This is a genomic window from Massilia sp. BKSP1R2A-1 (genome assembly GCF_050586525.1).
Taxonomy (GTDB): Bacteria; Pseudomonadota; Gammaproteobacteria; order Burkholderiales; family Burkholderiaceae_D; genus Telluria.
Window position 1 is genome coordinate 167,369 of the sequence record NZ_JBOBRE010000009.1, and the last position, 88,015, is coordinate 255,383.

The 88,015-nt window shown below is 66.6% G+C and carries 75 protein-coding genes and 2 tRNA genes (1 of these 77 only partly in view); 38 read left to right on the forward strand and 39 right to left on the reverse strand.

Annotated elements, in window-relative coordinates; all coding sequences use genetic code 11:
• Both ACQ7JA_RS15595 and ACQ7JA_RS15600 read right to left on the reverse strand, forming a co-directional pair.
• Window positions 1–773, reverse strand: partial view of a diguanylate cyclase gene (locus ACQ7JA_RS15595; RefSeq protein WP_430899285.1) — the 5' portion only. 613 nt of this gene lie to the left of the window's left edge; the window shows 773 of its 1,386 coding nt (coding positions 1–773); its start codon is at window positions 771–773; the stop codon falls past the left edge of the window.
• A gap of 6 nt (window positions 774–779) precedes the next feature.
• Window positions 780–1,169: a PAS domain-containing protein gene (locus ACQ7JA_RS15600; protein ID WP_430899287.1), complete on the reverse strand. Its 390-nt coding sequence runs from the start codon at window positions 1,167–1,169 to the stop codon at window positions 780–782.
• A 204-nt stretch (window positions 1,170–1,373) separates the two neighbouring features.
• On the opposite strand from ACQ7JA_RS15600, the gene ACQ7JA_RS15605 reads away from it, so the two are divergent.
• The gene (locus ACQ7JA_RS15605) at window positions 1,374–2,630 is read left to right on the forward strand and encodes an AMP-binding enzyme (protein WP_430899289.1); all 1,257 of its coding nucleotides are present in this window, start codon (window positions 1,374–1,376) and stop codon (window positions 2,628–2,630) included.
• A gap of 12 nt (window positions 2,631–2,642) precedes the next feature.
• Here ACQ7JA_RS15605 and ACQ7JA_RS15610 read toward each other — a convergent pair whose 3' ends face one another.
• Both ACQ7JA_RS15610 and ACQ7JA_RS15615 read right to left on the reverse strand, forming a co-directional pair.
• Window positions 2,643–3,002, reverse strand: coding sequence for a DUF1428 domain-containing protein (locus ACQ7JA_RS15610; protein WP_430899291.1), 360 nt, complete (start codon window positions 3,000–3,002; stop codon window positions 2,643–2,645).
• A gap of 113 nt (window positions 3,003–3,115) precedes the next feature.
• Window positions 3,116–5,533 (reverse strand): penicillin-binding protein 1A, encoded by a 2,418-nt coding sequence (locus tag ACQ7JA_RS15615; RefSeq protein ID WP_430899293.1) that lies wholly within the window; start codon window positions 5,531–5,533, stop codon window positions 3,116–3,118.
• Window positions 5,534–5,700: 167 nt separating this feature from the next.
• Here ACQ7JA_RS15615 and ACQ7JA_RS15620 point away from each other — a divergent pair, with 167 nt between their 5' ends.
• Window positions 5,701–7,968 (forward strand): OPT family oligopeptide transporter, encoded by a 2,268-nt coding sequence (locus tag ACQ7JA_RS15620; protein WP_430899295.1) that lies wholly within the window; start codon window positions 5,701–5,703, stop codon window positions 7,966–7,968.
• 73 nt (window positions 7,969–8,041) lie between these two features.
• Here the strand turns inward: ACQ7JA_RS15620 and ACQ7JA_RS15625 are convergent, their stop codons facing one another.
• On the reverse strand, window positions 8,042–8,998 hold the full coding sequence (locus tag ACQ7JA_RS15625; RefSeq protein ID WP_430899297.1) for an IS1595 family transposase: 957 nt from the start codon (window positions 8,996–8,998) through the stop codon (window positions 8,042–8,044).
• A 101-nt stretch (window positions 8,999–9,099) separates the two neighbouring features.
• The gene (locus ACQ7JA_RS15630) at window positions 9,100–10,011 is read right to left on the reverse strand and encodes an NAD-dependent epimerase/dehydratase family protein (RefSeq protein WP_430899299.1); all 912 of its coding nucleotides are present in this window, start codon (window positions 10,009–10,011) and stop codon (window positions 9,100–9,102) included.
• A gap of 104 nt (window positions 10,012–10,115) precedes the next feature.
• On the opposite strand from ACQ7JA_RS15630, the gene ACQ7JA_RS15635 reads away from it, so the two are divergent.
• Window positions 10,116–11,012 carry a LysR substrate-binding domain-containing protein gene (locus tag ACQ7JA_RS15635; protein WP_430899301.1) on the forward strand — a complete coding sequence of 299 codons (897 nt, stop codon included), beginning with the start codon at window positions 10,116–10,118 and terminating at the stop codon, window positions 11,010–11,012.
• Between the two features lie 51 nt (window positions 11,013–11,063).
• Here the strand turns inward: ACQ7JA_RS15635 and ACQ7JA_RS15640 are convergent, their stop codons facing one another.
• Window positions 11,064–12,566, reverse strand: a complete 1,503-nt coding sequence (locus ACQ7JA_RS15640; RefSeq protein WP_430899303.1) for a peptide MFS transporter — start codon at window positions 12,564–12,566, stop codon at window positions 11,064–11,066.
• Window positions 12,567–12,822: 256 nt separating this feature from the next.
• Here ACQ7JA_RS15640 and ppnN point away from each other — a divergent pair, with 256 nt between their 5' ends.
• Window positions 12,823–14,193, forward strand: a complete 1,371-nt coding sequence (ppnN, locus tag ACQ7JA_RS15645; protein WP_430899305.1) for a nucleotide 5'-monophosphate nucleosidase PpnN — start codon at window positions 12,823–12,825, stop codon at window positions 14,191–14,193.
• 337 nt (window positions 14,194–14,530) lie between these two features.
• On the opposite strand, the gene lysS is transcribed toward ppnN, so the two are convergent.
• The 3 genes from lysS to prfB form a co-directional block, all read right to left on the reverse strand.
• Window positions 14,531–16,066, reverse strand: coding sequence for a lysine--tRNA ligase (gene lysS, locus ACQ7JA_RS15650; RefSeq protein WP_430899307.1), 1,536 nt, complete (start codon window positions 16,064–16,066; stop codon window positions 14,531–14,533).
• A gap of 26 nt (window positions 16,067–16,092) precedes the next feature.
• Window positions 16,093–16,755: an HAD family hydrolase gene (locus ACQ7JA_RS15655; RefSeq protein WP_430899309.1), complete on the reverse strand. Its 663-nt coding sequence runs from the start codon at window positions 16,753–16,755 to the stop codon at window positions 16,093–16,095.
• Window positions 16,756–16,758: 3 nt separating this feature from the next.
• Window positions 16,759–17,863 (reverse strand): peptide chain release factor 2 gene (prfB, locus tag ACQ7JA_RS15660; protein ID WP_430899311.1). Its coding sequence is split into 2 segments (ribosomal slippage): window positions 16,759–17,781 and window positions 17,783–17,863, totalling 1,104 coding nucleotides; the frame shifts between segments, so codons are not numbered across the junction.
• Window positions 17,864–18,008: 145 nt separating this feature from the next.
• On the opposite strand from prfB, the gene ACQ7JA_RS15665 reads away from it, so the two are divergent.
• Window positions 18,009–20,021 (forward strand): bifunctional 2',3'-cyclic-nucleotide 2'-phosphodiesterase/3'-nucleotidase, encoded by a 2,013-nt coding sequence (locus ACQ7JA_RS15665; protein ID WP_430899313.1) that lies wholly within the window; start codon window positions 18,009–18,011, stop codon window positions 20,019–20,021.
• Entirely contained in the window at window positions 20,018–20,407 is a 390-nt protein-coding gene (locus ACQ7JA_RS15670) for a tetratricopeptide repeat protein (RefSeq protein ID WP_430899315.1), read from the forward strand. The genes ACQ7JA_RS15665 and ACQ7JA_RS15670 overlap by 4 nt, the downstream gene beginning before the upstream one ends.
• Window positions 20,408–20,411: 4 nt before the next feature.
• On the opposite strand, the gene ACQ7JA_RS15675 is transcribed toward ACQ7JA_RS15670, so the two are convergent.
• The 3 genes from ACQ7JA_RS15675 to ACQ7JA_RS15685 are packed head-to-tail and all read right to left on the reverse strand — an operon-like array spanning window position 20,412 to window position 21,871.
• A complete protein-coding gene (locus tag ACQ7JA_RS15675) occupies window positions 20,412–20,732 on the reverse strand; it encodes a DUF2288 domain-containing protein (RefSeq protein ID WP_430899317.1) in 321 nt (106 codons plus the stop codon).
• Window positions 20,733–20,747: 15 nt separating this feature from the next.
• Window positions 20,748–21,431: an RES family NAD+ phosphorylase gene (locus ACQ7JA_RS15680; RefSeq protein WP_430899319.1), complete on the reverse strand. Its 684-nt coding sequence runs from the start codon at window positions 21,429–21,431 to the stop codon at window positions 20,748–20,750.
• Window positions 21,432–21,433: 2 nt separating this feature from the next.
• Window positions 21,434–21,871 (reverse strand): MbcA/ParS/Xre antitoxin family protein, encoded by a 438-nt coding sequence (locus tag ACQ7JA_RS15685; protein WP_258830149.1) that lies wholly within the window; start codon window positions 21,869–21,871, stop codon window positions 21,434–21,436.
• 129 nt (window positions 21,872–22,000) lie between these two features.
• Here ACQ7JA_RS15685 and ACQ7JA_RS15690 point away from each other — a divergent pair, with 129 nt between their 5' ends.
• Complete coding sequence (locus ACQ7JA_RS15690; protein ID WP_430899321.1) at window positions 22,001–22,459, forward strand: YybH family protein; 459 nt, start codon at window positions 22,001–22,003, stop codon at window positions 22,457–22,459.
• A gap of 116 nt (window positions 22,460–22,575) precedes the next feature.
• Window positions 22,576–23,238, forward strand: a complete 663-nt coding sequence (locus ACQ7JA_RS15695) for a DJ-1/PfpI family protein (protein WP_430899430.1) — start codon at window positions 22,576–22,578, stop codon at window positions 23,236–23,238.
• 136 nt (window positions 23,239–23,374) lie between these two features.
• Here the strand turns inward: ACQ7JA_RS15695 and recJ are convergent, their stop codons facing one another.
• Complete coding sequence (gene recJ / locus ACQ7JA_RS15700; RefSeq protein WP_430899432.1) at window positions 23,375–25,024, reverse strand: single-stranded-DNA-specific exonuclease RecJ; 1,650 nt, start codon at window positions 25,022–25,024, stop codon at window positions 23,375–23,377.
• Between the two features lie 50 nt (window positions 25,025–25,074).
• Window positions 25,075–26,088, reverse strand: coding sequence for a hypothetical protein (locus tag ACQ7JA_RS15705; protein ID WP_430899323.1), 1,014 nt, complete (start codon window positions 26,086–26,088; stop codon window positions 25,075–25,077).
• Between the two features lie 122 nt (window positions 26,089–26,210).
• Here ACQ7JA_RS15705 and ACQ7JA_RS15710 point away from each other — a divergent pair, with 122 nt between their 5' ends.
• The 9 genes from ACQ7JA_RS15710 to ACQ7JA_RS15750 all read left to right on the forward strand — a co-directional run bounded on the left by ACQ7JA_RS15710 (window position 26,211) and on the right by ACQ7JA_RS15750 (window position 39,560).
• On the forward strand, window positions 26,211–27,485 hold the full coding sequence (locus ACQ7JA_RS15710) for a lipoprotein-releasing ABC transporter permease subunit (RefSeq protein ID WP_430899325.1): 1,275 nt from the start codon (window positions 26,211–26,213) through the stop codon (window positions 27,483–27,485).
• On the forward strand, window positions 27,482–28,747 hold the full coding sequence (locus ACQ7JA_RS15715; RefSeq protein WP_430899327.1) for a lipoprotein-releasing ABC transporter permease subunit: 1,266 nt from the start codon (window positions 27,482–27,484) through the stop codon (window positions 28,745–28,747). Before ACQ7JA_RS15710 ends, ACQ7JA_RS15715 begins: the two co-directional genes overlap by 4 nt.
• The gene (gene lolD / locus ACQ7JA_RS15720) at window positions 28,740–29,444 is read left to right on the forward strand and encodes a lipoprotein-releasing ABC transporter ATP-binding protein LolD (RefSeq protein ID WP_430899329.1); all 705 of its coding nucleotides are present in this window, start codon (window positions 28,740–28,742) and stop codon (window positions 29,442–29,444) included. Before ACQ7JA_RS15715 ends, lolD begins: the two co-directional genes overlap by 8 nt.
• A 3-nt stretch (window positions 29,445–29,447) precedes the next feature.
• A complete protein-coding gene (locus ACQ7JA_RS15725) occupies window positions 29,448–30,251 on the forward strand; it encodes a TatD family hydrolase (protein WP_430899331.1) in 804 nt (267 codons plus the stop codon).
• A 178-nt stretch (window positions 30,252–30,429) separates the two neighbouring features.
• A complete protein-coding gene (locus tag ACQ7JA_RS15730) occupies window positions 30,430–33,246 on the forward strand; it encodes a type VI secretion system Vgr family protein (protein ID WP_430899333.1) in 2,817 nt (938 codons plus the stop codon).
• 25 nt (window positions 33,247–33,271) lie between these two features.
• Complete coding sequence (locus ACQ7JA_RS15735; RefSeq protein ID WP_430899335.1) at window positions 33,272–35,008, forward strand: esterase/lipase family protein; 1,737 nt, start codon at window positions 33,272–33,274, stop codon at window positions 35,006–35,008.
• A complete protein-coding gene (locus ACQ7JA_RS15740; RefSeq protein ID WP_430899337.1) occupies window positions 35,005–36,741 on the forward strand; it encodes a T6SS immunity protein Tli4 family protein in 1,737 nt (578 codons plus the stop codon). The genes ACQ7JA_RS15735 and ACQ7JA_RS15740 overlap by 4 nt, the downstream gene beginning before the upstream one ends.
• An 80-nt stretch (window positions 36,742–36,821) precedes the next feature.
• Window positions 36,822–37,157 carry a T6SS immunity protein Tli4 family protein gene (locus tag ACQ7JA_RS15745; RefSeq protein ID WP_430899339.1) on the forward strand — a complete coding sequence of 112 codons (336 nt, stop codon included), beginning with the start codon at window positions 36,822–36,824 and terminating at the stop codon, window positions 37,155–37,157.
• Between the two features lie 48 nt (window positions 37,158–37,205).
• Window positions 37,206–39,560, forward strand: coding sequence for a DNA internalization-related competence protein ComEC/Rec2 (locus ACQ7JA_RS15750; protein WP_430899434.1), 2,355 nt, complete (start codon window positions 37,206–37,208; stop codon window positions 39,558–39,560).
• On the opposite strand, the gene ACQ7JA_RS15755 is transcribed toward ACQ7JA_RS15750, so the two are convergent.
• Both ACQ7JA_RS15755 and ACQ7JA_RS15760 read right to left on the reverse strand, forming a co-directional pair.
• Window positions 39,557–40,933, reverse strand: a complete 1,377-nt coding sequence (locus tag ACQ7JA_RS15755; RefSeq protein WP_430899341.1) for an ATP-binding protein — start codon at window positions 40,931–40,933, stop codon at window positions 39,557–39,559. The two genes, ACQ7JA_RS15750 and ACQ7JA_RS15755, sit on opposite strands and share 4 nt — an antisense overlap.
• Window position 40,934: 1 nt before the next feature.
• Complete coding sequence (locus tag ACQ7JA_RS15760; RefSeq protein WP_430899343.1) at window positions 40,935–41,615, reverse strand: response regulator transcription factor; 681 nt, start codon at window positions 41,613–41,615, stop codon at window positions 40,935–40,937.
• Between the two features lie 136 nt (window positions 41,616–41,751).
• On the opposite strand from ACQ7JA_RS15760, the gene ACQ7JA_RS15765 reads away from it, so the two are divergent.
• The 5 genes from ACQ7JA_RS15765 (at window position 41,752) to ACQ7JA_RS15785 (ending at window position 45,280) form a co-directional block, all read left to right on the forward strand.
• Entirely contained in the window at window positions 41,752–42,243 is a 492-nt protein-coding gene (locus ACQ7JA_RS15765; protein ID WP_430899345.1) for a Spy/CpxP family protein refolding chaperone, read from the forward strand.
• A gap of 10 nt (window positions 42,244–42,253) precedes the next feature.
• Window positions 42,254–43,111, forward strand: coding sequence for an intradiol ring-cleavage dioxygenase (locus tag ACQ7JA_RS15770; RefSeq protein ID WP_430899347.1), 858 nt, complete (start codon window positions 42,254–42,256; stop codon window positions 43,109–43,111).
• A 66-nt stretch (window positions 43,112–43,177) separates the two neighbouring features.
• Window positions 43,178–43,993: an alpha/beta fold hydrolase gene (locus tag ACQ7JA_RS15775; RefSeq protein ID WP_430899349.1), complete on the forward strand. Its 816-nt coding sequence runs from the start codon at window positions 43,178–43,180 to the stop codon at window positions 43,991–43,993.
• A gap of 37 nt (window positions 43,994–44,030) precedes the next feature.
• Window positions 44,031–44,597, forward strand: coding sequence for a dCTP deaminase (dcd, locus tag ACQ7JA_RS15780; protein WP_258830132.1), 567 nt, complete (start codon window positions 44,031–44,033; stop codon window positions 44,595–44,597).
• 35 nt (window positions 44,598–44,632) lie between these two features.
• The gene (locus ACQ7JA_RS15785) at window positions 44,633–45,280 is read left to right on the forward strand and encodes a cation transporter (RefSeq protein WP_430899351.1); all 648 of its coding nucleotides are present in this window, start codon (window positions 44,633–44,635) and stop codon (window positions 45,278–45,280) included.
• Here ACQ7JA_RS15785 and ACQ7JA_RS15790 read toward each other — a convergent pair.
• The 14 genes from ACQ7JA_RS15790 to wrbA form a co-directional block, all read right to left on the reverse strand.
• A complete protein-coding gene (locus ACQ7JA_RS15790; RefSeq protein WP_430899353.1) occupies window positions 45,267–46,127 on the reverse strand; it encodes a sigma-70 family RNA polymerase sigma factor in 861 nt (286 codons plus the stop codon). The two genes, ACQ7JA_RS15785 and ACQ7JA_RS15790, sit on opposite strands and share 14 nt — an antisense overlap.
• 82 nt (window positions 46,128–46,209) lie before the next feature.
• The gene (locus ACQ7JA_RS15795) at window positions 46,210–48,468 is read right to left on the reverse strand and encodes an Orn/Lys/Arg decarboxylase N-terminal domain-containing protein (protein WP_430899355.1); all 2,259 of its coding nucleotides are present in this window, start codon (window positions 48,466–48,468) and stop codon (window positions 46,210–46,212) included.
• A 187-nt stretch (window positions 48,469–48,655) separates the two neighbouring features.
• Window positions 48,656–49,294 carry a DUF4337 domain-containing protein gene (locus tag ACQ7JA_RS15800; RefSeq protein ID WP_430899357.1) on the reverse strand — a complete coding sequence of 213 codons (639 nt, stop codon included), beginning with the start codon at window positions 49,292–49,294 and terminating at the stop codon, window positions 48,656–48,658.
• Window position 49,295: 1 nt separating this feature from the next.
• Window positions 49,296–49,799, reverse strand: a complete 504-nt coding sequence (locus ACQ7JA_RS15805; RefSeq protein ID WP_430899359.1) for a dihydrofolate reductase — start codon at window positions 49,797–49,799, stop codon at window positions 49,296–49,298.
• 73 nt (window positions 49,800–49,872) lie between these two features.
• Window positions 49,873–50,667 carry a thymidylate synthase gene (thyA, locus tag ACQ7JA_RS15810; RefSeq protein WP_430899361.1) on the reverse strand — a complete coding sequence of 265 codons (795 nt, stop codon included), beginning with the start codon at window positions 50,665–50,667 and terminating at the stop codon, window positions 49,873–49,875.
• A 147-nt stretch (window positions 50,668–50,814) separates the two neighbouring features.
• Entirely contained in the window at window positions 50,815–51,903 is a 1,089-nt protein-coding gene (locus tag ACQ7JA_RS15815; RefSeq protein WP_430899363.1) for a threonine aldolase family protein, read from the reverse strand.
• 56 nt (window positions 51,904–51,959) lie between these two features.
• Window positions 51,960–53,984 carry a methyl-accepting chemotaxis protein gene (locus ACQ7JA_RS15820; protein ID WP_430899365.1) on the reverse strand — a complete coding sequence of 675 codons (2,025 nt, stop codon included), beginning with the start codon at window positions 53,982–53,984 and terminating at the stop codon, window positions 51,960–51,962.
• A 174-nt stretch (window positions 53,985–54,158) separates the two neighbouring features.
• Window positions 54,159–55,997, reverse strand: coding sequence for an ABC transporter transmembrane domain-containing protein (locus ACQ7JA_RS15825; protein ID WP_430899367.1), 1,839 nt, complete (start codon window positions 55,995–55,997; stop codon window positions 54,159–54,161).
• Between the two features lie 34 nt (window positions 55,998–56,031).
• Complete coding sequence (locus ACQ7JA_RS15830) at window positions 56,032–57,099, reverse strand: lipocalin-like domain-containing protein (protein WP_430899369.1); 1,068 nt, start codon at window positions 57,097–57,099, stop codon at window positions 56,032–56,034.
• A complete protein-coding gene (locus ACQ7JA_RS15835) occupies window positions 57,099–59,648 on the reverse strand; it encodes an FtsX-like permease family protein (protein ID WP_430899371.1) in 2,550 nt (849 codons plus the stop codon). Before ACQ7JA_RS15835 ends, ACQ7JA_RS15830 begins: the two co-directional genes overlap by 1 nt.
• The gene (locus ACQ7JA_RS15840) at window positions 59,636–60,073 is read right to left on the reverse strand and encodes a DUF4124 domain-containing protein (RefSeq protein WP_430899373.1); all 438 of its coding nucleotides are present in this window, start codon (window positions 60,071–60,073) and stop codon (window positions 59,636–59,638) included. Before ACQ7JA_RS15840 ends, ACQ7JA_RS15835 begins: the two co-directional genes overlap by 13 nt.
• Before the next feature lie 17 nt (window positions 60,074–60,090).
• A complete protein-coding gene (locus ACQ7JA_RS15845; protein WP_430899375.1) occupies window positions 60,091–61,506 on the reverse strand; it encodes an FAD-binding oxidoreductase in 1,416 nt (471 codons plus the stop codon).
• On the reverse strand, window positions 61,499–61,897 hold the full coding sequence (locus ACQ7JA_RS15850) for a DUF2069 domain-containing protein (RefSeq protein ID WP_430899377.1): 399 nt from the start codon (window positions 61,895–61,897) through the stop codon (window positions 61,499–61,501). The genes ACQ7JA_RS15845 and ACQ7JA_RS15850 overlap by 8 nt, the downstream gene beginning before the upstream one ends.
• Entirely contained in the window at window positions 61,897–62,505 is a 609-nt protein-coding gene (gene wrbA / locus ACQ7JA_RS15855; protein ID WP_430899379.1) for an NAD(P)H:quinone oxidoreductase, read from the reverse strand. The genes ACQ7JA_RS15850 and wrbA overlap by 1 nt, the downstream gene beginning before the upstream one ends.
• A 118-nt stretch (window positions 62,506–62,623) precedes the next feature.
• On the opposite strand from wrbA, the gene ACQ7JA_RS15860 reads away from it, so the two are divergent.
• From ACQ7JA_RS15860 to ACQ7JA_RS15870, 3 genes are all read left to right on the forward strand, one after another.
• Window positions 62,624–63,958 carry a YihY family inner membrane protein gene (locus ACQ7JA_RS15860; protein WP_430899436.1) on the forward strand — a complete coding sequence of 445 codons (1,335 nt, stop codon included), beginning with the start codon at window positions 62,624–62,626 and terminating at the stop codon, window positions 63,956–63,958.
• 64 nt (window positions 63,959–64,022) lie between these two features.
• Window positions 64,023–64,760: a hypothetical protein gene (locus ACQ7JA_RS15865; RefSeq protein WP_430899381.1), complete on the forward strand. Its 738-nt coding sequence runs from the start codon at window positions 64,023–64,025 to the stop codon at window positions 64,758–64,760.
• Between the two features lie 72 nt (window positions 64,761–64,832).
• Window positions 64,833–67,376 carry a PAS domain-containing protein gene (locus tag ACQ7JA_RS15870; RefSeq protein WP_430899383.1) on the forward strand — a complete coding sequence of 848 codons (2,544 nt, stop codon included), beginning with the start codon at window positions 64,833–64,835 and terminating at the stop codon, window positions 67,374–67,376.
• Here the strand turns inward: ACQ7JA_RS15870 and ACQ7JA_RS15875 are convergent, their stop codons facing one another.
• From ACQ7JA_RS15875 to ACQ7JA_RS15885, 3 genes are read right to left on the reverse strand one after another with little or no spacing between them, the layout of a single operon-like run.
• Entirely contained in the window at window positions 67,377–67,682 is a 306-nt protein-coding gene (locus tag ACQ7JA_RS15875; RefSeq protein ID WP_430899385.1) for an Mpo1-like protein, read from the reverse strand. It lies immediately after the preceding gene.
• Entirely contained in the window at window positions 67,679–68,509 is an 831-nt protein-coding gene (locus tag ACQ7JA_RS15880) for an alpha/beta fold hydrolase (RefSeq protein WP_430899387.1), read from the reverse strand. Before ACQ7JA_RS15880 ends, ACQ7JA_RS15875 begins: the two co-directional genes overlap by 4 nt.
• Window position 68,510: 1 nt before the next feature.
• Window positions 68,511–69,821 carry an O-acetylhomoserine aminocarboxypropyltransferase gene (locus tag ACQ7JA_RS15885; protein ID WP_430899389.1) on the reverse strand — a complete coding sequence of 437 codons (1,311 nt, stop codon included), beginning with the start codon at window positions 69,819–69,821 and terminating at the stop codon, window positions 68,511–68,513.
• Window positions 69,822–70,005: 184 nt separating this feature from the next.
• On the opposite strand from ACQ7JA_RS15885, the gene ACQ7JA_RS15890 reads away from it, so the two are divergent.
• On the forward strand, window positions 70,006–70,458 hold the full coding sequence (locus ACQ7JA_RS15890; RefSeq protein WP_430899391.1) for a CBS domain-containing protein: 453 nt from the start codon (window positions 70,006–70,008) through the stop codon (window positions 70,456–70,458).
• Window positions 70,459–70,579: 121 nt separating this feature from the next.
• Here the strand turns inward: ACQ7JA_RS15890 and ACQ7JA_RS15895 are convergent, their stop codons facing one another.
• On the reverse strand, window positions 70,580–72,886 hold the full coding sequence (locus tag ACQ7JA_RS15895) for an EAL domain-containing protein (RefSeq protein ID WP_430899393.1): 2,307 nt from the start codon (window positions 72,884–72,886) through the stop codon (window positions 70,580–70,582).
• A gap of 197 nt (window positions 72,887–73,083) precedes the next feature.
• Here ACQ7JA_RS15895 and aroC point away from each other — a divergent pair, with 197 nt between their 5' ends.
• A complete protein-coding gene (gene aroC, locus ACQ7JA_RS15900; RefSeq protein WP_430899395.1) occupies window positions 73,084–74,178 on the forward strand; it encodes a chorismate synthase in 1,095 nt (364 codons plus the stop codon).
• A 35-nt stretch (window positions 74,179–74,213) separates the two neighbouring features.
• Here aroC and ACQ7JA_RS15905 read toward each other — a convergent pair whose 3' ends face one another.
• Both ACQ7JA_RS15905 and ACQ7JA_RS15910 read right to left on the reverse strand, forming a co-directional pair.
• Window positions 74,214–75,707, reverse strand: coding sequence for an HDOD domain-containing protein (locus tag ACQ7JA_RS15905; protein WP_430899397.1), 1,494 nt, complete (start codon window positions 75,705–75,707; stop codon window positions 74,214–74,216).
• Window positions 75,704–77,449: a putative bifunctional diguanylate cyclase/phosphodiesterase gene (locus ACQ7JA_RS15910; RefSeq protein ID WP_430899399.1), complete on the reverse strand. Its 1,746-nt coding sequence runs from the start codon at window positions 77,447–77,449 to the stop codon at window positions 75,704–75,706. Before ACQ7JA_RS15910 ends, ACQ7JA_RS15905 begins: the two co-directional genes overlap by 4 nt.
• A gap of 330 nt (window positions 77,450–77,779) precedes the next feature.
• Between ACQ7JA_RS15910 and ACQ7JA_RS15915 the strand changes: the two genes are divergently transcribed.
• From ACQ7JA_RS15915 to ACQ7JA_RS15930, 4 genes are all read left to right on the forward strand, one after another.
• Window positions 77,780–79,465 (forward strand): isovaleryl-CoA dehydrogenase, encoded by a 1,686-nt coding sequence (locus ACQ7JA_RS15915; RefSeq protein WP_430899401.1) that lies wholly within the window; start codon window positions 77,780–77,782, stop codon window positions 79,463–79,465.
• Between the two features lie 75 nt (window positions 79,466–79,540).
• Window positions 79,541–80,191, forward strand: coding sequence for a uracil phosphoribosyltransferase (gene upp, locus ACQ7JA_RS15920; RefSeq protein WP_430899403.1), 651 nt, complete (start codon window positions 79,541–79,543; stop codon window positions 80,189–80,191).
• Between the two features lie 8 nt (window positions 80,192–80,199).
• Window positions 80,200–80,550: an Hpt domain-containing protein gene (locus ACQ7JA_RS15925; RefSeq protein WP_430899405.1), complete on the forward strand. Its 351-nt coding sequence runs from the start codon at window positions 80,200–80,202 to the stop codon at window positions 80,548–80,550.
• 327 nt (window positions 80,551–80,877) lie between these two features.
• Window positions 80,878–81,081 carry a cold-shock protein gene (locus tag ACQ7JA_RS15930; RefSeq protein WP_227803095.1) on the forward strand — a complete coding sequence of 68 codons (204 nt, stop codon included), beginning with the start codon at window positions 80,878–80,880 and terminating at the stop codon, window positions 81,079–81,081.
• 166 nt (window positions 81,082–81,247) lie between these two features.
• On the opposite strand, the gene ACQ7JA_RS15935 is transcribed toward ACQ7JA_RS15930, so the two are convergent.
• Complete coding sequence (locus tag ACQ7JA_RS15935; protein ID WP_430899407.1) at window positions 81,248–82,144, reverse strand: LysR family transcriptional regulator; 897 nt, start codon at window positions 82,142–82,144, stop codon at window positions 81,248–81,250.
• Between the two features lie 153 nt (window positions 82,145–82,297).
• Here ACQ7JA_RS15935 and aceB point away from each other — a divergent pair, with 153 nt between their 5' ends.
• The gene (aceB, locus tag ACQ7JA_RS15940) at window positions 82,298–83,887 is read left to right on the forward strand and encodes a malate synthase A (protein ID WP_430899409.1); all 1,590 of its coding nucleotides are present in this window, start codon (window positions 82,298–82,300) and stop codon (window positions 83,885–83,887) included.
• A 143-nt stretch (window positions 83,888–84,030) separates the two neighbouring features.
• On the opposite strand, the gene gloB is transcribed toward aceB, so the two are convergent.
• Window positions 84,031–84,831, reverse strand: coding sequence for a hydroxyacylglutathione hydrolase (gene gloB / locus ACQ7JA_RS15945; protein ID WP_430899412.1), 801 nt, complete (start codon window positions 84,829–84,831; stop codon window positions 84,031–84,033).
• Window positions 84,832–84,885: 54 nt separating this feature from the next.
• On the opposite strand from gloB, the gene ACQ7JA_RS15950 reads away from it, so the two are divergent.
• The 6 genes from ACQ7JA_RS15950 (at window position 84,886) to ACQ7JA_RS15975 (ending at window position 87,800) form a co-directional block, all read left to right on the forward strand.
• Window positions 84,886–85,656, forward strand: a complete 771-nt coding sequence (locus ACQ7JA_RS15950) for a class I SAM-dependent methyltransferase (protein WP_430899414.1) — start codon at window positions 84,886–84,888, stop codon at window positions 85,654–85,656.
• Entirely contained in the window at window positions 85,653–86,120 is a 468-nt protein-coding gene (rnhA, locus tag ACQ7JA_RS15955) for a ribonuclease HI (RefSeq protein ID WP_430899416.1), read from the forward strand. Before ACQ7JA_RS15950 ends, rnhA begins: the two co-directional genes overlap by 4 nt.
• 81 nt (window positions 86,121–86,201) lie before the next feature.
• Window positions 86,202–86,909 (forward strand): DNA polymerase III subunit epsilon, encoded by a 708-nt coding sequence (gene dnaQ / locus ACQ7JA_RS15960; protein ID WP_430899418.1) that lies wholly within the window; start codon window positions 86,202–86,204, stop codon window positions 86,907–86,909.
• 37 nt (window positions 86,910–86,946) lie between these two features.
• Window positions 86,947–87,021, forward strand: a tRNA-Val gene (locus ACQ7JA_RS15965).
• 225 nt (window positions 87,022–87,246) lie between these two features.
• On the forward strand, window positions 87,247–87,684 hold the full coding sequence (locus ACQ7JA_RS15970; protein WP_430899420.1) for a hypothetical protein: 438 nt from the start codon (window positions 87,247–87,249) through the stop codon (window positions 87,682–87,684).
• 41 nt (window positions 87,685–87,725) lie between these two features.
• Window positions 87,726–87,800: transfer RNA gene (locus ACQ7JA_RS15975), tRNA-Val, on the forward strand.
• Window positions 87,801–88,015 lie beyond the last annotated feature (215 nt).

Genomic DNA, 88,015 nt, shown 5'->3' on the forward strand with positions numbered 1-88,015 from the left:
GGGGCGCAGGCGTCATCGAGCGGCTCGCGGTCCGGCAGCGGCGCGATCATCGCGCTGCCCCAGAAGGCGCTGCCGTCGGCGCGCATGCGCTTGCCCTCGTCCATGCTCCAGCCGTCCTTGTCGGCGTCGCGCAGGCGGTCGTGCAGGTGCTCGAGCGTCATCGCGTCAGGCGGATAGAAGATCGAGTAGGGCTGGCCAACGGCCTCCTCGCCGAAGCCGGTCACGCGGCCGATGCTCGGGTTCCACTCGGTGATGGCGCCGCGCGCGTCCAGTCCCACCAGGGCGTAGTCGGCGATGCCGGTCAGGATGGCGTTGAGCCAGGCGTCGCTCTGGCGCAGCTGGCGTTCGCGGCGCACCTGCATGGTGACGTCGTCGATCACCGCCATCAGGCGCGTCGCATCGAGCTTCAGCAGGGTGATGGACAGGATCTGCGGGATCTTTTTGCCCGCGCCGCCCGCGCCGCCCGCGTTCAGGTGCGCGTGCAGCCCGTCGCAGATCTTGCCGGACGGCAGGGTGTACTGGTCGCACAGGTAGCGCAGGTCGGGCGCGACGCTGTCAAGGGCGGTGAACAGGTTGTCCAGGCCGCCGTCGCGCGAGAGCGGCATCAGGAGCTGGGCCGAGATCGGGTTCATCATGACGATGCTGCCGTCGCTCTCGGCCTGCACCAGGCCCACCGGGGCCAGGTAGAGGAACTGGATCAGGGCCTCGTAGTCCGCGCGCAGCTGCGCGGCTTCGCTGGCCTGGCCGTGGTGGTCGTGCGCCGGTCCGGTCATGGGGAATCAGCGCGGCTGGCGCTGCACCAGCACGTAGCGGTTGCGGGTGGCCGGGCTGGCCAGCAGGCGCAGGGCCACTTTCACCGGGCGCATGCGCAGGGTGAGCACGTAGTCGATGGTGTCGTCGAGCTGGCTGCCGTCTTCCTGGGCATCCTCGAAGCGCTGGGCGACCATGAAGTTGTTCAGGCAGGGCGCGACATTGGTGAACAGGGGCTGGCCGAGCACGCGCTGCGGCGACAGGCCGGCAGCCTGAGACTCGAAGGCGTTATAGCGCTGAACATTGCTGTCGGCGTCGAAGCCGATCACGCCGAAGTCGAGCTGGTCGAGTTGCTCCGGGGTGCACTGGTCGAGTTGCGTGGCCAGGTCGGCCGAAGAAAACGACAAGAATGCGCTCATGGAAGGTACTCCAATTGAAATTAGGAAATAAATTGATTTGAGGAAATTGATGTTGGCATGGAGCCCAGCGTCCTGTCAATTGTGCGGACCATTTTTGTGACAGTTTACGTTGTCAAACACGCTTTTTGCCTCACATCGCCCCACCGATTGACAGCCGCGGACATCGGCGGCACCATCAGCGCTTCCGGTTTTCCGTTTTAAATCATGACTGTATTGACCGCTTCCCGCAACTGGTGGGCGCACCGGCCGACGCTCGTACGGGTGGTGTCCGACCTGCTGGGCGGCGAGCTGGCGCTGATGCGTCCCGGCCAGCCCCGCCCCGCGCTGCCCTGGCCGCCCGGGTTCGACCTGGCTGCGGACCTGGGCGCCGATTCGCTGGAATTGCTGGGCCTGGCGACCGCGATGGAGCAGGTGCTGGCGATCGGCTGCATCGGCGAAGACCGGGTGCTGGCCAATCCGCGTCTGGACGCCTGGGTCGATGCGGTCAGCGCGGGCCTGGCGGGCGCCACGGGCAAGGTCGAACGCATGGTGTTTCGCACTTCGGGCAGTTCCGGCGCGCCCAAGGATTGCCCGCATGCGCTGGCCGAACTCGAACGGGAGGCATCGGTGCTGGCCGGCCTGTGTGCCGGGACGCGTCGCGTTGTGAGCCTGGTGGCCTCGCACCACATCTACGGCTTCCTGTTCACCGTGCTGCTGCCGCGCGCATTGGGCCTCGACGCGTCGAACGTGCACGACCTGCGCGGCGCGTCGCCCGGCGCGGTGGCGCGCCGGCTGCTGCCGGGCGATCTCGTGGTGGGCTTTCCCGACTTCTGGCGCACCTTCGCGCCGGTGGCGGGCAGCCTGCCGCGCGGGATTGCGGGTGTGAGCTCGACCGCGCCATGCCCTGACGAGGTGGCGCGCGCCGTGCAGGCGGCCGGCATCGAACGCCTGCTGCAGGTATATGGCAGCAGCGAAACCGCCGGCATCGGCTGGCGCGACGGGCCGGACGAGGATTACCGCCTCTTTCCTTACTGGCGACGCGGCGAGACGAACCCCGAAGGCGCCCAGACCTTGACCCGACAAATGGCGGACGGCGGCAGCCTGCGCGTCGCCCTCCAGGACAAGCTGGAATGGCAGGGGCTCGACCGCTTTCGCCCGGCCGGCCGGGTGGACCAGGCCGTGCAGGTCGGCGGCATCAACGTGTTCCCGGCCTACGTGGCCGACGTGCTGCGCTTGCATCCCCAGGTTGGGGAGGCCAGCGTGCGCCTCATGCGGCCCGACGAAGGTCGGCGCCTCAAGGCCTTCGTCGTGCCGCGCGAGGGCGCAGCTTGCGATGCCGTTACGCTGCGCACCGAGCTGACCGCGTGGATCGCGCAACGCCTCCCGGCTCCGGAGCGCCCGGCAGCGTATTCCTTCGGCCCCGCGCTGCCGCGCCAGGCCAGCGGCAAGCTGACCGACTGGATCATCGATGCCTGGGCCTGAGCCCGGCCCCGTTCAGCGGTCGACGAACATCTCGAAACCGCCCCAGAACATGCGCTTGCCGTCGAAGGGCAGGCCATCGGGTGACATCATCGGGGCCAGGCGCGGATCTTTCATGACCTTGTCGTTGACCTCGTCGCGTTTTGCGCGCGATTCGTAGACGATCCAGGCGAACACCACGGTCTCGTCTTCCTGCAGGTTGACGCTCTGCGGGAAGGAGGTCAGCTTGCCGGGCTTGACGTCGTCGGCGATGCACTCGCGGTATTCCAGCGCACCGTGTTCGCGCCAGACAGTGGCGGCCAGGTTGGCCATCTCGCGGTAGCGCTCGAGATTGGCTTTGGGAAGTGGCAGGACGAAACCATCGACATAGGCCATGCTGTTCTCCTCGGGATTGTGGGTGGATGTGCAGCGTCCATGACAGACCGGCACGGCGCCGCCGGGTTCCCGCAAACGAAACGAAGCTTGCGCGAACACGGATCAAGATAGCATCAGAACAGGGGACTGGTCTGCGGCGGCGTGGGCGTGGGCGTCGGCGCCGGAGGTGGGGCCGGAGGCGCCGGCGTTTCTTCCCCGGTCAGCGGGTCCGCCACCGGCGCCGGGTTGTCCGGCCCCGGGTCGATGTCGATGGCGCGCAGGTCCGGCCGCTCGACGAATTCCTCGAACACCCAGTCGTCGTTCTCGCGCACCACGCCTTCCGGCTCGAGCGTCGCGTCCTGGACCGGCACCTTCGCGAGCGCCACCCGCATGTAGTCGATCCAGATCGGCAGGGCGAGGGTCGCGCCGAACTCGCGGCCGCCCAGCGAGCGCGGTTCGTCGTAACCCATCCAGGCCACCGCCACCACCTTGCCGCCGTAGCCGGCGAACCAGCCGTCGATGGCGTCGCTGGTGGTGCCGGTCTTGCCGGCGATATCAAGGCGGCCGAGCTTCTTCACCGAGGCGGCGCCGGTGCCGTAGCGGGTGACGTCGCGCAGCATGCTGTCGGTGACCCAGGAGGTGCGCGCATCGAGCACCCGGTCTGCGTCCTGGCGCGCTGCGGGCGGCCTGGTCTCCGCCAGGATCGTGCCGTTGCCGTCGCGGATCTGGGCGATCAGGTAGGGCTTGACGCGGTAGCCGCCGTTGGCGAACACCGCGTAGGCGCCGGCCATCTGCAGCGGCGTGACGGCGCCGGTGCCCAGGGCCATGGTCAGGTTCTTCGGATGGCGCGCCAGGTCGTAGCCGAAGCGGCCGAGGTAGTCGTGGGTATAGTCGACCCCGAGCGCCCGGATCAGGCGCACGGTGGTGACGTTCTTCGAATGCGCGAGCGAGTAGCGCATGGTGATCGGGCCATCGAAGACGCCGTCGTCGTTCTGCGGCGACCAGGTCTCGCCGGCGTTCTCGCCCGGCATGTCGAGCGGTTCGTCGAGGATGCGCGTGCCCGGCGAATAGCCCTTGTCCAGCGCCGCCGCATAGACGAAGGGCTTGATCGCGGAACCGGGCTGGCGCCAGGCCTGGGTCACGTGGTTGAACTTCTGCAGGTTGTAGTCGAAGCCGCCGACCAGGGCGTGGTAGGCGCCGGTTTCGGCGTCGAGCGCCACGAAGGCGGCGGCCACCTGCGGCACCTGGGTCAAGGCCCATTCCTTGCCGTCTTTTCCGCGCTGGCTGATGCGCACCACGGCGCCCGGCGCGATGCGGAAGCTTTCCCTGGCATTTGCCGCCAGGCCGCGCGCGGCGAATTTCAGGCCCGCGCCTTCGATGGTCACTTCGTCGCCGCTCGGGGTCTCGACGACCACGCGCTGGGGCGAGGCGGCCAGCACCACCGCCGGGATCAGGCCGTCGCTGTTGGGACGCTTCTGCAAGGCCTCGATGATCGCTTCCTCGCGCTCGGCCGCATCCTGCGGCAGCTCGATGCGCGCTTCCGGCCCGCGGTAGCCGTGGCGCTGGTCGTAGTCCATCACGTTGCGGCGCACCGATTCGTAGGCCGCGTCCTGCTCGGCTTTCAGGATGGTCGTGGTGACCACGATGCCGCGCTCGTAGGCCTCTTCGCCGAACTGGGAGAACACGGCCTGGCGCGCAAGTTCCGCCACGTAGTCGGCCTTGGTGTCGAAGGTCTGGCCGCCGCGCCTGATGCGCAGCGGTTCGCGCAGGGCCTGCTGATACTCGGCTTCGGTGATCTGTCCGAGCTCATGGAGGCGCTTGAGCACCGCGTGCTGGCGCTGCTGCGCGCGCTTGGGGTTGGCGACCGGGTTGTGGCGCGAAGGGTTCTGCGGCAGGCCGGCCAGCATGGCCGTTTCCGCCCAGCTCAACTCGTCGAGCGGCTTGCCGAAGTAGCTGCGCGCCGCGCTCGAGAATCCGTAGGAGCGGTTGCCGAGGAAGATCTGGTTCATGTACAGCTCGAGGATCTGGTCCTTGGTGAGCGCATCCTCGATGCGGTAGGCGAGGGCGATCTCGGTGAACTTGCGCGACAGGACCTTCTCCTTCGTGAGGAAGAAGTTGCGCGCCACCTGCATGGTGATGGTCGAGGCGCCGCCCGCGCCGAAGCCCTCGCGCAGATTGGTCGCCACGGCACGCGCGGCGCCCTTCCAGTCGATGCCGTGGTGTTCGTAGAAGTGGGCGTCCTCGATGGCGAGCAGGGCCTGCTTCATGCGCGTCGGGATCTTCGCGATCGGCACGAAGTCGCGCCGCTCGACGCCGAATTCCCCGATCAGGTAATTGTCGGCCGTGTAGACGCGCAGCGGGATCTTGGGCCGGTAGTCGAGGACGGCGTCGATCTTCGGCACGTTCGGCAGGATCACGCTCATCACGTAGATGGCCGCGCCGGTCGCAAGCAGGATGCCGGCTGCGAGGAGCAGGAAGATGATGCCGCGGATGCGGCGTAATAGGCTCGGGCGCTTGGGGGTCTTCTCGGGCGGCTGGGTGGACTTGGTCAAAACGGGTCTCTCGCTGCTGTATTGCTGTCGATGTTGCGCTGCGGCGAAGGCCGCGGCCGGCCCATTGTAACCCCAGGAATTGCCGTTTTAGCGCTTTCATTCCATTTCGGCATGTGCGATAGTCACGCCTTCAGTCCTGCCCAAGTATGCATTCCGAAGGAATCCCGATGCCTTACGATTCACCATCCGGCGCCAAGCCGGGCGTCTTCAAACCCTATATTCCCGCCGGCGCCCACCTCCCCGAAATGACGCTGCGCGCCCTGATCATGGGCGTGGTGCTGGGCATGGTGTTCGGCGCCTCCTCGCTCTACCTCGTGCTCAAGGTCGGCCTCACGGTCAGCGCCTCGATTCCCGTCGCCGTCATCGCGATCACTCTGTTCGGCCTGGCGCGCAAGATGGGCGCGCGCGAATCGACCATCCTGGAGAACAGCATCACCCAGACCGCCGGCTCCGCAGGCGAATCGCTGGCCTTCGGCCTGGGCGTGACCATGCCGGCGATCCTGATTCTGGGCTTCGACCTGGAGATCTCGCGCGTGATGCTGGTCGGCGTGCTGGGCGGCCTGCTGGGCATTCTCATGATGATCCCCATGCGCCGCACCATGATCGTCGACAAGCACGGCGAACTGAAATACCCGGAAGGCACGGCCTGCGCCGAGGTGCTCAAGGCCGCCGCCACCGACGTCTCGCGCGACGCGGCGGGAGAGCAGCGCGAAGCCGGTTCGGATGCCGAGAAGGACGCGCGCCGCCGCGCCGCCATCATCTTCGGCGGCTTCGGCATCGGCCTGCTGTACAAGACCCTGAGCGTGTCCTTCAAGGGCTGGAAGGACACCGTCAACTTCGAATTCGCCGCGCCGCTCAAGGGCGGCTCGGCCGGCGCGGAAGTCTCGCCCGAACTGCTGGGCGTGGGCTACATCATCGGCCCGCGCATCGCCTTCACCATGGCGGCGGGCGGCGTGCTGTCCTATCTGCTGCTCATCCCGATGATCAAATTCTTCGGTGACGCCCTGACCGTGCCGCTCTCGCCCGGCACGACCCTGATCCGCGACATGTCGCCGGACGAGATCCGCAACGCCTACGTGCTCTACATCGGCGCGGGCGCGGTGGCCGCCGCCGGCCTGATCTCGCTGGTGCGCTCGATGCCCATGATCTGGAAGAGCCTCAGCGCGGGCCTCGCGGGCGTCAAGCAGTCCAGCAGCGCGGATGCGTCGCTGCGCACCGACCGCGACATTCCGATGAAGTGGGTCCTGATCGGCTGCCTGGCCATCATCGCCATCATCACCGTGGCCACGCCGCTGCACATGAACCTTCTGGGCGCGCTCCTGATCCTGGTGTTCGGTTTCCTGTTCGCGACCGTTTCCTCGCGCCTCACCGGCGAAGTCGGCTCGTCCTCGAACCCGATCTCGGGGATGGCGGTGGCGACCCTGCTGTTCACCTGCCTGATCTTCCTGGTGATGGGCTGGACCGGCGGCCAGTACTACGTGACCGCGCTGTCGGTCGGCGCCATCGTCTGCATCGCGGCCAGCAATGCCGGCACCACCTCGCAGGACCTGAAGACCGGCTTCCTGGTCGGCTCGACCCCGCGCATGCAGCAGTACGCGATCCTGTGCGGCGCCTTTGCTTCCGCCCTGATCCTGGGCCCGATCCTGCTGAAGCTGAACGACGCGGGCACCGTCTACGTGCCGGCCGCCCAGGTTGCGCCGAACCTCACGGTCGACGCCTCGAAACTGACCCAGACCGCGCAGCTGCAAGGCCCGCAAGCGGCGAGCGACGCCAATACCTACAAGGTCTGGCAGAAGACCGACACCGTCGGCGGCCCGGCCGGCAAGTACCTGGTGGCGAACGACGGCAAGGTGGTCTACCTGGTCGACCCGGGCATCAACGGCACCCATAAGACCCGTCCGGACGGCACCGAGGTGAAGAAGTACGACGCGCCCAAGGCCGTGCTCATGTCCTACATCATCAAGGGCATCCTCGACCAGCAGCTGCCCTGGACCCTGGTGCTGTTCGGCGTGATGATCTCGGTGGTGCTGGAGATGGCGGGCATCGCATCGCTGGCCTTCACCGTCGGCGTCTACCTGCCGCTGGTGTCGACCCTGCCGATCGCCGTGGGCGGCCTGGTTCGCTGGGTCGCCGACCGCCGCAACAGCAAGCTGCCGCAGTATGCGAAGCTGAACGAGGAAGAGCGCCAGGCGGCGGGCGACCGCAGCTGGGGCACCCTGCTGGCCTCGGGCTATATCGCGGGCGGTGCGCTGGCCGGCATCATCATCGCCATCACGGCGGGCGTGCTGACCGACTTCGACAGCAATATGGCGAAATGGGCCGAAAGCGCGAATCCCTTCTTTGCGGGGCCGAATGCGAACCTGCTGACCCTGATTCCCTATGCTCTGATCATCGTGCTGCTGTTCTGGGTGGCGCGGGAAAAGGCGAAACGCTGATTAACGAATGGCCCGGTGATCCGGGCCATTTTTCTTGGCTGTGTTCGCGTTAACTATGCTTTCGCGGTTGCCTCTACTTGCCTTGTCGTACCGCAGTTGATAACCACTGAGCTGGTGTATGCAACGTTTGCGCGTCCAGTAAGCGCTGCCATCCCGAGTAGTTCGCCAGGTAGCGGCTGGCCACGCCCTTGAAACGCACGAGCCAGTTCTTGAAGCGGCTGTGCCAGCCATTGACGTTCTGGATGTGGATCGCGCCGCGTGCGCGCCGGCCCGCGCGGACATTGATGGACTCATGCGTGATTCCGGCGTCGGCGGCAAACCGGGCATAGGCAGCCGCGCCATCGCTGATGAGCAGCACGTCGCCGGGCAGCACTGGCTGCAGGCAGGCGCGTAGCTGCGCCGCAGTCACAGGACCACGGCCGGTATGAAAGTCCAGCGTGGCACCACTGCGGTCGCGCGCTACCAGCAGGCAGTCATGCTCGCGGTTGATGCCGCGTCGCCGGGCAGCGCCGCCGCGCTTGCGTGGCGGACGTGTCAACGTGCGCGATCCCTTCTGCGATTCCAGCCGATAGGTTTCGTCGGCCTCGACGATCGCCGACAAGGCCGCCGGCCGGTGGCGCGCGGCGCCCGGCGCGAAGCGGTGGCGCCACCGGAAGCTGGTGGTGCGATGCACGCCGGTGGCGAGCGCCGCGTCGCGCACGGTGCGCGATTCCAGCAAGCACTGGATATATGGCAGCCAGCACGCGCGCTTGCGCAGCCGGGCCAGCGGCGTGCCGGTCAGCGCATTGAAGGAACGGCGGCAGCCCAGGCAACGAAACCGCTGCAGGCCGCTGGCGAAGCCCGACCGGTGCAGGCGCGCGCCAGCACAATGCGGACATGGCCGGCCTGCCGCGGCCGCCTCGATGAGCGCCAGGCACTCGGCCGGGTCGCGGACGCTGTCGATCCACGCTCGCAGGCGGGCCAGATCGGTGCTGCACAATGGCGCCGCGGACAAGAATGCGAACAATTCGTCAAAGCTCAGGCCTTGCATCGTCACTCCAGATGAGTTAACTCAACGATGCGTAAGACTTCGACAACACGATTTGGTTCACCCAACGACCGCGAACACAGCCTTTTTTTTGTGGCCGGCCTTTAGATGAAGGCCAGGTCGTGGTGGCGGATGGTGTCGTCCAGCCACTCGTCGGTGTGGCCGAAGCGGTAGCCGAGGGCGCGCGCGCGGGTGGTGTCGAGCACCAGCGGCTGGGCGAAGTCGAAGGGCGAGCCGCCGGCCTGCGCGACCTGCACGCTGTGCGCGGATTCGTCGAGCACCCGGGCCACGCGCGCATGCAGGTCGTAGGCCGACAGCGGCTCCTCGGCGCCGGCGTTGACCGGCCCCGTGAAGTCCTGGGCGCCGGCCCAGGCCAGGAAATCGGCGGCGCCGGCCGCTTCCATGAAGGAGACCCTGGCCTGTGGATTCGCATAGCGCAAGGTGCCGCCCTGGCGCACCAGGTCGACGTAGTAGGCCAGGCGCCCCGTGAAATCCTCGGGGCCGCCGAGCACGTGGGCGAGGCGCACGGTCACCAGCGGCAGGCTGCCGTCGCGCACCAGGTAGGCTTCTGCCTGCACCTTGCCGGCGATATAGCTTTCGGTTGCGCGTTGCGGGTCGTGCCAGGGGTAGCCGGTATCGATGCGCTGGGCGTGGACGGCCAGGTCGGACTCGCGCAAGGGGCGGCCCGTGGACTCGAGGCCACGGTAGGCGTCGATGGTCGAGGTCATGATGTAGCGCCTGACCTTGCCGGCGAAGACGCGGGTGGAGATCGCAGCGTCCAGCGGCGAGTAGCACATCTGGTCGTAGACGATATCGAATGTTGCATCGCGGAAGGCGTTGCGCATGGCGTGTTCGTTGCGGCGGTCGACGCGGACGCGTTCGATGCGGCTGCCGAAGGGGTCGGGCGCGTAGCCCCGGGTGGCAATGGTCACGCGATGGCCTGCGCGCAGCAGGCGCTGCACGAGGAGCTTGCCGAAGAAGCGTGTTCCGCCGATCACCAAACTATGCTTGGGCATGATATTCCTTGTGAGATCGAGTATATTTTCTGCAAAGCAGCAAAATCCATCAACTGAGAAAAAGTACAGGCTTTGAATAAGAAAAACTTATGCATGGGGGCGTCATGAAGGCGCTCCGCAGCCTCTCGGGCCTGATCGATTTCGAGTGCGCGGCCCGCTGGGGCAGCTTCAAACTGGCGGCCCAGGAGCTGCACAAGACCCCCGCAGCGGTGAGCCTGCAGGTCAAGCAGCTGGAGGAGAACGTGGGCTTCCCGCTGTTCGTGCGCCATCCGCGCCACATCGCCCTGACCGAAAAGGGCCAGGAACTGGCGATTGCCACCGCCCGCATGCTGGGAGAGCTGCGCGCCAAGGTGGCGGCGCTGCAGGTCGGCGACGAGGAGGCGGTGCTGCGCATCTCGACCACGCATTCCTTCGCGATCAAATGGCTGGTGCCGCGCATGCACCGGTTCACCAAGCTCTATCCGGAGCTCGACATCCGCATCGATTCGAACGACGCGCCGGTGGACCTGCAGGCCGACAGCACCGACGTGGCGGTGCGCTATGGACCCGTGCGCGACGGCGACCCGGCGGTGCTGTTTCATGAGCGCCTGGTGCCGGTCTACAGTCCGGAGCTCCTGGGGCCGGGCCAGGAAGGCTTGACGCTGGCGGACCTGCCGCGCCACAAGCTGCTGGTCGAGCAGTCGCCCGAGCGCTGGCTGCAGCTGCTCAACGAAAACCGGGCCTTGAAGGGCAAGTACGATTTCTCGCGCGGCTACAGCCATTGGGGCGTGCTGGTGCAGGCGGCGGTGGCGGGGCAGGGCGTGGCCCTGGTCCCCTACGGGATCGCCTGCCAGGACATCGCTTCCGGCGCGCTGCGCCAGATCCCCTGCCGCAGCGCGCCGTTCGACTACGGCTACAAGTTCCTCGCCAATCCGCACAAGGAGCAGATGCTGAAGGTGCGGCGCTTCCGGGAGTGGATGGTGGCGGAGATGGAGGAGATGCGCGCGACGCTGGGGGCGTAGAACGAAAAACGGCAGCCCGAGGGCTGCCGTCCTTGTCTGAAGCGGAGGCGCTTACTTCACGCCGTGCATCAGTTTCTGGATGAGCGGGGCCAGCAGGAACAGCAGCACGCCGCCGCCCAGCAGGATCCAGAAGCCGAAGGTGTAGCCGTCGAGCGCCGAGGCGACCGACATGCCGGTCTCGCCCGACACGTGGGAGGCGAAGATGCCCGACAGGTTGTTGCCGATACCGGTCGACAGGAACCAGCCGCCCATGCCCAGGCCGACGAGGCGGGTCGGGGCCAGCTTGGTGACCATCGACAGGCCGATCGGCGACAGGCACAGCTCACCGATCGACTGCACCACGTAGACCGCGAACAGGGTCCAGAACGGGATCTTGCCCTGGTCGTCGATCAGCTGGACCAGCGCGAACATCAGCAGGCCGAAGGCCAGGCCGTTGAAGATGATGCCGAGGCCGAACTTGCGCGGGATCGACGGGTTCACATTGCGCTTGCCCATGGCGACCCAGATCATCGCGATGATCGGTGCGCAGACGATGATGGCGATCGAGTTCACCGACTGGAACCAGGCCACCGGGAAGGTCCAGTCGCCGAAGTTGCGGTTGACGATCTGGTCGGCCAGGAAGGTGAAGGAGCTGCCTGCCTGCTCGAAGAAGCACCAGAACAGGATGTTGAAGAAGAAGATGATCATCATGGCGATGGTCTTGTCGCGCGCGACTTTACCTTCGCGGACGCCTTCGACGATCAGCATCAGGGCCAGCACGATGAACAGGACCGACAGCACGATCTGCAGGTTGTTGGCGCCGGCCTGCAGCAGCAGGTAGACGCCCGGGATCACCACGATCGAGCCGAGGACCACGCCGATCAGGCGCTTCGGGCTGGCCAGTTCGCCGACCGGCGCGCCGATGCCCTTGAGCTGGGCGCGGCCGATGTAGAACCAGACCAGCGAGATCAGCATGCCGATGCCGGAGGCGAAGAACACGATCTTGTAGGCCGGGGTGTCGCCGGTGTTGAACACGTTCTGGGCCAGCTGCTGGGTCAGGATCGGCGAGATGAAGGCGCCGGCGTTGATGCCCATGTAGAAGATGGTGAAGCCCGAATCGCGGCGGGTGTCGTTCAGCGCGTAGAGCTGGCCGACCATCGCCGAGATGTTCGGCTTGAACATGCCGTTACCGACGATGATGGTCGCCAGGCCGAGCTTGAACAGGTCCTGGTTGGGGACGGTGATCATGAACAGGCCGGCCGCCATGAAGACCGCGCCGACGAGGATCGAGCGTTGGTAGCCGATGACGCGGTCGGCGATGTAGCCGCCGAAGACGGCGCCGGCATAGACCAGCGCAAGGTAGGAACCGTAGGTCAGGTTGGCGTCGGCCTGGCCCACCGAACTGCCCTCGTAGAACTGGGCGACGATATAGAGCACCAGGGCCCAACGAATGCCGTAGAACGCGAAGCGTTCCCAGAATTCGGTCATGAACAGCATCCACAATGGCGCTGGATGGCCCATGATCTGCTTGAATTCTGGGATTGGTCCCTTGGCTGAAGTAGCTGCACCGCTCATGCGGTTCCTCCCGAAATAGTTATCTGAACGCGATCGTTTTTTTAATGGGACTGCCGTATGCACGGAAATTCCAGTTGGCACGCATTTTAGTGTAAATCGGTCATCGCAAGCGAACTTTTTCCAGATGTGGTATTGACGCGCTGCGGCAGTGCGCTCTGCCTCATGGAATGCGCCGAATCGGGGCGCAAAATGACGCGCTTTGGCGTATATTGGCAACAGGCCAGACCGTATCAGCGTTAGAAGGGAAAATAAAACCATGACCCATGAAGTAGTCGATGTCCTCATTTCTCCGGAAGGCCGCCTCGAAGTCCTGTCGAAAGCCGAAGTCACCAAGCTGCTCGACACCAGCAGGAGCGGTTTGTACGATGTGTTCCGCAAGTGCGCGCTCGCCGTGCTCAATTCGGGCAGCTCGGTCGACGACGGCAAGGAACTGCTCGAGCGCTACCAGGATTTCGATATCAATATCCTGCAGCGCGAACGCGGCATCAAGCTCGATATCCGCAGCGCCCCCGTCAATGCTTTCGTCGACGGCAAAATGATTCGCGGTATTCACGAGCACCTGTTCTCGGTGCTGCGCGATATCGTCTACGTGCATTTCGAAGTCACCGATAACCCGAAATTCAATCTCGAGCGTCCCGAAGGCATCACGGACGCCGTGTTCCATATCCTGCGCAATGCGAACGTGCTGCAGCCGCAGCGCAATCCCAACCTGGTGGTGTGCTGGGGCGGCCATTCGATCAGCCGGGTCGAATACAACTACACCAAGGAAGTCGGCTATGCCCTCGGCCTGCGCGAGCTCGACATCTGCACCGGCTGCGGGCCGGGCGCCATGAAGGGCCCGATGAAGGGCGCGGCCATCGGCCATTCCAAGCAGCGCATCCACGGCGGACGCTATCTCGGCATTTCCGAGCCGGGCATCATCGCGGCCGAATCGCCGAATCCGATCGTGAACGACCTCGTGATCATGCCGGACATCGAAAAGCGCCTCGAGGCTTTCGTTCGCACCGGCCACGGCATCATCGTGTTCCCGGGCGGCGCCGGCACGGCCGAGGAAATCCTGTACATCCTCGGCATCCTGCTCCATCCGGACAATGCGGAGATGCCGTTCCCGCTGATCTTCACGGGCCCGGCCACCGCGCGCGCCTACTTCGAGCAGATCGACCATTTCATCGGCCTGACCCTGGGCGAAGCGGCGCAGAAGCGCTACAAGATCATCATCGACGACCCGGACGCCGTGGCCCGCGAAATGCATGCCGGGATCAAGACAGTGCGCGAATTCCGCAAGGCGCACAGCGACGCGTATTACTTCAACTGGCGCCTGAAAATCGACCCGGAATTCCAGAAGCCGTTCCGCCCGACGCACGAGAACGTGCGCAACCTGAAGCTGCATCGCAACCAGGAATCGCACAACCTGGCGGCGCACCTGCGGCGCGCGTTTTCCGCGATCGTGGCGGGGAATGTGAAGGAAGAGGGCATCCGCGCCATCGAGCAGCACGGCAAATACGAGATCCATGGCGAGAGCGCCATCATGGGTCCGATGGATGCGCTGCTGGCGTCCTTCGTGGAGCAGAGCAGGATGAAACTGCCGGGCAAGGCCTATACGCCTTGCTATACCGTCATTCAGTAGGGTGGACGGCTCTGCCGTCCGCGCGTTCAAATCTCGGGTGAATCGAGGCGTTGCGTTTATTTCGATACCGTTTGAACGCGCGGACGGGAAACCCGTCCACCCTACAAAAAAGCGGCCGAGGCCTAATGCCGTTCAGTTAGCGTAGCGTAGGGTGGACGGCTTCGCCGTCCGCGCGTTCGAACAGTGCATGAACAGCATGCGTCGCATCCATTCAACTGGGAATTGAACGCGCGGACGTTCGTAATTCCGGGCATTGCCCGCAATTACCCCGTCCACCCTACAACAGCTTCCACTTCGCTTAACTGAACGGCATTAGCGGCCGAGGCCGCTTTTTCTTTTAGTCTTCCTTGCGCAGGTGCGGGAACAGCAGCACGTCGCGGATGTTCGGCGAGTCGGTGATCAGCATCATCAGGCGGTCGATGCCGATGCCGCAGCCGCCGGCCGGCGGCATGCCGTATTCCAGCGCACGGATGTAGTCGGCGTCGAAGTACATCGCCTCGTCGTCGCCGGCTTCTTTCGCCGCCACCTGGGACAGGAAGCGCGCGGCCTGGTCTTCCGGATCGTTCAGCTCCGAGAAGCCGTTGGCGATCTCGCGGCCGACCATGAACAGCTCGAAGCGCTCGGTGATCCCTTCACGCACGTCGGATGCGCGCGCCAGCGGCGAGACTTCGACCGGATAGTCGATGATGAAGGTCGGTTCCCACAGCAGGGCTTCGGCGGTCTCTTCGAACAGGGCCAGCTGCAGCGCGCCCAGGCCGGCATTGGCGAAGGGCTTGACGCCGAACTTCTTCAGCTCTTCCTTGATGAAGTCCATGCTAGCCAGCTGCTCCGGCGTGTAGCCCGGCGCATACTTGTCGATCGCTTCGACGATGGTCAGGCGCTGGAACGGCTTCGACAGGTCGAGTTCGCGGCCGCCGTAGGTCAGCACCGCGCTGCCGTTCGAATCGATCGCAGCCTGGCGGATCACCTGTTCGGTGAAGTCCATGATCCACTTGTAGTCGGTGTAGGCCGCATAGAATTCCATCATCGTGAATTCCGGGTTGTGGCGGACCGACACGCCCTCGTTGCGGAAGTTGCGGTTGATCTCGAACACGCGGTCGAAACCGCCTACCACCAGGCGCTTCAGGTAGAGTTCCGGTGCGATGCGCAGGTACATCTCCATGTCCAGCGCATTGTGGTGGGTGATGAAAGGCTTGGCCGCGGCGCCGCCCGGGATCGGGTGCAGCATCGGGGTCTCGACTTCCATGAAGCCGTTCTTTTCCATGAAGCGGCGCATCGACGACATCGCGGCGGTACGCGCCTTGAAGGTGCGGCGGGTCTCTTCGTTCATGATCAGGTCGACGTAGCGCTGGCGGTACTTGGTCTCCTGGTCGGCCAGGCCGTGGAACTTGTCCGGCAGCGGGCGCAGGGATTTCGCGACCAGGCGCAGCTTGCTTACCTTGACGGTCAGCTCGTCGGTCTTGGTCTTGAACAGCGTGCCTTCGATGCCCAGGATGTCGCCCAGGTCATACGAACGCAGGGCTTCCATGGCTGCTTCGCCCGCGGAGTCGAGGGTGACGTAGATCTGGATGCGGCCCGATGCGGCCGGGCCCGAGCTGTCCTGCAGGGTCGCGAAAGCGGCCTTCTTGCCGGCTTCGCGGCGCAGCATCATGCGGCCGGCCATGACCACGTGGACCGGCTCGGCTTCCAGCTCCTCGCGGGTCTTGCCGTTGTAGGTCTCGACCACGTCGGCCGCCTTGTCCTTGGGGACGAAGTCGTTCGGGAAGGGATTGCCCTGCTGGCGCAGCGCGGCCAGCTTGGCGCGGCGCTCGGCCATGATCTTGTTTTCATCGAGCGCCACGACGGGCGACTGGTCTTGGTTTTCCGTAGTCATGATTGGATAGGCAGTTCTTATTGGGTTTAGCCGAACAGGAGCTCGGTCGTGAGTTCGGAGAAGTCGCGCACGATGGCGATGACGTTGTCGAAATCGGTAAACGCGGAAGGGGGCAGGGTGGTTGTCAGGACCACGCAGCGCATGCCCGCGCGGCGCGCCGCTTCCACGCCCAGCGGCGCGTCCTCGAACACGATGCAGTGCTCGGGCAGAACGCCGCAACGCTCGGCCGCTTTCAGGAACACGTCCGGATGCGGCTTGCCGCGCGCCACGTCGGCGGCGCCGACGACCGCGTCGAAATGCTTGCGCAGGTCGAGGCCATCGAGGGTGAACGCGATGTTGGCGGGCGGCGCGGCGGTGGCCACGGCCAGCTTCACGCCTTCGGCTTCAGCGCGCGCAATGAGCGCGTCGAAGCCGGCGACCGTCCTGCGGTGCGGCGCGTACAGCTCGCGGTAGACCGATTCCTTCTCGTGGTTGAGCAGGCCCACTTCCTCGTCGCTCAGCTGCTCGCCCAGGTAGGCGCGCATGATCTCGCTGCCCTGGCGGCCGGCCGTCGCGCGGAAGAATTCGTCCGCGTCGAGGACCTGGCCGCGGCGCGCGAAGAAAGCGAGCCAGGAGTCGGTGTGGAAGGCCATGTTGTCGACGATGGTGCCGTCCATGTCGAACACAAAAGCCTGTCGGGACATCGTCATCGCTTACACGCCCTGCTTGAGCGAGGCCGAGATGAAGTCGTCCAGGTCGCCGTCCAGCACGTTCTTGGTGTTGCCGGTCTCGAAGCCGGTACGCAGGTCCTTGATGCGCGACTGGTCCAGCACGTAGGAGCGGATCTGGTGGCCCCAGCCGACGTCGGTCTTGGAGTCTTCCAGCTTCTGCTGTTCGGCCATGCGCTTGCGCAGCTCGAGTTCGAACAGCTTGGCGCGCAGCATGTCCCAGGCCTCGGCCTTGTTGCGGTGCTGCGAGCGGTCGTTCTGGCACTGCACCACGATGCCCGACGGGCCGTGCGTCAGGCGCACCGCGGAGTCGGTCTTGTTGATGTGCTGACCGCCGGCGCCCGATGCGCGGTAGGTGTCGATGCGCACGTCGGCCGGGTTGATCTCGATCTCGAAGGATTCGTCGACTTCCGGATACACGAACAGCGAGGTGAACGAGGTGTGGCGGCCGTTGGCCGAGTCGAACGGCGACTTGCGCACCAGACGGTGCACGCCGGTCTCGGTGCGCAGGTGGCCATAGGCATACTCGCCGTCGACCTTGATGGTGGCGGTCTTGATGCCCGCGACTTCGCCCTCGGAGATTTCCATCACCTCGGCCTTGAAGCCCTTGCGCTCGCAGTAGCGCAGGTACTGGCGCAGCAGCATCGAGGCCCAGTCCTGGGCTTCGGTGCCGCCGGCGCCGGCCTGGATGTCGATGAAGCAGTTCGCATGGTCCATCGGATTGCTGAACATGCGGCGGAATTCCATCGTTTCGATGGTCTTCTGGATCGCTTCGGCGTCACCACCGATCGACTCCAGCGTGCCGTGGTCGCCTTCTTCCTTTGCCATCTCGAACAGGTCGGATGCGTCGGCCAGGTCGGACTTCGCCTTCTCGAGCGTGAGCACGACGGCCTCGAGCGCCTTCTTTTCCTTGCCGAGGTCCTGGGCCCGCTTCTGGTCGTTCCAGACGGTCGGGTCTTCCAGTTCCTGGTTGACCTGTTCTAGTTTCTCTGACTTGCGATCGAAGTCAAAGATACCTCCGAAGTTCGGCTTCACGGCTGGTCAGGTCGTTCAGCAGGGCGGAAATGGCATTGATGCGTTCAGCTTCCATGGTCTTTGGCAGTCTTTTGAATGGGTTGAATCGAACCTTCGATTATACCCCAGGACGGCAGGCAGCCGGCGGCACGGGTGACGCGGCTTGCTCAATGGCATAGGGCTACCGTATCATCGCCCGGTTCTCTTAGCCGGCCACCGCCATGTCCCAACTGTTGCGTTATCAAATCTGCATCGCGCTGGCGCCAACGCTGCTCAGCATGCCCGTCCTCGCCGCGAAGGCGCCAAAAAGCGGCGCCACCGCCCAGCTGACCGTGCTGGAAACCACCGACCTGCATGCGAACGTGGTCGGCTACGACTACTACAAGCTGGCGGCCGAGCCATCGCACGGCCTGGACCGCACCGCGACGCTCATCCACCAGGCGCGCAAGGAATTCCCGAATACCTTCCTGGTCGACAATGGCGACACCATCCAGGGCAATGCGCTGGCCGACTACCAGGCGCTGGTCAAGCCCCTGGCCTGCGATCAGACCCTGGGCATCTACAAGGTCATGAACGCCCTGAAGTACGACGGCGCGGGAATCGGCAACCATGAATTCAACTATGGCCTGGCCTTCCTCAACCAGGTGACGGGCAGCCGCTTCCGGGTAGCAGGCGTCGACCAGCCCAAGCGCTGCGCCGGCCCGGCCTTTCCGATGGTGCTGGCCAACGTCTATAGCGCGAAGACGAAGAAGCCGCTGTTCAGCCCTTATGCGATCGTCGACAAGCAGGTGAGTGCGGTGGGCGCGGACGGCAAGCCGGTTACGGCATTGGTGCGCGTGGGCATCATCGGCTTCACGCCGCCGACCATCATGTCCTGGGACAAGCGCTACCTCGAGGGCCGCGTTTATACGGAAGGCGTGCGCGAAGCGGCGCAGAAGTACGTTCCCGAGATGAAGAAGAAGGGCGCCGATCTCGTGATCGCGATCGCCCACGGCGGCCTGGACGCCAGCCCCTACTCGCCATCGATGGAGAACGCGGGCTGGTACCTGGCGCAGGTGCCGGGCATCGACGCCATGCTGCTGGGCCATTCGCACCAGCTGTTCCCGAATGCGAACAGCAAGGTACCGCAGTTCGACCTGCCGGGTGTGGACAAGGCCAGGGGCTTCGTGCACGGCGTGCCGACGGTGATGGCCAATCTGTGGGGCAAGCACCTTGGTGTGGTCAAGCTGCACCTGAAACACGACGGCAAGCGCTGGATGGTCGAGAAGGACAAGACGCTTGTCGAGGCGCGCGCCGCGCAGACGGGCGACAAGGCCTTCGTCGACGCCGACCCAAGCGTGCTGGCCGCCGTGCAGGAAGAGCACGAGGCCACGATCCGCTACGTGAAGAGGCCGGTGGGCTCGACCGACTTCCGCATGTCGAGCTACTTCGCCGACGTGGGCGACGTGTCGGCCATCGAAGTCGTGAACCAGGCCCAGGCCGACTACGTGGCGAAGTACGTCGCCGCCAACCTGCCGCAGTACAAGGACCTGCCGGTGCTGTCCGTGTCGGCGCCGTTCAAGAGCGGCGTGGCGGGGCCCGGCGACTACACCGACGTGAAGCCGGGCGACCTGGCGCTGAACAATGCGGCCGACCTCTACCTGTACCCGAACGCCCTGTATGCGGTGAAGGTGGATGGCGCCGGCCTGAAAGCCTGGCTGGAGAAATCGGCCACCCGCTTCAATACCATCGACCCGGCAAGAACCGAGCCGCAGCAGCTGGTCAACGCCGCGGTGCCGAGCTATAACTTCGACACCATCACCTCGCAGGACGTGGCCTACGAGATCGACGTCACCCGTGCGCCCGGCGAGCGCATCCGCAACCTGAGGTGGCGCGGCAGGCCGGTCGCGGCCTCGCAGGAATTCCTGGTTGCGACCAACAACTACCGCGCCAGCGGTGGCGGCAACTTCCCGGGCCTGGACGGCAGCCGCACCGTGATCGCTTCGCCCGACAACAACCGCGACATCCTGATCGCCTATGTGCGCGAGGCCAAGCGTTTGACGCGCGCCGCCAACGGGTCCGCGCGCAGCTGGAAGTTCGCGCCCGTGAAGACGGCGGGGCAGGTGCTGTTCTCCTCCACCCCGGGGATGGTGGCCCTCGCCCACGAGGCGGGCCTGCACAACGTGACGCAGGTGGCGGCGGACGATGGCCGCGGCAAGGGCACCGCGCTGTACGCCATCGATCTGGCGAAATGAAGCGCGGCCTGACGGCGGCGCTGATCGCGCTGGTGCTGGCGCAGCCGGCCATGGCCCAGCATGGCGACGAAGGCGACATCGCCTACCGGCGCGGACTCGCCTACAAGAGCGGCGGCGACGGCGCCCTGGCGGCGCACTGGCTGGGCGTGGCGGCGTCGCGCGGCATGCCGGAGGCGATGTTCATGCTGGCCACCATGCTGCTCGAGGGAGATGGCGCACCGCGCGACGAGGCGCAGGCGCGCAAGTGGCTGGAAGCGGCGGCCGAGCTGGATTATCCGGAGGCCTGGCAGCAGCTGGGCATGATGGAGCCGGATCCGCAGAAGGCCGCGCAATACATGCGCCGGGCGGCGCATGCCCTGACGCACCGGGGCGAAGCCAAGCGCTAGGCGCTCAGTGCAGCTGCTTCTTTTCCGCCTGCACCAGCACGAAGGGGCTCACCACCGAGGCCCACAGCGTCTCGTCCGACGCCGCCCAGGTCTGCGCCTGCAGGTCGCTGACCTTGGCCACGGTTCCCGCGCTCATCCACTGCTTGATGCTCTCCTTGTCGTCGTGCGCGATGCGCAGCGCCACGTCGATCAGGTCCAGCGCTTCGCTCACCCAGATCACCGACCCGCTCGCGAAGTGGCGTTCGAGTTCGCTCCATTTGATGCGGCCGGTCTCGCGGTTGATCTTGTCGTGCAGTTCGGTGTCTTTCTCGGGATTCGTCTTCATCTGTTCTACGTCTGGCTAAAGGATCTCGACCGCCGGTTGCGGCGAGCCCGCCCATGTTAAGCGATATGTCTGGGCCTTGCGAACGTTGCCCACCAAAGCGGGGCGGAAGCAGGCGAGGTTGGTGCCGCCCGGATGGCGCACGCTGGGGTAGATGATGCCCATCGACCCGGCTTCCAGCAGCTCGGCGGCCAGCGCCTGCGAGGCGATGTAGCTGTCCGGATCGAGGTAGGCCTTGAAGGCCTCCAGGCCGCGCAGGTCGTGGAAGCCGGCATTGAAGTCGGCCAGCAGGGACTGGTAGGTGACGCTGTCGTCGAAGCGGTTGATTTCCACGTACTCCACGGTCTTGTGGAAGATGACTTCGCTGAGCGCCGTCTCGGCCGCGAAGGCGCAGTACCAGGCGCCGCGCTCGCCGTCGTTGAAGCGGCTGCCTTCGGGGCGGGCATAGGTGTAGGCCGCATTGATGATGCGGAAGTTCTGCACGCCGAATACGAGTTCGTCCATGCCGATTCCGGGCAGGAGGCCGGATTCGCCGCGCAGCCGCTCGTTGGTGGCGTTGTCGAGGTCGAACAGGTCGCGCAGCACCGCGTCGTTCTCCGCCAGCGGCGCGAGCACCGAATCCTCGAGGTCGGCAAAGCGCGATGGGATCAGGCGGCAGGTATCGTACTGGCGCAGCGGGGTAATTTTGTGCACTACCTGCAAGATCAGAGACCTCCGCGGCGCGCGTCGAGCAGCTTGCGCACCGTCTGCATGGCGATCAGGCCGCCGGCCAGCATGTAGGCGAGCGGCGTACGGCCGGCGAAAATGGGATTGGTGTTCGGCAGGTGCACCCATTCGTCGGCCAGCTTGTCGCCGTACAGGATGTGCAGGGCCTTGTAGATGCCGAGCAGGTAGGAAATGCGGGTGATGCGGTCGACCTCGAGCACCCGGTCCGGGTTCTTCTTCCAGTCGTAATAGGACGAGGACGAGAGGCCGCCCAGCAGTTCGCGCGCATCGTCGTCGCGCACGCTCCAGGCGGCGGCCAGCTTGAAGAAGCCCATCAGGGCGGAACGGGACAGGCGCTCGCGCTCGGCCCGCGAATTCAGGTCGATCAGCACCGCCGGCTCGAAGCGGCTCTTGGGGTAGGAGTAGGCTAGACTCATTGTGTCCTCCGATCTTGGAGTATTTATACTTCAATTTCGGATCGATTGCAAGGACTGGTTGTAAAGCGCCTGGCCGCATGACAGAATCGCAAGCCTTGCTAAATGGAAAAGTTTAGGAAAGGTTCACCGATGCGCCTGCGTTCGCTGTCTCTGCTTGCCGCCTGCCTGATGCTCGCCGCCGCCGCCGGCAATGCACGCGATTCCAACCAGGACCTCAAAAAGCAGGTCATGGACGCCGAGCGTGCCTTCGCGGCCACCATGAAAGCCCGGGATTTCGAAGCCTTCACCCGTTTCGTCGCCGACGAGGCGATCTTCTTCTCTCCCCAGGGCAATCTGCGCGGCAAGCAGGCCATCGTCAAAGGCTGGCGTCCCTATTACGACAAGCCGCAGGCGCCGTTCTCGTGGGAGCCCGAAGAGGTCGAGGTCGTGGAGTCCGGCACCCTGGCCTATAGCGGCGGGCCGATCTATGACCCGTCCGGACGCAAGATCGGCCGCTTCAATTCGATCTGGCGCCTGGAAGCGCCGGGGCAATGGAAGGTCGTGTTCGACCGGGGATCGGATTTCGTCCCCCCTCCACCGAAGAAGTAGGGTCCGATTGGCAGGAATTCATCGATCGATGACGTTTCTGCCAAATGACGGCCTCCTAGAATGGTGCTTTCGTCATTTGCAAGGAGACTGACGTGAGCACGACCATCCAGATCGGCATGCTGCTGTTCCCGAACGTGACCCAGCTGGACCTGACGGGCCCGACCCAGGTCCTGAGCCGGGCACCCGGCGCCCGTGTCCACCTGGTCTGGAAGGACACCGCGCCCGTCATGACCGACGCCGGCTTCGCGATTTGCCCGACGACCTCCTTTGCCGATTGCCCGCAGTTCGACGTGCTCTGCGTGCCGGGCGGCTTCGGTATCGGGGATCTGTTGGAAGACCAGGAAGTGCTGGCTTTCCTGCGCCGGCAGGGCGCGGGCGCGCGCTGGGTCACCTCGGTGTGCAACGGTTCGCTGGTGCTGGGTGCGGCCGGCCTGTTGCAGGGCTATCGCTCGGCCTGCCACTGGCGCTGGCGCCGCTACCTGCCGGCCTTCGGGGCGATTCCCGTGCTTGACCGCATCGTGCGCGACCGCAACCGCATTTCGGGAGGCGGTGTGACGGCGGGGATCGATTTCGCCTTCGCACTGGCGGCCGAGCTGGCGGGAGAAGAGGCGGCGAAAATGATCCAGCTGGCGCTGGAATACGACCCGCATCCGCCATTCGATAGCGGCACGCCGGAAAGCGCGGGCCCGGCGCGCGTGGCGCGCTACGAGGAGGCGATCGCCGCGCGCATGCCGGCTGCGGAAGAGATCATCGCGCGGGCGGCATTGCCGATCCTGTAGGGTGGGCGGCTCCACCCGGTTTTGCGATCGGCCCGCTCCTTGTGCGCCGGCCGCGCGTTCAACGCACGGTTGAACAGAGGATGCGACTATTCACGGGCTGGCTGAACGCGCGGTCGGCGCAGCCGACCACCCTACATCAAGCCGGTTCGGCGTGCTCGACCAGCAGCTGCACCTTGGTCACGCCGTTGTACTCGTTCGCATCCAGCCGGAAGGCCACGCGGGCGCGCTCGGGCAGGCTCTCGGTATGCCCGAACCAGATCGCATCGTAGCGCCGGCCATTGCGTTCCAGGAGCAGCTTGAGGTGGCGTTCCTTCAGGATGCGCTGGCTCACCACGCGGAACTCGTCGCAAAAGACCGGCGGCGCGAAGCCCTGGCCCCAGACCTGCGCATCCATCTGCTCGATGAAGTGGGTCGAATAGAACTCGTCTTCCAGCGGCCCGTCGGTTTCGATGATGCGTTCGAGCTGGGCCTCGGTCAGCCAGGCGCGCCCGACCGCCTCGAAGGCCTGCTGGAAGCTGTCGAAATGTTCGCCGCGGATGGTCAGGCCGGCCGCCATCGCGTGGCCGCCGAATTTGTCGATCAGTCCCGGCACCCGTTTCGAGACCAGGTCGAGCGCGTCGCGCAGGTGGAAGCCCGGGATCGAGCGGCCCGAGCCCTTGATCCAGCCATCGCTACCCGGCGCGAAGGTGATCGTGGGCCGGTAGAACTTCTCCTTCAGGCGCGAGGCGACGATGCCGATCACGCCCTGGTGCCAGCCCTCGTCGAACACGCTGATCGTGCTTGCGCCCGAGGGCTCGAAGCTGTCCAGGTGCAGCAGGGCGGTGTCCTGCATCTCGGCCTCGATCTCGCGGCGCTTCAGGTTGATCTCGTTGAGCTGCTGGGCGATCGCCCAGGCGCGGCCGACGTCGTCCGTCACCAGGCATTCGATCCCGAGCGACATGTCTTCCAGCCGGCCGGCGGCATTCAGGCGCGGACCCAGCGCGAAACCGAGGTCGAACGGCGAGGCGCAGCGCGCTTCCCGGCCGGCGACGCGGAACAGGGCGGCGACGCCCGGGTGCATGCGGCCCGCGCGCATGCGCTTCAGGCCCTGGGCCACCAGGATGCGGTTGTTGGCGTCCAGGCGCACCACGTCGGCAACGGTGCCGAGCGCCACCAGGTCGAGCAGGCTGTCGAGCTTGGGCTGGCTTGCCGCATCGAAGACGCCGCGCCGGCGCAGCTCCGCGCGCAGGGCCAGCAGCACGTAGAACACGACGCCGACGCCGGCCAGGTGCTTGCTGGGGAAGCCGCACTCGGGCTGGTTCGGGTTGACGATCACGCGCGCCGGCGGCAGCGCGTCGCCCGGCAGGTGGTGGTCGGTGACGACGACTTCGATGCCGCGCCGGTTCGCTTCGAGTACGCCGTCGATGCTGGCGATGCCGTTGTCGACCGTGATGATGATGTCGGGCGACTTTTCGCGTGCGGTCAGTTCGACGATCTCGGGCGTGAGGCCGTAGCCGTACTCGAAACGGTTCGGCACGATGTAGTCGACGTTGGCGCCCATCATGCGCAGGCCGCGCAGTGCCGTGGCGCAGGCGGTGGCGCCGTCGCAGTCGTAGTCGGCGACGATGGTCATGCGCTTGTTGGCGGCGATGGCATCGGCCAGGAACACGGCTGCCGCGTCGATGTGGCGCAGGGCGCCGGGCGGCACCAGGGCGGCCAGCTCGCTGGACAGTTCGCGCACATCGAGCAGACCGCGCGCGGCGTAGATGCGCGCGAGCACGGGGTGCACCCCGCCCTGGCGCAGCATTTCGGAAGTGCGCCAGGGGCAGGGACGGGTGGCGATGCGGGTCGTGATACTCAAGTCAGTGCTTCCAGGGTCGGCCGGCGCCAGAACTTGCGCTGGGCCATGGCGGTCGTGGTGAATTCGGCAAGGCCTTCGCGGCTGCTGGCGACGATCCGCAGGGTCTTGATGCGGCCATGCGCCAGTGCGGCAAGCAGCGGTGCGAACAGTTCGGATTCGAGCTGCTGCGCCTGCATGAGCCAGCTGCCCCAGTCGGCGGCGATGGCCGATTCGGCCAGGCTGCCCACATACAGGATCGCATCCCGGCCCGCCAGGGAGTCGAGCTTGTCGAACCCATCCCATATATGGTCGGACAGGCCGGAAATCCAGCCCGGCGCGGCGATGCTCGCGAGCTGCCGGCTAGCCCGCGCGCCGCCCTTGCTGCCGCCCCAGAGCCAGAAGCTGTTGACGCTCGGCTGGCGGCGCGCCTCGCGGGCGGCGTTGACCGGATGCGCGTGCCAGGCCATCTGCACCTCGTTCTGCAGCTTGCGCCAGGCCAGCGCTTCACGTCCGCGCGGGACGAAGTCGGTCAGGTCCATGCCGACCACGGTGTCCGGGGTGGCGGGGGCGATGCCGGTCCAGTCGTCGGCGCGCAGGAACCAGGTGCCGGCGTCGCCGTACAGCAAAGGGTGGCCGATTTCTTCGCACAACAGGCGCGCCGCTTCGAACAGGGCCCGGCCTTCGTCCTCGTTCAGGCTGAGGTGGCGCAGGTCGCCCAGCATCGAATGGCTGCGCGCGATCTGCACGTGGGCGGGGTTGACGATGAACCAGGTACCATCGAGCGGATCGAGCCCGAAGCCGCGCATGGCGGCGGCCGCGAAGGCCGGCTGGCCTTCCTTCGACAGGCCGAGTTCGCGCGCCAGCCAGCTTTCGTGGGGCAGGGCATTGACGGCTTGTTCCGGCGTGCGCGCCTGGCTGCTGGTGCGGCTGAGCAGGGCGGACAGGGCCGGGGCCTGCAGGGCCCGCACCAGGTCGGGTGCGAATTGGGGGAGCGGAAGCAGGAAGGGGACGACGAGCGTAATCTGGGACATGGGCGCTATTTTAGGGCACAACGGCCCGGCCCACACGCTTGGCCACGCTTTTTCCGGCACGATCGGCCGATGTCTGGCAAACTGTCGGGTTGGCAAACCAATAAGAGAACCTGACCGGATTTATGAGCATCACCCACCAGCTGCCCTATGAGTGGCAAGTCGGCCTGCGCTACACGCGGGCCGGCAAGCGCAGCGGCCGCAACAGCTTCATTTCCTTCATCTCGATGGCCTCGGTGGCCGGCATCGCTCTGGGCGTGGCCGCCCTGATCGTGGTGCTGTCGGTGATGAACGGCTTCGAGAAGGAAGTCACGGCGCGCATGCTGTCGGTGCTGGCCCACGTGGAGATCTTCGACGCCAGGGGCGAGATGCCGGGCTGGCGCGAGACCGCCCGGCAGGCCCTGCGCCACCCCGAGGTACGCGCCAGCGCGCCTTTCGTCGACACCCAGGCCATGCTGATCAGCGACGGCGTGATGAAACCGGTGGTGGTGCGCGGCGTCATACCCGCGCAGGAGAGCACCGTCTCGGAGGTGGCCGCCCATATGCGCGAAGGCCGCTTCGACGCGCTGCAGCCGGGTTCGTACAACATCGTCATCGGGCGCGCGCTGGCCACGGCGCTCGACGTCGGCGTGGGCGACCGCGTCACCATGCTCATGGCGGCCGGCAGCCCGGGCCAGGCCCCGGCCCCGGGCGCCGTGCCGCGCACCCGCCCGTTGACGGTGTCCGGCATCTTCGAGGCCGGCCACTTCGAATTCGATTCCGGGCTCGCTTTCGCCAGCCTCGAGGATACCGAGCAGCTGGCCGGCGTGAATGCGCCCGGCGGCCTGCGCCTGAAGCTGGCCGACATGGAAGCCGCGCCGCGCGTGGCGGCCACCTTGCAGGCCAGCCTGCCGGGAGAGCTCTACGTGCGCGACTGGTCGAAGGTGAACCCGGTGTGGTTCGCGGCCGTGCAGTCGCAGAAGCGCATGATGTTCATCATCCTCACCATGATCGTCGCCGTCGCCGCCTTCAACCTGGTCTCGACCCTGGTCATGTCGGTGCGCGACAAGCAGGCCGACATCGCCATCCTGCGCACCATCGGCGCCTCGCCGCGCTCGGTCATGACGATCTTCATGGTGCAGGGTACCCTGGTGGGCCTGCTCGGCGCGGCGCTTGGCGTGGGCCTGGGTGTGCTGGTGGCGCTGAACATCCACGTGATCGTGCCCTTCATCGAAGCGCTGTTCAAGGTGAAGTTCCTGTCGCAGGAGATCTACCTGATCAGCGAGATTCCCTCGCAGCTGCGCTGGGACGATGTCGCCTGGATCGGCGCCGTCGCGGTGCTGCTGGCCTTCCTGGCGACCCTGTATCCGAGCTGGTCGGCCTCGCGCGTGAAACCGGCCGAAGCGCTGAGGTACGAATGAAACTGACCGAGAATCTTCCCTACGAATGGATGGTCGGCCTGCGCTACACGCGCGCCGGCAAGCGCAGTGGCCGCAACAGCTTCATCTCCTTCATCTCCCTGATTTCGGTGGCCGGCATCGCGCTGGGCGTGGCCGCGCTGATCATCGTGCTGTCGGTGATGAACGGCTTCCAGAAAGACGTCACCGACCGCATGCTGTCGGTGCTGGCCCATATCGAGGTGTTCGACAAGAGCGGCAGCATGGCAGACTGGCGCGCCGCGGCGCTCGAGGCCGCGCGCAACCCGCAAGTGCGCGGCGCCGCGCCTTTCGTCGAGACCCAGGGCTTGCTCGTGAACGGCGGCGCGATGCGTCCCTCCGTGATCCGCGGCATCCTGCCGGGCGAGGAGGGCAAGGTGTCGCAGATCGCAAGCCAGGTGCGTGCGGGCAGTCTCGCGGCACTGCAGCCGGGGACGTACAACATCGTGCTGGGGCAATCGCTGGCGCGCTCGCTGGACGTGGGCATCGGCAGCAAGGTCACCATGATGCTGGCCCAGGGCCAGGTCACGCCCGCCGGCCTGCTGCCGCGCAGCCGCAGCTTTACGGTGGCGGGCATTTTCGAGGCGGGCGACCCCAAGATCGACGGCGCGCTGTCCTTCATCCACATCGAGGACGCGCAGCGCATGGAGCGCCTACCGGCGCCGATGGGCCTGCGCCTGCGGGTGCTTGAAGTGCGCGACGCGCCCGTGGTGGCGCAGGAGCTGGCCAAGACCATGTCGGGCGACCTGGAAATGCGCGACTGGTCCAAGCTCAACGCCACCTGGTTCGCCGCCGTGCAGACCGAGAAGAAAGTCATGTTCATCGTGCTCACCCTGATCATCGCGGTGGCGGCCTTCAACCTGGTCTCGACCCTCGTCATGACGGTGACCGACAAGCAGGCCGACATCGCCATCCTGCGCACCCTGGGCGCTTCGCCGCGCTCGATCCAGAAGATCTTCATGGTGCAGGGCGCGCTGGTGGGCGTCCTCGGCACCGCGCTCGGCGTGGGCGGGGGCGTGCTGGTAGCCCTGAACATCGACGTCATCGTACCGTTTATCGAAAACCTGTTGGGAGTGCAGTTCTTGTCGAAAGATATCTATCTGATCAGCGCCATCCCGTCCGACCTGCGCTGGCCGGACGTGTTCAGGATCGGCGGCCTGTCCGTGCTGCTGGCCTTCGTCGCGACCCTCTATCCGAGCTGGTCGGCTTCGCGTGTGAAACCTGCGGAGGCGCTGCGCTATGAGTGATCACGTCAACAACGGCGCCCCGGTGCTGGCCTGCCGCGGCCTGGGCAAAACCTTCAAACAGGGCGACTACAGCGTCCAGGTGCTGGACAAGATCGACTTCGCCATCTACCGCGGCGAGCGCGTCGCCATCGTCGGCGCCTCCGGTTCCGGCAAGTCGACCCTGCTGCACCTGCTGGGCGGACTCGATACGCCGTCGACGGGATCGGTCACGCTGCTGGGCGAGGATTTCGCGACCCTCTCCGAAACCCGGCGCGGCGAGCTGCGCAACTCGTCGCTCGGCTTCGTCTACCAGTTCCACCACCTGCTGCCGGAGTTCTCGGCGCTGGACAACGTCATGATGCCGCTGATGATCCGGCGCGAGAAGCGCGACGCGGCCCTGCAGAAGGCGGAGGCGATCCTGGCGCGGGTTGGCCTGGGCAAGCGCGTGGTGCACCGTCCCGGCGAGCTGTCCGGCGGCGAACGCCAGCGCGTGGCCCTGGCGCGCGCCCTGGTGACCCAGCCGGCCTGCGTGCTGGCCGACGAACCGACCGGTAACCTCGACCACAGCACCGCCCAATCGATCTTCGACCTGATGCTCGAACTCTCGCGCACCCTCGGCACGGCGTTCGTGATCGTCACCCACGACATGGAACTGGCGCAGCGCTGCGACCGGGTGTTCCGCCTGACCGAACACGGCCTGCAGGCGGTGGAGGCGTAAGCGATGTGGATCGACACCCACTGCCACCTGGACGCCCACGAATTCGGCGCCGAGTCGCTCGCCGTGGCGCGCCAGGGGCTCGATGCCGGGGTGTCGATGATCGTCGCGATGGCGGTCGAGCGCGGCAATTTCGCCGCAGTGGCCGAGCTGGCCTCCAGCGCGCCGAACGTGACGTATGCGCTCGGCATCCACCCGATCTGCATCCCGCAGGCCCGCGACGAAGACCTCGCCGTGCTGCGCGCCGCGGCCGAAGCGGCCCTCGGCGACCCGAACTTCGTCGGCATCGGCGAGATCGGCCTGGATTTCTTCATTCCGATGCTATGCGAGCCGGACATGCGCGCCAAGCAGGAACGTTTTTTCCGCGAACAGCTGCGCATCGCCCGCGACCTCGGCCTGCCCGTGATGACGCACGTGCGGCGCTCCCAGGACCAGGTGCTGAAGCACCTGCGCCAGATCCGCCCGCCCGCCGGCATCGCCCACGCCTTCAACGGCAGCTTCCAGCAGGCGAAAACCTTCATCGACCTGGGGCTGCACCTGGGCTTCGGCGGCGCCATGACCTTCACCCGCGCCCTGCAGATCCGGCGCCTGGCCACCGAACTGCCGCTCGAGGCCATCGTGCTGGAAACCGATTCGCCGGACATCGCCCCGAGCTGGATTCATCCCGGGCGCAACACCCCGGACCAGCTGCCGCGTATCGGCTCCGCCTTGGCCGAGCTGCGTGGCATGGACATCGACGAGGTGCGGGAGTCCGTCCACCGCAACACGCTGGCGGCGATTCCGCGCCTGGCTTCCTACCCCGGTCGTTAGTAGCTTACTACTAAAACTTGCTGGCTCCTCCAGTGTCTGCCCGCGCACGACCGTGGCGCGCTCGTGAAAGTTCATTTCCGGCATTGTGACAGGCCAATGCCGCGCCTCAACCATTCTGCCAATATGCATTCTTCGCTGCACCAGCAGCCACGAGCAACCATGCAAGAGGGAGAAGGACTTGGACAGCGCGAGCGAATTCCTGCGGATGCTACGGCACGAGAAGTCGCTGACGACCGCTCACCGGCCGATCCGGTTGCGCCTTGCCCATGCCGACCACCTGGCTGACGAACTGCTGCTGCCGCAGCGGGTGCAGGGGCAGGAGTCCGTCTGCGGGGGCTTCGAGTACCTGATCACCTGCGTGGCCGACACGCCGCGCCTGCCGCTCAAGGAGCTCATCGCGCTGCCGGCCGAACTGCAGATGGTGACCGACCGCGGCCAGCTGCGCAGCATCTGCGGCATCGTCGCCGAAGCGCGCGCCGGCGACCACGACGGCGGCCTGGCCGTCTACCAGCTGGTGCTGCGCGACGCCCTGGCCGTGATGGAAAAGCGCGTCAACAGCCGGGTGTTCCGCTACCAGAGCGAACTGGAAATCGTGCAGGTGCTGTTCGACGAATGGCGCCAGTCCAACAGCGTCATGGCCAGCGCCTTCGACTACGAGCTCGATCCGCTGTTCGACATGCGCCAGTATCCGCCCCGCGAACAGACCATGCAGTACAACGAATCCGACGCCGCTTTCGTGCGGCGCCTGCTCAAGCGGCGCGGCATCGCCTGGACCTTCCGCCCGGGCCGCGCTCGCGCCAGCTCGGCCACCGGCGAACCCGAGGCGGACGACACCCCGGTCCACACCCTGGTGCTGTTCTCCGACCCGGCGGCGCTGCCGCGCAGCGCCGCCGGCAGCGTGCGCTACCACCGCGACGACGCCACCCTGGAGCGCGATACCGTCGTCTCCTGGTGCGCCGCACGCCGCCTGCAGCCGGGCTCGATCACCCGCCACAGCTGGGACTACCGCAATCCCCTGGGCGTGCAGTTCATGACGACCACGGCCCGCAGCATGGCCGACCAGGGCCGCAGCGGCAATGCACTCGCGGCCAGCCTGGACGACTACCTGGTCGAAATGCCCCATGCCGGCCACGACGTCGAAGACCACTGGCGCCTCGGCCAGGTGCGCATGAACCGCCACGAGTTCGATACCAAGTGCTTCCATGGCGAAGGCAGCGTGCGCGACCTGTGCGCGGGCGAATACTTCACCCTGAGCGGCCACCCCGAGATCGACACCCACCCGGAAGCCGAGCGCGATTTCGTCGTCACGACCGTGTGGATGGAAGCGGAGAACAACCTGCCCACCGAACTGTCGGCCCGGGTGCGGCGCCTGCTGGGACATTTCAATCCCGAGCGCGCCATGCTGGCGCCCAACGAACACCCGGTGGGCGGCGACGGCGTGCGCGTGCGCATACGCTTCGACTGCGTGCGCCGCGGCATCCCGCTGGCACCGAGCTTCGACCCGCGCTTCGACCTGCCGCACCCGCAGCTGCAGAGCGCCATCGTGGTCGGCCCGCCGGGCGAGGAGGTGCATTGCGATGCGCTGGGCCGGGTGAAGATCCGCTTCCCGGGCATGCGTGCGGGCGACCACAAGCACGCACATGGCGCCGGCGCCTCCGATACGCCCGCCGACTCGGCCTGGGTGCGGGTGGCCTCCAACTGGGCCGGCAATGGACCGGGCGCCAACCGGCAGTGCGGCACGCTGTCTCTGCCGCGCGTCGGGAGCGAAGTGCTGGTTGCCTTCCTCGGCGGCGATCCCGATCGGCCCGTGGTCCTCTCGCAGGTCTTCAACCAGCGTGGCGAACCGCCGGCCCTGGGCCTGCACGGCATGGATGCCGCCGGTGGCGCCCTGCCGGGCAACCGCTACCTGTCGGGCACCCGCACGCGGGAGATCGGCGGCCAGCGCGGCAACCAGCTGCGCTTCGACGACACACGCGGCGAGATCAGCGCCCAGCTGGCGAGCGACCACGGGGCCTCGCAGCTGAACCTCGGCTGGCTGACGCAACCGAAGGCGAACGGGACGGCAGCGCCGCGCGGAGAGGGCGCGGAACTGCGCAGCGATCGCAGCGTGGCGATCCGCGGCAAGAAAGGGGTGTTGCTGACCGCCGAGGCCGCGTCCGACGGGGCCGGGTCCCACCTGGCGCGCGCAGGACTGCTCGGCCTGGCGGAACTGATGCAGAGCATCGCCGACGAGGTGACGAAGCTGGCGGAGCAGCATACCGGCGACGAGGAGAGCACCCGCCAGCTCGCCGAGCTCACGGAGAAACTCAAGTCCTGGGAACATGGTTCGAACGTTGCGCCGGACGCGCAGGGGGCCGAAGCCGTCGTCGCCGTGACCGCCCCGGCAGGCATCGTGATGGCCAGCCAGGAAAGCGTTTCGGTCGGCTCCCAAAGCCAGCTCGACCTGGTCAGCGGCGCCGACGTGCGCGCGTCGAGCGGCCGCAACATCTTCCTGCGGGCGGCGCGCGGCATCAGCGCCTTCGCCCAGGCGCTGGGTGTCAAGGTGGTTGCCGGCCGCGGCGACATCACGGTGGAGACCCACCAGGGCGCGGTCAAGATCAAGTCGTCCGGCCGCATCAGCCTGATCGCCGGTGAGGCGATCCACCTCGAAGCGCCTGCGGTGCGCATCGTCTCGCAGGGCGCGCAGACGGACTGGGTGAACGGGAAGATCACCGAGCAATGCACAGGGGGACATCTCATCAAGGCGGCCTCGCACCTGCGTTCCGGACCGGAAGGGGGCGACCCTACCAAACTCGATTTTGCTCAAACCAAACTGCGCAGCGACGAACGACTCGTCCTGCGCCACCTGCAAACGCGCGAACCGATACCCCACCAACGCTACATCGCCCACCTGGACGACGGCAGGACCATCGCAGGGAAAAGCGACGAGCTCGGACGTACCTCTTTGATCCAGAGCGATGCCCTGGGTCCGGTGCGCTTCGAACTTCTTCCTTGAAGTCGATCTTCTGGCCGGAGCCGTCATGGGTGAGTCCACCAGACCACTGCCGCCCCTGATTCCCCTTTCCAATGGGGGGTGGGAAGTCAACTCTTTCCTGTCTTCCGCGGAGTACACGATTCGGGGGATGGGGCTGATGCCTCCGAACAAGATCGTCCCAGTCATCGTCGTGCCTGGAATCATGGGCAGTAACCTCCGGGCAAAACGCCAACCTCGACTCGGCCGAATCGACGACGAGAGGAACAAGAAGGTCGGCCCGGGGGAGCCTGCATGGCGCCCGCCTAACGGGGCGCGTGAGGGATACCGTGCCTCCAAGGATTGGGACAATTTCTCGCCAAGAGACCGTCAACTCCTGTTAGATCGCGCAACACTCGAAGTGGACGACAATGGTCCGGTGCGCTTGCCCGAACCAGATGACGGCTATGTGTTAACAGAGCGAGAGCTTCGTGAACGTGGGTGGGGAGAAGTCCATGCAGATTCTTACGGAGCGCTCCTGTACTCGCTTCAAACCCGATTGAACCAGACCTTCGGTTTCGACGAGCAAATGCGTACGCGTTTCGTCAGGCCGCAGTGGAAGGAAGTCATGAATTACGATCCACGGCGATGGGGTCTGCGAGAATTTGCACGATTAACAGAGGGCCAGCTGGAGAAGCATGCTCAGTATTACTTTCCTGTGTACGCGGTGGGATATTGCTGGTTAGACGATTGCAACACATCCTCGGAGTTACTCGAAAAACGCATCCTTGCGATCATTGACTCGTGGACGAAGAGAAAGAGGCAATGCAGCAAGGTCATCCTCGTTACGCACTCGATGGGCGGACTCGTGGCCAGAGCATGCGCGAAGCGCATTCCGGACAAGATCGCCGGGGTAATCCATGGCGCAATGCCCGCGCTTGGGGCGCCGGTCGCGTATCGCCGCATCGCTTGCGGCACCGAAGCACTTAGCCCGGGAAGTTATCCTCTCGAGAACTTCGTCATGTCCAGGATCGCCATGACCCTCGGAACAAGCACCGAGAAGACGACACCTGTGCTGGCAACCTCGCCTGGCGCACTCGAGATGTTGCCGAATCACCTTTATCCCGGTCCATGGCTACACGTCCGCGTCGTAAAATTTGTGGGTGCGAACCGAGGCGACCAAGTTGGTAGCGGCGACCCTTCCCGGCCGCAAACTGCGTCTTACGACGCACTGCATTTTCCAAACGCGAAACTACAGAATCCCTACGATCTGTACCGGGACACGAAGTCTTGGTTTCGTTTGATAAATCCATCCATCGCAGACCCAGCAGACAAATATATCGGAAAGCAAGGTGGCATTGAAATCGCTATCAAACAAGCAATCAACGCGGCAGAACATTTTCATCGTAGCCTTGGGGACTACTACCACCCCAATACCTACGCATTTTACGGTAACGACAAGTCGGAACTATCGTTTGGACAGGTGCGATGGATTGCATTTCAGAAGGGTGGACATACCACTGCGCTTACGCCAGCGAATCTCGCTGCAGCACGCTATCTGGGGCAGTCAACTACCGGACAGCGACGTGTGATGGTGGAGGAAAGCACCGAGCTCCGATTTGCCCCTGAAGTTCAGGACACTAGCGGAGATGGAACTGTTCCGCATCAATCAGGCGCAGGACCGACCGGGAAAGCGAAGCAGGTCTTTGCAACGGAAGGCTACGTTCACCAGGAGGCGTACAACAATAGCGACATGCTCATGCTAACACTCCGTTTGATTACGAAGATTGTCCAGGAGATCTCGTGAAGCGTTGGCTGCCGACCCGGCTGGCAATCATGCTGGCCGGGATTCTTTGCGCGGGATTGGCGGCTACCTGGGCGGTGGGTGAGGTGCTGGACAAGCATGAGACTGTCCGTCGCGATAAATACGAGGTAGCACGCATGACTCAACAAATGAAGACTGAGTGCGTCGGCAGATTTCTCATCGACATGCCGGAAGAAGCGCAGGTCGAATTCGGCCAGGCCCGGATCGATGGAATCAATATTGCGACATTCGACGAGACGCTTGATGAGTTCCATAAACGTCTTGCTGAGCGTGAAAGCCAGATTCAGGCCATGCCGGACCGGCTTGGCGGTGACAAAAATCTTGAACTGGCAAGCGCAGTAAAGACGACCAGTGGTCTTGAGGGCAAGATATTCGTGCATAGCCGTACCATTACCGAAGGTACACAAGGGAACGGGTTGGAAGTCGAGCGCTATCGCTACGAGGGTGTGACCGTCGAGGCGCTCGTACACGGAAACGGCGTCAGCATCGACCTGTCGTCCGCGGGACGTGCTCTCGAATGGATTGAAGACATACCTGCCTTGGTCGACAAACTTGTGGCCAATCCCGGCAACAGCATTCCCTCCGAACCGGGTTTTTGTATTGATCGCGCCTACATCCGCGATCCTCTCACCGCAGATCAGCGTGAGGCCATCATGATGTTCGCCCGGTTGCCGAGTCATCCTGATATTGACTTCAAGCTGATTCTCGGGGCAGGCCTGAAGCCTGACGAGCAGGGGCTGCTTGAACGAAGTAATGAAGCCTTGGCTCAACGTTCACTGGCAGAAAGGATGCGGATTACGCAATTACGCGCCGCTCCCCGGGAGATCGCTGGTATTTCCGGGGATGAGCTGGTGGAACTGATTGTTGAGGAGAATGACGCGAACGTCCACAGCTTCTGGTGGGAGGTAAATGGCACCCGGGACAACGTACTTGTACCTCACCTCGTTTTTAAGATGAGTACCGGTAACAGTACCGACGGTCCTGTCCAATCTTCACTTTCGGACGGTGCAGCAATGCGGCTATGGGACACCATCACCTCGCGTATTCGCTTGCGCCCGCTTCAACCCCAGGTCGGTGGACAGCGCGATGCCTCGCCGATACCGATCGGTACCTATGTGTCAGCAGGCGAGCGTTGTCCACAAAGTGGCTGGTGGTTATGTGGCGATGGAGGCAACGGAGTCGGAGTCCTCGGCGGGCAGCGGCAATATGTCAGGGAAGGCGAAACCATGCCACAAGCGCTGCTTCTCCCGCCGCGAACCATATGGGACCGGGTGCGGGGCCTGCAGCCAAGCTTTGAGTCGGCAAACAAGACGCCCTGGAAGCTGGTCGATAAACGGGCGAGAAAAAGGGAGCAGCCGGAATTGCCGTTGGTCCCGCCTACCGTACCTGCGGATTCGCATACAGCCGCAAATGGCTCAGGTGCGCTTCCTGAACGAGTAGTGCCATTAGGGACATTTGCAGTCACTGGCTTCCCGTGCCCGGCAAGCGGGTGGTGGCGCTGTGAGGAATCGCACGCGCTGGACGGGACGCGGTGGTTTGCAAAGGGGGCGTTGCTTCCTCCAGCGACGTTTGCCGTGCCTCCGGGCGTGTTCGGGCGTTCCGCGAACGCGCCAAAGTCAATTCAACGTCGTGGCGAGTGGCGTTTGGTGAGGCTTGCCGATGCGCCGGTTCGAATCGGCTCGACAGGGAAGGCGGACCCAGATTCCTTATCGTAGCCCGCACGTGGGAGCTAGCCGGACACCCCACGGCGTCCTCTGCCCGACATATTTCCAATCCTATTGGGGAACTGACCTCCATGCAGGGTCCAATACAATATGTGCGAATCACACTGTACTCGGCCTTGGTCGGGATCGTCGTCGTCCTTGTTATCCTCTGCTTCGCAGGCGGAGTGATACACGTGCGTGAAGTGCACGGTCAGGACAAGCGCGACATCTCCTTTCTGACCAATGCCTTAAAGCCTCAACTATCCTTCAGAATGAGCACCGGGAATGGACCCAGCGGCCCTGTTTCAAGTTCGTTCTCGAAGAAGGCCGCGTTCGCTCTCTGGGACGCCATGTGTGCAAGCTTGAGGCTCCAGCCAACCTTGCTTAAGCCTAACGTCAAGCAAACTCGCGGCATACATGACAGGTGAAATGCGAGACGAGCGCCGACTCCATGCATGCTCCTTTGGTTGGACGGCATGCGTTGCCTGATCCTTGCATTCCTGACCGGCGTCTGCTGGATGCAGACGCGAAGCGAGCTGCCATCATTGGCCGACATCCTCTGTTTGATGGCGGCCGCGGTGCTGCTCGCAGTACTGCGCCGTCATGCTGCCTTACTGCTGGCTGCTGCCCTGTTTGGAGCCTCCTGGGCCTCCGCCTCGGCCCACATGGCGCTGGCAGACGCTCTTCCCCACCAAAAGGAGGGCGTGGACGTCGCCATCACCGGCACCGTGGACAGCCTTCCTCATGCATTCGAGGGTGGCACGCGCTTCAACTTCCGGGTCGAACGGTTTTTCCCCCACAATGCGGCCGTTCCCAACCGGATTGCTCTATCGTGGTACGGACGGCAGGAAGCGCCGGTCGCCAGCACGCTGCCCGAACCCGGCGAACGCTGGCAACTCGTCGTCCGGCTGCAGCGCCCCCACGGCAACGCCAACCCCCACGGTTTCGATTACGAAGCCTGGCTGCTCGCGCAGGGCATCCGCGCCACCGGCTACGTGCGTCCGGCCGGCGCGCGCAACGTGCGCCTCGACACCTTCGTCCCACGCCCCAGCCACGTGGTCGAACGCGCCCGTTCAGCGCTGCGCCGCCATATTCTCCAGCAGCTCGACGGCAAACCCTATGCCGGCGTCATCGTGGCCCTGGTGATCGGCGACCAGCGCGGCATCGAGCAGTCCGACTGGGACGTCTTCAACCGCACCGGCATCAGCCACCTGGTCTCGATCTCGGGCCTGCACGTCACGATGGTGGCGGGCCTGGGCGCCTGGCTCATGTCGGCCCTGTGGCGGCGCTCCTTCTTCCTGGAGGGCGCCGCGCTGCCGCTGCTCCTGCCTGCGCAGAAGGCGGCGGCGATCACGGGCGCCGTGGTCGCCATGCTCTACGTGCTGCTGGCCGGATTCGGCGTGCCGGCCCAGCGTACCTTCTACATGCTGGCTGTGGTCGCGCTGGCGCTATGCAGCGGCCGGATCGTCACGCTGTCGCAGGTGCTCTGCCTCGCCCTCGGCGTGGTGGTGCTGCTCGACCCCTGGGCGGTGCTGGCGCCCGGCTTCTGGCTCTCCTTCGGGGCGGTGGCCGTGATCCTGTACGCAAACATGGGCCGGGTGCGCAGCGAGCGGGGTTGGCGACGCTCCCTCGCCATGGCGGCGCGCACGCAGTACGCCGTCACCGTCGGCCTGGTGCCGCTGACCATGTTCCTGTTCTCCCAGGTGTCGCTGGTCAGCCCGCTGGCGAACACGGTGGCCATCCCCGTCATCAGCCTGCTGGTCACGCCCCTTGCCCTGGTCGGCGCGCTGCTGCCCGCGCCGCTGGCGGGATGGGTGCTGGGGCTGGCGCATGGCGCCGTCGCGCTGCTGGCCGAGGGTCTGTCCTGGCTGTCCAGTGGTCCGCTGGCGATCTGGAACGCTCCCGCGCCGCAGGGCTGGATTTTCGCGCTGGCCGTGCTGGGCACCGCCTGGATGCTGGCGCCGCGCGGCTGGCCGCATCGCTGGGCAGGGCTGGCGGCGTGGCTGCCGATGCTGACCCAGCTCCCGAGCGCGCCCGATGACGGCGCCTTCACCGTGACCGCCTTCGACGTGGGGCAGGGCATGGCCTTGCTGGTCGAGACGCATCGCCACCGGCTCCTGTACGACGCCGGCCCCCAGTACGCGCCCGGCCAGGACGCCGCCGGGCGCATCCTGCTGCCTTACCTGCGTGGACGCGGGATCGGCCAGCTCGACGCGCTGCTCGTCTCGCACAGCGACCTCGATCATGCGGGTGGCGCGCAGACCCTGCTCAAGGGGAGCACGGTGGCGCAGGTCTACTCCTCGCTGCCGGCCGGCCATCCTGTCGTCGGGAGCGCAGCGACGCACACGCGCTGCGAAGCGGGCCAGGGCTGGACCTGGGACGGCGTGCGCTTCGAGATGCTCGGCCCCACGCCGGACAGCTACCTGGATGCGGGGCTGAAGGCGAATGCGCGCAGCTGCGTGCTGCGCGTGAGCGGGAAGGGCGGCGCGATCCTGCTGGCGGCCGACATCGAGGCGGCGCAGGAGGCGCAGCTCCTGCAAAGCGCGCCGGAGCGGCTGCGCGCCGACGTGCTGCTCGCGCCCCACCACGGCAGCGGCACGTCGTCGACGGCCGCCTTCCTGGGCGCCGTCCAGCCGGCGGTCAGCATCTTCCAGGTTGGCCATCGCAATCGCTATCGCCACCCGAAAAAAGAGATCTACGCGCGCTACGGCGAACTGGGCGTGCACCGCATCCGCACCGACAGGTCCGGGGCGGTCACGCTCGGCTTCGGCGACACACTCACGATCACCGAGTACCGGGCGCAGCGCCGGCGTTACTGGTACGCGCCCTAAGCCGGCCGCTTACCTTGGAGGGGCAGGGTGATGGTCACCCGCAGGCCGCCGCCGTCGCGGTTGGCGGCGTGGATGGCGCCCCCGTGGGCCAGCACCACGCGCTGCGCAATCGGCAGGCCCAGGCCATGGCCGTCGACGGTGGCCTGCGCGGCCTGGGCGCGGAAGAAGGGATCGAAGATTGCCGCCATGTCGCTGGGCGCGATGCCGGGGCCGCGGTCCAGCACCTCGATCCTGGCCTGGGTCCCTTCGTCGTGCAGCAGAACCTCCACGATGCCGCCGGCGCCGCCATGGCGGATCGCATTGCGCACCACGTTCTCGAGCGCGCTCCACAGCAGGTCGGGGTCGCCCTGGACGACGATGGCGCCGGGCGCCTCGACGCTGAGCCGTGGCGCGCCCGGGCCGGCCTCGAAGCGCGCATCGGCCACGATCTCGTCGGCGAGCTCGGTGAGGTCGATCTGTTCGCGGCGGGTGAAGTCGGGCGGCGCTTCCAGGCGCGACAGGGTCAGGAGGCCGCCGACCAGCTTGTCCATGCGCACGCTTTCGCGCTCGATGCGGTCGAGCGAGGAGGCGATTTTCTCGGGCTGCTGGTGAGCCAGGCCGACCGCCGCCTGCAGCCGCGCCAGCGGCGAGCGCAGCTCGTGCGAGACGTCGTGCAGCAGGCGGCGCTGGCCGTCCATCAGGGCGCGCAGCTGGGCGCTCATGCGGTCGAAATCGCGTCCCAGGTCGCTCAGCTCGTCGCCGGCGCGGGCGCCGCCCGCGAAGCGGGGCGCCAGGTCGCCGCTCGAGGCGGCCTCGAAGGCGCTGCGCAGGGCGCGGATCGGACGCGAGAAGTACCAGGCCAGCAGGGCGGCGAACAGCAGGCTTGCCAGCGTGGCGGCGACGATGCCGGCGATCTGGCCGATGCGGCGGTTGAAGCCGGGGCCGCCGGGTCCGGGCGGCGGCCCGCCAGGGGTCTCCATGCGCGGCGGCGCGCCGCGGTAGACGCGCTGCACGAAGGCGAGGTAGCGCTCGCCGTCGGGGCCGGTGATGCGGCGGATGCCGCGCGGGGCTTCGCCGCCGGCGAGTTGGCGGTCGACTTCGGCCAGCAGTTCGGGCGGGACGGTGCGTCCCAGCAGTTCGTGGCGCCTGGTGTCGAGCACGAAGACCTGGGGCCGCTGCATCTCGCCGAGCATGCCACGCAGGGCCGCCAGGCCGCCGTGCTTCAGGGTGGCGCCGGCGGCGTCGAGGGCGACCCAGGCGGGCGGGCCGGTATCGAGTTCGGCGGCGCGGCGGCTGGCCTGGTCGCGCAGCCAGAAGGCGCCGATCACGCCGATGGTCGCGGCCAGCTGGGCCAGCAGGATGCACAGGAAGAACTTCCAGAACAGGCGACCCATGCTAGTCCCGGATCAGCTGGTAGCCCTGGCGATAGATCGTCTGCAGGCAGGAGCGGCCGTCCGCCAGGGGACCGAGCTTGTGGCGCAGGCTGCTCAGATGCACGTCGATGTTGCGGTCGAAGCGGGCCAGCGGCCGGCCCAGGCCCTGTTCCGACAGCTCGTTCTTGCTCACCGGCCGCCCCGCATTGCGCGCCAGGACTTCGAGCAGGTTGAATTCGGTGCTGGTCAGCTCGACCGGTGTGCCGTCCCAGGTGACGCGGCGCTGTTCCGGATACATGGCGAGCTTGCCGACCGTGAGCACGGTGCCGTTGTCGGGCGCCGCCTGCGTGCGGCGCAGGATGGCGCGCACGCGCGCGGTCAGCTCGCGCGGGGTGCAGGGCTTGGCGACGTAGTCGTCGGCGCCCAGCTCCAGGCCGAGGATGCGGTCGGCGTCGTCGCCGCGCGCGGTCAGCATCAGCACCGGTATGCGGCTGCCGGCGCGGATCAGGCGCAGGGCGTCGATGCCGTTCGTCCCGGGCATCATGACGTCGAGGATGGCGATCGCATACTCGCCGCTCAGCGCGGCGCGCGCGCCGTCCTGGCCGTTGTGGACGCAGGTGACGGCGAAGCCCTCCTGCGCGAGGTATTCGGCAAACATAGTGACGAGCTCGACGTCGTCATCGATCAGCAGTACGTGGTTCATGGGAAGCAGGATAGCAAAACGGCCGCATCAGATTGTTGTAGATGGGTAAGATTTACCCGGTTTTACACCGGATTTACAGCGTTTAACGCAGCGTAAAACCACAATGCGTGCTCCGAAATACCCGAAGGACACGACCATGAAAGCACTTCTTCCCCGCCTCGCCGCCATCCTCGGCGGCGCCTGCCTGGCCGGCGCCCTGCACGCCTCGGCGGCGTTCGCCCAGTCCATGCCGCCCGAGCTGGAGCGGCCAGATGCGCGCGGCGGCCCCGACCGCGGGCCCGACCACGGACCGCGCAACCCCGGCCGCGGCGCGCATCCGCTCCTGGAGGGCATCGACCTGAGCGAAGCCCAGCGGGACCGCCTGTTCGCCATCATGCATGAAGCCGCACCGAAGCGGCGCGAGCACGACAAGGCGCAGCGCAAGGCCTTCGAGGCGCTGCGGGCGGCGTCTGGCGCGGACAGGTTCGACGACGCCAGGGCCGCTGCGGCAGCCCAGGCGTTCGGGGCGGCCGTCGCCGCCGAAGCGCTGCTGCGCGTGCGCACCGACGCACAGGTGATGGCCATGCTCACGCCGCAGCAGCGCGAGCAGCTGCGTAGCGAGCGCCCGGCGCGCGGACCGCGTCAATAAGGAGCCCGCCATGTCACACCATCACACCACCCTGGCCGACGACCTGGCCACGATGTTGAACAGCGCGGCGAGCCGCCGCCAATCCCTGCGCTGGCTGCTGGCAGGCGCCGCGGCGATTCCGCTTGCAGGCTGCGGTGGAGGAGAGGGAGAATCCGCCAGCACCGCGTCCTCCTCGACGGGTAGCGGCGGCACCGGCAGCACCGGCACCACCACGGCTGCAGCCTGCTCGGTCATCCCCGAGGAGACCGGCGGCCCGTATCCCGGCGACGGCACCAACCGCAACAGCAATGGCGTGGCCAATGCGCTGGTCCTGTCCGGCATCGTGCGTAGCGACATCCGCGCCAGCGTGGCCGGCGCCACGGGTGTTGCCCAGGGCATTCCGCTGACGATCCGCCTGCAGCTCGTGAACGTCGGTGCGAACTGCGCGGCGGCCGCCGGCGCGGCGGTCTACCTGTGGCACTGTACCCGCGAGGGCGGCTACTCGATGTACTCGAACGGCATCGTCAACGAGAACTACCTGCGCGGGGTGCAGGAAGCGGACAGCCAGGGCGTGGTCACCTTCCAGACCATCTTCCCGGGCTGCTACGACGGCCGCATGCCGCACGTGCATTTCGAGGTGTACCCGACGCTCGCGAAGGCCGGCAGCGCGTCCAACCGCGTCAAGACCTCGCAGTTCACCTTCCCCCTGACGACGATGAACGAAGCCTATGGGAGCAGCGGCTACGCCACCAGCGTGAGCAACCTGGCGCGCATCAGCTTCGCCACCGACAATGTGTTCAGCGACGGCACGGCCCTGCAGATGGCGAGCGTAACAGGCAATGCCACGCAGGGCTACGTGGCGACCCTCACTGTAGGCGTTTCCCTCTAAACCCCGTTCGCGCCCAGGCTTCTTTCATTACAATGGAAAACCGTTGTCAAAGAAGCTTGAAGCGCGATGAGCAAACCTCTGCTGCATTTCTCCCACGGGAACAGCTACCCGGCCGGCACCTACAGCCGGCTGTTCCAGGCCCTCGGTACGCATTACGAGGTGCGCGCCCACGATATGTACGGCCACGATCCGCGCTTTCCCGTGGGCGATGGCTGGCACGGCCTGGTCGAGGAACTGATCCATCACCTCGAGCAGTACGACCAGCCGCCGATCCTGGTCGGCCACTCGCTGGGCGGCATGCTGAGCATGATGGCGGCCAAGCAGCGTCCGGACCTGGCGCGCGCCGTCGTGATGCTCGACTCTCCCGTGGTGGCGGGCTGGCGCGCCTTCGCCTGGCGTTTGGTGAAGGCGCGCGGCCTCGGCTCGCGCTTCTCGCCCGCGAAGTTCTCCGAACGCCGCCGCAACGTGTGGCCGGACAGGGCAAGCGCCTACCAGCACTTCATCTCGAAACCGATGTTCCAGGCCTGGGCGCCGGGCGCGCTCGACGATTACCTCGACCATGGACTGACGCCTCATCCGGAAGGCGTGCAGCTGCGTTTCGACCGCGCCGTCGAAACGCAGATCTACAACACGCTGCCGCACCACATGGGCGCCATCATCCGCGAACCCTACCCGCTGCCGATCGGCTTCATCGCCGGCACGACCTCGGAAGAGCTGCGCCAGGCCGGCCTGGACGCGACCCGCAGGCTGGTGGGCGAAAACCTCGTCATGATCGAGGGCGGACACCTGTATCCGCTCGAAAAGCCGGAAGCCACCGCGAAGCTCACCCACGACATGATTCAAAAGCTGCTGCCATCGAAGGTGCCGGAGGCCGTCATTTAGCGTAAAATCGCGGGATTGATTTCTTGGAATTTCGACAATGGCTATCAAGAGCGACAAATGGATCCGCCGCATGGCGGAACAAACCGGCATGATCGAACCCTTCGAACCGCGCCAGGTGCGCGAGTCCGACGGTCGCAAGATCATCTCCTTCGGCACCTCCTCGTACGGCTACGACATCCGCTGCGCCGACGAATTCAAGGTGTTCACGAACATCAACAGCACCATCGTCGACCCGAAGAATTTCGATTCCAATTCCTTCGTCGACGTGAAGAGCGACGTGTGCATCATCCCGCCGAATTCCTTCGCGCTGGCCCGCACCATCGAGTACTTCCGCATCCCGCGCAACGTGCTGACCGTCTGCCTCGGCAAGTCGACCTATGCGCGCTGCGGCATCATCGTCAACGTCACGCCCTTCGAGCCGGAATGGGAAGGCTACGTGACCCTGGAGTTCTCGAACACCACGCCGCTGCCCGCGAAGATCTATGCCGGCGAAGGCTGCGCCCAGGTGCTGTTCTTCGAATCCGACGAAGTCTGCGAGACCTCGTACAAGGACCGTGGCGGCAAGTACCAGGGCCAGCACGGCGTCACCCTGCCGAAAACCTGATACGATTTTTGGCAGTACCCGCCTAAAAGTGAATCATGTCCGCATGCTGCAGCGGCGGCTGCTCGTCCGATAAGCCGCCCGTCGATCCTGCCTACCGGCGCATCCTGTGGATCGCGCTGTGGGTCAACTTTCTCATGTTCGGCGTCGAGATCGTCGGCGGCTGGGCATCCGGTTCGGTGTCGCTGCTGGCGGACGCCGTCGACTTCCTCGGCGACGCCGCCAACTACGGCATCTCCCTGTTCGTGCTCGGCCTGGCGCCCATCTGGCGTTCGCGCACCGCCCTCGTCAAGGGCGCGACCATGGGCGGCTACGGCGTCTTCGTGCTCGCGAGCGCCCTCTGGCACCTGCACAGCGGCACCGTGCCGCAAGCGCAGACGATGGGCTGGATCGGCTTCGCCGCGCTGGCTGCCAACTGCCTGGTCGCCGCGCTGCTGTTCGCCTATCGGAACGGCGACGCGAACATGCGCTCGGTGTGGCTCTGCACCCGCAACGATGCCATCGGCAACGTCGCCGTGATGCTGGCCGCGCTGGGGGTATTCCAGACGGGCAGCGGCCTGCCCGACCTGCTGGTGGCAACGGTCATGGGCCTGCTCGGCCTGTCGGCGGCGCGCACCGTCATTCTCCAGGCGCGCGGCGAGATGTGCGCCACGGCGACGGTCACGATGGAGCTCAAGCGCCGCTGAGGTGGCCCAGCTTGTCGGGGTTGCGGGTGACGTAGATCGCCACGATCCTGCCGCCGTCGATCTCCAGCGCCATCGCCTGGGGCAGGGCGTCGTTCTCCATCGTGATCCGGCCCGGCAGGCCGCCGATGCGCGTCTCGCGCAGGACCTCGACCGTGTTCCATCCCGCTTTCTCGACCAGGGCGCCCAGCAGGCGCGCCACCTTGTCCAGTCCGTAGATCGGATTGACGGTCGCATTGCGCTTGCCGCCGCCGTCGCCGTAGAACACCACATTGTCCGCCAGGAGCTGCTTGAGCTGTCCCAGGTCGCCGTTGCGGGTGGCGGCGAAGAAGGCGCCGGCGATGCGGTCCTGCTCCTCGCGCGAGACGGGAAAGCGCGGGCGCGCATCCTGCACATGGCTGCGCGCACGGCTGGCCAGCTGGCGCGCCGCCGCGCTCTCGCGGCCGATGGCTTGGCCTACCTCATTGAAATCGAGCTCGAACACGTCGTGCAGCAGGAAGGCGGCGCGTTCCAAAGGCGACAGGCGCTCCATGGCCAGCATCAGGGGCAGGGTGATGTCGTCCGACTCGTCCTCGGGGTCGACGAAGGGCTCGGGCAGCCAGGGGCCGATATAGGTCTCGCGCTTGACCCGGCTGGACTTCAGCACGTCCAGGCACAGGCGCGTGACGGTGCGCACCAGCCAGGCCTCGGGTTCGACGACCGGCTCGCGGTCGCGATCCTGTGCAAGCTGATGCCAGCGCAGCCACGCGTCCTGCACGACGTCCTCGGCTTCGGCGACGGAGCCGAGCATGCGGTAGGCGATGCGCTGCAGGCGCGGGCGGCGGATGGTGAAGAAGGCGGTGGGGTCCATGGCGCGATAGCTTAGCGCATCGGACCGCAAGCGACAAAAAAAGAGGGCCCCGGAAGGGGCCCTCGTTCGGGAGAGGCGCGGCTTACGCGTCCTGCTTCACGCAGTCGACGAAGTAGCCGCGCTTGCCATCGACTTCACGCTTGACCAGCCCGTGCACGTCGGTCTCGAAGCCCGGGAAGCGCTCGTTGAAGTCGCGTGCGAAGCGCAGGTAGTCGACGATGGTCTTGTTGAAGCGCTCGCCCGGGATCAGGAGCGGAATGCCCGGCGGGTAAGGCGTCAGCAGGATCGCGGTGATGCGGCCTTCCAGCTCGTCGATCGCCACGCGCTCGATCTGGCGGTGCGCCATCTTCGCAAACGCATCCGACGGCTTCATGGCCGGGACCATGTCCGACAGGTACATCTCGGTGGTCAGGCGCGCCACGTCGTACTGCTTGTAGAAGCCGTGGATCTCGGTGCACAGGTCGCGCAGGCCGCGGTTCTCGTAGCGCGGGTTGGCCGCGGCGAACTGCGGCATCACGCGCCACATCTGGGCGTTGCGGTCGTAGTCGTCCTTGAACTGCTGCAGCGCCGTCACCAGGGTGTTCCAGCGGCCCTTGGTGATACCGATCGTGAACATGATGAAGAAGGAGTACAGGCCGCACTTCTCGATGATCACGCCGTGCTCGGCCAGGTACTTGGTCACGATCGATGCCGGGATGCCGGTCTCGCCAAACTGGCCGTCGAGCGACAGGCCCGGGGTCACGATGGTCGACTTGATCGGATCGAGCATGTTGAAGCCCGGGGCCAGCTTGCCGAAGCCGTGCCAGTCGTCCTCGGCGTGGATCATCCAGTCCTCCTGGCCGCCGATGCCTTCCTCGGAAGCGACGTCCGGGCCCCAGACCTTGAACCACCAGTCGTCGCCGTACTCGGCGTCGACCTTCTTCATGGCGCGGCGGAAGTCGAGCGCTTCCAGGATCGATTCCTCGACCAGGGCGGTGCCGCCCGGCGCTTCCATCATGGCCGCGGCGACGTCGCAGGAAGCGATGATCGAGTATTGGGGCGAGGTCGAGGTGTGCATCAGGTAGGCCTCGTTGAAGGCGTCCTGGTCCAGCTTGACGGTCTCCGATTCGCGCACCAGCACCTGCGAAGCCTGCGACAGGCCGGCCAGCAGCTTGTGCGTCGACTGGGTCGAGAAGATCATCGACTGCTTGGCGCGCGGACGGCCTTCGCCGATCGCGTGCATGTTCTTGTAGAAGCTGTGGAAGGCGGCGTGCGGCAGCCAGGCTTCGTCGAAGTGCAGGGTGTCGATCTTCCCGTCCAGCATTTCGCGCAGGGTCTCGACGTTGTACACCACGCCGTCGTAGGTCGACTGGGTGATGGTGAGGATGCGCGGCTTCTTGTTCACGGCATCGCGCGCGAACGGGTTCGCCTCGATCTTGCGGGCGATCGACTCAGGGGTGAATTCTTCCAGCGGGATCGGGCCGATGATGCCGAGGTTGTTCCGGGTCGGCATCAGGAACACGGGGATCGCGCCGCACATGATGATCGAGTGCAGGATAGACTTGTGGCAGTTACGGTCGACGACCACGATGTCGCCAGGGGCGACCGTGCTGTGCCAGACCATCTTGTTCGAGGTCGAGGTGCCGTTGGTGACGAAGTAGCAGTGGTCGGCGCTGTAGATGCGCGCGGCATTGCGCTCGGATTTGGCGACCGGGCCGGTGTGGTCCAGCAGCTGGCCCAGTTCCTCGACCGCGTTGCAGACGTCGGCGCGCAGCATGTTCTCGCCAAAGAACTGGTGGAACATCTGGCCGACCGGCGACTTCAGAAAGGCGACGCCACCCGAGTGGCCCGGGCAGTGCCAGGAGTAGGAGCCGTCGTAGGCGTAGTTGACCAGCGCGCGGAAGAAGGGCGGCGCGAGCGAATCCAGGTAAGCCTTGGCTTCACGGATGATGTGGCGCGCGACGAATTCCGGCGTGTCCTCGAACATGTGGATGAAGCCGTGCAGCTCCTTCAGGATGTCGTTCGGAATGTGGCGGCTGGTGCGGGTCTCGCCGTAGATGTAGATCGGGATGTCCGCGTTCTTGTGGCGGATCTCCTGCACGAAGGCGCGCAGGCGGCTCAGGGCGAAATCGGTTTCCTCATGCGAGCCGCCGCCGAATTCCTCGTCGTCGATCGACAGCACGAAAGCGGAAGCGCGCGACTGCTGCTGGGCGAACTGGGACAGGTCGCCGTAACTGGTCAGGCCGACGACTTCCATCCCTTCCTGTTCCATGGCGGCCGCGAGTGCGCGGATGCCGAGCCCGGAGGTGTTCTCGGAACGGAAGTCCTCGTCGATGATGATGATGGGGAAACGAAATTTCATGGACAGCTCCAAAGCGAAGCGCCGTGGAAGCGGTCGGTCCGGTTCGGACCATCCGCGCGCCACGGCACCGGGAAAAAGAGGAAACGGATTTTCGCAGAAATTACGCGCGCCGGTGCAATTTTTTTTACAAGCTCTTCGATAAGAGTAAGCACTTCAGCCGCGCAGGGGCGCACACCTGGGTGCACCCCTATTTGCCGAGGCGCCGCCCGACCCGGCGGAAGGCCTCGGTGAGCAGCGCCGCGCCGAGCGCGGCCGCCAGTGGGCCGGCCGTGAAGGGCAGCGGATCGGCCTGGAGCGCGGCGAAGATGGCCAGCGTCACGCCGAAGGCAGCCACGGCACTGGTCAGCACGAGCAGCCAGGTGCGGCGCGACAGCAGCGAGATCGCCGCCAGCGAGATCGCGACCTGCTGGGCCACCGAGGCGGCCGACCACTGGCGGTGGCGGTGCAGTTCCTTCTCCGACAGGCTGTTCCACTCGCGCGAGGCGGCCTCGAAGCGTTCCGCTTCCTTGCGGATGTTTTCCTTCTCGACGCCGTTGCGGCGGATCTGCTCGCGGTAGTAGGCCTGGTCCACGCCCGGCAGGCTTGCCGCCAGTTCGGCCAGGTTCTGGCGGCTGGACTTGGCCTGGTAGTGGGCCCAGGCATTGGCCGCGCTGGTCTTGTCGATCGCCGCATTGCTCTTGTAGAGGGCGGCATTGTTGTGCGAGGCGCTGCCGATGAAACCGAACATGGTGCCCAGCGTGGCGAGGATGGCGATCAGGACCGCCACCTTGCCTGCGAAGCCGTCGCCGCCCCGGGTGCCGGGTGCACGTACCGGATGGTCCGCCATGCTAGCCGCGCTCCCTGCGTTCGTAGGTCACGAAGGCGTAGCCGACGCCGTCGCCCTCCGCGGCATGGGGCTCGCGCGCGGTTTCCACCCACATGGCCGGGTCGATCGGCGGGAAGAAGGTATCGCAGCGGAACACGTGGTCGATCTCGGTAACGATCATGCGCGTCGCCACGTCCATCGCCTCCGTGAAGACCTGGGCGCCGCCGATGATGCTGGCCGGTTCGCCCTGCAGGAGTGCGACGGCGGCCTGGAGCGAACCCGCCACCTCGACCCCCGGGGCGGTCCAGTCCGGGTTGCGGGTGATCACGATGTTGCGGCGGCCCGGCAGGGGGCGGCCGATCGAATCGAAGGTCTTGCGGCCCATCACGATGGGCTTGCCCAGGGTGACGCGTTTGAAGTGGGCGAGGTCGGCCGGCAGGTGCCAGGGCAGCTGGTTGTCGACGCCGATGCCGCGCTGGGCGTCGATCGCCACCACAAGGGTCAGGTCAGTGGGCAACGTTGTCACGGAATGCGCCTTGTAAATATTGGGTTCGAATGTTGTCGCTTTGGAAGCGCGATGTCAAGGCCGGTCGCGCCGATCAGACGGCGACCGGCGCCTTGATGCCCGGATGCGGGTCGTAGCCCTCGACCTCGAAATCCTCGAAGCGGTAATCGAACAGCGAGTCGGGCTTCCTCTTGATGACGAGGCGCGGCAGTTCCCTGGTCTCGCGCGAGAGCTGCAGGTCGACCTGCTCCAGATGGTTGCTGTACAGGTGGCAGTCGCCGCCGGTCCAGATGAACTCGCCCACTTCCAGGCCCGCCTGCTGCGCCATCATGTGGGTCAGGATCGCGTAGGACGCGATATTGAAGGGCACGCCCAGGAAGATGTCGGCGCTGCGCTGGTAGAGCTGGCAGGAGAGCTTGCCGTCGGCCACGTAGAACTGGAAGAAGGCATGGCAGGGCGGCAGCTTCATGTTCGGCACGTCGGCCACGTTCCAGGCCGAGACAATCATGCGGCGCGAATCCGGCGTGTTGCGGATCTGGTCCAGCACCTGGCTGATCTGGTCGATGTGGCCGCCATTCGGGGCTGGCCAGCTGCGCCACTGGTAGCCGTAGATCGGCCCCAGGTTGCCGTTTTCGTCGGCCCATTCGTCCCAGATGGTGACGCCGTTTTCCTTCAGGTAGGCGATGTTCGTCGAGCCCTGCAGGAACCAGATCAGTTCGTGGATGATCGACTTCAGGTGGACTTTCTTCGTCGTCAGCAGCGGGAAACCCTGCTGCAGGTCGAAGCGCATCTGGTAGCCGAAGACCGACAGGGTGCCGGTGCCGGTGCGGTCGGTCTTGACCGCGCCATGCTCTTTCACATGGCGCATGAACTCGAGGTATTGGCGCATGGGGGATGACAAATAAGTACAGCCTCACATTGTAACTGAGACCGCCGCAGGAGGTGCGGGCCGGCTGGCCATCGATCTTCGCCGGGGAGACTGCATGGACGACCGGCAGTGTATCGCGGCGCCGGCGCACCAGAAACTACCTGGTTCTCACTGCCGCAACAGGGCATCGGCGAAGAGGGCGAGTGACGTGCGCAGCCGCTCGTCCGGCATGGCGAGCAGGTTGTCGCCTACGTACAGTTCGAAGGAGCTGGTATCCGGCAGCACGCCGCTTGCAATGCGGTTGAACATCCAGATGCCGTGCTGTTCGGCGAGCTCGCGCCGGATCTCCAGCGCCCGCTCGGGCGACACCGGCAGGTGCAGGTGCAGCATGTTCGCCTGCGGGGCTGCGGGATTGCGCTTGATCCCGGGATGCGCAGCCAACGCCTCGTACAGGAAATGCGTGCGGCGCAGGTAGTCCGGCATCGCCGCCAGGCGCTCGTCGAACTGCATGGCCGCCGCCACGACATAGGGAGAACGGTGGATCACATTGCCGCCCTGGCGCCGGAACCACTCCGCCGCGCGCTCCACGAACTCGCGCGTGCCCGCCAGCATGGCGCCGCCCAGGCCGCCCACGCCCTTGTACAGCGAGACGTAGGCCGAATCAAAGCCGGCCGCCACCTCATGCAGCGGCCTGCCGTAGCCGCATGCGGCTTCCCACAGCCGCGCGCCGTCCATGTGCAGGTGGGCGCCGCGCCCGCGCACGTGGGCCTTGATGGCTTCCAGTTCTTCCCAGTCCGACAACTGGCCGCCGATCTCGCGCAGCGGCAGTTCCATGCCGACGGCGCCCAGCCGGTCGGGAATCGCGGCCAGGTCGGCCACCTGCCAGGGACGATGACGGTCGCCCGCCTGCAGGGCCTTGAAGTGGCCGAGCAGCTGGTAGTTCGAGCGTTCGTGGACGAAGATGTGGGAGGTCGGGTGCAGGGCCACCAGGTCGCGGCCGCGGTCCCGGCAGGCCAGGCGCAGGGCGGTGACCTGGGCCATCGTGCCGCTGATGCAGAACACCGCCGCTTCGAAGCCGAGCAGGCGCGCGATCTTTGCTTCGAATTCCTGGATCAAGGAGCCGGCGCCGTAGACGTCGTGCTCGACGCCGTTCGACGCGCACCACGCCGCCATCGCCGCAAACATCTCGGCGGGCGTGCGGGCGCGGTGGCCGGGGAAGACGGTGTGGCAGCGGCGTTGCAGTTCTTGATCAAGCATGGCGGGCTCCTGGTGCAGCCCGCCACTCTACACCGAAGCGCTTGTTGGGTGGAAGGTCAGGCCGGGAGGGCCAGGCGGCGCGCCGGCGCCTGGAGCGCCTGGGTGTCGCTGTCGTCGATGCGGAACAGGCGCACGGCGCGCGCCAATTCGGCGGCCTGGTCCTGCAGGGCCTGGGCGGCGGCGCTGGCTTCTTCGACCAGGGCGGCGTTCTGCTGGGTCGCCTCGTCCATCTCGCCCACCGCGCGGTTGATGTGCTCGATGCCCGCGGTCTGCTCCTGGCCGGCGGCGGTGATCTCCGACATGATGTCGGTCACGCGCGCCACGCTGGCCAGCACCTCGTGCATGGTGGTGCCGGCTTCGGCCACCAGCTTGCTGCCGGCATCGACTTCGCCGTTCGAAGTGTCGATCAGGCCCTTGATTTCCTTGGCAGCAGCGGCGCAGCGCTGGGCCAGGTTGCGCACCTCGCCCGCGACCACGGCGAAGCCGCGGCCCTGTTCGCCGGCGCGCGCCGCTTCGACGGCCGCGTTCAGCGCGAGGATGTTGGTCTGGAAGGCGATGCCATCGATGACGCTGGTGATGTCGGAGATCTTGCGCGAGGACTGGGTGATCGCGTCCATGCGTTCGATCACCTGGGCCACGGTGGCGCCGCCCTTTTCGGCGACGCTGGAGGCATTCATGGCCAGCTGGTTGGCCTGGCGCGCATTGTCGCTGTTCTGGCGCACGGTGGCGGTGAGCTGGTCCATCGAGGAGGCGGTGCCGGCCAGGCTGACGGCCTGTTCTTCGGTGCGCTGGCACAGGTCGAGGTTGCCCGCCGAGATCTCCGACGAAGCGTGGGCGATCTGCTCGGCGCCTTCGCGCACCTTGCCGACCACGCTCGAGAGCTTGGCGCCGACCGTGTTGACGGCCTCCGTCAGGAGCCCGATCTCGTCGCGGCGGATGCTGTCCATGCGGGCGGTCAGGTCGCCCTCGGCGATGCGGCGGGCGACGTCGCGCACTTCGGCCAGCGGGCGCGAGACGGTGGCGCGCACCAGCATGTACAGGACGGCTGCCAGCAGTGCCAGCGCGGCCAGGCCGAAGCTGATGAAACGGTTGCGCAGCTGGGTTGCGGCGGCGGTGATCTCGTCGCGGTAGGTGCCGCCGGCGATGATCCAGTTCCAGTCCTTGATATGGCTGTAGGCGACGAACTTCTGGCGCGGCGAGGCTTCGCCCGGGTTCTGCCAGTCGTAGACGATGCTGCCTTCCTTCTTCTCGAGGATCTCCTTGATGAAGAAGCGGCCGTCGGCGTCCTTCGAATCGAGCAGGTTGGTGCCTTCCTTGGCCGGGTGGACGATCAGGTCGCCGTAGTGCTTGCCGGGCGCCGCATTCAGCACGTAGAAGTAGCCGGTGTCGCCGACCTTGATCGCACGGATGCGGTCCTTCAGCAGCTTCATGTCTTCGGTGATGTCGACGCCGACGTAGAGCACGGCCACGACCTTGCCCGAGGCGTCCTTGGCCGGCTCGTACTGGGTGATGTACTGCTTGCCGAACAGGGTGACCAGGCCGATGTAGGTGCGGCCATCGCGCAGCACGGCATAGGCCGGGCTGGCCCGGTCGAGCAGGGTGCCGATGGCGCGTTCGCCGTTTTCCTTCTTGACCGAGGTGGTCACGCGCACGAAGTCCTCGCCATCGACGGCGAAGATGGTGGCGTTGCCGCCGGTCTGGGCGGTAAAGGCGTCGGGGGTGCTGAAGTCGAGGTTCAGCGGCTTGCCATCGAGCTTGAGAGTGGGCGTGGTGCGGCCGGCGATGTCCACCGTGGTGGCCGGGTCGAGCTCGAAGGCGCCCGGCAGGGCGTTGCGGAAGATGTGGCCGAAGCTCTGCGCGGAGCTGCTGACGCTCTTGTTGAACATCTCGACAGTATTCGAGACGCTGCGGAGTTCGTTGGCGACGCTCGCGGTGGCGCGTTCTTCCAGCATGGCCGAGGTGCTCACCGTGATCATCGCGACCAGGGCAGCGATGACAGCGCCCATCAGGACGAAAGTGATGACGCTGATGCGCGTGCCGACGTTCCAGTTGACAGGAAGGAAAGTGTGTTTCGAGGACATGGGGGAGATCCGGTGGGATGAGTGACTCGAATCTTAAGTCCGCGCTTTCCATGGCGCAACAATTACGCGTGTTTACTCCTATCTTTCGCGGCGCTTACACAACAATCGTGACGCAAAGTCAAGCAGAACTTGGCTATTCCTCAACAAGCTTGCGAAATAACCATGGGTTATGCCTTAGCCCAGGTGGGCATCCACCGGCGCATGCGCCTGGAACTGCAGGACCGCCAGCTTGGCGTACACCCCGCCGTGCGCCACCAGTTCGGCATGTGTGCCGGATTCCACCACGCGGCCTTCGTCCAGCACGATGATGCGGTCGGCGCGCTGGACGGTCGACAGGCGGTGCGCGATGATCAGGGTGGTGCGGCCGACCATGGCCGCTTCCAGCGCGCGCTGCACCAGGCGTTCCGACTCGGCGTCGAGGGCGCTGGTGGCTTCGTCGAGCAGCAGCAGCGGCGGGTTCTTGAGCAGGGCGCGCGCGATCGCGATGCGCTGGCGCTGGCCGCCCGACAGGCGCACGCCGCGCTCGCCCAGGTGCGAGCCATAGCCCTGCGGCAGGCGCTCGATGAATTCATGGGCCGCAGCCATCTTCGACACCTGGATCACTTCCTCGTCGCTGGCGTCAACCCGGCCGTAGCGGATGTTCTCCAGGGCGCTGGTGGAAAAGATCACCGTGTCCTGGGGCACGATGCCGATGGCGCCGCGCAGGGTGTGCAGGGAGAGGTCGCGGATGTCGACGCCGTCCAGGCGGATGCTGCCGCTCTGCGGGTCGTAGAAGCGCAGCAGCAGCTGGAACAGCGTGGTCTTGCCGGCGCCCGAGGGGCCGACCAGGGCCACGGTTTCGCCGGCGCGGATGTCGAGGGACAGGTGCGCAAGCGCGGCCGTCTCCAGGCGCGAGGGGTAGCTGAAGCTGACGTTCTCGATCGCCACGCGGGCGCCGTTCTCCAGGCGCTGGGGCAGCTGCTTCGGCTGGGCCGGATCCTGGATATCGGAGCGGGCGGCCAGCAGTTCCAGCAGGCGCTCGGTGGCGCCGGCCGCGCGCTGGGCTTCGCCCATCACTTCGGACAGCGCGCCGACCGACCCCGCCACGATCGAGGCATAGAGGATGAACTGGCCCAGGTCGCCGCCCGTCATGGTCCCGGCCAGCACGGCGTGGGCGCCCAGCCAGAGCACGAAGACGATGGCGCCGAAGACCAGCACGATGGCCAGCATGGTGAGCGTGGCGCGTGCGCGAATGCGGCGGATCGCGGTCTGGAAGGCGCCGTCCACCGATTGCGTGAAGCGCCCGGACTCGATGCCCTCGTGGGTGAAGGCCTGCACCGTGGGCATGGCGTTGAGGATCTCGCCGGCCATGGCCGACGCGTCGGCGATGCGGTCCTGCGAGTCGCGCGAGAGCTTGCGCACGCGGCGGCCGAACAGCACGATGGGCAGCACCACCAGCACCAGCAGGCCCAGGATGATGGCGGAGAGCTTGGGGCTGGTCACGAACAGCATCACGAGGCCGCCCAGGAACAGCAGGGTGTTGCGCAGGGCCAGCGAGATGCTGGTGCCGACCACGGTCTGGATCAGGGTGGTGTCGGTGGTCAGGCGCGACAGCACCTCGCCGCTGCGGGTGGTCTCGAAGAATTCGGGGCTCTGGTGCACCACGTGGCGGTAGACGGCGGCGCGCACGTCGGCCACCACGCGCTCGCCCAGCCAGGACACCATGAAGAAGCGCGCCGCGGTGGCCACGGCCAGCACGGCGGCGACGCCGAACAGGGCCAGGAAGACGGCGTCGACGTGCTGGATGCTCTGGCTGCCGGCGCCACCACCGGCGGCGCCGAAGCCATGGTCGATCATCTGCTTGAAGGCGGCGGGAATGGCCAGGGTGGCGCCGGCCGCGAACAGCAGGGCGATGCCGGCCAGGACGAACTGGCGGCGGTAGGGCGCCAGGAAGGGAAGCAGGCCCCTGAGGGCGGCGAGGCTGCCTTTGCGGGAAGTGTCGGGTTGGTTCGTGCCGGTGGTGCGGGTGCTCATCGTCTCTTGCGTATTCTTCTTTGTCAGTCCGTCGTTACAGCTTCATCTGGCGTACGTAGCCAGTCATTTCCAGGTAGCCGCGGCCCGCGCGGCGACCGCCCTGCATGACTGTCACCGCGCCCTCCCAGTAGACCGCGCCGGTCGAACGGCGCGAGTCGAGCTCCTGGTCTTGCTGCAGGGGAGCGATCTGCCAGCGCAAGGGGCCAGTGGAGATCTCCGTGGCGACCGGGTACACGGCCTTGGTGCGCGGCGAGGTCCAGTGCGCGCTCGGGGTGAAGTTCACCTGGTCCGGCGCATAGCGGGTCACCTTGCCGGCCTTGTCGCGATGGGTGGCGTGCGCCCATAGTTTACCACCTCCCACCTTGCGAATCTGGAAAGCCATCAGGGCGCCGCCGTCGTCGAGGTTCACGCCGATCCAGTCCCAGCCGCTCGCCTCCGGTTGCAGGGCTTCGCTCGACCATTCGTGGTCGAGCCAGGCGCTGCCCGTGACGGCCACCGGCACGCTGCCGGAACGCCCCACGCTGCCGCTGACCTTGAGCTGCGGCTCGCTGTAATAGTGGCTGGCGTGCCGGGGGCTCGCCCCCTTGCGCGAGTAGCCGCCTTCGCCCTGGACCAGCACGGCCTGGGTCGGCGCCAGGCGCAGTTCCAGCGTCAGCTCGCTGGAGCGGATCGTGACGCGGTAGTTGCCGGAACTCTCGCGCACCATGCGCCAGTCGTCCAGCTTCAGGTCGGTGTTGCCGGTGCGCGCCCAGGCCAGGCCAAACCCTTCGCGTGCGCTCCTCTGGTCGTGCACCAGGCGCCCGACTTCGGGGTCGGACAGGGCGGCATGGCCGATCACCAGCTGGCGCGGGGCGAACGCGCTGGGATTGCGCGGATCGTGTTCGGTGCGGCTGCGGAAGAAGGTGACCTGGAAGCCGAGCGGTTTCCTGTCCGGCGTCTCGACCCAGCCGGTGACGTACCACCACTCGGTGCGAAACTCCGGGTGGGCGCCGAAGTCGCGCGGGAAGCTCAGGGTGGTGCCGGGGCGCACGGGCGCGAATTCCGGTGGGTCGGCAACAGCGGAACCGCACAGGAACAGCAACAGAAACAACAGACGCCGCATCACCAATCCTCCCTGACCGCGCGTACCGGACCGCCGGATAGCGCATAGCGGCCCGATACCAGCGCGGTCGCCACCGAGGCGGCGACCAGCACCGCGGCCACGCTTCCCAGCAAGCCCCACGGCAGATGCAGCTGCATCGTCCAGTGGAACGACTGGGGATTCACAACATAAACCAGGATCAGGCTGATGACCAGTCCCAGCGCGAAACCGCAGGCCACGCCCAGCAGGGTGAGCAGGCCGCCCTCGAAGGCGAGGATCTTCAATACCTGGCCGCGGGTGACGCCCACGTGGCGCAGCATGCCGAACTCGCGGGCGCGCGCCAGCGTCTGGGCCGAGAAGCTGGCGGCCACGCCGGACAGGCCGATGGCAATCGCGATCGCCTCCAGCAGATAGGTCACGGCGAAGCTGCGGTCGAAGATCCTGAGGCTCATGCCGCGGATGTCGCCGGCTGACATGATTTGCAGGGCGGCGCCGAAGGGCAGGGCGCGCACGCTTGCTTCCAGCTGCTCCAGACCCGCGCCGCGCGCCGCATACAGGGCGGCGTCGGTGACTTCCGCTTCGCCCGTGAGGGCGCGGTAATCCGACAGGCGGATGACGACCGAGCCGGCCTGGTTGGCGTAGTCGCGCCAGACGCCGGCGACAAAGAAGCGCGCCTGCGAACCGCCGAGCGGAATCGTGAAAGGCTGGCCGACGCGGGCGCCATACAGGTCGACCAGGGCTTCCGACACCCAGGCCGGCCGGCTGCCCGCCGGCGGCGTGGCCGTCTCGCCGACCAGGAAGAGCAGGCGTCCGGGATCGCGCGCATCGATGTCGCGCGCGATCACGACCACGTTCGGCCGGTCGGGCGAAAGCGAAACGGGACGGGTACGCAGGAACTGGGCCTGGGCGACGCCGGGCGTGGCCTCGAGCGCGGCCTGCTGCTCGGGCGTGAGGAATCCGGTGTTGCCGCCGGCGGCCGTGCGCACGTAGAGGTCGGCCGGCAGGATATGGCCCATCCAGTCGTCCACCGAGACCCGGAAGCTCGCCACCATGATGCCCATCGCCACCATCAGGCTGAAGCTGGCCAGCACGCCGCCGAGGGCGATCGAGGCCTGGCCCGGGGCATTGGCCAGGCGCGCCAGCGCCAGCGGCAGGATGGGCGGCGCGCGCGGGCTGCGCACGACCAGCGCCTCGAGACACCGGAAAGTGCCGGCCGCGAGGCGCGGCATCAGGCCGATCCCGCCGATGAGCAGCAGGGCGATCGCGAGGTAGCCGAACAGCGGCAGTTCGAACACGGGCGGCGCGAAAGCGAGGATCGCGGCCAATGCGAGGCAGATGAGCGAAGGCTTGACGCGGCCGAGGCGCGACAGTGCCGCCTCGTCGGCGCCGGACTTGATCGCCACCGCCGGTTTCGCGCGCGCCGCTTCCAGGGCCGGGAACAGGCAGCCGAGCAGGGCCACGCCCAGGCCGAGGCCGAAGAAGACGGCGGCCGCCACCGGCGTGAACTGGACCTGGGGGCGGATGCCGGGGAAATAGCCGGCGCCGAGGTCGCCGCCGAAGAAGCGCAGCGCCGTGGCCGCGAGGCCGTAGCCCGCGGCGATGCCGAGCGCGGCGCCCAGTACGCCTAGGCTCGCGCCTTCCAGCAGCACCTGGCGCAGCAGCTGGCCGCGTTTCAGACCCAGCACGCGCAGCAGCGCGAACTGGCTGCGCCGCCGCATCACCGACAGGGCCTGGGTCGAGAACACGAGGAAGGCGCCGGTGAACAGGGCCACCAGGGCCAGCACGGTGAGGTTGACGCGGTAGGCGCGGCTCAGGTTCGCATTGCGCTCTTCCTGGTCGCCGTCGTCGGGCTGGCGCACGGTGAAGCGGCCCGGGTAGGCCTGCTGCAGTTCGGTGGCGAGCTTCTGGCGGAAGGCCAGGCGGTCGACGCCGTCGCGCAGCTTCAGGTCCACGCGCGAGAGGCGTCCGAGCTGGCCGAATCGCCACTGGGCCGCGCCGATGTCCATTACCGCGATGCGCTGGCCGGGCCTTGCCCGCGCCACCGGGCCGGCCACGCGCAGGGCCACGTCGCCTGTGCCGGCGCGCAGCAGCACGGTCTCGCCGCGGCGCTTGCCCAGCCAGTTTTCCGCTGCCGGCGAGAGGAAGAGGGCGTCGTCGGCCAGCACGTCGGTGACGCGGTCTTCAAGGGGCACGCCGGTCAGGTCGGGCGAAATGAAGCCGGCGCGGAAGGCGTCGATGCCGATGATGCGCAGCGCGCCCTGGGCGCCCGCGATGCCGGCCGAGAGCTCCAGCACGGGCGAGGCGACCACCACCTCGGGCATCGCGGCCAGGCGTGGGTAGACCGATTCGTCGAACAGCGGTTCGCGCCCGGCCACCTGCAGGTCGGCCTGGCCGGACAGGCTTTTGACGGCGGCCGAGAATTCATTGAAGGCGGCGGCATTGATCAGGTGGATGGCGAAGCCCATGGCGACGCCGACGGCGATGGCGCCGATGGCCAGCAGCGCGCGTACCGGATGGGCGCGCCATTCGCCCAGCAGCAGCCAGCGCGAGAGTAGGCTCAGGCCGGGCATTCCACCGCCAGCGCCTCGGCCTGGCGCCTGGCTTTGATGCGTTCCCTGTCGGCCTCGGAACGGCCCGCGCGCCGGCTGTCTTCCTCGGCCCATTTGGTTTGCAGACGCAGCTTGTCGCAGCGCTTGCGCTCCACGAGGGCGTCACGCTGGGCCTGCTTTGCGGCCCGCGCCGCGCGCGCCGCGCGCTGTTCCTCTTCGGCGCGCTCGGCCTCGACGCCGGCGAGATAGGCTTTCGAGCGCGCCAGGCGCTCGGCCGCCTCGCCGGGCGCCGCCGGCGCGACCCGCAGCGCGAGCGCGACCGGGTTCTTGCCGCACGGCTGGTCGGCGTAGCTGGTCTTGCCATTCTCGACGCATTTGTAGATGGTGCCGGCCATTGCCGCAGGGCTGAGCAGGCAGGCGATAAGGAGCGTAAGCAATGAGCGCATGATGATGGTCCCCGAAGTCACAGAATTTTTCCAGGGTTCATAATGCCGAGCGGGTCCAGGGCGGCCTTGATGGCGCGCATCATGTCCAGCTCGACCGGCGACTTGACGCGCGCCAGCTCTTCGCGCTTGAGTGCGCCGATGCCGTGCTCGGCCGATATCGAGCCTTTGCTTGCGAGCACGCTGTCGTGGACGATGCGGTTGATTGCATCCTGGTGGGCGAGGAAATCCTCGTGTCCACGGCCTTCGGGCGGGGCGACGTTGTAATGCAGGTTGCCGTCGCCCAGGTGGCCGAAGCAGACCACCTGGCAGCCGGGAAAAGCGGCCTGGAGCGCCGCGTCGGTCCGCGCAATGAAGTCGGGAATCGCGGACAAGGGCAGTGAAATGTCGTGTTTGATGTTCTTGCCGGCCGCCGCTTGAGCCGGCGAAATGGACTCGCGCACCTTCCAGAGGCCCAGGGATTGGGCCGTCGAGCTGGCCAGCACGGCGTCGCGCGCCATGCCGGCATCCAGCGCCGCACCGAGCGCGGCTTCCAGCAGGGCCGCCGCATGTTCGCCCGACTCGCTGCTGGAGAGTTCGACCAGCGCGTACTGCGGGTGCGGCGCCGCGAAGGGGCGCGGCAGGTCGGGGAAGTGGGTCGCGACCAGGCGCAGGCACAGTTCGGACATCAGCTCGAAGCCCGTCAGGGCGGCGCCGCAGCGCTCCTGCAGCAGCACCAGCAGGTCCAGCGCGCTTCCGGGCGAGTCCAGCGCCACCATGGCCGTGCGCTGCGCCTTCGGCAGCGGATGGAGCTTGAGAACCGCGGCCGTGATGATGCCGAGCGTGCCCTCGGCGCCGATGAAGAGGTCGCGCAGGTCGTAGCCGGTAGTGTCCTTGCGCAGGCCGCGCAGGCCGTCCCAGACCGCGCCTTGCGCGGTGACGACCTCCAGGCCCAGGCAGAGCTCGCGGGTGTTCCCGTAGCGCAGCACGGCCGTGCCGCCGGCATTGGTCGAGAGGTTGCCGCCGATGGTGCAACTGCCTTCGGCCGCCAGCGAGAGCGGGAACAGCATGCCGGCGTCAAGCGCGGCTCCCTGGATGTCCTGCAGGATGCAGCCGGCATCGACGACCATGGTGCGGTTGAAGGAGTCGACCTGGCGGATGCGGTTCAGGCGCCGCAGCGAGAGCACGATGGCGTCGCCCGCCGCGTCCGGCACGCTGCCCAGCACCAGGCCGGTGCGCCCGCCCTGGGGCACGATGGGCGCGCGCGCGGCGGCGCAGGCGGAGACGATGGCCGCGACTTCCCCGGTGCTTGCGGGCAGGACGATGGCGCGGGCGCGTCCGGTGAAGCGCCCGCGCCAATCCGTCAGGTAGGGCGCCATGCCCGCCTCATCGAGCACCACGTGGGTGTCGCCGACGATGGCGCGCAAGGCGCTTTCCAGGCCCTGCTGCTCAGTCATGCGGCACTTTGACCTTGTCGAGCAGCTCCTTGGCCAGGCGCTTGGCTTCCTTCTTGTACGGATGCAGGAAGAGCAGGGCGCAGGCGAAGTAGACCATTACCAGCACCACCTCGCCCAGCGCCATCAGGCGCGAGGCCTGGGTGGTGTCGGCCCAGGCGCGCACTGCGCCTTCGGCGAAGTAGATCAGGATGACCATCGACGACCACTGCAGGGTGTAGAGGTCGCGCTTGATGACCCCGCGCAGCGGCAGCAGCAGCGGCAGCGCCTTGAGCGCGAGCAGGGACCCGCCCGGATGCAGCGGGGCGACGAAGACTTCCCAGGCCACCAGCCAGCCGATCAGCCAGATCAGGCTGGCAATGGCGCCGGCATGAAAGACTTTTGCGGTATCCATCAGTGCATTCCCTGCAGTTTGACCGCGGCGGTGGCCAGGCGTTTGCCGAGGGCGATGGCGAGCACGCGCTCGTCCTCGGTCAACGCGCGCCGGCCGTCCGCGCCGGCCCAGTGCGAGGCGCCGTAGGGGCTGCCGCCGCTGGCCGTGTTCATGAGTTCGGGGTGGGAGTAAGGCAGGCCGAGGACTAGCATGCCATGGTGCAACAACGGTATCATCATCGACAGCAGGGTCGATTCCTGGCCGCCATGCAGGCTGCCGGTCGAGGTGAAGACAGCGGCCGGCTTGCCCGTGAGGGTGCCGTTGACCCAGTCGGCGGCGGTGCCGTCGAGGAAGTACTTCATCGCGCTTGCCATATTGCCGAAGCGGGTTGGGGAACCGAGGGCCAGGCCCGCGCACTCGGCCAGGTCGGACAGCTCGACATAGGGCGGACCGTTGTCGGGGATATCCGGCTGGGTCGCCTCGGCCACGGTGGAGACTGCGGGCACGGTGCGCAGGCGCGCTTCGGCCCCGGGCACGCTTTCGATGCCCTGGGCCACCAGTTCGGCCAGTTTGCGGGTGGCGCCGTGGCGCGAGTAGTAGAGCACGAGGATGGTCAGGGTTGGCTTCATCGTTGGTATTATAGGGCGCTTTGCTCATGCCCCATACGGGGCGAATCGTAACGGCCGCATCGCGGCGCAATCCATGCTCACCAAGACCGTTCACTCCCTGTCGCGCAGCACCTCGGACATGCTGGCCATCGGCATCGATCGCGCGCGCGGCCTGACGCTCGCCGAGACCCGCGACCTGCTGCGTTTCGCGCGGCGCCGCCTGCGCGAGGAAAAGCTGCCCCAGGTGGCGGGCAGCCTGACCTTCACCACTACCCTGGCCCTGGTGCCCCTGCTCACCATCGTGCTGGCGATCCTCACCACCTTCCCGGTGTTCGGCCAGCTGCGGACGGCGCTCGACACCTGGTTCGTCCAGACCCTGATGCCGAAGGCGATCGCCAACACCATCAGCTCCAACCTGACCCAGTTCGCCAGCAAGGCCAAGGGCCTGTCCCTGCTGGGCGCGGTGCTGCTCCTGATGACGACCACCGCGATGATGGGCATGATCGAGCGCGCCTTCAACCAGATCTGGGGCGTGCGCCGCCCGCGGCCCTGGTCGCAGCGGGTGCTGGTCTACTGGGCCCTGGTCTCGCTCGGCCCCATCCTGTTCGGCCTGTCCCTGACCGCCACCTCCCAGCTGTTCACCGCCACCGGCGGGGCGCTCAAGTCGCTGCCCTTCTTCGGCGCGCTGTTCTACACCCTGGTGTCGGTGGCCCTCTCCACCGGTTTCTACACCATGCTCTACATGGCGGTGCCGAACCGCCGCGTGCATTGGCGCGACGCCCTCTGGGGCGGCCTGGCCGCGGCGATCGCCTTCGAGGCCGCCAAGCGCGGCTTCGCGCTCTTCATCCGCCAGTTCCCGACCTACGCCATCATCTATGGCGCCCTGGCGGCGCTGCCCCTGTTCCTGGTGTGGATGTACCTGTCCTGGCTGATCACCCTGGTCGGCGCCGTGCTGGCGGCGGCGCTGCCGGTGGTGAAGTACGAGCGCTGGTGGCACCAGCCGGCGCCGGGCAGCGCTTTCGTCGACGCGATGGCGGTGCTCAAGGTGCTGCACGGCAGCAGCCAGGCGACCGGTACGGCTCTGGTATCGAGCGCGGCGATCCGGGCGCACACGCGCATCGGCTACGACGAGATGACGATGCTGCTCGAGAAGATGGTGGCGGCCGGCTGGGTCGGGCGGGTGCAGGAGGACCTGCCGGCCGGCGCGCGCTGGGGCAGGGGAGCGCGCGAGAGCGCCGACAACTGGGTCCTGCTGGTCGACCCCGGCACCATTCGCCTGGCCGACGTCTACCGCCTCTTCGTGTTCGACGTGGCGGGCGCCGGCGGCGCCGCGGCGGGCGAGGAGGGCCCGCCCGCCTCCGCGCTCGCCCTCGACACGGCGGCACTGGCGCGCCAGGTGGAGACCGCGGTCGAGCAGGGCCTGGAACAGACCCTGGCCCAGCACTTCGCCTTGCCCAATTCCCCCCACGGGTGATGGGTCACGGGGAAGGCGGGGCGCACTACACTGCGCAGCTTTCCCGCTTCTTCGTCTTCGCTTCATGAAACGACCTTCTTCCCTTACGCTCGTCAACCTCGGCCTGTTCCTGCTGCTGGGCGCCGGCATCGTGCACGACAGCCGCGCCCAGTCCTGGGGCGACTTCCTCAAGAACGCGGCGAGCGACGCCGCCCGCCAGGCGGTCGGCAACAATGTGCGCCAGGCCGTCACCGGCGCCGTGGACGGCGCCGCCAGGGGTCTCGCCCAGCCGGCGGCGCCCGTCGCGCAGGCGCCCGTCCAGGCGGCCGCTCCAGCGGGCTGTCCTCGCCGCAAGGGCACGCCGCTGCCGATCGGCGAGCGCCCCGATGGCTTCGAGCCGGCCGCGCTCTGGCCGGAAGATACCGGCTGCCCGGTCTACTCGGTCTCGGACCTGAAGTTCGACAAGGCGCGCGCGGCCAAGACCGCCTTCCGCGAGGCGAGCAAGGTGCCGTGCAGCGATTGCGAGGGCGGCTATGCCTTCGACGCCTGGGGCGGCCGCTCATTGGTGAAGAGCGGCGACTATTCCAGGGAGTTTCCCAAGCTGCTGGTCGCGCTCGAGCAGGGCAAGAGCCTGGGCTGGAAGGGCGAGCGCTACGACGTGCGCATCAGCGCCACCGGCGCCCATCCGATCGGCGAGATGCCGTGCCGGCAGTTCCATTACACGCTGCACGAAAAAGCCAGGCTGGTGGCCGAGTACGACGGCATGTATTGCGAGTACACCCGGCCATATATCGCGAACCCGAGCTGGAACGAAGTCGTGTAGGTATTTTGGCAAGAAGCGGGCGTTGGTGTATGATCGTCAAATTCATCAGAGCGATCATGCACCCCGGCCTTCTTGAACACCGATTCCCACCTGCAGCCTGAAGCCGCCAACACCGCGCTTCGCGCGCCTTTCGACGCACAAGGCAGGCCCCAGGCTTGCCTGCTGGCGCGGCAGGACTGGAGCGCCTGCGCGCTCGGCCACCCCGAGGGCTGGTCGCGCGCGCTGCGCGCCGCGGTGGCCCAGGTGTTCGACTCGCCGGTGCCGATGTGGCTGGTGTGGGGCGAGCAGCTTTCCATGGTCTACAACGACGCCTATGCCGTCCTCCTGGGCGGCAAGCATCCCGCCGCCTTCGGCGCGCCTTTGCGCTCCGTGTGGGGCGAGGTATGGCCCGACGTCGCGCCCCTGATCGCCCAGGCCATGGGCGGCGTCGGCGTCTGCCGCGAAGACCTGCCGCTTCTTATCGACCGCAACGGCTACCAGGAGCGGGCCTGGTTCACTTTCTCGTACACGCCACTGCGCGAGGACGATGCCACGATCCGCGGCTTTGCCTGCACGGTGTGGGAGACCACCGGCAAGATGTTGGCGCAGCAGGGGCTGGCCGCCAGCCTGGAGGAGGCGCGCCGCCATCATGACCGCAGGGAGGAGGTCGAGGAACGCTACCGCCTGGCGCGTCTCGCCACCAACGACGCCATCTGGGACTGGCGCCTGGCCGACGGCCACGTGGTCTGGAACCAGGCCGTGGAGACCCTGTTCGGCCACAGGCTGGACCAGACTTCCGCCGACTGGTGGCTCGACCACATCCATCCGGACGACCGTGAACGCATCGAGACCACGATCCACGGCGTGATCGACAATGGCGGCAGCAGCTGGGCCGGCGAGTACCGCTTCCGGCGCGCCGACGGCAGCTACGCCGACATCTTCGACCGCGGCACCGTGCTGCGCGACGCCGACGGCCGGCCGCTGCGCATGATCGGCGCTATGCTCGACCTGTCCGAACGCAACGCGGCGGTCGCGGCCATGCGCGAAAGCGAGCGCCTGTTCCGCACCCTGTTCGAATCGATCGACGAAGGCTTCTGCGTGATCGAGTTCCTCGACGGCCCGCACGGGCCGCTGAGCGACTACGTGCACGTGATGGCCAACCCCGCCTACGAGGCCAATGCAGGCATCCCGAACGTGGTCGGCCAGCGTGTGCGCGAGATGGTGCCGCTCGAGGCCGACGCCTGGGTCGAGATCTACCGCAAGGTGCTGGTCACGGGCGAGCCGGTGCGCTTCCGGCGCGAGCTCGAAGCCACCCACCGCTACCTGGAGCTGGCCGCGCTGCGCATCGAACCGGCCGAGCGGCGCCAGGTGGCCGTGCTGTTCCAGGACGTCAGCCAGCGCCACCGCGCCGAACTGGCCCTGCGCGACATGAACGAAACCCTGGAGCGGCGCGTGATCGAGGGCGTGGCCGAACGCGTGCGCATCGAGGATGCGCTGCGCCAGGCGCAGAAGATGGAGGCGGTAGGCCAGCTCACCGGCGGCATCGCCCACGACTTCAACAATATGCTGGCGGTGGTGAACAGCGCGCTGGAACTGCTGGGACGGCGCTTCGCGAACGGCGACGACAAGGCGCTGCACTATATCGGCATGGCGAAGGGCGGCGTCAAGCGCGCCGCGCAGCTGACCCAGCGCCTGCTGGCCTTCTCGCGCCAGCAGGCCCTCAAGCCCGGCGCGCTTGCGGTGAACCGGCTGGTCGGCAGCATGACCGACCTGCTCACCCACGCAATCGGGGGCAACATCCGCTTCGAGGCGCGCCTCGACCCGGCGCTGTGGCTGACCTGGGCCGACGCCAACCAGCTGGAAAACGCCATCCTGAACCTGGCCGTCAACGCGCGCGATGCGATGCCGGACGGCGGCCAGCTGGCCATCGAGACGAGCAATGCGCAGGTCGACGCCCGCCTGGCCGCCAGCCAGCCCGGCCTCGCACCGGGCGACTACGTCATGGTGGCGGTAAGGGACACGGGCGCCGGCATGCCGCCTGACGTCGCAGCCAAGGCCTTCGAGCCCTTCTTCACGACCAAGGAAGTGGGGCGCGGCACCGGCCTGGGCCTGAGCCAGGTCTACGGTTTTGCGCGCCAGTCGGGTGGCTTCGTGCGCATCGACACGGCGCCGGGCGAAGGCGCCACGGTGCGCATCTATCTGCCGCGCCATGCGGCGGATGCCGAGCAGGCCCCGCAGCCGGCGTCCGCCGCGGCCCCGGGGCGCGCCGCCGGCGAGACGATCCTGGTGGTCGAGGACGAGGACGCCGTGCGCACCCTGTCGGTGGACATGCTGTCCGAACTCGGCTACCGCGTGCTGGCCGCGGCCAGCGCCAGCGCCGCGCTGCGCGCCCTGGACGCCCACCCGGACATCGCGCTGCTCTTCACCGATGTGATCATGCCCGAGACGAACGGCAGGAAGCTGGCCGACCAGGCCCTGAAGCTGCGCCCAGGGGTGAAGATCCTGTTCGCGACCGGCTACTCGCGCAACGCCCTGGTCCAGGGCGAGGTGCTGGAGCCGGGCGTCGAATTGATCGGCAAGCCATTCACGCTCGCCGAGCTGGAAGTGCGCGTCAGGGCGGTGCTGGACGCGCCCTGATCACCAGCTGAGTTTCCCCGTCAGCATCTGCCAGTACATCACCCAGTCGGCCCGGAAGGAATACCAGGGCTGGGAGAAGGAGGCCGGCTTGTTCTTCTCGTAGAAGAAGTGGCCGATCCAGGCGCCGCCGTAACCGCTGACGACGGCGAACAGCAGCCACCAGGCATTCAGGCTGTCGATGTACTGGGCGATCGAGGCGATCGCCGACGAGGTGCCGATGAAGTGTGCGCGGCGGCAGCGGCGGTCGGCATGCTGGGTCAGGTAATAAGGGTAGAACTCCGCGAAGCTGGCATGGCGTGCCGTCATGGCGTCTCCTTGTGTTGGCTGAGCGCGGCGCCGGCGAAGCCGGCCAGGGCGTCGAGCACCGCGTCGGGCGCTTCGGCCATCATTTGGTGGCCGGCGTCCACGGTCACGATTCTGCCATGGGACAGGAGTCCGGTCAGCAGCTTCGTGGAACGCGGCGGCGTCATGACGTCCTTCGACCCGAAGACGAACAGCACCGGGCAGGCTACGGCGGCCGCGGCCGCTTCACCGTTCGCATACGCATTGCAGGCCGCGAAGTCCGTGTAGAAGAGCTGCGCCGGATTGCGCGCCGACATGCGCTGCATCAGGCGGCGCGCCCCGCCCATCACCGAGAAGCCCGGACCGGGGCAGGAGGGCTTGTGCGCGATGGAGGAATGCGACCAGATGTTCACCATGTCGATGGCGCGTGCTTCGTCCTCGCGCGCCGTGTCGAGCAGGGAGTCGGACACCTTCATCGGATAGGTGCTGCCGACCAGCGCCAGGCCGATCACGGTCTCCGGCGCCAGGTGGGCGGCTTCCAGCGCGATCAGCGAGCCCATGCTGTGGCCGGCGAGGATGGCGCGCCGCACGCCGGCGGCCGTCAACAGCGCCGCCAGCCAGGCCGCCATTGCCTCGACGCTCTTCAAGGCCGGGCCGGCGCTTCTGCCGTGGCCGGGCAGGTCGACCGCCAGCACCGAGTAGCCGTGGTGGGCCAGGTAGCGGCTCTGCAGGGCCCAGACCGAATGGTCGTTCTGGGCGCCGTGGATGAGCACGACCGTGGGCAGCGCGGGGTCGAAGGGCTTGCCGCCGGTGTAGGCGTAGGCGCTCGCGCCCTGGATGTCGAACTGCATCTCAGGCTCCTTTCTGGGCCAGTTTCAGGCCGCGCTTGAGGTCTTCGATCAGGTCGTCCGGGTCTTCCAGACCGACCGAGAGGCGCATCGTGCCCTCCCTGATGCCGCTTGCCGCCAGTTCCTCGGCCGGGACGCGGAAATGCGTCGTCGACGCCGGGTGGATCACCAGCGACTTGGCGTCGCCGACATTGGCCAGGTGCGAGAACAGCTGCAGGCCATCGGCGAAGCGGCGCCCCGCCGCGCGGTCGCCCTTGAGTTCGAAGGTGAACACGGCCCCGCAGCCCTTGGGCAGCAGGCGCTGGGCGAGATGGTGGTCCGGGTGAGATGCGAGCTCGGGGTAGTTCACGGCGGCGACGGCCGGATGCGCGAGCAGGAATTCCACCACGCGGCGGGTATTCGCGACATGGCGGTCCATGCGCAGTCCGAGGGTCTCGATGCCCTGCAGGATGCCGAAGGCATTGTGCGGGCTCATCGCCGCGCCGAAGTCGCGCAGGCCTTCGCGGCGCGCGCGCAGGGCGAAGGGCGCGACGGTCGACTCTTCCGCGAACACCATGCCGTGGAAGCCATCGTAGGGCTCGCACAGCTCGGGGAAGCGCCCGCTTGCCGCATGCGCGGCGTCCCAGTCGAAGGTGCCGCCGTCGACCAGCAGGCCGCCGATCGCGGTGCCGTGGCCGCACAGGAACTTGGTGGCCGAGTGGAACAGCAGGTCGGCGCCGAGGTCGAAGGGGCGCAGCAGGTAGGGCGTGGTGAAGGTGGCGTCCACCATCAGCGGCAGGCCGTGCTCGTGCGCGATGCTGGAGATCGCCGGGATGTCGAGCACGTCCAGGCCCGGGTTGCCGAGGGTTTCGCCGAACAGGATCTTGGTGTTCGGGCGGATCGCGGCGCGCCAGGCGTCGAGGTCGCGCGGGTTCACGAAGGTGGTCTCGACGCCGAAGCGGCGCAGGGTGTAATGCAGCAGGTTGTGCGAGCCGCCGTACAGCGCCGTGGATGCCACGATGTGGCTGCCGGCGCCGGCAATCGTCGCCAGGCCCAGGTGCATTGCCGCCTGTCCGCTGGCGGTGGCGATGCCCGCCACGCCGCCCTCCAGGGCCGCGATCCGCTCCTCCAGCACCGCATTGGTCGGGTTCGAGATGCGCGAATACACGTGGCCGGCGCGTTCCATATTGAACAGCGCTGCGGCGTGGTCGGAATCGCGGAAGGCGAAGGAGGAAGTGAAGTGGATCGGCGTGGCGCGCGCGCCGGTGGCCGGGTCGGGGGCGCCGCCTGCGTGCAGGGCCAGGGTGTCGAAGCCGGGATCTTGTGGACCGCTCATCGTGTTCCGTTCTACTGATGAATTGGGATGGGCGGCATCGTAGCACTCTTTTAACGTGGCGCAATGGGGCGTCGGCGCCGGAATGGTGCAATGCTGGATTTTTTGGCGGGCATCGGCTACAGTCGGTGTTATGCCTTATACAAATATTTCTGGTATCACTAACCAAGCTGACGGGGTGGCCAATATGAAAGTCTCCGAGATCCTGCAGGTGAAAGGTGAAATTCTCTATACCGTCACGCCCGACCAGCCCCTGGTGGAGGCGGCCGCGACGATGGCGGAAAAGGACATCGGCTCGCTGGTCGTCATGGAGTACGGCGACCTGGTCGGCATGCTGACCTTCCGCGAAGTGATCAAGGAGCTGCACGCCCAGGGCGGCGCACTCGGCAACGGCACGGTGCGCAAGGTGATGGACGACAGCCCGATCACCGTGACCCCGGACACCGAAGTCAACGAGGTGCGCCGCATCATGCTGGAAAAGCATGCGCGTTACCTGCCGGTGATGAATGCCCGCACCCTGCTGGGCGTGATCTCCTTCTACGACGTGGCGAAGGCGGTGCTGGAGGCGCAGAGCTTCGAGAACCGCATGCTCAAGGCCTATATTCGCGACTGGCCTGCGGAGCAAGCGGCTGAGGATTGAACGTGGGGTGGACGGCTTCGCCGTCCGCGCGTTCAAACAGACAGTGCGGGCCGATTTGCGTCAATCCATCGTGCAGTTGAACGCGCGGTCGGGACAGCCGCCTTTCGTGGCCCGGACCACCCTACGCCGCTTCGATCAGTGACTGATTGCCCAGCCACTCCAGCAGGGCTTCCGGGCTGAGCGGCCGCGAGAACAGGAAACCCTGCGCCAGCGGGCAGCCCAGCGTGCGCAGGATGTGCGCCTGGCGTTCGTCCTCGACCCCTTCCGCGATCACGGTCAAGCCCAGGTTGCGGCCCAGCTGGATCACCATTTCGGCAATGCTGCTGCCGCGCGCCGATCCCGTGATTTCGGTAACGAAGGTGCGGTCGATCTTGAGGCGGTCCACCTGCAGGCGCTGCAGGTGCGAGAGCGACGAGAAGCCCGTGCCGAAGTCGTCGATCGCGATCGACACGCCGGTGCGCTTGACCTGCGCCAGCTTCTCGACCAGCAGGGCCGGCTCTTCCATCGCCATCGATTCGGTGATTTCCAGCTCCACGTAGTCGGCCGGCGCGCCGGTGTCCTCCAGCGCGCGGCGCAGCATCTCGACGAAGTGCGGGTGGCGGAACTGCACCTGAGAGACGTTGACCGACATGGTGAAGTCGAGGTGGCCGCCCGCCCTCAGGCGCACCAGCTCGGCCAGGGCCTGGCGCAGCACCCATTCGCCGATGTCGACGATCAGGCCCGAGTATTCGGCGATCGGGATGAAGCGGTCCGGGCCGATCATGCGGCCGTCCCCGGTGCGCCAGCGCAGCAGCGCTTCGGCGCCGAAGGGGCGGCCCGTGGCCAGGTCGACCTGGGGCTGGTAAGCCAGGAACAGCTCGCCGTGCTGGAAGCCGCTGCGCAGCGCGTGCATCATGCGGACCCGCTCGCGGATCTCGACCCCCATGCTGCGCGAGAAATAGAAGTGGCCGGCGCGCTGCTGCGACTTGGCGCGCTTGAGCGCGATGTCGGCGTCCTTCAGGGCGTCGGCGCCGCTGCCGTCGTGGTCGGGCAGGCGCACCAGGCCGAGCGTGCTCGACACCAGCACGTCCTGGCCGTCGATGTGGAAGGGCTCGCGGAACAGCGCCGCGATGCGCTCCGGCTGCACCACGGCGGCGTCGCCGAGCACGCAGAAGATGTCGCCGCCGATGCGCGCCACCTCCAGTTGCTCGTCCGGGCAGGCCTTCAGGCGCTCTTCCAGGCGGCGTCCCACGGCCACCAGCAGCAGGTCGCCGAAATGGTGGCCGAGCGCATCGTTGGTCTCGGCGAAGTGGTCGAGGTCGACGATGGCCAGGGTGGCGGCATTGCGGCGCGGGCTGGCCAGGATGGCGTCGATCAGTTCGACGAGGCGGGTGCGGTTGGGCAGGCCCGTCAGCTGGTCGCGGAAGGCGGCCTGGTTCAGGTGGGTGACCAGTTCGACGTTCTCGAGGCTGACCGCGGCCACGCTCGCGAACACGTCCAGCAGGCGGCATTCGAGTTCGCCGACCGTGCGCTCGAAGGGAATGCAGGCGGCGAAATCGCGACCGGCCTTGCCGGCGAAGTGCAGGGTGAGCCAGCCGTCGCCGTCGAGACGGCGGCGCTGTTCGAGGGTGCGCCGGACCGCCTGCTTGACGCTGGCGTGCTCCGGGCCGTCCAGTTCCGCACCGGCGAGCCGGGCATGCTCGCCGGCGGCTGCGATCACGTGCACGCTGTCGCGCCGTCCATGGCCGCTTGCGCGCACGCACAGCACGCCGGCCTCCGGCCGGCCGAGCAGGATCGCCAGCTGGCGCAGCACGCCCCGGGCCGCGTCGGCCACGCCATGCAGGGCCATCAACTGGGCGCCGGCGCTCAGGATGTGTTCCAGGCCGGCGCGGCTGGCGGCCAGGGCGCGCAGCTGATCGTAGGAGCGCACGGCGGCGGCCACCGCGGTGTACAGCTTGGTGCGGGTGAGTTCGGACTTGGTGCGGTAATCGTTGATGTCGTAGCCGCGGATGGCTTCCAGCTCGGGCGCATAGCCGGGCTGGCCGGTGCGCAGGATGAGGCGGACCTCGATCAGGCCGAGCTCCTCGCGGATGCTGCGCACCAGCTGCAGGCCGGCGTCGGGACGCTCCATCACCACGTCCAGCAGGACCACGGCGATCCCGGGCTCGCGCGCCAGGATGGCGCGCGCCTCCTCGCTCGAGTAGGCATGCAGGAATTCCAGCGACCGGCCCTGCATCTCGACACCCTTGAGGGCGAAGGTCGTGGTCGAGTGCACGTCGGCGTCGTCGTCCACCACCAGGATGCGCCAACTCGCGCTGGCGCAAGCCGGCGCACCGGCGGCAGCGAGGGGCGAGGGCGAAGCGTGATCGGCTTCGTCGGCGAATACCAGGTCGTCGCGGTCGTCTACCGCATTGGTCATCGGGCCCGGCGGCGTCATCGAGGAAGGCATTGGTCTCCAGAAGGCTGGGCTTGGTTTAAATCAGTATATATGCAATTTCCTTTACAGAAGCTTACAGACTGGCCGAAACGACAAATATGTATCCTTGTAGCAACTATTTTGGCCTGGAGCTTGCGCGGCGATTCCTCCGGGCTTGACTCCCGGGCTGGTAGAATGCTAAATCCACCTTTTTGCAAGCAGAGCAATCCATGTCCGGCAACTCCTTTGGCAAGCTGTTTTCCGTAACCACCTTCGGCGAGTCGCACGGCCCGGCCATCGGCTGCGTCATCGACGGCTGCCCGCCCGGCATGGCGCTGTCCGAGGCCGACATCCAGCCCGAGCTCGACCGCAGGAAGCCCGGCACCTCGCGTCATGTGACCCAACGCCAGGAAGCGGACCGGGTACAGATCCTGTCGGGCGTCTACCAGGGCGTGACCACGGGCACCCCGATCGCCCTCCTGATTCCCAACGAGGACCAGCGCAGCAAGGACTACGGCAACATCACGGAGACTTTCCGGCCCGGCCACGCCGACTACACCTACTGGCACAAGTACGGCGTGCGCGACCCGCGCGGGGGCGGGCGCTCCTCGGCGCGCCTGACGGCGCCGGTGGTCGGCGCCGGCGCCGTGGCGAAGAAATGGCTGCGCGAGCAGTACGGCACCGAGTTCTTCGGCTGCATGCGCGCGCTGGGCGATATCGAGGTGCCGTTCCAGTCCTTCGAGCACGTGCACGCGAATCCCTTCTTCGCCGCCACCGGCGACGCGGACCTGCTGGCGCGGATGGAAGCGGCGATGGATGAGCTGCGCCGCGCCGGCGATTCGATCGGCGCGCGCATCGACGTCGTGGCGCGCAAGGTGCCGGTGGGCTGGGGCCAGCCGATCTACGACAAGCTGGACGCCGACATCGCCTACGCGATGATGGGCATTAATGCGGTCAAGGGCGTGGAGATCGGCGCCGGATTCGCCTCGGTGGCCCAGAAGGGCTCCGAGCACGGCGACGAACTGACCCCGGAAGGCTTCGTCGGCAACAATGCGGGCGGGGTGCTGGGTGGGATCTCGACCGGCCAGGACATCACGGTCTCGATCGCGATCAAGCCGACGTCGTCCATCCGCACGCCACGCCGTTCGATCGACAAGGACGGCAACCCGGTGATGGTGGAGACCTTCGGCCGCCACGACCCCTGCGTCGGCATCCGCGCCACGCCGATCGCGGAAGCGATGCTGGCGCTGGTGCTGATCGACCACGCGCTGATGCAGCGCGCGCAGTGCGGGGACGTGAAGGTGGGAACGCCGAAACTGGGCTGAACATCGGCGCCGCCCGGGCAGGGCGGCGCGGGCGTTCAGACCCGCGAGGCGACCGCTTCGGTCTGGTGGCGCCGCTCGACGGTGCGCACCACCAGGCCACGCAGGTCGTTCAGCAGCGAGAACTCGGTCTGGCTCAGCACCACCGAGGGGAAGCTGTCGTCCCATTCGCCGTAGATGAAGCCGGCGGGCTGCCCGTGGGCGCAGAGCGGAATCACGACGAAGCAGCGCGCTTCGCTCAAGCAGCCTTTCCACCAGGCCGGCAGCTTGGCCGCGAACTTGGGGTCGCGCGCATTCTCGATGAAGATCACGCGGTCGCTCCCCAGCGCCGCATGAAAGACGTTGGGCTCGTAGACGTCGTCGAACACGAGATTGGGCAGCATGGCCCTGCTATCGTCGCCGAGCCCCAGGCGCGCCGCGTACTTGCCTTCCTTGCGGTTGCGCAGGAAGGCGAAGGAGCGCGTGAAGGACAGGCCCTTGTGGATGGTCTCCAGGGCCATCGACATCATCTGGCCCGGGGTGGCGTTGACGCCGGCGTCGCGCATGTCGGCCACGCCGCTCATGAGGACCTTGTTGCCGGCCATGCGCTTGCGGGTTGCGGCGGCCAGGCGCGCGCGCTTCTCGAGCGGCTTGGCCAGCGGCGCGATCGTCAGGTCGGAGGAGGCGGTTTCGCGCGCCTTTTCGATGGCGCCCATCAGGCCGTCCGGCTCCACGCCCAGCATCGGGGCGAAACTCTCGGCCAGGGCGGCCACGCGGGCGGCGCCCGCTTCGTCGTCGTGCCAGAGGGCGTCGGCGGCATCGGTCGACATGGTGCCGAGGGCGGCCAGCCAGTCGTCGTGGCCGAAGCCCTCGAAGCGCTCGCCCGGCGCGACGCGGCGCATGCCGGCGACCAGGTTGCGCGGCAGGCCCCAGTGCTCGGCGGTGGCGCGCCCGATTTCTTCCAGCGACAGGCCGAGGACGCTGCCCGCGGCGCTGTCCTCGCGCCCCTGGCCTGCGGTCTCGCGCAGCTGGGCCCAGCGCTCCGGCATGTAGAAGGTGACCATCATCCGGCCCAGCGAGTGCAGGATCGAGCACACCACGGCTTCCTCGGGGTCGCGCGAGACGGCGCTGGCGGCGATCTGCTGGGCCACCATCCCGGCCAGCACGGCCTTTTCCATCTCGATGTGGGCGGTCTCGGTGTCGGGCGTGGACTTGGCCAGTTCCTCGATCAGCTTCAGGCCCAGGGCCAGGTGGCCGATCGCTTCGGTTCCGAGCACCAGCACCGCCTTGGAGACGGTGTTGACGCGCTGTCCGAAGGCCGAGTACATGCCGCTGTTCGCCAGCCGCAGCACCTTCTGGGTCAGGACGGGGTCGGAGAGCACCGTCTGCGTCATCGAGAATTCACGCTCGTCTTCGCCGCGCATGGAGGCGAGGATGGCGTTGATGGCCTTGGTGAAGCCCGGCATGTCGCCCTGCCTGCGGATGCGTTCCCACAGCAGGGAGAGGGTGGCGTCGGCCTGGCGCGAGCGTGGGATGGCGGAATGTGTCGTCATGGTTTGACCGCCCGGAAGTCGGCCGGCAGCAGTTCGGTATAAAGGTCTTCTTTCAGCGCGGTCATCGCCACGTGGGCCGGCATCGGCTTGCCGGTCAGGTAACCTTGCACGTACTGGCATCCCAGGCTGTCGAGGAAGGCCAGCTGGGCCTCGGTCTCCACGCCCTCGGCCACCACCGACAGGTCGAGGTGCTTGGCCAGGTCCAGCACGGCCTTGCAGATCGCCGCGTCCTTCTCGGCGCCGGGCAGGTCCTTCACGAAAGCCCGGTCGACCTTCAGCACCGAGATCGGGAAGCGTTTCAGGTAGGCCAGGCTCGAGTAGCCGGTGCCGAAGTCGTCGATCGCGATGCGCGCGCCGCGCTCGGCCATCTTGCCCAGCACGCTCTCCGCGTGGACCGGGTCGACCATCAGCGTGCCCTCGGTGATCTCGAGCACCAGGTTGCGCCCCGGCGTGCCGGACAGCGCCAGCGCATCGTCCAGCACGGTGAGGAATTTGTCGCTCCTGAACTGGCGCGGGCTGATGTTGACCGAGATGTAGAGTTCGCGCCCGGCGACTTCTTCGAACTGGCGGATCTGCATGCAGGCCGCTTTCAGGGCCCAGGCGCCGAGCAGGTTGATCAGGCCATTGGTCTCGGCGATCGGGATGAAGCGCGCCGGCGAGACCATGCCCAGGGTCGGATGCTTCCAGCGCATCAGGGTCTCGAAGCCCTCGATGGTGCGGTTGGCGGCGTCGACGATCGGCTGGTAATACAGCTGGAACTCGCCTTCGCGCACCGCATTGAACATCGCCGCTTCCAGCGAGATATCGTGTTCCGGCGGGCCGGCGTCGCGCGGGCTGTAGGTGACGGTGCGCGCCTTGCCGGTCTCCTTGGCGCGCGACATGGCGGTGTCGGCCAGCGTCACCAGCCGCACCTCGTCCTCGGCGTGGTCCGGATAGGTCGCCACCCCGATCGAGCCGGCCAGGTAGATGGTATGCCCGTCGATCTCGAAGGGCGACTGCAGGGCCGCCATCAGGCGTCCGGTGACCAGCTTGATCTGGGCCTCGCTGCTTGATCCCGGCAGCACCGCCACGAATTCGTCGCCGCCCACGCGCGCCAGGGTGTCGCTGTCGCGCAGGGTGCGGCGCAGGCGGCTCGCGGCCATGCGCAGCACGGCGTCGCCGACCGCGTGGCCAAGGCCGTCGTTGACCTTCTTGAAGCCGTCCAGGCCGATGGTGGTCACCGCAAATCCCTGGCCCGAGCGGCGCGCGTTGGCGATCACCATGCGGATGCGGTCGGACAGCAGCACCCGGTTGGGCAGCTCGGTGAGGGCGTCGTGGGTCGCCATGTGGCGCAGGCGCTCCTCGGTGGCATGCTGGGCCGACATATCGCGCCCCACGACCAGCAGCGGAGCATCGTCGCCGCTCGCGACCAGGGCCAGGCGCAGCTCGAACCAGACGTCGCGTTCGCCGTTGCGAAAGCGCGCTTCCACCACGACCGGCTCGCTGCCGGCATGGGCGCCACCGGCGGTGGCGAGGGCGGCGCGCAGGGCCGGCTGGTCGATGTCATGGACCATCGCGACCAGGGGCCGGCCGTCCAGCTCGACGCCGGTGAGCAGTTGGGCGCGGCGGCTGGCGGCGCGCACCTGGCCGCCCAGCGTGACGCGGAACACGGCGTCGCCGGCCGCTTCCAGCAGGCTGTCGAGCAGCATGAGCGCCGGCTTGCGGGATTCGGGCTGGATGGCGGCGATGGAACTGGTGTGCATTTCTGGTTGTCTGCCTTCTTGTTGCTGGCACGCGCATTCGCTATGCATACCGTGCGTAAACCATGCAAGTCTACCAAACCAATGGGGACTGTAGCATTGAAAGATTCTGAAAGGCATTAAAAATCACAAAGCCAGTCTCCGTTCGGCCAGTCCTTGCGCTGACGCAGCGGCTTGCGTTGATGCGCCCTTTGCGTTAGCGTAGTTGTTGCATAGACAAGCATACCTACGCCTGACATTGTCGCCGATTCTTGCTGCCCAGCAAATAAACCGATTCTAAAATGATGCTCGGATGCAACATCGAGCAGGTCTTTTTCGAAAGAGATGCGAAAAATGGATGCTTTCCAGACCCATGAGGTCCTGAACCAGGCGGCCTCCTTCGAAAACGTCAACCTGTTCGCCTGCGATCCGGCCCTGCGCGAGGCGCTCGGGCGCGAGGGCGCGGGCTGGGCCGCGGACAGCCTGACCACCCTCGGCGCGACCCTCGGCAGCGCCGAGGTCCTCGACCTGGCGCGCCAGGCCAATGCCGCGGGTCCGCGCCTGCTCGGCTTCGACCGCTCCGGCCGCCGCATCGACGAGATCGAGTTCCACCCGGCCTGGCACCAGCTCATGTCGCTGCTGGTCAAGGCCGGCGCCCACTCCGCGCCATGGCAGGACCCGCGCCCCGGCGCCCAGGTGGCGCGCGCGGCCCAGTACCTGCTGTTCGGCCAGCTCGAGAACGGCAGCCAGTGCCCGGTGACCATGACCTATGCCTCGGTGCCGGCCCTGCGCCGCGAGCCGCGCCTGGCGCCCTGGCTGCCGAAGATCCTCTCGAACGACTACGACCCGCGTTCGCTGCCGGTGACGGAAAAACGCGGCGCCCTGGTCGGCATGGGCATGACCGAGAAACAGGGCGGCAGCGACGTGCGCGCCAATACCACCCGCGCCACCTTGCTGCCGCCCGGCGAGGCCTCGGTGCGCTTCGGCGCGGCAGGCGAGGGCGCCTGGCGCATTGTCGGCCACAAGTGGTTCTTTTCGGTGCCGCAGGCCGACGCCCACCTGATCCTGGCCCAGATCGAGGAAGAGGGCAGCAGCGGCCTGTCGTGCTTCTTCGTGCCGCGCTTCCTGCCGGACGGCAGCCGCAATGCGATCCGGGTCCAGCGCCTGAAGGACAAGGTCGGCAACCGCTCGAATGCCTCCTCCGAAGTCGAATTCCAGGATGCGGTCGGCTGGATGGTGGGCGCTCCCGGACGCGGGATCCCGACCATCCTCGAGATGGGTGGCTACACCCGCCTGGACTGCGTGCTGGGCAGCGCCGGCATCATGCGCGCCGCCCTGTGCCACGCCCTGCACCATGCGCGCGGCCGCTCCGCGTTCGGCCGGCGCCTCGCCGAACAGCCGCTGATGCAGAACGTGCTGGCCGACCTGGCGCTCGAATCCGAGGCCGCCACCGCATTCGCCCTGCGCCTGGCGCGCTGTGTCGACGAAGGCCGGGAGCCCGCCCAGGCGCTGCTGGGCCGCATCCTGACCCCGGCCGGCAAGTACTGGATCTGCAAGCGCGGGCCGATGTTCGGGGCCGAGGCGATGGAGGTCATGGGCGGCAACGGCTATGTGGAGGACGGCCCGCTGGGACGGTTGTACCGCGAATTCCCCGTCAATTCGATCTGGGAGGGTTCCGGCAATGTGATGTGCCTGGACGTGCTGCGCGCACTCGGCAAGTCGCTGCCGGAGGCGCATGCGGCGCTGGCGGCCGAGCTGGAGCCGGCGATGGCGCTGGACGCCCGCTTCGCCGGTTTCGCCGGTGCGCTGCTCGACGCACTCCCGGCCATGGCCCGGGACGAGGGCGGGGCGCGCGTGCTGGCCGAGCGCCTGGTGCTGGCGGTGCAGGCGGCGCTGCTGCTGCGCCATGCGCCCGCTTATGTGGCCGACGCCTTCGTCGCCTCGCGCATCGCGCGCGAGCCGGGCGGCGCGTTCGGGCGGCTCCCCGCGCAGGCCGACTGCGCCGCGATCCTGGCGCGGGCCCTGCAGGCCCCGTCCTAGAAAGAGCGGGACAAAATCGGCCGCGGCTGGGATAATGCCGGTCACTTGCAACACACCCAACATTCTCTACCCACCATGAAACAAGATCCGCGGTTCCCCAACCTCTTCATCCTGAACCACCCGCTCATCCAGCACAAGCTGTCGCACATGCGCGAGCACGACACCTCGACGCGCACCTTCCGCGAGCTGCTGCGCGAAATTACGCTCTTGATGGGGTACGAGATCACGCGCGACCTGCCGCTGACCACCCGGGTCGTCAAGACGCCGCTGGTCACCATCGACGCGCCCGTCATCGCCGGCAAGAAACTGGCCATCGTGCCGATCCTGCGCGCCGGCATCGGGATGAGCGACGGCCTGCTGGAACTGGTGCCGTCCGCGCGCGTCGGCCATATCGGCGTGTTCCGCGATCCGGACACCCACGAGCCGGTCGAGTACCTGGTGCGCTTGCCGGACACCAATGAACGCACCTTCATCCTGTGCGACCCGATGGTCGCGACCGGCAATTCGGCGGTGCATGCCGTCGACGTGCTCAAGAAGCGCGGCGTGCCGAGCGAGCAGATCCTGTTCCTGGCCCTGGTGGCCGCGCCGGAAGGCATCGAGGTGTTCCAGAAGGCCCACCCGGACGTGAAGGTCTACGTCGCCTCGCTCGATTCGCACCTGAACGAAGACGCCTACATCGTGCCGGGCCTGGGCGACGCGGGCGACCGCATCTTCGGCACCAAGTAAGCACCGGCATGAGCTTCGGGGCGGACCAGCAGTTCTTCTCGCGCCTGGCTTCGGCGAACGACAGTTTCGCCGGCAGCCTGCCGACCACGCTCGCGCGCCTGGCCCAGCTGGGCGCGGAGCTCGATCCGGCCGCCCCCGCGCCGGCCGCGAACGAGTTGCAGGCCATGCTGCATACCGTGGCCGGCTCGGCCGTCACCTTCGGCTACCGGAGCCTGGGCCAGCACGCACGCGCGCTCGAGCAGCGCCTGCGGGTCCTGATGACCTTCGATGCGGTGGCGCGCAGCGACTGGGCGATCTGGCTGGGGGAACTCGGCCAGTTTGTCGAGGCGGGCCAGCGCGATCCACGCTCCCTAGGTTGAAACTCCTCGGCTGACATTGCGTCTACGCAATAAGCCACCGCTGCATAGTTTGATGCTGCGCAAATTTCCAGCCTCTCCTTGCCCTATATTTTCTCTACTGCCGAATCAAAAAAACGCCTCCAAATAGTTGAATGGGGGAATTTTGACGAAATTGTTGCGACAGCGAGTTTTTTTATTTTGCGAACTGGCCGTCTATCCGTTTTTATTCGGTATAATGTGGGATCGTTGGGTTGTAGGTAGTAGTGCAGTTAGTCTGTCATTCCTTTCTTGCTTCTTCAAACGATCTTAAACGGGCGCAAGCCCACTTAACTGAAATAGGAAATTGTAATGGCAACTGGCATCGTTAAATGGTTCAATGACTCGAAGGGTTTCGGCTTCATCACTCCTGATGAAGGCGGCGAAGATCTGTTCGCACACTTCTCGGCTATCCAGACCAACGGCTTCAAATCGCTGCAAGAGAACCAGCGCGTTTCGTTCGACGTGACCACCGGCCCGAAGGGCAAGCAGGCCGCGAACATCCAGCCGCTGTAATCGCTCTCCAGCGGTAGCAAAAAATCCCCGGAATCACCGGGGATTTTTTTTGTCCGGATGTCGGAAATCCTGTCCTGTCAGTACGCGATGGGCTCTCCGACGATGCGCCCTGGATGGATCGGGCGCTGATTCGTTCCGGTGGGGAAGTATTTCCCTGCTTGCGGGCCTACCAGTATTCTGGTTGGGCGTAACTGCGCCGCAGGAAGTCGACGAAGCTGCGGATGCGCAAGGGCAGATGGCGGCGCTGCGCGAACACCGCATGGATATCGTTGCCTGGCGCCGCGTAGTCGTCGAGTACCGTGCGCAGCTCGCCGGACGCGATCTGCGCGCCCACTTCCCACATCGAGCGCCAGGCCAGTCCCTTTCCGGCCAGGGCCCAGGCGTGCAGCACCGCGCCGTCGTTGCACTCCATGTTTCCTCCCACCTTCAGGGTCACGGGCTTGCCCTTGTCAAGGAAGGTCCAGCCACGCTGGCTGCCTTCGCTGCTGATCGCCAGGCAGTTGTGGCGCGCCAGATCCGCCAGGCTGCGCGGCGTGCCGTGGCGCCTGAGGTAGGCGGGCGAGCCCACCACCACGCGGTGGTTGTCGGCCAGCTTGGCGCCGACCAGGCTCGAATCGTTCAGGCTGGCGATGCGGATGGCCACGTCCACGCCTTCGCCGACAACGTCGACCAGGCGATCGGTGAGGTTCAGGTTGACGGTCAGTTCGCGGTGCTCGGCCAGGAAGGAGGGCAGCAGCGGCGCGACGTGCTGGCGGCCGAAGCCGGCCGGGGCAGACACGAAGAGGTGGCCGGTGGCGCGGGCGCTGCGTTCGCTGGCAGCCGATTCGGCTTCCTCGAGTTCGGCGAGGATGCGCTGGCAGTCTTCCAGAAAGGCCGCGCCTTCGTCGGTGAGTACCAGCCGCCGCGTGGTGCGCTGGAGCAGCTTGACGCCCAGCCTGGTTTCCAGCGCATCCAGGCGCCGCCCGATCATGGCGGGCGCGATGCCCTCGGCGCGGGCCGCCGCGGACAGGCTGCCGCGCGCGACGACTTCGACGAAGGTTTCGATCTGCCTGAACTTGTCCATGTCTTCTCCATTTGATACAAAAACGCACAGATGTAGTGAGAAAATGTATCGTTTAGCTATCTTCCAGTGAATATACTTGATGCTATGACAAACGCCAAGGCGGCCCCGCGCCGCTGGCGTCGCACCGGTTCTTTACTTACAGGAGCAAGCGCAATGACGATCGCCATCCCAGACGGCATGGAAATTTCAGCCGAGATCAAGCCTGGTTACGAACAGATCCTGACGCCCGAGGCCCTCGCGCTAGTCGCCCGCCTCTCGCGCGCCTTCGAGCCGCGCCGCCAGCAACTGCTCGCCGCCCGCGCCGAACGCGCGCGCCGCCTGGATGCGGGCGAGCGTCCGGACTTCCTGCCGGAGACCGCCCACATCCGCGAAGGCGACTGGACCATCGCCCCGATTCCGCAGGCCCTCGAATGCCGCCGCGTGGAAATCACCGGCCCCGTCGAGCGCAAGATGGTCATCAACGCGCTCAACTCCGGCGCCGACAGCTACATGACCGACTTCGAGGATTCGAACACGCCGAACTGGGACAACCAGATCACCGGCCAGATCAATATGCGCGACGCGGTGCGCCGCACGATCTCGCTGGAACAGAACGGCAAGACCTACCGGCTGAACGAGAAGGTCGCGACCCTGGTCGTGCGACCGCGCGGCTGGCACCTGGACGAGAAGCACGTGCTGGTCGACGGCAAGCGCGTCTCGGGCGGCATCTTCGACTTCGCCCTCTTCATGTTCCACAACGCCAAGGAGCAGCTCGCACGCGGCGCCGGCCCCTATTTCTACCTGCCGAAGATGGAATCGCACCTGGAAGCGCGCCTGTGGAACGACATCTTCGTGATGACCCAGGAAGATCTCGGCCTGCCGCGCGGAACCATCAAGGCCACCGTGCTGATCGAGACCATCCTCGCGGCCTTCGAGATGGACGAGATCCTCTACGAGCTGCGCGAACACAGTGCCGGCCTGAACGCGGGCCGCTGGGACTACATCTTCTCCTGCATCAAGAAGTTCAAGCTGGACAAGGACTTCTGCCTGGCCGACCGCCCCAAGGTGACCATGACGGCGCCCTTCATGCGCGCCTATGCACTGCTGCTGCTCAAGACCTGCCACAAGCGCAATGCGCCGGCCATCGGCGGCATGTCGGCCCTGATCCCGATCAAGAACGACCCGGCGAAGAACGAGGTCGCGATGGGTGGGGTGCGGGGCGACAAGGCGCGCGACGCCACCGATGGCTACGACGGCGGCTGGGTGGCGCACCCGGGCCTGGTCGACCTGGCCATGACGGAATTCGTGAAGGTGCTGGGCGACAGGCCCAACCAGATCGACAAGCAGCGTCCGGATGTGAACGTGACCGCCGCCGAACTGCTCGACTTCAAGCCCGAGACGCCGATCACGGAAGAGGGCCTGCGCTACAACATCAACGTCGGCATCCACTACCTCGGCGCCTGGCTGGCCGGTAATGGCTGCGTGCCGATCCACAACCTGATGGAAGACGCCGCCACCGCCGAGATCAGCCGCTCCCAGGTGTGGCAGTGGATCAGGACGCCGAAAGGCGTGCTGGAAGACGGCCGCAAGGTGACTGCCGAGATGGTGCGCACCATGATCCCGGAAGAACTGGCCAAGGTGAAGCAGGTGGCGCCCAACGGCGACAACCCGAGCTATGCGCGCGCGGCCGAGATCTTCGAGCAGATGTCGACGTCGGATACCTTCGCGGAGTTCCTGACCTTGCCGCTGTACGAAGAAATCTGATCCGGCGTACTCGTTTCTTGTAGGGTGGGCCTGGGCGGCCCCGCGAGTCCTCCGCCCACGCGTTCAAGTACACGGTGAGACGTAGCACATCGTCTCTTCACATGCTGGTTGAACGCGCGTTCGGCAGAGCCGAACACCCTACTTCAAAAGACGTTTTTCCACTCGCGTAGTGCCGTGAAGGCCTCCACCGGCGCGGCGCCTTCCTTCAATCGCCCGGCCTCGACCAGGCTCCTGACGATTCCCGGTTCCGTATAGCGCAGGAAGGGATTCGTTCCCTTCTCCAGCCCGATGGTCGACGGCACCGTCGGCAGCCGTGTGCCGCGCTTCTCCGTCGCGTCGCGCATGCGGAAGGCCAGTCCCTGGTTATCCGGTTCGACCGCCTGCGCGAAGGTCAGGTTCGACACCGTGTATTCGTGCGCGCAATAGACCAGCGTATCGTCCGGCAGCGCCGCGAGCTTGGCCAGCGAATCGGCCATCTGCTGCGGCGTGCCTTCGAACAGCCGGCCGCAACCGCCCCCGAACAAGGTATCCCCGCAGAACAGCCAGTGCGCTCCCGCTGTCCTGCGCACATAGGCAATGTGTCCCAGCGTATGCCCCGGCACCGCGAGCACGTCCAGCTCCAGGTCGAGCCCATCGACACGGACCCGGTCGCCTTCGTCCAGCGCATGCGTAATGGATTGGATGCCATCGCTGCGCGGCCCGTAAACCGGCACTTTCCACTCGGAGAGCAGGGACGCGACGCCGCCGATATGGTCAGCATGGTGATGGGTGAGTAAAATGCAGGTAAGGGCCAGGCCGTGCGCCTGCAGGGCTTCACGGACCGGCCCGGCGTCGCCCGGGTCGACCACTGCCGCGTTCGTGCCGTCGTGGATGAGCCAGAGGTAGTTGTCTTTGAATGCGGGAACGGTAAGAACAGAAAGGGCCTGGCGCGAAGAAGTCGTCATGGTGATGTGAACCGAAGGGCGGGTGAAATAAATTTTCACCCACGAAGGGATGGAATGGACGCGGCATCCGAAAAATCCATTATAGCGCTCGACCTCTGGCTGCAATCGCCGGCGGGGGCCTACGTGCGCGCCTTCGAACAGGCCTGCCTCGACGAACTGGTGGCGGACATCTTCGGTTTCAATGCCCTGCAGATCGGCGTGCCCCAGCTCGACGCGCTCGCCGCCAACCGCATGCCCAATAAATGGCAGGCCGCCACCCGCACCTCGACCGACGACGAGCTGGCCTTCGCCGCCGGCGGCAAGCAGATCGCCGTCGCGCTCGATTTCGCCGAACTGCCTTTCGCCTCGCACAGCATGGACCTGATCGTGCTGCCGCACGTGCTCGAATTCGCCAGCGAACCGCACCAGGTGCTGCGCGAGGTCGAACGGGTCCTGATCCCGGAAGGACAGGTGATCATCTGCGGCTTCAACCCGGCCAGCCTGTGGGGCATGCGCCAGGGGGTGGGAAGGGTCACGAACAACGGCTACCTGCCGGCCTCCGGCGAGTTCATCTCTATGCCGCGCCTGAAGGACTGGTTAAAATTGCTGAATCTCGGCGTCACGCGCAGCCACTTCGGCTGCTACGCGCCGCCGTGCCGGACAGCCCACTGGCTGAGCCGGTTCTCGATGATGGAGTCGGCTGGCCGGCGCTGGTGGCCCTACCTGGGCGCCGTGTACGTGGTCCACGCCATCAAGCGGGTCAAGGGCATGCACATCATCGGACCTGCATGGAACAAGAAAACGAGCAAGCGTCCGCAGGCAGTGCCGGCGGCGAACAGAGAATGAACGAATCGAAAATGAATGCAGGCGGCGCGACCAGGGTCGAAATCTTTACCGACGGCGCCTGCAAGGGCAATCCCGGCACGGGCGGCTGGGGCGCGCTCCTGGTCTCGAACGGCCACGAAAAGGAAATCTTCGGCGGCGAGCCCAACACCACCAACAACCGCATGGAATTGCGCGCGGTGATCGAGGCGCTGGGCGTGCTGAACCGGCCCTGCGAGGTGGTGCTGCATACCGACAGCCAGTATGTGCAGAAAGGGATCTCGGAATGGATCCACGGCTGGAAGGCGCGCGGCTGGAAGACCTCGACGAAGGAGCCGGTCAAGAACGACGACCTGTGGAAGGCGCTCGACCTGGCGCAGCAGCAGCACGCCGTCGAATGGCGCTGGGTGCGCGGCCACAACGGTCATCCGGGCAACGAGCGCGCGGACGTGCTGGCCAACCGCGGGGCGGCCTCGGTGCGACGCTAAAGCACATCGCGCGCATCGATGGTCTCTTGAGGCGGCCTGCGTTTTGCTATACTGCAATCCGCTTCAACTCTTCCTAACGCCATGCGCCAGATTGTCCTCGATACCGAAACCACCGGCCTGAATCCCCGTACAGGCGACCGCATCATCGAGGTCGGCTGCGTCGAGATCGTCAACCGCAAGCTGACCGGGAATAACTTCCACCGCTATATCAACCCCGAGCGCGATTCGGACGAAGCGGCGCTGGCGGTCCACGGCCTCACCACCGAATTCCTGAGCGACAAGCCGAAGTTCGCCGAGATCGTCGAAGAGTTGCGCGAATTCGTGCAGGGCGCCGAAGTCATCATCCACAACGCGCCCTTCGACCTGGGCTTCCTGAACCACGAGTTCCAGCGCCTCGGCCTGCCGCCGTTCACTTCCTGCTGCAGCGGCGTGATCGACACCCTGGTCCAGGCCAAGGAACTCCATCCCGGCAAGCGCAATTCGCTCGACGCGCTGTGCGACCGCTACGAGATCTCGAACGCCCACCGCAAACTGCACGGCGCGCTGCTCGACTCGGAACTGCTGGCCGACGTCTACCTCGCGATGACGCGTGGCCAGAACTCGCTCACCATGGACGTGGCGGTCGAAGCCAGCGGCGTGGGCGAGATGCTCGACGCCGGCCCTCTGGGCGAGATCATCGTGGTGGCGGCAAGCAGCGAGGAACTCGCTGCGCACGAAGAGGTGCTGGCCGGCCTGGACAAGAACGTGAAAGGGCAGTGCGTCTGGAGGAATTACGCTTCGCAGGGGTGACGGCGCAATGATTCTGTGCCATAATATGCCTCGCTTCGGGAGGTTAGCTCAGGGGTAGAGCACTGCATTCACACTGCAGGGGTCGCAAGTTCGAAACTTGCACTTCCCACCAAGGATTCAGAGAAAGGCGCTGTCTGCACATGCGGACAGCGCCTTTTTTCATGGTCTTGTCATACGTGCTATGTAGAATTAGACGATTCTTTGGTGACGAACAAGCATGATCGCTCAACCGATCTCTCATCCGCCGTCCCTGGCGTAGCGCATCTTCATAAAGACGGACAAGGGCCGTGCGGAAGCCTTGGCACGTAGCGCGGGCCTCACGGCGCGCCAGCGATCGGTGCTGATCATGGTCGATGGCCGGAAGTCCTGCAGTGCACCGATGGATGCGGTCCCGGCAGACTCCCTCCGGCCCATCGTCGGCGCGCTGGCGGCTTTGGAATTGATTGTGCCGTCGCGCCCTCCCGGCTCCGCTATCTTTCCGCTCGGCCTGCACGCCATGGTGCAAGCAAAGGCGATGATGATCGGCTCGGCCGAGGTCTGTCGGGGCCTGCTTGCCGCCGAGGTCGTGCGCCAGGTCGAGCAGGCGGCAGACGAAGAGCAGCTTCTGCGTGCGCCAGGGCACTGGCATAGGGCAATGCTCGCTTCGAAGCGCGGCCGCGAAGTCGCACCGGCTCAGCTGGACTTGATCAAGTCCAGCCTGGGTCAGCCAGCGGGCGCGCAGGCTGCGGCGCTCGAGAATGACAAGCCGGCAAGGCGAGATATATGCGCCGGTTGATATTGATATATCTCAACGGTTAGTGCATAATACGCGCACTCGGGAGGTTAGCTCAGGGGTAGAGCACTGCATTCACACTGCAGGGGTCGCAAGTTCGAAACTTGCACTTCCCACCAGAATACGAAAGCCCGCAAACAGCGATGTTTGCGGGCTTTTTGCTTGGCTGTGTTCGCGGTTGTTGGGTGAACCAAATCGTGTTGTCGAAGTCTTACGCATCGTCGAGTTAACTCATCTGGAGTGACGATGCAAGGCTTGAGCTTTGACGAATTGTTCGCCTGCCTGTCCGCGGCGCCATTGTCCAGCACCGATGTGGCTCGGCTGCGTCACTGGC

Bases quoted from the DNA above. Each gene is read 5' to 3' on its own strand.
- ACQ7JA_RS15775 (WP_430899349.1), top strand. From the start codon at position 43,178: ATGAGCAAACCTCTGCTGCATTTCTCCCACGGGAACAGCTACCCGGCC.
- ACQ7JA_RS15795 (WP_430899355.1), bottom strand. From the start codon at position 48,468: ATGAAATTTCGTTTCCCCATCATCATCATCGACGAGGACTTCCGTTCC.
- ACQ7JA_RS15785 (WP_430899351.1), top strand. From the start codon at position 44,633: ATGTCCGCATGCTGCAGCGGCGGCTGCTCGTCCGATAAGCCGCCCGTC.
- ACQ7JA_RS15880 (WP_430899387.1), bottom strand. From the start codon at position 68,509: ATGCAGTTCGACATCCAGGGCGCGAGCGCCTACGCCTACACCGGCGGC.
- rnhA (WP_430899416.1), top strand. From the start codon at position 85,653: ATGAACGAATCGAAAATGAATGCAGGCGGCGCGACCAGGGTCGAAATC.
- ACQ7JA_RS15765 (WP_430899345.1), top strand. From the start codon at position 41,752: ATGAAAGCACTTCTTCCCCGCCTCGCCGCCATCCTCGGCGGCGCCTGC.
- thyA (WP_430899361.1), bottom strand. From the start codon at position 50,667: ATGCGCCAATACCTCGAGTTCATGCGCCATGTGAAAGAGCATGGCGCG.
- ACQ7JA_RS15865 (WP_430899381.1), top strand. From the start codon at position 64,023: ATGAAACGACCTTCTTCCCTTACGCTCGTCAACCTCGGCCTGTTCCTG.
- ACQ7JA_RS15885 (WP_430899389.1), bottom strand. From the start codon at position 69,821: ATGAGCGGTCCACAAGATCCCGGCTTCGACACCCTGGCCCTGCACGCA.
- ACQ7JA_RS15710 (WP_430899325.1), top strand. From the start codon at position 26,211: ATGAGCATCACCCACCAGCTGCCCTATGAGTGGCAAGTCGGCCTGCGC.
- ACQ7JA_RS15850 (WP_430899377.1), bottom strand. From the start codon at position 61,897: ATGGATACCGCAAAAGTCTTTCATGCCGGCGCCATTGCCAGCCTGATC.
- ACQ7JA_RS15950 (WP_430899414.1), top strand. From the start codon at position 84,886: ATGGACGCGGCATCCGAAAAATCCATTATAGCGCTCGACCTCTGGCTG.
- ACQ7JA_RS15635 (WP_430899301.1), top strand. From the start codon at position 10,116: ATGAAGGCGCTCCGCAGCCTCTCGGGCCTGATCGATTTCGAGTGCGCG.
- ACQ7JA_RS15840 (WP_430899373.1), bottom strand. From the start codon at position 60,073: ATGCGCTCATTGCTTACGCTCCTTATCGCCTGCCTGCTCAGCCCTGCG.
- ACQ7JA_RS15875 (WP_430899385.1), bottom strand. From the start codon at position 67,682: ATGACGGCACGCCATGCCAGCTTCGCGGAGTTCTACCCTTATTACCTG.
- ACQ7JA_RS15845 (WP_430899375.1), bottom strand. From the start codon at position 61,506: ATGACTGAGCAGCAGGGCCTGGAAAGCGCCTTGCGCGCCATCGTCGGC.
- wrbA (WP_430899379.1), bottom strand. From the start codon at position 62,505: ATGAAGCCAACCCTGACCATCCTCGTGCTCTACTACTCGCGCCACGGC.
- ACQ7JA_RS15760 (WP_430899343.1), bottom strand. From the start codon at position 41,615: ATGAACCACGTACTGCTGATCGATGACGACGTCGAGCTCGTCACTATG.
- ACQ7JA_RS15715 (WP_430899327.1), top strand. From the start codon at position 27,482: ATGAAACTGACCGAGAATCTTCCCTACGAATGGATGGTCGGCCTGCGC.
- ACQ7JA_RS15745 (WP_430899339.1), top strand. From the start codon at position 36,822: ATGCAGGGTCCAATACAATATGTGCGAATCACACTGTACTCGGCCTTG.
- ACQ7JA_RS15820 (WP_430899365.1), bottom strand. From the start codon at position 53,984: ATGTCCTCGAAACACACTTTCCTTCCTGTCAACTGGAACGTCGGCACG.
- ACQ7JA_RS15600 (WP_430899287.1), bottom strand. From the start codon at position 1,169: ATGAGCGCATTCTTGTCGTTTTCTTCGGCCGACCTGGCCACGCAACTC.
- ACQ7JA_RS15910 (WP_430899399.1), bottom strand. From the start codon at position 77,449: ATGCACACCAGTTCCATCGCCGCCATCCAGCCCGAATCCCGCAAGCCG.
- dnaQ (WP_430899418.1), top strand. From the start codon at position 86,202: ATGCGCCAGATTGTCCTCGATACCGAAACCACCGGCCTGAATCCCCGT.
- ACQ7JA_RS15670 (WP_430899315.1), top strand. From the start codon at position 20,018: ATGAAGCGCGGCCTGACGGCGGCGCTGATCGCGCTGGTGCTGGCGCAG.
- ACQ7JA_RS15935 (WP_430899407.1), bottom strand. From the start codon at position 82,144: ATGGACAAGTTCAGGCAGATCGAAACCTTCGTCGAAGTCGTCGCGCGC.
- ACQ7JA_RS15695 (WP_430899430.1), top strand. From the start codon at position 22,576: ATGCTGCTGTTCCCGAACGTGACCCAGCTGGACCTGACGGGCCCGACC.
- ACQ7JA_RS15640 (WP_430899303.1), bottom strand. From the start codon at position 12,566: ATGAGCGGTGCAGCTACTTCAGCCAAGGGACCAATCCCAGAATTCAAG.
- ACQ7JA_RS15655 (WP_430899309.1), bottom strand. From the start codon at position 16,755: ATGACGATGTCCCGACAGGCTTTTGTGTTCGACATGGACGGCACCATC.
- gloB (WP_430899412.1), bottom strand. From the start codon at position 84,831: ATGACGACTTCTTCGCGCCAGGCCCTTTCTGTTCTTACCGTTCCCGCA.
- lolD (WP_430899329.1), top strand. From the start codon at position 28,740: ATGAGTGATCACGTCAACAACGGCGCCCCGGTGCTGGCCTGCCGCGGC.
- ACQ7JA_RS15915 (WP_430899401.1), top strand. From the start codon at position 77,780: ATGGATGCTTTCCAGACCCATGAGGTCCTGAACCAGGCGGCCTCCTTC.
- ACQ7JA_RS15750 (WP_430899434.1), top strand. From the start codon at position 37,206: ATGCGTTGCCTGATCCTTGCATTCCTGACCGGCGTCTGCTGGATGCAG.
- ACQ7JA_RS15630 (WP_430899299.1), bottom strand. From the start codon at position 10,011: ATGCCCAAGCATAGTTTGGTGATCGGCGGAACACGCTTCTTCGGCAAG.
- ACQ7JA_RS15690 (WP_430899321.1), top strand. From the start codon at position 22,001: ATGCGCCTGCGTTCGCTGTCTCTGCTTGCCGCCTGCCTGATGCTCGCC.
- ACQ7JA_RS15790 (WP_430899353.1), bottom strand. From the start codon at position 46,127: ATGGACCCCACCGCCTTCTTCACCATCCGCCGCCCGCGCCTGCAGCGC.
- ACQ7JA_RS15685 (WP_258830149.1), bottom strand. From the start codon at position 21,871: ATGAGTCTAGCCTACTCCTACCCCAAGAGCCGCTTCGAGCCGGCGGTG.
- ACQ7JA_RS15665 (WP_430899313.1), top strand. From the start codon at position 18,009: ATGTCCCAACTGTTGCGTTATCAAATCTGCATCGCGCTGGCGCCAACG.
- ACQ7JA_RS15755 (WP_430899341.1), bottom strand. From the start codon at position 40,933: ATGGGTCGCCTGTTCTGGAAGTTCTTCCTGTGCATCCTGCTGGCCCAG.
- upp (WP_430899403.1), top strand. From the start codon at position 79,541: ATGAAACAAGATCCGCGGTTCCCCAACCTCTTCATCCTGAACCACCCG.
- ACQ7JA_RS15705 (WP_430899323.1), bottom strand. From the start codon at position 26,088: ATGTCCCAGATTACGCTCGTCGTCCCCTTCCTGCTTCCGCTCCCCCAA.
- ACQ7JA_RS15930 (WP_227803095.1), top strand. From the start codon at position 80,878: ATGGCAACTGGCATCGTTAAATGGTTCAATGACTCGAAGGGTTTCGGC.
- ACQ7JA_RS15860 (WP_430899436.1), top strand. From the start codon at position 62,624: ATGCTGGCCATCGGCATCGATCGCGCGCGCGGCCTGACGCTCGCCGAG.
- ACQ7JA_RS15675 (WP_430899317.1), bottom strand. From the start codon at position 20,732: ATGAAGACGAATCCCGAGAAAGACACCGAACTGCACGACAAGATCAAC.
- ACQ7JA_RS15725 (WP_430899331.1), top strand. From the start codon at position 29,448: ATGTGGATCGACACCCACTGCCACCTGGACGCCCACGAATTCGGCGCC.
- ACQ7JA_RS15770 (WP_430899347.1), top strand. From the start codon at position 42,254: ATGTCACACCATCACACCACCCTGGCCGACGACCTGGCCACGATGTTG.
- ACQ7JA_RS15835 (WP_430899371.1), bottom strand. From the start codon at position 59,648: ATGCCCGGCCTGAGCCTACTCTCGCGCTGGCTGCTGCTGGGCGAATGG.
- ACQ7JA_RS15830 (WP_430899369.1), bottom strand. From the start codon at position 57,099: ATGCGGCGTCTGTTGTTTCTGTTGCTGTTCCTGTGCGGTTCCGCTGTT.
- ACQ7JA_RS15815 (WP_430899363.1), bottom strand. From the start codon at position 51,903: ATGCTTGATCAAGAACTGCAACGCCGCTGCCACACCGTCTTCCCCGGC.
- lysS (WP_430899307.1), bottom strand. From the start codon at position 16,066: ATGACTACGGAAAACCAAGACCAGTCGCCCGTCGTGGCGCTCGATGAA.
- ACQ7JA_RS15925 (WP_430899405.1), top strand. From the start codon at position 80,200: ATGAGCTTCGGGGCGGACCAGCAGTTCTTCTCGCGCCTGGCTTCGGCG.
- recJ (WP_430899432.1), bottom strand. From the start codon at position 25,024: ATGCTGCGCCAGGGCGGGGTGCACCCCGTGCTCGCGCGCATCTACGCC.
- ACQ7JA_RS15800 (WP_430899357.1), bottom strand. From the start codon at position 49,294: ATGGCGGACCATCCGGTACGTGCACCCGGCACCCGGGGCGGCGACGGC.
- dcd (WP_258830132.1), top strand. From the start codon at position 44,031: ATGGCTATCAAGAGCGACAAATGGATCCGCCGCATGGCGGAACAAACC.
- ACQ7JA_RS15620 (WP_430899295.1), top strand. From the start codon at position 5,701: ATGCCTTACGATTCACCATCCGGCGCCAAGCCGGGCGTCTTCAAACCC.
- ACQ7JA_RS15610 (WP_430899291.1), bottom strand. From the start codon at position 3,002: ATGGCCTATGTCGATGGTTTCGTCCTGCCACTTCCCAAAGCCAATCTC.
- ACQ7JA_RS15605 (WP_430899289.1), top strand. From the start codon at position 1,374: ATGACTGTATTGACCGCTTCCCGCAACTGGTGGGCGCACCGGCCGACG.
- aceB (WP_430899409.1), top strand. From the start codon at position 82,298: ATGACGATCGCCATCCCAGACGGCATGGAAATTTCAGCCGAGATCAAG.
- ACQ7JA_RS15735 (WP_430899335.1), top strand. From the start codon at position 33,272: ATGGGTGAGTCCACCAGACCACTGCCGCCCCTGATTCCCCTTTCCAAT.
- ACQ7JA_RS15825 (WP_430899367.1), bottom strand. From the start codon at position 55,997: ATGAGCACCCGCACCACCGGCACGAACCAACCCGACACTTCCCGCAAA.
- aroC (WP_430899395.1), top strand. From the start codon at position 73,084: ATGTCCGGCAACTCCTTTGGCAAGCTGTTTTCCGTAACCACCTTCGGC.
- ACQ7JA_RS15905 (WP_430899397.1), bottom strand. From the start codon at position 75,707: ATGACGACACATTCCGCCATCCCACGCTCGCGCCAGGCCGACGCCACC.
- ACQ7JA_RS15895 (WP_430899393.1), bottom strand. From the start codon at position 72,886: ATGCCTTCCTCGATGACGCCGCCGGGCCCGATGACCAATGCGGTAGAC.
- ACQ7JA_RS15890 (WP_430899391.1), top strand. From the start codon at position 70,006: ATGAAAGTCTCCGAGATCCTGCAGGTGAAAGGTGAAATTCTCTATACC.
- ACQ7JA_RS15625 (WP_430899297.1), bottom strand. From the start codon at position 8,998: ATGCAAGGCCTGAGCTTTGACGAATTGTTCGCATTCTTGTCCGCGGCG.
- ppnN (WP_430899305.1), top strand. From the start codon at position 12,823: ATGACCCATGAAGTAGTCGATGTCCTCATTTCTCCGGAAGGCCGCCTC.